Below are 115,343 nucleotides of genomic sequence, written 5' to 3' on the forward strand. Positions count from 1 at the left end.
TTGATCGCTTAGGTATTCTGCAGGAAGCTCTTCTAAAACAGTTCCTTGTGAATTTGTGTCAGCAATAACCTTAATCAATATTAATTTATCTTCCATACGACGCTCCTCATCTACATCTTAGGATAAATCCCGCTAACATAACTTCCCCTATTACTATATTATAACACAAACAAACTTGCATTCAATATACTTGTTAACACGTATTCAAAGCGGTCTCGCTCCACTTTTCTGTTCTTCTTATCTATCCCCTTTTGGCCATCTTTTCCACTCTTCTTTACCTAGAATCGTACATAGTAGCAGACCACAAAACTGCAACTATATTCGATCTTATCCTTTGGCTTTTTTTATTTCAAGCTGCAGACATCGTAACTGCGACTTAATTCGTACCTAGTTACTCATTCCGTCCGCCGGGGGGGCCGCCGCGCGCTTCGCGAAAACAAAAAAGATGGCCGAAACGGAAAAACCATTCAAATTAAGTAGTGTCAACGAAAACATTTCTCGTATAAATAGCAGTATTACACTTCAGGATAAAATGACAAGGTCCGCGAACTGCTGCAGGGATAATATAAGTTTCTTAATGGAGCGGGAAGCGGGTATGAACCAGGGGATCAATAAATTGCAGATAACATCTATATATGTAGGGAACGTCAGACAAACGATCGGAAAAAGTTGAGCTGAATGAGCAGTGTGGCAGGCTGCGTCCGCCACGCCACGAAATATCATACGAGGTGGTTTTGTATACGTGTTAACAAGTATATTGATATTAAGTATATGAGCCTCTAGAAATACTCTTTTGTCGATAGAAAATATAGTTTTAGATTGGCTATCTTTGTTCCACGCTGATTCTCATTGTTATATCGTCAGACTTCATAATATAAGTTTTAGACTGAGCTCAGAAATTGAAACAGCAACAGCCAATGATGAGAAAATAAAGTCCTAGACTGCCCCTGTTTCATTGAACTAACGTCTCACTTGAATATACAATCCTATCCTTCTCTCCGCATTGAATTACATCAATTACGGCTTTGCCATCTATGTCATTCAGCGTAAATCTCAACCAATTGCGAATTACGCTTCTGTTACGAAATGACTTCCACTGGTATAGTTGTAGCTCACCGTCTATGGAGCATGTAATATTGCAAAAAAATGGAGCCTGCAGCGTGTACCATTGTATACTTTGAAGCAAACTCCATAACTCTTCGAGCATACAATCATGCCAATGCTTAAATTCTTAGTAATGGTAGGTTTAGCTTTCTGGCTAGTTCCTCTGCTTGACCTACCGTTGATTCGTCTGTATTATCTGTTTCTAATATAAATACTGCAACTGGATTTGTAGAAGAATCATTAATTAGCACAGTTTCATTAATCTTATGTTCAGCGAGATCCGCAATGCCGTTTTTCTGTAGTTTTTTAGATTCTTTTTCAATTTCTTCAATGTGGTTAGTTTTGCATGCATACAAATCATTATAAACTAGATATTTGTTTACAGTTAGAGGTATAGAAGTAAGCGAAAACGATTTAGCATCAATAGATTCCGAGAAATACATAGCGTTTGCATTGCAATCAGTGCTACTAATGAGCAATACATTTTTTACATAAGGCTTATAAACAAACCCGAATTTTCTTTTATTATAAGTCCCTTGAAATTCGTCAGTAATTAGACTTGTAGAAATGATAGGATAACTCTTAGCATTTTGAAGTGCAATTTCAGTATTAGTGCCAATTGCATGTACAAGAAATTTAAACTTACTTCCTCGTTTATACTCATTGGGTTTTGTAAGTTGATTCTCCCACTTCCTTAATGTAATTTCTGCGAGAGGGTTTTCAACTTCATAATGAAAATATACATATGTCTTATATCGCGAAAGAAAATCCATGTCATCCTCATCTAAATATCGTATTATAATTCTTCCGAGATCATGTTTGCTAGTTCTAGAAAGTTCATCTTTTAGATCTGACTCTCTTTTCATTCTAGCTGTCTTGTAGTCAGAAAATTGCTCTTTTTTCAGTTGAAACCTTTCATTTATTTTTTTAACCGAATTTACTTCTTCAATTGTGAAGTTCCTTACTGTTTCGTCTAGAATCATATTAATATTGAACTGTGTTTGCTTTAACTTTTTTTCCAATTCCACATCTTTTAATTGAATAGAGTTAATAATTTCAGTTATTTCAAAATAATTTTCAAGTTGAAATTTATTTGAGCATGCTATCTTGTCAATTTTTTTGCGTCTCTCGTATAATATGCTATTAATTATAGTCCGTTGAAACACATTATCTAAATACATTATCTTTCCTCCTTTTTTAAAAAAAGTATATCTGAGGACGGTTCATTCGTAGATGATGAAACTAATATTGCATACAATTAATCAAGAGACTATCCTTAAATGTTGCCTCTTCATCATTAGTATAATGAAGCATCGTCAGTGTATAATTTTATTTTCTTCTGACATCATCAACAAAAAACACCCCGACAGTGGTGTCAGGGTTAGTCAGATAGTTAAAAGTAGCCCGCCATCCGCCAACATAATCGGACTATTTTCTAACAGTTAGCCGATAGGTTGACCATGCAAGGTAGGCAAATATAGCTAACAAAGCACTAATGAACCAACCTAGTAAAACCCATTTTGTTAAAACGTCATTATAAACTTCCAATGGATAAGGTTGTAATGTTATTGGCCAAATAACCCCAACAACGCAGGCATAGACTATTACCAACAAACCAAGCCAGAGACCATCCGGTTTGCCGTAGGCTTTAAGATTATTCTTCTGAGCTTCTATTTGATATAATATATTTTTCAGTTCCCCTAACAATCGATCACTATCAGTTCTTTTTGCTCTATATTCATTGCGATTAATTGATGCTGCATCAATTGTATACGAAATAGTACTGGGCTCCACTGTAAATAATGTGAAGATTATTTCATAATAAAATCTACGGTCTGAGTACGCAAATGTCGTGGTTCGATAAAAATGATCAAAATCATCAAAATCGTCTGGATGCCACTCATCATTTAATATGACTTCCAAAATGTGAATAAAGTCTGTTTTTACCTCATTTAATTCCTGTATAAATGGCCGAAGTTCATCTGCAGTTCTGTATGGAAATTTTTCTGGATCAGTTAGCTCCTCAAAATCCTTATTATTAAAAACAATCTCTCTACAGTTTTCCCTTATGAAGTCCTTCGCATCATCCCACAAAAGCCATTTAGACACTTCTTCTGATTGTCCGTTTCGAATCTGATAATCGGCTTCGAGCTCTTTAATTCGCCGAACTAGGGGTAGTACCAGCGAAGCTGACACCACCCGCAAAGTATATGGGCAAATATGTAAATCAGTAATTCTAGGATCTTATTTCCCTCGATCCTTTACCTTTTCGCCGCGCTAGACATTCTATGACAGGTATTTGTATCAATGAAGAAATCAAAAATTAGGGGACAGCAAGAATCTCTTTTTTAAATTTATATCTTCCAGGATATACGATATCCATATTAATGCTTATAGCTTGCAAGGAATCCTCGTTTAAGACAAAATGCTGTTTCCCTGATGCAATGCGTTTCCATTCATGCGGATTCTTGCGAAAAAGAGATTCCCCTAGATTATAAATATCTATATTCTTCTCAAGCGCAGTTTGAAAGGTTTTCCTAATTTGCCGCTCAATTTCTTTTTGAGCCATTTGCGTGAGTTCTTGTTCAGTAACGTCTGCATGCAACTCATTTACCCCAGCCTTCACTGAAACGGATATATCGAAATACGCTTTATCATATTTAACACTTGGAGTAATGTCATATTTAGGTTTCTCTGCGACGAGAACCGCTATAAGTTTTTTATCGGAAAACAAGTCAAGAGGCAGTCGGATTGTGTGTTTATTTAGCCACGGCAACCCGGACAGATCTTGGATGTCCATGCGTGCATAATAGTGCTCTTGATCATATACTTGTATGCCAGAAAATCTAAGCAACTCACGTGGCTTTTGATTTTCCTTCCATTGGTCTTTTCGAATTGATAATTCTGGTATATAGCTTGACTTAGCCTTTTCATTTGAATCCAGAACAAACTGTTGCAGGCGGATCGGAGCGAGAATAGAATGCTGTCGATAATTCTGTTCAGGATTATGTAGAATCGATGCCTTTGGTGACAATCTGAAAAACGATGTTGCCATTAAGATCTCGTCAAGGGGATCTCGCGTGCTGAATAGCCAGGCTAAGTACCTTATTTCACGATAACGGTTGATCAGTTCTAACACTTCACCGACTTTCCTTTCCTTCATCAACCGTTCGCTGAACAGAATCGCAGAGACTTGTCCCCAGTTTAACCTCTGTTGCGAAGTGCTGTATAAATCATTCGCTGCTTCTGTAAACGAGGAGCCTTGTCCCTTACCGACCCAGACCGGGGGCTGCTCCGCTTTTTGTTGGCCCTCCAGCTTTGCCACTGTCGAGAAGTCAAGTAATTGCGAATAGATGGTGTATTGACCTTCCGCATAGTCAATTCCGACTGCTGTCGTATAATTCATGTTTTGCACTTCGTATTTGCTCCAGCAGCCGGTGAGTATGATGAGGGGCAGAAGAACAACGATATATTTATACGTCTTCATTTCTGCCCATCCCCTTGGCTTGTAGGATCGTGAGTATTCAGATTGTCCGGTCGAGTTTTTCGCCATCTCCAAGGTAATCGGAACAATGCATTGGCGAAATCTTTATATGGGGGCGAAAGCGGAGCCAGGTAAGGCAAACCGCATGAACGCAATGAGGCTAAATGGGTTGTCACGATAAATAAAGCAAGAAAAAAGCCATAGATGCCAAGCGCGGCAGACAAAATAAACACGATAAAGCGTAAGATGCTAATTGTCCCAGATAACGACTGGCTGGATAAAGTCGAACCGAACACCTGAGTAATCGCTCCTATGACAACGATGCTCGGGGATAAAAATCCTGCCCGAATGGCTGCATCCCCCAGGATAAGACCTCCCACAACGGTAACAGTAGAGCCAATGGCAGAAGGCAAGCGAACACCGGCTTCCCGCAATATTTCTAAAAAGATGAGCGACAGAAACATTTCCCCTGCCACACCTAATGGGATTCCTAATCGGTTAATGCCAATAGTTGCAAGTAAATAGTAAGGCAGTTGATCTTGATGATACGCAAGAATGGCAACCCAAAATCCGGGCAGCATGAGTGAAACGGACAACCCGAGCAAACGAAGAGTTTGCCCGAACGTGGCCGATAAAGCAGTAAAGTGGATATCTTCCGGTGTTTTCAGGAGCAAGAACAAATTGGCTGGAGCGATCAAAGCAGCCGGAGTACCATCCACAATTAATGCTACGCGGCCATTCATCATGCAGTTCACGGTGAAGTCCGGTCTTCCTGTGTACCCCATCAAAGGAAACAAAGCTCTTGTCGGTTCCATTAATTCTTCCAGTTGAGTGGCGCTGATTGCTCCGTCAATTTGAATACCATCCAATTTTTTCTTTATATCTTGAACAATATTCGGATTAACAATGTCTCGCATATAAAGAATCGCAACTGTTGTTTTAGTTCTCACGCCAACTGTTTTGGTTTCGTATACCATGCTGGTTGACTTGATACGTTTCCGAATCAGCGCAACATTGACGCCGACTTCTTCAACAAAACCGTCTTTTGGACCGCGTATCGAGACTTCAATGTTAGACTCTTCCGGCTTACGTGCCGGTTTTTTGGAAATATCGAGGGAGAACAACGAAGTTAGTGCCGGAATGAACAAAAGCAGCTTGCCCTCGAAAATATCCGTTTCGACTTGTTGCTCCCACTCCTCGAAAGAAATGCTCTCTAACTGTAATTGACACGACTCAACAATCTCCTCATTCTTATGAAATCCGTAAGTTTCATAAAAACGAGTCAAGTGGGGCAGCACCATATCCTGAATGAGCTGTTGGTTGTCACATAAACCATCGCAGTACAGCAAAACGATCCTCGACTGATCATCACCAGCTTTTATTTTGTAAACATGACGCTTAACATCTTGACACATCTGGAAGCGTTGGATAAGCGACGGTTCACTAAGCGGTTGTGAAACAGTTGCCACTTTGTTTGATGGCGATGGTAAGACCTCCGCCTTCTTATTTCTGAATCGTTTTATCATTCGTAGATACTCCTTTTACTTCGTGTTGAGGTTCGTACGACATATACGATCATGACCCCAATTGTAAAGACACAAAACGATGGAAAGTAATATAGGCTCAATAGGTCTTGAAAGACCATATCGCTAATAGGCAGCAATGTAACAACCAACATGAATAAAGCGCCTAGGAACATAGGTATCCACTTATACTTTTGTAATTTCCATAATTCCCCCAAGAGATACATGGAAAGGGACACTCGAATGAACATACCGGATAGCCATTGGTAAATCGAGAAAAAATCGACATGCTCCACATACTCGCCCAGTCGAACCATTCTCCATTGTTCATAAACAGGATATCGTTGGTTTGCCGCTTCATCAGGGCCATACATTGTAATCGAACCCATCAAAGGGCCGATCGTAAGCCCGGATAAAATGAGACAAACAAGCATCAAACTTATGAAGCCCGGTTTCTTCGTTAACTTATGCTGGATCAGCATCAGCAACGACAACTCCAGCAACCCGCTGGCAGCGTAGGGAACACCTTTCCATAGTGGAGGTGTTCCTTTTTCGAGCAAAGGAAAAAGCAAGGTATAATCTTTAAACTGAAAGTTTGCAATCATTACAAGGTCGCCAAGAATGACAACGAAAGGTAACAATATCCCGCTCACAATCGCAATGGTGCGAAGCCCCTGATATGCCGCAAAGAAACATCCGACAATTGTTGCTACCACAAGGACGAGCATTGGAGTTTGAGGCATATAAGTTGCAATTGTCCAAGTTAGAGTATCCTTCAAGGAAATGAGTCCCATGAGCCATACAAGCACACTATATATGAAAACCAGGGTTATGGAGAGAAACATTCCGAAATGCTGCTGCAACCAATCCTTTAAATGTATGCCGTTCATGTTTTTGATGATGTAGTTCAAAGAGCCAATCCAAAGAGGCGAAGCGATTAATACAAGAAGTACTACCAGCCAGGCATCTCGCCCTGAAGCACCGAGCAGTAACGGTATAATAATGACGTGGTTCAGCAAACCGACTGAAAGCATAATAATCATGTATGACTGTATAAGCGGAATTTTTGGCATAAAGATCACCTCTTTCAACTTTTGAAGAAGAATATGGAAACACCATTATATACTTTTCCCTCATCGTCTTCATTCCAATCACTTCGGCTATTCCATCTTGCAAAAGTTCCGTTTTTGATTAGGTAATTGGAATATGATAGCTTTTTGCTCCACATTGCCTCATTAAGTATGCTTCGGTATACTAAATTTAATGATTAAAATTCCGATTCTAACCATTTTAGGAACTTTACTCGGAGGGGATCAAGTAAAGCGAAATTGGGAGCTGGAGGAGTTAATTGAGCATTTTACGTTTCTTCCCAACGAAATGCAGCAAGTCGGCAATAAGTCGGGGGAGACTCGGTTGGGGTTTGCTGTTCTGTTTAAGTTTTTCCAATACGAAGCGCGATTCCCCTTCCAAAAATTCGAAGTGCCCAAAGCAGTAATTCAATACATAGCAAAGCAGATCGAGGCACCGGCAGAGCTGTACGCACAATACGATTGGACTGGTCGCTCCATTACCTACCATCGAACACAAATCAGGGAGTTTTTTGGCTTTCGTGAGGATACCATCAATGATGCCGAAGAGGTAATCGATTGGCTATGCAAAAGCGTATTATTCCAAGATCACGATTTCGAATATTTGGTCGAGACCGTATACGGGCGATTTCGGGAGATGAAAGTTGTACCGCCTACGCCTGATCGCATTGAGCGACTTATCAGAGCCGCAATCCGTACATATGAGGAACAATTTTTCCAAGTCACATTGGAAAAGTTGCCTGCGGCATCTTTGTCCAAACTGGATTCACTCGTAGATAGTATCGCATTTCTAGATGAAGACCAAGGCGGCAGCGACGAGGGACTTCTTTCTTTTCAAGAGTTAAAAGCTGATCCGGGCAAACCAGGTGTCGAAAGTGTGTTAAGAGAAGTAAGCAAGCTGCGAACGATTCGAAATCTGGAGCTTCCGGATAATCTGTTTCGTGATATCCCTCTTAAAGTATTGACCAAGTACCGGCAGCGGACCGCAACAGAGGATCTCCGGGAACTTCGTCGCCACCCTGATCCGATCCGTTACACATTGTTGGCCGCATTCTTCTGGCTAAGGAGTATGGAGATAACGGACAATTTGATTGAGCTACTTATTCAAATCGTCCATCGAATAGGAGTACGGGCAGAACGCAAGGTCGAGAAGGAAATTCTGAATGACCTACGGAAAGTAAGCAATAAGTATGGCATTTTATTCAACATGGCCCAGTCTGCCGTCAACAATCCAGACGGAGTAATTCGTGATGTCATTTTCCCGGTCGTAAATGAGCAAACGTTACGGGATTTGATAAAAGAATTCAAGCATACCGGACCGGCTTACCGTGAGAAAATCCATACCATTATTCGGGCTTCCTATGGGAGTCACTACCGCCGTATGGTTCCCGAAATACTAGGCATTCTGGAATTCCGATCAAACAATGAAGTGCATCGGCCAGTGATTCGTGCGCTGGAACTGGTAAAGAAATATTCTGACACCGGCCATCATTATTTGCCAATGTCCGAAGAAATCCCGGTAGATGGTGTAATCCGGACGGTTAATAAAGAAATCATTGTTGAGAAGGACGAGAAAGGCCAAGAGCGAATTAATCGGATGAATTATGAGATAAGCGTTCTGCAAGCTTTACGGGAAAAGCTTCGTTGCAAGGAAATATGGGTGGCCGGAGCGAACCGATACCGGAATCCGGACGATGACTTGCCGACAGACTTCGAAGAACGGCGGGAAGAAAATTATAAGGCTTTAAAGCAGCCGCTGGATGCAGAAGCATTCATTGCAACGTTGAAGCAGGCCATGAAAGATGGATTAGAAAAGCTTGATACCGGTCTCCAGAAAAACCCCAAGGTCCGGATCACGGAGAAGGGTAATGGTTGGATTAGCTTATCTCCGTTAGAACCACAAGCAGAGCCAGTCAACCTATCACGGATAAAATCAGAGATGCTTCGGCGCTGGCCAATGACGAGCCTGTTGGACATTTTAAAAGAGGCCGATCTTCGTGTCGGATTTACTGAAAAATTCAAGACTGTTGCTGTACGCGAAGCGTTAAGCAGGGATACGCTGCAAAAGAGACTCATCCTATCCCTTTATGGCCTCGGGACGAATACCGGCTTGAAACGTGTGAGTGCCGGTGAGCATGGAGAAAGCTACAAAGACTTGCTGTACGTCCGCAGGAAATTCATTCATAAGGACAATCTCCGAAATGCGATATCCGAAGTGGTTAATGCGATTTTTCGCGTTCGGATGCAGGAGATTTGGGGCGATGCCACGACATCCTGTGCATCGGATTCAAAAAAATTTGGTGCATGGGATCAAAATCTGATGACCGAATGGCATATCCGGTACCGCGGCCGCGGCGTTATGATATATTGGCACGTTGAGAAGAATTCGACATGCATTTACTCGCAGCTCAAATCGTGCTCCTCCTCTGAAGTCGCTGCCATGATGGAAGGATTGCTTCGTCATTGTACCGAAATGGAGGTCGAGAAGAATTACGTGGATTCACACGGCCAGAGCGAGGTTGCGTTCGCATTTTGTTACCTTTTGGGCTATCAGCTCATGCCACGGCTCAAAGCGATTCATTCGCAAAAACTTTACCGGCCCGAACCAGGCATGACCGATGCCTATCCGAATTTGCAGCCGGTGCTGACCCGCCCAATCAACTGGGAGCTAATTCGGCAGCAATACGATCAAATGATGAAGTACGCTACGGCTCTCCGACTCGGAACCGCCGAAACAGAAGCAATCTTGAAACGATTTACCCGTAATAATTTAAAGCATCCGACCTATCAAGCTTTGGGGGAACTCGGCAAAGCAGTCAAAACGATATTCCTCTGCGATTACCTGCACTCGGAGGAGCTGCGCCGCGAGATCAATGAAGGCTTGAATGTCGTGGAAAATTGGAACTCGGCCAACAGCTTTATCTTTTACGGCAAAGGCGGAGAAATCGCTACCAACCGGTTAGAAGATCAAGAGCTAGCCGTATTGTCTCTTCACCTTCTGCAAAACTGCCTGGTTTACATCAATACCATTATGCTTCAAAGCATCCTATCCGACCGCAAATGGTTCGATATGATGACTTCGGAAGACTTGCGGGCGCTTACCCCGCTGATCTACACGCACGTAAACCCTTACGGCACATTTCGGCTGAACATGAGTGAACGCCTTCCGTTGGAAGAAGGTGTTATTGCGTGAGTGAAAGACGCATATCCCCGAAACGCAAAGCGAAGGAGCTGGCGAAGTATCTCCGAGGGGAACGGCCAGATTATGACTATCTCAAAAGCCTGTTTCAGCATCTTCGAGCAGAGCTGGAGGTAGAGGTTCCAAAAACAGCGAAGAAGCTCCCCTATGTACCTACAGAAGAGGAGCTTAAGCGCTACTACGATGTGGTTTGGCAAGCGAAGAACTTTCAAGACATGATGATCGTCAAGACGCTGCTATATACCGGCGTTCGGGTAAGCGAGCTGATCAATATCAAATTGTCCGATGTTGATTTCCACTACTGCCAAATCCGGATTAATAAGGGCAAGGGGAATAAGGATCGCATTGTCCCTTTCCCTCAATCGTTCAAGGAAATGCTGGCCATGCACGCCGATTCAATGAAAAAGAAGCAGGCGGTTTACTTGTTCGAATCATCGTGGAAGAAAAAATATACGGATCGGGGAATACGAAAGATTTTGGCTAAATATTCGGAGGAAGCCGGTCTTGTACAAAATCTGTCGCCGCATAAGCTACGACATTTCCTGTTGACTTGGCTTAAAAAGCAGGGCATCGATGACGCACTCATACAACCGTATTCCGGCCACGAAAGCCGGAAGTCGTTGGAAGTCTATTCAAAACTGGCAATCACTGATGCACAGCAGGAGTACAACGAGGTCATCAACAAATTTCCCATTTAATAACATCTACTTTGCGGGTGGTGTCAGCTTCGCTGGTACTACCCCAACTATTCCGTTTTTTTCACTCGATAGAGAGAGAAGCCTGCTAAACAACAAGCCTCCAACAATTGCGACAATGGCTGATGTAGCAGTTACTATCGTACTTATAAGACCGTTCAAATCGATACTAGTCACCTCGTATTATTATTACTTCAAGTATGCCGCACATACCGAGGAGGACAAGCCTACTTCCAGACATTCTCGACTTTAGTCCATGCTGGTGAATGATATGCATGTTTCTTCGCATCCCACATCATAGAAACTTCATTTATCTCGTCTTCCATTGTAGAATAAGGTGCTTTCGAGAAAAGATGTCGCTCAATCCACCGAATTTGATGCTCTGGCACTTTGGGTTTCTCCCAATGCTTCTCAATGAAAATAGAATCAAAAAACGCTATACGAATCTTTGTGGCAATGAAATGAATATTGCTTTGTATACCCATTGATCCTTCCTGCGCTGTAATGATAACCGTAACAAGCTTACCCTGTTTCATATCATCTTCTTGACCTACACGCAGCTCAACATCACAGTGGTAAACCTTTACCTCGTTTTCCTCGTTTCTGGCATGTCCACCGATATAGGGAAAAGTAAAACGATAGATTCCACCATGGAAATAAATACTCTCTTCCTTCATAAAAACTCTCCTTTTGGTTTTCTTATATTATTTTACAGGTATTGAATTCCTTAATGCTTTATCGGCTACTCAGCCTGCTTTTGTTACCATTTTCATTCCAATTCGTGTTAGGTAATTCCACCAAAACCCCTTCTCCCGAACAAGACAAACACTCCTATCGAAAACGTTAGGATCTAAACAACACTATGACAACTACAAGACTTATAACAATCAAAGAGATTCATGATAATATATATATTAATAATATACTATACGACAATTATGTTTTTGTATTATCCCCCTCTAGTTTTATTTCCTCAAGAATGGTTTCAAAGATATTCCTGGCTTCTTCAGTTGAACATCCATTGACAATAGATAATTCAACTGCTTCGCGGAACGCTTGATTAAGTATGCTTCGTCTTTTTTCTATAACTTGTTCATAACCAATCATCACGTATGTACCTCGTCCTGCTACTGAGCGGACCACTCCCTCTCTTCCCAATTCTTGATATACGCGTTTACTTGTGATGATACTGCAATGATATAAATTCGATAGTTCTCGGTAAGATGGGAGAAGTGCACCCTCTAAATATTCCCCATTTGCAATTAGGCACATAATGATATCTTTAATCTGTTGATATAAGGGTAAACCATCCTTATATCTGAGCAGGTGCATTGAATCCATTTTTCATCCCCCATTACTCTCAGTTATTAGGTCTAAAAGTAAGAGCCGCCCACTCTTCCAAAGTCATACCGTGTCGCTCTTGGAATTTTCCAGACTCATCATCCGCATCAAATACGAGAAGCATGCTATCTGCAACCTCATCAACCTGCTTACCCTCTGGAGTTTTTCCATAGTTATACTCGTTCGGTACAGCATGAAGAAACCGTACATAGTCACCTGCTTTATTACAAGCTGCAGCTAAAGCCGTATTATTAATTTGATCTGGAGCAATAGCTCCAAAGATCGCGCAATGCGTCATTTCTGCATTCAACTTAACGCAAATTCGACAAGTCGGATGTATTTTCCCTTTTTCCATATTAATTACTCCTCTACTTCTGTTTAAAGTAATCATAATACGTAAATAGAGATTTACAAAATTTTTCTCGAAAATAAAACCTAAGTTAAGTTAGGTCAAACGATATTAGAACGAAAAATGGAGCAGCTGCCGCGGCAAACTGCTCCATTTATTATTAATCTATAAAAGAGGGTGTCTCAAAAGCCATAGGCTTTAGAGGCACCCTCTCTTCAATGTTTTGAAATCTGTAAAAAACAAAGAAACCAACCTTTGGTAAAATGGAGGTACCACCCAACCATCTTCGAAAGGAAGGTTTCTATGTACATTCAATATACCATGGACCAACTTACCCTGCCAATGGATTTAGCTGAAGATATTCCCGAAAATCACCTCGTTCGTGTAGTGAACGCTGCCGTGAACCGTCTGAGTGATCGTATTTTTGCAGCCGCTTATCCAGGTGGCGGTCGAGATAGCTATCATCCTAAAATGCTAACCAAAGTTATTATCTACGCGTACACGCAACGGATTTACTCCTCCCGTCAAATCGCTAAGGCCGTTCGTGAAAATGTGATGTTCATGTGGATTGCAGGACGGCAAAGACCGGACTTCCGTACCATTAATCGTTTCCGCTCTGAACGCATGAAATTCGTACTTGAAACGGTATTCACCGCTGTTCTTCAGTTTCTGACCGAAGAGAAGTATGTGAAGCTTGAGCATTATTTTGTCGATGGTACGAAGATCGAAGCGAATGCCAACCGTTATACATTTGTTTGGGGCAAAGCGGTGGTGAAACACAAGGCTAAGCTGCAAGAGAAAGTAAAGACGTTGTTCGCAACCATAGAGGAAACCGAGAAACAAGAAGAACGGGAGCATGGTCATCAGGATCTAAGTGAGCTTGGAGAAGCCGTCGAAATGACAAGCGAAAAACTAGAAACCGCCGTCAAGAAACTCGAGGAAAGACTGCAAGAGAAGCCGAAGGATAAGCCGCTTAAGAAAACCGTTCGCGCCCTTCGAAAAGACTTGTTGCCTCGTCTTCAAAGATATGAAGAACACCAAACTGTACTTGGAGACCGAAATAGTTACAGCAAGACCGACAAAGATGCAACGTTTATGCGCATGAAAGAAGACCATATGCGTAATGGTCAGCTTAAGCCTGGTTACAATGTACAGATTGGAACCGAGAACCAATTCATTGTTGGTTATAGCCTTCACCAACGCCCGACGGACACAAGATGTTTGAAACCACATTTAGAAAAAGTGAAAGCTGCACTTGGCAAGCTGCCGAGAACAGTCGTTGCAGATGCTGGATATGGCGGGGAAGAAAACTACGCTTATCTAGAGAATGAAGAGCTTGAGGCGTTGGTCAAATACAGTACGTACCATAAGGAGAAATCGAAGAAATGGCAAACGGACGTTAGTAAGATCGACAATTGGGATTACGACAAAGCAGAAGATGTGTGGACCTGTACGAATGGACAGAAACTTGTTTTTCGCTATGAAAGTAAAGATACAACGGAGAGTGGATTTGAAATTCGACATCGACATTACCGCAGCATGAGCTGTGAGGGATGTCCGATCAAATCGGCTTGTACGAAGGCGCAAGGAGAACGAGAAATCCGAGTAAGTCTTAGATACATGCACTACAAGCGGCAGGTGCGTGAAAAACTGCGCAGTGAAGAAGGTTATGCGCTATCTGTCAGACGAATGATTGAGCCCGAAAGTGTATTCGGGCAAATAAAGAATAACCGGGGATTCCGGCGTTTCTTGCTTCGAGGCCTGCCAAAGGTGAGCCTAGAGGTCGGGTGGCTTTCACTTGCCCACAATCTGCTTAAGCAAGCAGCTATAGACCAAAACAGAAAAATAGCGGTACAGGAATAGTCCCTGCACCGCTATTTTTCCATGTTTTCTAACATTTTTGTTCAAAGTGAGCCCTCTGTCTAGCGTACTTACTACTTTTGAGACAGCCCCTTAAAAAAACACTTTCAATATAGATATAGAGAAACTAAACAAAAAGCTTGAAGATAAGTGCTTTATAGCGACCTTTTCCTAATTTAATATTTAGAAGTTAAATGCAAATTGGCCATCAGAGACATTATAAGCTTTTTTGGACTTATTCTTTGTCTTCTTCCCTTCAACTAGCAAATCTAACCCCTTCCATTCCACATTAGACGCAGCCTCAATAGCTGGTTTATTAGTCAAATTAAACACCCATCGCCTGAATTCCTCTTCTTCAGAAGGAACCAATGTCGGGTCCCAACATAAAACGAACTCACTGAGCAAAGTTTCTTGAACGACAGTAAGTCCCAGGTAACCTTTTGCAATGTTTTGTTCCGCAAAAGAGATTTGATTCTCAATACGAGAGTGAAGGTCTACTGGGACTTCCTCCTCCGCCCATCTCAAAATCGCTGCCTGCAGTGAGTCGGCATGGATCATTCTTATTGACGAGGCAGAATCTTCCGATATAGACGATTCTCCTACAATATTCATAACCATGCTTTCTTCCTCTGACAGATCTATATCCATTGGAGAAGATACCACCTCCAATTTCGAAGCATCGATTGTCATCTTGCCCCATATGGACTCAGCGCTCTCGACTCCTGCGACATTGTTACCAACAAACCTTTTAGCAAGTTCAGTTGCCAGGCTACCCCCTGAACCCTCTGTTAGTGCAGCGAGTCCTTCCTGACTGAATTGACCTTCCAAAGCAAGCGCTGCATTCATTTTCGCAGCCATAAGATTGATTGCAAGATCCTGCATCGTATTTTGGTATCCAGAGTATACGGTCTCACACAAATTCTTTTGTCCAATTCGCCAGTGACGACGGCTTGCTTGTCGCACAATCGATAAACGGTAACCTGTTTGATAAAAGAACAAAGATGGAAATCCATAAAGATCAAGTCCAGTTGAAACGAGGATGGGATTAGTAAGTAATACTTGAATACCTTCCTTCTCCCGCTTCGCGATCCATTCTTCCCTTTCGGGTCCATCAACTTCTGATTCCAAAACAGCCGTTTTAATTCCGCGTTCCTCTAGCAACATTTGTAACCGCTGCAATGTTCCCATTTTCCCTGTAAAAGTAGCATATACACCAACCTTTCGGCCGACTTTAAGCCGTTCCCGAACATATTTGATCAGCTTAAGCTCTTTTGGGTATAATAGCCGGTCACTCAGACGATAATTGGGAGATACAATCTCTGCACCAGTATCCGGATGATACACCCCTTCAAAATTAAAGGGAACATCTGGATAGCTGAGGGTCGTACTCAGTAGACTTCCAAGTAATACTGATTGACCGCCTGCACGCGATTCTTCTTCTACAGCTTTACGCAGCAATCCCTCAACTTCGGACAGATTGCGTTCTAGGTACCAAGAAGGTGCAAGGAGTCGCATCGCCTTATTCAATTTTCTTTTTCTTCTACCAGGCCTGCGTTCCATTTTCGTAACACAAGAGATAAGCTTCCGTTCACCGTTGAGAGATACATTCATTGGTCCTTCCTTTAAATCAGGAAGAACTTCAAACATATCGCCCATCTGAATAAAACACGCTACATCACTCAGCATATCCGTAAATAGCTGCGGCGCTGCAGCAGGCATTTCCTTCATGTTTACTCGTTTTGTAGATCCATTACTGGAACTATTCAGGCTATTACTATCATGTCTAATTTTTGTTACTTTCTCACGAACACCATAAAGATCTATCCATTTCCCAACTTCTCCCCATTTGAATCCCAATTCTATCAATCTAGCAGGAAACATACGAAATGTTAATTCAAATAGATTTGAAGCGTAGCCATTCAAGAGGGTACCCGTCATGGCTATAGAATGTTTAGCACATAACATTAGAACATGAAAAGCGTGAGCTTGTGCACTCCCACCAGTTAATTCATGACATTCGTCCCCTATTGCCAAATCGAACTTATGCTTGAAATAACGCTTAAACAGATCAGCCGGCGAAACTTTTCTGGCTGCTGGACCGTTAACCTTCCTTGGTTGGCCGGAGAAGCTATTTTTATCCTTATTTTTAGCTTGCCATAGTGAAGCCCTACACTCTCGATACTCATCTTTTTCCGAATCCGCATTCTTATATAGACGAACAAGGCTCGTGCAAAATAGATTCGTTTTCTTTCGCGTTGGCTTTCCATGTTTATTGAAGAAGTCTTTATATTCCATAGGAACCATACTACCTTCTTCTTCCTTCATTAGTTGCCCGCCACAGTCTGGGCAAACCCAGCCCATAAATACAGTCTTTGAGTAAGCCTCTACCTGATCTGCATGTTTAATCAATTTTTCGTATTTACGATGAACCCATTTAGCAACCGGCTCGAATGTGTAACCAAGCTTGGCCGTATCTCGGGCGATAATATATACTTCAATTTTTTTCGCCTTCGTATTCATCTTGCCGCTATCACGTAGTCTAATAACGTCCTCAAACCCATTTATGAACTCAACCTCAAAGAGCTCCTTGTCAAGTAATATGCCCACTTCCCGCTTCGTCTTTTTAATCAAATGATTGGGAACCATGTAGATTACACGGCCCTTCCCATTCAGCTTCGATTTCAAAAGGGCAAAAAAAGTGGCAATAGACATACTCGTTTTACCTGTTCCAGGCTCGCCAATTAAATACAATCTACGATGCCGCTCAAAACCCTTCAAAAGCGCAGTGACCACATGCCCCTGGGCATTGAAGAGTGGACGTTTAATGTCGTTAAGAATTTCAAGTTTATCCTCAGTTCCAGGGTGATGGACAGGCTTATATTCATCGTTTAACCTACGAATTAAATCTCCGCCAAATAGATTGAGATAATCCCCGATATTCTCCAAATCACTAAGCCCAGGCTTTAGGATTTGCATTGAGTCAGCGACTGAAATAACTTGTTCATTATCATCTTCTACTACTTCAACTTGTGAACCAATGGACATATCAATAATTTCCATGAATTATATTACCTCCATCACTTCTGCGTCTTCAGTCAATTCGATAGCACTGAATCGTAGTCCATAAGAAATATAACCATCCAGCACGTCTTCGCCTGCAAGCAATTCATAAGCCACTAACGCCGGATATTCTCCTGTATAATCATGAATAACCAATTGAACAAGATGCCCGTCCCTCACAAGTTGGTTAAAAAGGAAGGACGTCCACTCCTGTAGCATCGGTGTCTCATAGTACGCCTCGATCGCCCAGAAGAGCTTCTCTTGGATGTTCCCATCCCAAGCGAAAATCACATATCCTTCAGGCTGCCGTGATAGAACTTTCTCACTGGCTACAAGACCAGTTACAAAGGTCTCATTTTCCCGTTGGGATTGGTGTTTGTATTTACCTTTCGGGAAGATGCTCATATAAGAACGGTCATAATCCTTCTCACCTATTCGCGGTGCGTGACTTATCCAAAACGATACGTCGCTCGCTTTTCTTGAATGATGAAATTGAGCAAAAACAGCTTGAACTCGAGAGTCAATATCAATGACATTCGCATATACAAGCTCATGCTGCTGTTTATCATTCAAGCGAGTGACGATGAGTGACGTGTGCACCCTAACATTAATATCCTTATGTTTGAATTCCATATGTTTCATACCAATTACCTCCAGCTTCTATCTGATGTTAATTCTCGAGTCGTCGTATGGTACCGTTCCGATCAACTATTTTGAAAAAGATACGGAAAACCTCTGTTTCGGTGGTTATGGTCTCGTGATCCGTTTCTTGGATATCAATGATGATCTCCTTCTTCACAATGCCTTTCAGAACATGAAGTTGATCCCCTCGGCCAACCTTACCGTTTAATCGCCCACTAGCCATCCGTAGTACGCGGTGCATTTCCTTATCCGGTAATAGCGGTTGTAGCTTCAGAGCTGGCTTTCTAGGAGTTGACCACTCCATCCCACGTTTAGTGAGTGTTGAAGATAGTACCACCTCACTTACCTTGTCAACGTCCATCCGACTAGATCGAAACAATTTAGGTGTTGTGTTCCCTGGATGGACTTTATAGATTGGCTCCTCAAGTAACGGCAGCTTGTCTAAATTGCTGCCCTCTTCCATAAGCGCCAAGATTCTTTCAACTTCGTTCAAATTAAGAAATTTCTCCTTACGCTTCCTACCTATCGCATAAACTTGATGGTACGTGTCGTCATGAGATTCATAAACCCGAATGTCGTCTAAGTTGGCCACAAGCATTTTAACGATATCCGATGTCATTCGCCGGCGAGGAATGTTGTAAACCAGAATCCCGTCTACAGCTACATACATCAAAAGATGCCGTAAGAATCGCTTCTCTTTGCGCTCCACTTTAGAATCGACCGTTTCGCTGTCTGAATCATATGGAGGATTCAGATACATTAATCGAAAACTATCCCTGCTTATCCTACATTCCTCGTAACCACCGTATAAAGCATGGGGGATCCGCGAACGGAGCTCCATGTACTTCTCTTCGTTAGGCTCTATTCCGAAAGATATGGCAGAGGAATCCTCAGTGAGAATTTCAAGCGCTCGTCCACTTCCGGCACAAAAATCTGCGACGGAAAAAGAAGCTTGCGGGAATTGAAACAAACTGCGTACACAAATCATATCTTGATCGGTTGTTTCGAAATTCCCCATCCTAACTTTATTTCGAAGAACACGGTCAAACATCCCCTTCATGTTGTCTGTTCTCATTTAAAATACCTCCTCAATGTAATAGAAAAAGAGCCATCGTCGAGACGAATAGCTCTTCATTCACGCATCAACTCATTAGAAACAGACAGACCTATAAATAGAGTGTCGTTTTCTTAAGTGCTTAGCCAAAACTCTTTTACGATCCTGCTTCATTTCCAATTCTATAGACAGAGAAACACAATCGATTTCCAATTAACTACCTGACCTGATTCACCACAACAATAACTGAGTCATCACCGTCAAACTCAATGTATCCGGGATACCCGATACCCGCGGTACGCAAGGAAACAGATTTGACGTCCCTGTCCCCTACTAGCAGCGCATCTTTCAGATACCGTGCGTTGAATTTTATTGTCGGGAATCCTTCATCTACTTTGGAACCTGGAAACACTTCGCAAATATCACCCGTTTGAGAATGAGAATGAACCGTCAATTCTCCGTTGTCATCAACTTCTAGAGTGATCCGGTTGTTCTCCACGCCATCCAGAGATAGCATCCGATTCAAAGTATCGTCCATTTCTCCCCGTGGTACCTGTACCGCTGTTCCTTCTTTTACCTTCGCGAAGATCTGGGCTATCTGAGGATAGTTGCCATCGAGTAACCGTCCAAAATAAATGGTGTTCTTATCCCGCATAACTAAATGCTGAATATCGACCGCCACATCTACTTTATGGGCTTTAATCGAATCAACAATCCCCTTGAACTGTAGCGCGGGTAGCATAGCGTTTCGGAACTTATCCGGTTCATCAATTGCAATATCAGAAATATACCGATAAATCCTATGCCTGTCCGTACCCATAAAAGCCAGCCTCCCATTCTCGTTGTGAATATGGATAGCCGTTAGCGTTGGGGTCTTCTCGTCCGTCAATGCGAAGCGGGAAGCAAGTGCGCCTTTTTTCAACATTTCGATCGGAACCGAAATGAAACCCGCATTTGACAGTTTTGGCAGCTCCGGGTATTCCTCTGAATTCATGGCAGCCAGGTTTGCCTTGCCTCTTACCCCGTATGAGATAGCGACCATCGAGTCATTCTGTGCGAACGAAACTTCACCGGCCGGCAATTTCCTGACAAGATCGATTGCTTCCCGTGCTGGGAGTAGATAGCTACCATCGATGCCATTATCGTTAGAAACTTTCAACATACGGAGCACTGCTTGGGATATATCCATCGCGGTGATGAATAGCGTATCACCTTTCAGGTCGAATTTGATGCAAGACAACAACGGAATGGCCGATGTTCTCTGAACTACTTTCGCGCAAAGCAAAAGGGCATCGAGAAGTTCGTCCTTCTCCACCTGAAAAGCCATATTCCCCGTTGCGATTACCGCAAGTTGTTTCTCCTTTGTTGCTGTCATTCTTATTTCCTCCCTGTTTTTTGGCACAAAAAAAGCCCCGGAAAATAGAAAAAAACATACCGAGGGTATGTCCCAATCAATTCTCCGAGGCAGTATTATGCCTTAATGTGTTGTTGTCCGCTGCCGGACGCTCCTTCACTAGCCGAATAGTTGACGGCAGTGACAATAAAAAGTAGTTAGTAATACCTATATTATAGCAGGTTAATATTCATTCTATCAATAGCCATAAAATGAAAGAGCCAGCGGTTGCATCCGCCGGCTCACTTTATTAATCCAGAATTTTTCCTCGACTAAGTACTAAAGGTACTCCGTTTTGAATCAATCCAATCCTTTTTGTAACGAACTATTTCCTCATCAAGAAGATAGTCTGGTTTCAGTCGAAGGAATGCAGAATTATAAAGCTGATCCGTTACCTCAGTAGTATATCCTAAAGGTAACTCCATCCATTTCCCTACAATTTCCTTCTTGGTCATAGCTGGAAATATAACACTGAGCCCCATATGATACGAACGCATGGTAAGCTGTAGCTTATCACCAAATATCTCCACGCAAAGCATAGAAAACGCGTGACTGGTATTCGCCTTGATTATAGCAATTGCCATATTATCCATCACATTCGACTCTAAATCGTTGCAAATTTTACAAAGAGAAAGGTACATACAATGAAGAGACATATCTTTCGGCAAAAATGAATGCTCACAACAATCGCACTTAACTCGCTTGTCCTCGCATTTACAATGACTACTAACCATATCACTCTCTTCATTCCCGTGCCATTCAGGCATTCCACAATCCTTACAATGCACTATAAAAGATACATCTTCCATCTAATCGCTCCCCTTTGCCCCCCTTAGAAGGGGCTCATAGTTAATGGCACGCTCCTGAGAGGGTTTTAAAAGCACAGATACCTAAAATCTATTACAAGAGGGCTTGAATAACAGGATTAAGGTAATCTGGTCTGCTTTCATGTGCAATTTCACGTTTAAGAAGCGATTTAATAAAGGATGGTCGGACTGCTTTAAATGAAATACTATCAATAGCACAATAATCCTTAATCGTTAGCCATTCATCGCCACCATCAACTTGGTTGATAAATGCTAGATTCTTGTAAACAAACGATTTCCCTAGATTCCATCTTACCTTTTGAATGTTTCCGATCAGTTCTTCAACGGTATTGCAGAGATGGAAGCTCATGCTGTTAAAAAAAGGATCGTCGGCTTGATTAATCCAGGGATTGCTATACCCCAAGAAAAGCCACAAATCGCTCATCTTCCTTTTTCCACAATTCGCACATAGAACCTTTCCATTTGAATGATTGCTATAGCATTCTTGCCCTGCAGAAACTATTTCACCGCAATCACACTCATCGCAAATTAGAATGCCATTTGACTCCCAAACTATTTTTCCAGGCAGGTCAATAAAATCTTTACCCAGTTTCTCACCGAACCAAAGCCATATTACAAATCTATTTGTTGTAGATTGCCATACCAAAAACCTTTCGGTAATCCCTTCGGTAGATGGATCGTAAGTAACCTTCTCAAACAAATCCCAAAGCTGCTTAAGTTGCTCTTTTCCAAACATGGATAATTGCTTAAGCGTCGGTTTATTTTCAATCTTAAGCACGCTTTGACATTCAAGACAGCGCACCGCCTTATATGGTGTATCCGACAAATATGATTCACCGCACTCGCAGAAGTACATAGCAACATTCATAAATTTACTCCTTATCAGACCCTTTCGCATGGGGGGCTGTTTCTTCACCCCCATGCAGGGCACTGATAAAGCATTTTAATACGAAAGACTTGAACTAATAATCATATGTTCTTTCATAACCGTCTATTGAATACAGATTTACTCTTTAAAATGGCAAATCATCCTCTGATATATCAATCGGACGTCCGTCGTCCTGGAACGGATCACGGCTGTCGTTACGTGTGTTATTACCAGATGGTCGGTTGCCACCTCCGCTTTGAGAAGTGTTGTTGCCTCCGAAAGATCCGCTACTATTGCTTGTTCCCCCGCTGTAGCTGCCACCTTCTTCTTGCGATCCTCCACCACGTTCACGATTGGACTCCAAGAACCGAACATTATCAGCGATAACTTCCGTAACGTAGACTCGTTTGCCTTCGTTGTTCTCATAATTCCGCACTTGAATGCGACCTTCTACTGCTGTTAAGCGGCCTTTGCGCAAGTAGTTGGCGCATGTCTCGGCCAGTTGACGCCACGTTACAACTGGAATGAAATCCGCTTCTTTCTCGCCTTGACCGCCACTCGTAAACGGTCGATCTACCGCTAACGTAAATTGTGTGACTGCAACGCCTGCAGGAGTATAGCGAAGATCTGGATCTTTAGTCAATCTACCAATTAGAACTACACGATTCAACATTAAAATATCCTCCAATGAATAATTTTTTTCTCCGATGGTATTTCTTGAAACTATTTTGCTGGCTACGAGCAAATCTTCAATCTAATATTTTTGCTACTTGAGGAATGAAGCCAGCATCCGTAAGATCATCGATTCCCTTACCTTGTGAAATGTCCCACATTGCAAGACTCAATGTCATTTCCGTATTTTTCGCAAAAAATTCGATACATTGTTCCAAAGCCATCTCAACCTCAGGTGTGTTTACCACATCCGCGTCGTAAGCAAAAACAACATGTTTACATCCGAGCTGCTTTAGCGGTTCAAGCAGTAGAGAAAAAGCTCCAACACCTGGAATACCAAATACAGGCTTAACAAGCGCGTCAGCTGCCTTATCTGCCTTAATAGGCCCCTCAGTTACCCAAACCTCATCACAACTGATCATTGTTTCTGGGGTTTCACCTACTGACCACATTTTCAGACATGGATAAGGTAAAGCGAGATGTATAGGTAGTGGGCCACCGATTGATGATCCATTCAACTTATCGCCGCTGCTCCACCACCAGTAGCGGTTTCCCGGCTTTAAAACAATACTAAAAACAAATTGTTTGGATTTGGAGTAACATTCCTTCTTGTCCTTCTCTGTGATAATGACCTCCATAACTTTATCCTGAATGAAAAGCTTGCATTTTGCTCTGCGCTTCCCATTTTCATCTGGGCTCACTTCTTCTAAAATTTCTCCCTTGATAGCCCCCTCCATATGCAGCTCTAGAAAAGGCTTATCAACTCGAATCTGCCAACCTGTAATCTCGTTTTTTATCGAACGAAACGGAATCATAAGCCCCTGAGAGCCACCCATGGTCCAATATGGACCATAAGATCCTTCTACGCAGAAAAATCCTGGAACGCCTAAAAGATCGCTCTGTTCGCCTAAGCGACTTATTACTTGTTTAGCAACCTTGTATCGTTCTGGACCTGGCATGGTTCGATATTCACGCAATCTGATTGCTTCATCCTGCATATTACGATCATTTCGTAAATGTTGGGCATGCTGTGTAGAAAGCGGTAGCTCCTTCGTTAAGGCACGATAGACGCGATTAAGATGATAATTCGGCTTCTTGTCGACAGCACGATTAACTTCTATCTCAATCCTTGTCTTGGGAGCAGCCTGCGGATCAAGATAGTGCCGGTACTGCCTCCCAATTGTGGAATCAAAGAAATCGTCTGACACTACTCGCATGCAGTGGACCGTGGTTTGTTCTTTATTAATTCTGCACCACCCACTTTGTCCGCACACAATACATGCCGACATAATTTCATACCATCCCTCGTGCTTTGTTCTTCGAAGCTTCATGCCTCTGCCTCCTATATCTACGATGCTTGATTTTGATTTTCTTTCTTCCAATTTTCCTCGACTATACGCAATTGATTTAGATCAAGAGAGTTGAATCGACCGTTCCAACTTATATTTAACCAAGATTGCACAAGTTCTTTTAAATGAAAAGAGTTAATACGCATGCTCATTTCCATTAGACGACCTACAATCTGATTCTTCTCTCTCATTGCATTTTTTTCATCTTCAGCTGCGGAAGTTCGTTTTCCAGTTGAAGATTGTCTTGGATTTTCCTGAGGAACTTGTTGGCTATGAGACTGGTTATTGGAGCGGGATGTTTCTCCGCTCTGAGGGCAGCTTCCAGTCCGTTCTGGTTGCTGTTTTCCTCCCTGCGTTCCGTTATCCGAACTTTGATCGGTGGAAGCTGGCTTCAGTTCTTCCAACGCTTTTCTCTTAGAGTTCTCAATATAATTCTCTTCAAATGATGACAATCCAGAACCAATGTTGCCATATCCACCGTGAGACAGTGCTCGACCTATTGCACTTGTGGAGGCATTCTCGATCGGGTACGCCGCATCGACTCCAGAACCACCAAAAGCAATGATGGCACGCTCCTTTGTCTTAAACGGCTGCCCATTTTTATTCAAGCCGTTAAACGAACAAATCATTACCCATACAGGCCCGATCTGCTCTGCGTACGTATCGAGTTCATAGGATGCACCGTACCTCACGTGAACGTCTATCATTTCATTGATTCTGCCCTCTACATCGAAATAAGGTCGAAAAATCTCGACATAGGTTTTTCCATTATAAGAATACAAACCCTTATCTCTTTGTGAGAAATTCAATTCAAACTCCCATTCATAGATTTTTTCTTTCTTTGATAACAGGCGAATATGCTTGTGGTAATGTTTTGGTACCGTATCATACACATCTAAAATATGATGATGTGCTAGATTCCGCAATTCCAAAGCTTTGTTCAAAATAAACGTCTCTTGATTCCCCGCCAAGGAGTCCTTTTGACCGTTATTATTTTGATTTCTGCCCATTTTCCATTCCTCCAAAAATAAGTTTTGAAATTCCTCCAACTTCTTGCGTTTTAATCATGAATAGATGAATAAGCCTCCTAATCTTCTAAAATCAAAAAAAGACGCATTCATATGAATGCGTCTCGTTTATGGATGCAAAAAAAGACATACTGATAGCGTATGTCTTTTAAACGTCCATTGTTTGCTTACTAGCCTGTTGGCTTCCCCATCTTCGCTGAATCAGGATCGGCGAAGAAAATTAGTCTTACTAGAATGTCTAAATTATAGCATCCAAACAGTAGATTGGTAAAGTACAGAGCGAAATGATATACGCTTTTATGCGATTGAAAACATGCGATATTTACTGATGGTTCGTCCATTGAATATCTAAGTTTCTCTATTTTTTGAATGACCGAATATTAATTCATTTCACAACATATGTGGATTATTGTCATTTTCGTTCTTTACCAGTTCAATCAGAAGTGCTATATTTTACTTGCGTGCTTGTCGGGTTTTGTCTTACTTTTTCCAAAAAAGGAGTTCGACATCACAAGTATATTGTATGTTTTATTGTCAGTCTGGGGATCAATCAGCCCTATTAATCAATCAAAATTACATAATAAAATAAGAAAAAGCCCCTACCAGGTCACATTCATTGTCCTCCGGCCGCCAAGCGTTGAGACATTGAATGATTCAGGAGTAGAAGCTTTATTCACAGTATCATTGTGCTCATTGTAGCATAGCGATAATGAAAAATAAAGCGTCTATTCTCTCTTGAGTATTGCCATTTATGGGGCGTCGTCGAGGGAGTTTTTTATGTCTGATAAGAAAAATTTAAAAGGTGGATCTTCGAAGCTTCTTTACTATCGTAGCCGGCCTACAGGAAACCGTACACCAAAAACAAAAATAGCTCATGGAAAACAAATTCCATATTATGAGGAAGAACTTGAAAGAATCTACTTTAAAGAAGAAGACGTTCAAAAATTTTCTCTAGATAGACATGGACAGAATATTCCTTACGTTGATGGCCACCTTACCATCATCAATAACTATATGTTTGATTATTGGAGTCACTTCCTCTCTGCTGAGGGGATCGCATTATTTGGTCATCTCTTACGTTATTGCTATGGAACTAAAGATATATGTTGGCCAAATCTCGAGTTAATAGCCTTAAAAATGAATAAAAGTCGTAATACTGTTAAAAAATATCTGGCTATTCTCGAAGAGTATGGCTTTGTATATCACTTCAATGTGCAAAATGCAGACAAGAACAATACCGATGAAAGTCCTTTATTTAAAGTTCGAAAGAAAGTCCCTTTCCTTTCACATGAACTCTATGAGCAAATGCCATTGGTTTTGCAAGTCGATCATGACCGATACATTTCTCACCTTTTGGAAACCTGTGAAAAGGAAGATTTAGAGTTGGACACTTCCGTCAATTATAATGATCTTTACAATGAATTGATCGATAAAGGTAGAATTCAGCGCAAGCCACAGCAACTCTCTCTTTTCGAGGCCGAGAAGCAAATGCAGATCAAAAAGCAGCTTCTACACCAAGATGTCACAGATGTAGACAAGCAGCTCTGGTCAGATTTCATTGAGGAAGTCAAAACAAAGATCTCAAAACCTTCATTCGATACCTGGTTAAAAGGTACCTTTGCTATAAAACGAGATGGAATATATACAATTTATGCACCACATAAACACGTTAAAGAATGGCTTGAATCTAGATACTGTAATCTTATTACTGATGCACTTCGTACTGTTGATACTAATTTTACTGGAATAAAAATTGAAAGCACTAGTTAATAAAAAAAGACTCTCGAGCGAGTAATACATTCGAGGGTCCTTTTTATTATTACCATCATACGTACCAAACGAAGATTCCATTTCATTGCCTCGCTCTCTTGCCATGAATGATCGTTCGGCGCTCCGACACCCCCTGCTGCTTGTCACCATGGCTCTCGCCGTCCGCGGATCAAGATTAGGTGATCGCTTTCTAGGTAGTCGCTTTGGTGGCCGTGTGATGATCACGATATTCCGCCGGTGATTGAGTTCATGCACCTCACACAATGTAGAAAATGTTAACACTGTTAACACTGTTAACACCAATGTTAACAATAATATTTTGTTAACAATAAATGTTCTTTCAGAAGTAGTGAGATTGGCTCGACGCGGATTTCTAAATGATCGACGACGGTGTGCCTACACCCAAGGTTTCTTTGTAATGCTGATTCACAATGATCCGAAATTCAAAACAAAAAGCTACCGAATTTCAAACCGGTAGCTCTGGGGTCGACGATGGTAAATGCATCACCAATCTCCGATATATGCGTGTCTACATTAATTTATTTATTAAATTTGTCACCATTCTGCTCAATGTCCCTTAATCAATGTTGATTGTTGATTATCCTCCAAACCAATCCTCCATCGAAATAAGTCTCTTTTTCAACGTTCAATTTAACACTTCTATTTGAATTGGGGAACTCTGGTTCTTCATTTACAATATATAGAGTATTCTCATCTTTCCATTCCATAGAAAAGTTACTATTCGCGTTACTATGATAAACAATCTTCGTTTTGTTATCTTCATGATAAGTAATTTCTACCCATAAATTAACCCCACCAGCGGCGCCTCCATAAGTTTTATAATATGCATTAGCAGTATATTTGTCGGTCGGGGATTCCACAGGTCCTTTATAAAATTCACCTTCAAGATTATCGAATGTAAAAAAGTATGTATTGTATACCACTTGTGTTGAAACGATACCAATACCTATGAGAGTAGCAATTAACAGTTTTTTGGGAAATGTCTTCTTTTTGATAAGGGAAACAAAAAGTTTGAAACAAAATATAAAAAATATCAAAACTGTAATGAGAGAAAGGATGAAGAAACCTAATAAGTATAAATAATTAATAATAACTCCTCCAGTCGATGTGTTCTCATATTCCTTATAGTATGTAACGGAACCAAGCGGCAGTAGATTGTACTTATTTGAAACGCAACCTACCGCCATAATTGCGAATACAAAGAGCAACATAAAGACGGTTCGACGGAAGTTTTGTTGCGTTAAATTGCCCGTTCAACGAGGCTGCCGCTTCATTCTTTCATCCGCCCATGTAACCATCGTAGTTCAATTTATCCTTTTTTGCTTTTTAATTTTATACGAATAAAAGGAGTTAATGTTATTAAAACCCCTGCTAAGAAAAAGGAGATTCCATATGCATGTAAGTGAAAGTCTGTCGCTGGAATGAAGAGGTGAACAAACTTATAAATCCCCATACTACCGTCAGGACTTCTGGCAGTAAAAGTATAAGTCGAGTAACCTTCATAAATAAGATACAGTCCTAACATCGCTACGCGTAATATTATGTACCACTTTTCCCACATAATGTATACGATTTGAATGAGGCATTTGTTGCACTGCCGGTTAGAAGCATCGTCAGTCTGAGTAGTCGAGCTTTCTCGAAGTTCTCGTACTCTTTAAAGAACTAAAGAAATCCGATCACTCTACACGGGAATGGATTATCTAATTCAATGCTCTTCAATTCATGAACCATTTAATCCATGAGTTACCCTTTTAACTGAAGTGTCATTTTTTTGAATTCGTGATTACGTAAGCTGTGATAAAAGAGATTTGAAGAGAAATAACTAGTGAAATCACTACTATCATTCCCTCATCCCCTTCAGGTACTAATAAAACTGCTAACAAATAGAATGCAAATATCGATATTAAAATCAAACCAATAAAAACACCAACCAGCTTTATTTTTTCATTTCTTGATCTATTTCTCAACCATAAATCCCCCCAACACAAACAACAGTGTATTCAATTCAATAATATATTAATTCCACATTTTGTTAAATTATCCTGCTGTTAGTTTAATAAAGCGCCATCAGTCTAATACTATATTTTTCTAGTCTACAATAAGATTTGATTTATAGCGGAAAGTGTATAGGAAATATTATCAATCTTTGTTTTAGATGTAGACTTAAAACAAAGTTTGACTAATTCACTCATATGACCGTCAATAAATGATACCCTGCCCTAAAAAATTTGATATCCCTATATCAAAAATTGAAACCCGGCTCTTCAATTTTTGAAAGGCGGTGCCTATCAAAACCTGATAGGTGATTTATCCACAGTTAATTCGCCCATCAAATTCTGATAGGGGTGTGTCAAAACTTGATAGGCGAATTCCACTTATCAAAATATGATCCCCTCCTCTATCAAATATTGATCCCTCCCCATCAAAATTTGATAACGAATAAATACAATTTAAGCAGCACGTAATAACTAATAAAGACAATATTTAAGATTTAAAGATTCATCTTAGTAAATAATAGATGTGTTCCTGAATCATCATAAAATAAAAAAGACTGCTCCATTAGGAGCAGTCTTAAACATTATCTATAGGTGATCCGAAAATTAGACGCCTTATTGTTCTGATAGTTATTGAGCAATATATCTAATTCTTGCGATATCTTAAGTACCTCTATGGAAGACAATCCATACTGATCGCTTGCTTCTATCATCTCTTGTCGCGTACGTTCAATAGCCTCCAGAGTACGATCTATATTATCCATGAGACCCCTCCACCCTATTTATCGGCAGATATGTATGATTTGTCCATAGTTGCTCGTCATGGAGGAGGCCGGTATCAAGTAAGACTCGCCACCAATCTCGAAAAGCATCATTGATGGCTACTCTCTCTCCACCTTGAGGATATGGACCACTAAAGCGGGTCCCACATACCAAATAAGAGTTGGTTAGACCACGTTCGAACAGCTCATCCTCGATCCATGCTTCAAAGGCGCGGGCGAATAACTCATGATCTCGGCGCCAGTAGGCACCACGAGATATTGCATCAAGATAAAATGCACTTGAATCTGTTGGGACATAGAATACAGATGGTACTTCTCTACCCAAATCATGAAGCATTTGGCAGTATGTAAAACCCACCTCATACCATTGTTTAGTCGAAAGGCGGTACGTACCTTTCAATGCACCTAGCGCCTTTGTAACATCATAATCGTTTCTCTCAAGGCTTCTCAGCACACCAGACTTGTAACGTCCAGAAGGCTGCGGTATTTGATCAGGCACTATCACCTCCAAGAACCCATCACCTTCTTTAAGCGACTTCATTAGCCGCTTAAAGGCTCTGGAGACTGAAAGAGGTATTTTATCACCTGCACTGTTTCCAGACAATGGTGCCCGCTTCCCGTTCGTGAAACCATGTGATAAAGAGTAAAGATTGAAGTCCAGTGCATGAGCCCATTCATGAGCTTTAGATCCACCACCTCGATGTTTGGTAAAATTGAATACATTTTGGTCAGGCTCGTAATGAGCGGACGCTGAACCACTTCCTCTAGCTCCGAAAGCAATGCCAAGCCGACCATAGAAACTAAGTGACATACGTGGAATTTCAAGAACTTTTGCAAGATCCGAATGTGCATCGCCGCAGCATAGTACATGGTAACGCCCAGCTGCATCATCAACCCACTTTCCGAATTGCACCCCACGATACCCATAATGTTCTATCAGGTCTTCAGGTTTGTTGACACCTGATGGTTCAAGAGATAATCGAACCACTTCTTCTGGTATCCTTCGCTCCCAGCGTTCTTTGCTGACTTTTTTAGTTGATGCTTTTGATTTGGGCTCGGCCCACTTCCAATCCTTTCCTTCCTCAGAATCGAATGCCTTTTTAAACAATTGAAGGAATCCTGCTTCTTTTCTGTTTTTACCGAAAAACGTGTATTTGAACTTGGTACCAAGGGAGAGCCAAAATCGAAATTTAAGCAGTTCTGGATTTTTATCTAACTCCCTCTTATTCATCGACCAATATCCTTTATCAAATTGCTTTCTCAGCTGATCATAAGCACACCGAAAATCACTCTCTGTGAATGATTTAGAAAAAACTTCCTTAAGCTGTTGTATAGCTTGAACGAAGTATTCCCGTTGCTTTGGATCGTCTACTGGACGCTGTACTACACGATCCCACATCATTTTCACTGCATATGCGGCTTCTGAGCTGTACCCAAGATCTCGAAGAATTGTCGGTGAAAATTCGCCAAGTAGTTCTTCCTTGCTAATCGCTTCATATGCCCGCGTCGGATCAAGTTCGAGCTCTGCGTACCATTCATCGCTAAACTTTGTTATTGCAGCTAAGTGCTTACGCGCACCTTTCAATTCTGCACCAACGTCGTAGGAGAATGCTCTCCTACCTCCGCCGACAGTAGTTACCTGATTGTTATTAAGAACGTTAACTATCTCTGTACTACCTTTTTTTGTATCTGCAAAATAATCGAACAATGTGAATTCTCTTTGTTCTGACATATTAGTATTACCTCCATAGACGCTGCTTCCAGGCGGGGAATTTTTAGATCCGCCCCGCCTGGCCGGGAGTAACTATGGTATCTATTACAAAACCTGATCTGAGTTAATTGAACTCTCCATTTGACTCCATTAACTACCCTATCTAAACAAGTACATCCTCAGATCAATGCGTTTTATCCCCAGCAGTATTACCATCTGGAGACCATGCATCCCTTAGTTGCGTCATGTATGAAGATTCATAGTGAATGATCGCATTTTTTTCAGAATCTCCATTTCCTACTTGATTACTTCCGAATAATTGGTCATTTACGAGATTGTAGATGTCGATCTTAATGTCCTCAATAATCCCGTTAAGGTTTCCGGCAGCTGCTAGATTTATAAGTCCAGCTAATTGACCGAGAGCAAACTCGTTTGAGTATACGCCTTTTTGGATGAGCATTTTTATATGTGCTCTCTCGTTATGAATGAACTGTGAAATACTCTTTGGATTCAACATATAATCTCCTAGGCTTTAACCATGAATTTATTTTTCTCTTCCAAAATCCGCTGGACTGCAACTTCATCTTCCTCGGTGAATTGATCAACACCCGTTCCATAAGGATCAAAAATCGGATGAAAAGACAGTCCACGAAATACACCTGTTATGCCTAACATCGTATATATTGCCTCTCGGAAACGTCTTGTAACTGGAAAGCCCTCAATCGTTTCACGTTGAAGCACCATTTGATAAGCAGTACGGATTTCGCTGTGCCGCCATTCAATTCCAAGCTTGATCATGGCTTCAAGAAGATGAGAACGACTATCTATCGTTAAATCACCTATCCCGCTTCCTATCTTTGAGATACCTACTCTCTGAAGTCCTACCATTCCCCCGTAGCGAATGTCTTGTCCAATCGCTTTGAGGATACCGCGAAATCGATAATACTTTTCGTATTCTGGAAAGGATGAAAGTAAATTACCCATGCTCCGATCACTTGAGATTGTACAAAGATAACACCCGGTTCTTGCGCTTTTTCCACATTGCATCATAGCTTCATTGTCGTTTACGACGGCAGCCCCTAATGGGCATTCACTGCCGGCAGCAGCTCCATAAAAAGCTAACAACTCCGTGTTTCGTGCACCGTAACGGCTCCATGGTGCTCTGTTGAATGCAAGATAGGTCACAACTTCCTGACTGGTCCAATCACGAATCGGACTTGCCGTTCGAATGGCTCCAACTGGATGATGTCCATAGAAATCATCCCCGAAGTATTTCTGCAGGCTGCGCTTTCGATTACCACTTTCATTGTCACGACTTCCCATAACCAAGCAAGTGTCCTCGACCCCTACGGCTAAAAAGACTGCTTCTAGAAACTCACGTGCCGGCTCAATCTTCAGACGACGAACGCAATATTTAAAGGTAACTGACGGAGCCTGATACCCTTTGCCGATTATACATACGAGAAGTGTATTATCTTCTCTTGGCTCAACAATGTGGTATTCCACCCATGGCAGCGCCTCAGCTAGAGCGTTCTTCAGATCATGTATGAGCGATGTCACACCTGGATTTTCAACCAAGGTATCCGCACTAATAACCATGATCTTCTTCGTAGAATCGGGATTTTTAATGGCATGTTCCAGCATTAGTTGTGTAACTGTCCGGCTATCTTTGCCTCCACTATTAAGTAAACCGATTCTTGTATTCTCATCATAAATCTTCTTAATCCGCTTACGTGTTTCTTCCAGTAGATCCTCATCTAGCGCCTCCAAAATATCTAATGTCTCACCTTCCGTTACCCTCGCTCGGCCCATCTTACCCTTCTCCAAAGTGAAGACGTTAAAATCTAAAAAAGGTTGGCAACGATCTTCAGGATAAGGCTGCGGTTCACGATTTGCTCCATAAGGAGGTATTAAGTTCTGCATGTATACCTCAATATGCAACGAGCAAGAACTATGGAAACAGTACATTTGAAATTTATGTTTTGGACTCTGATAATGCCAATCTTCCCCATCATCGAGAATGGCATCAATCATGGCTTGTACAGGAATGTACATATCAAAACCTATTTGCTCAAGGAAAGAAAAAAGCGCTCCCGCATTGGATTTACGCTCAAATATCATTTCCCATCTCATTCCACTATTTGCTAGAATACATTCCATTTGAGGCTGGTCTTTAATAAAATGGTGCAGAACATAATAGGTTTCCTGAAAGAAAATAGCACTCCAATCACGAACCGTACCATGAAAAAGAAAGCCTGCCTCCTCTAAATAATCCCAAATATCCGCCGTTAGATTGTTATAATCCTTAAGCCGTTTTTCAACTGCTACCTTTTGCTTTTGGTCAACAAACATATACTTTTTCATTCCAATTCCTTCCTTGAAAATGGGCATAAAAAAAAGAAGGTATGAAAAAAAGCACACGGATCCCGTCTGCTTCTACATACCTTCTTGTAATTGCCCTTATATATGCTATAAGATAGCTACCCTTCTTTGCCGAATAAGAGACGGCAAAGAATAGAAAATCAATTTCGTAATAGGTAAATTATACCTTGATGACTCGGTTTATGACAATAGGAATAATAGGAAATGCCACATAAACGGGAGTATTTTATCTTTAATAAGAGAAATGCCACACGAACGGGAGTATTAATACCACTTTTGAATTATACATTAGACGTTTTCACTGAACTCCCTTTCGCGTGGCAGTCTACTCCCTTCTTTGTGACTATCCACACCCTTCAGTGTGGCAGGTCCACTCCCGCTTTTGTGATAGCCTACTCCCTTTGATGTGGCATATGACTCCCTTTCATGTGGCACTAGCAGTTAACGAGGTTAATATTCATATAGGATTCCTGCTTCCTAAAACAGATTTAAACAATAAAAATACAAAACCAAAAAAAAGAAAACTATATAAATATAAAAAGATGTTTATGGCTTTAATAATTAACAAGGTAGTGTAATATTAGACAAAGAGAATAACACTCCCTTATGTGTGGCAGATCATTTAACGATAAAATGATAATGCCCTTACGTGTGGCACTTCTATAATTTCTCAAATTTGAACCGAAATACGCTTAAAATGCTCTCAGGTTCAGTATTAACCCAATAATAACTCCCTTACGTGTGGCATTTCTCATGTATTTTCTAGATTTTTACTGCCACACGAAAAGGAGTAGAAATCAAACGTAAAGTGCCATATAGTTTTATATGAATCTATTATTAAGAGAGTGGAGGCAGCCTCATGGATCAATTAGAAATTGAATTAGATTTTGAAACCGATCGCATTGCCGACCACTATATCGTAACGGAATCCAACGCACTTATTGAAGCACGTACCAATCTTGATCTATATGAAGAACGGTTAATATATATATTAGCTTCACGTATCAATCCAGAAGACACACATTTCCGTACTTGTTTTTTCAGTGTGAAAAAGATTGCGGAGAAACTGGATCTCACCGAAAAGAACTTTTACAAACGGGTTAGAGATATAATCGATAGGTTGCAGCATAAGCAAGTTATCATTGAAGACCAGGCTAGTAATTCAACACTTAAAGCAAACTGGCTTTCAGCATCTCGTTACTATCACGGAAAAGGGATTATTGAGTTAGAATTTTCTCAGTTACTAGGCCCTTACCTCCTTCAGTTAAAAAATAATTTTACCAATTATAAGTTATGGAACGTATTGTATCTTAAAAGTTTTTATTCTTCGAAACTATATAAGCTACTCAAGCAGTATCTGCCATTAGGTAAAAGAAAATTTTCTACGCTTGCTGAGTTGAAAGAAAAATTAGAAATTGAAGACGGTAAATATACACTTTACAGTCATTTAAAAAATCGAATACTACTAAATGCGCAGCGTGAGCTCGAAGAAAAAACTGACATTCGTTTCACCATTGAAGAAATAAAAAATGGAAACAAAGTTGTTGGCGTTACCTTTCACATTTATAAAAACAATCGTGCACCGCGAATAGGAATTAATGATTCAGAATACATAGATAGCGAAACTGTTTACGATTTACTTGGCCGCTTTGAGATAAATAAGAAAACAGCAAACGAGCTCCTCACTAATCATGGCGAAAACCATATTCGAGCAAATATTAAATATGTATATGAAAAGAAACAAAACGCAGAAATTGGCAGCTTGTCCGGATACATAATTAAAGCCATAAAAGAAAACTACGCTGCATCGGATAAAGAATATACAGCCGAAGATGAAAAAGATCTTAAAACATCACTTGATCAATTAAACTTACGTATTCGACAAACCGTAACGTTTTACGATCAATGCGTTCGTGAAAGAATTAAAAGTCGACATGCTGCACAAGAAGAATTAGTTGAGAAAATCGTTCGTGAAATAGAATCGACGAGTCAGCAACGACTAACGAAAAATATGCGACCGTTAACAGAGGAAGATCTAGAACATCCTCACGCCCGTGAAGCATTCCTCTTACATATGTAAAAAAGGCTCCTTGGGCTTATAACCCAGGAGCCTTTTATATAGTTGATAGTTTCACACTTACGAAATAACAAAACCAATCTGACCAGTCTGGTCCAAAGATAACTTCATATAATCATTATTTAACCCCTGTTTTGATCCCTCTAAAGCATGTCTCCTGAAAAATACCGAAGCTATTTCGTTAGCAAAACTTTTGATAACTCGGCCACAAACACTCTGACCAATCATTTCATAGATTCGATATAAAGGAATATGAGAAGGAAATTCAAACCACTCAGGAATCGAAAAAATACGACGCAACTCACTTACCGTAAGAAAACGCCAACTCTTTTGGTCCTTGCTTAGCACATAAGAATTGCTCGCTGATTGTGAACGATAACGGCGTGGAATGCACTGAAATTCAGTAGCCTCTTCACTAACAAACGTCTTCTCGATATTCCTCTCTGACCACGAATTATTCTTTTCTGCTTTAGATTTAAAACTATTCATCCATTTATCAAGTGACTTCCACACGTGAACAGTTGACGCCGGGTCTAAGAATTCTTTTAGACGCTTATGGCGTATTGCTGGTGGCTTAGGAATTCTAAAGAGATCAAAGTCTTCCTTGTCCCTAAAAGATACCGCATATGAACGATCTCGACGTGCTATGCTACCGAATGCATGACTTTCTAACCGGATTGGACCGACATGATAAGGAAAGTCATGCGACAATAGCTGTTGTAGGTCATAATAGGTCGACGATTGGTAAAACTGAGGAACATTTTCATAAAAGATAACGCGCGGTTCTGCAGCTTTTAGAATTTTATATGTCCCCAAAATTAAATTGTCAAAATACCCTTGGTCCAAATCACCTAGTGACGAAAATTCTGAACAATCTAACGTGACAAATGCTACATCTCCTTTTGCGACTAAATTAACATCACGTAAATCCGAATTAATCAAAAAACTATATGGAAGATTATGTTTCAAAACGCTTGCACTATCCTCTTCGATCTCAACCTCCATCGTTGCTGTGTAATAGGATGTATCCACAAATAGAGATGAGCCAAGCCCGCTCCCAGCACAGATGGAAATCAGACGGAGTCTCTCATCTGCAGGAGATTCAAAGGTTTCTGTTTCGAATAATCGAAAACGAAGCGGGCGCACAATCACTTGTCCATAATCACCATTTCGATAAACACTGATTTCAATTTTATCTTGGATACATAGCACCGTAGAGAATTTTTCTCCACTTGCATCAACTAAAGGACGCGGCTGCCCGCTCACTCTATTAACCCGTGAGGAGACACTCACTTCGTGAACATTGTCTCCATTATCGTAGGGACAATTTTGAACAGTAATCGTTTTATTATATTCATCTACATGAATATAAAGAGTGGTACCCGGTTTAAAATTAGCCGTCTCGTTTACAATATGCTGAAGCCATAATCGAGGTTTACCCCGTTTACTACTAACTGTATAAACCTTCTGTAAGATAAGTTTATTTTTCATATTTGGTTATCCCTAGTACGGTGGGGAAATCCCCCGCAGTACCAGGGACTTCCTCCTTCCGATATTAAGAATTTATATTTCCTTTATTACAATGAATCAATGTTTTACAGGAACAGTTGAATCTTGATAAGATGATTCGCTGATGTTTATAAACCATTTCCCACGCTGCAGGTGGTTAATATTTAATTCACACCAATTGTCCTTTTGGATACGTTTTAGGGTATCCCATTCTACATAGACTCCTCTTCCGAGTACAAATAGATCCATTGCTTCTAGAAAATCTATCTCCACATAATCTGAACCCAACTTGGAAGGCAACACAGGCTTCATCCTACGCATGATGTCTCGCTCCAATTGCTCAATCGTTTTTACCGAACGTGCAAGAATGTCAAAAACCGAAAGTCCTCGAGCATTACGCCTGTCCTTCTCAAATTCTCTTAATGCCCAAAGAAGGGTGACATTTTCATGATTCATTCGATTGACAACATATCCACATAATTCGGCATAGTCACGTTCTACGACGGGCCATTCGCTGTTAGGTAAAATAGATACCATATATCGAAGATTTGTGCCGTATTTAGCGTCCCACTCCCTTAAGCAGCCCGTTGTTACCGCCTCCTCCATGCCAACACCAATCGCTTCTACCAGTTCACTAAGTTCGTATTTATTAAGGTCTTGATGATCCACCAGATGCTTAATAAAAAATTCAGATTCATTCTCCGGAATGCCGTATTTAACGCCGATACTCTGTAGAAGACCTAAAAGCTCGATTTTAATTACTACTAATCTTATCTCAGGACTTTGTGACTGAACACCATTTGTTTCGTCTTGCGAGATGAAGGTAAATGACAACGTATCAGGTCCCCTTTTTACGTGAGCTTCCGTGAAGGCAAATTCATCTGAATAAGGACCGGTTACCTTGTAAGAAACACCTTCTACCATATCAACGAAGAGTAGATCTTTGCTTGGAATGAATCCCTTTCCTCCGCAAAGATTACATTCGGCACTAGCGCACTTACATTCAATTGAAAATTGCATATTAATTACCCCTAAATTACTCCCCTCTGCACCGGGGAGTGAAGATTTTCCCCAGTGCAGAGGGTAAAGAATACAGTGAAACGCCCGTTAAGCGGGTATTTTCACATTATTTTGATTTCGTTGTCTTTCTATGTACATACGGCTTTCCAGCTAGTCTAGAGAATGGCCAGCGGCCGTGAGTTAGTTATCGTTACCGTAGTAATCTCTCATAAACTGTTCTTCTGTCTGTTTTAGGTGCTCTTTTTTTATTCCAACAATTACTTTGGTCATTACAATCGCGGTATCCCGCTCCTCCTGAGAGAGGACAACAGATGGTATATCTAATCCTCGCTCGTCAAGATTCACATTTTGAGCGAATTGCGCAACCGTCATGCCGGCAGCATGCAGTTGCTCGTCAGAAATACGAATTCTTAGAGTCACCTCAATCTCTTGTGCCATTACAATTCAGCTCCTCTGCCTGTTGGTGTAATTCAATCATTCTCTTTTCGATTAAACTAACTGCCTCAGGTGTCATACTATAATGATGAATGGCCAGCTTAACAATCTGTTCTTTGATACGTAGGAACTTAAAGTCACTTGGACGTTGTAAATGATCCTCGATTGCTTGAAGTAAGGTAGGCCCAAACGCATTTGAACCTAATAGTTTTGCATCAAATCCTTCAGGAAAACAAAAATACCTTCGTCCAGGCTGTACAACTTTGTTATATTTTTTGACTAGCTGCTCTGCTGTGTCCGCTGGCTGAGAGCGATAGAACCAATAGAATCCATTCTCAAACCGGCACCAAATCGTCTTGTACTCCATCATTGTATTTGGCAGGACTGCATACATACGCTTTGATCCAATTACCATTCTGTTCATATCAATCACTCCATTAGCTCCCTCTGCACCGGAAGCCATATTGTTTAGGCACCCATGCAGGGGTAGGTCAGCTAATATAGATGAGATACAAGCTGATTCCAAATGCTAAAATATTTCATTAATTAAATTTCCTCCAACGTCAAAAGGCAAACGCAAATTGATCAGTGGTTATCTCACCGTTTCGACTCGGTATGGCGGGTACAAGTTGGATTGGAACCTCCATTTTATCATAACCCGTTACGTCACCAGGACTGGCGTACCACGGTGCATAAAAGTACATTTGAATTTTACAGAGCTTAATCGCAATCCCAGAAATATCCTGGCCATAACCTCGAAGGAAATAGTTTGACGCAGGTAATAGCATTGCACCAGTTCCAACGCAAGAATCCATTACCGTTTGCCGTTTTTTTTCCTCTGGGTCGCCATCGCCATGTGTCATTTCAAGCATCATGCGAGTAATCGGAAATGGCGTAGGAAAATATCCGAGCCCCGACTTGTAACCTTTCCCGGTCTCATCACACAAAACCTGTGAGAGATAATCTGTTGGATTATCGAGAACAAGAAATAAATCAAATTCGCGATAGAAGTGTTCATTTAGTTTCTCTGAAATTCGCGGCTTCTCATCTGTAGCGGATAGGCCCCATAGGAGCCAGTCCGAAAAATGATCGATCGTCGCTTCATGATGAGATAAGCAACTTGTGAACATATTCCTAGTCGCGAGCGTCCTCGGCGATCCGAGATCTGCCCACTCAATTTTTGGGATTGGTCCACTCCCGGTTATCGTACCCTTCTGCTTAATCTCCAACCAATAATCCCAGCGGCCCCATAAGAGAGCATCATAAGTAAAAAGAAAGGGCAATAGCCATCCTCGCTTATTTAGTACTTCAAGATGGTTTTGGGGCATCCCGCCAATTGCCTGAGCGTAACCAGCTACTTCAAGCGGCAGCCGTTCAAGTCTCTCTGGAGTGAAGCGGGATATTCGATACAAGTGGTTTTTATTTTTCTCCTTAGTCACTAATTAACAACCTTCCAATCCCTCCCCCTCTGCACAGGGAGGTCGATATTCCCCCGTGCAGAGGGTAAAACTATTCAATTAACATGGACGAATTGATAGGGGGCGAGCATTAAGCCCGCTATTTGCAGCGAGCTGATAGGCATCAACGATTCCTTTAGATGGAATCAAAAGGTCTTTCATCGCCTGGTTCCTATAATCGAACATGGCTACCCGATGATACCGGAGCTGGGTACCGGTTAACAATTCATAACGATTTTTTACAAGCTGTAGCAGCAAAAAATGCTTATTTTTTGATTTCTCTTCGCTCTCCAAGTAATGAGAGATGCTATAACTCAAGATGCGTATTTCTAACACTTCCGGATCTAATCCATCTCTATCCAAGTAATCACAGTTATCGCAGCTCTCGCTTCGATTGATGCGGTTAGAAATACAGGCTATAGAGTTGATAGCCCTTTTCTTTACATAGGAAGCCATTGTGTAAAAATACTTTAGCGTAAACGTTGTCTTTGTCATGGTTCATGATTCCCTTCAGCGAAATATGATGTTGGCTTGGCTATAAATTTCATTGAGTAGCTTCTCAATTTCTTCCTGAGTATTCTGTACATAGTCGATATCACTCTCGTGGATCGTTGACCCGTTTGTCAGATTTAATTCATGGATTGAGAATAATACCTCGTTGTAATCAGCTGCCGTTACAAGGAAGAAGAACTGATTATTTATTCTTTTCCAAGGAGTAGTTAAACTACTCAGTTGCCTTTCAATCTCTTCAGGTGACAAAAACCATGCCTTTACGTATAGGTTTTTCGTGTTCTCAACTTCCATAAATGAATATCCTCCTTGTTTGGGGAACGAAAAAAGGAACGCAAAAAAGACATACGGACTCCGTATGCCAATGCGCTCCATTATTCGTACCTTTGTAAAATCGCTGAATAGCGTCTCCTTCCCTGCTCGAATATGTTACGGCAAGGAAAATTTTTCGTCTTTCATAATGGTATTTATTATACACGAGGGGCGAAAGCCAGTAAACAGCTAAGAGCCATCGGTAAGCATTGAACCATAAATACCATCTCTACACGCTTTAAATTTAAGAAACAAAATGATCTATTCTTGAATTGTTGTTACTTCACCATCATTAAAATACACATAACGACCATCACCATAAACCCATTGTTCACTGACACCATATTTAGTAGTTGTTCTGTTTTTATCTTCAGGAGAACCCCAACTCGAAGAGTTAACTTCTTCAGGACTCATACCTATCTGAGGAGAAGGTTTTGCTGGTTGATTTCGTAATCTTTCTCGATATGATAATTCAGCCGAATATGCTTTAAGATCTCCTCTGTACTTCTCTTTATAAGAGATTATTTCCTCATACATTATTCCTTTATAATTATCCGGAATTTCAGCTAACGCTCTATAGCTATAAGCAACATCTTGTCGGATTTTAACTATTGTTCTTACTGCATAAAAAGTTATATCGGCGGCATCTCTCTGAGTATATTTACCAAGAATTTTCAATACATCCTCATACTTTTTCTTTTTTATTAAATCAACTAGCTTTGATTCTACCTCGCTCTTGTTTAAATTTATTTCTTTATTAAGTATTCCATCATAATCCTTAGGAATTTTGTATAAAAAATCGTAATAAACAGAAACATCTTTTTCTTTCATTTTCATAGCATAAGAGTATTTATTAAGACCGATATATGAACTATCCATATATATAAAGATGGAATTTTGAATTGCTGTTAGTGCATTATCATATTTCTTTTCATGAATAAAATTTGAAATCGAATTAAGTTCTAAAGCGCTAATTCTATCAAATAAATTTTTTTTATATTGGTTTACTAAATCACTATGTATATCATTATATTTATTCGGAATTTTCTTCATCTCAACTAATACAGCAGCATAATCGGAAAATTCATTTCCTGAAACCTCTTGGAGTGCAATATTTGAATATACTATGCTTTTTAGTATTTTAACCCCTTTATAGTCCGGCTCTAGTGTGTTTAATTCCTCAGAAGCCTTGAGCCAATCCTCATTAGATATTAAAGTAAGTATTTCGGAATATGTATATTCCGGGTCTTGACTAACCGTTGAACTATTATTATTCGAAATTTTACTTTCGCATCCAATCAAAAGAATTATCAAAATAAAAATAATTCCATAAATCTTGTATTTCACCTAAAACACTCCTATACCATCATTTTCCACAACCTTATCATAATTATTGTATATAGGTATATAGTCACTTTAAGGTACCACATGAGAAAAACCGCCGCAGCTCATAGCTGGGCGGTTGTAGCTTTATAATAAAGTTTGATAATTTTAATGCGCACGGAAACGAAAATAATACTCTTGACGCTGGACATTAACCGCTTCATTTATATTTCGGTTATCCCTTGGAAAAACGATGGATCATCATGAACGCTATCGTATGATAACCAATCATAGTGCACGATCCCTAAGTGGTCTGCGATCAAATAAGCTGGAGGCGTTTCGAGTGCAAACAACTCCTCGATGTCCTCGACATCGAAAATTGATTCAATATTGTCGACTGGTTTTCCTTGTTCTGTTTTTAAGTTTTGGATCACGATTAAATCTAACTTGCTGGCTTTGATAACGAGATTGTCTTCCCATGCACAATTATAATCAAACACGAGTTTATTCTTGTTATAGACCAGAAGCTCCCATCCATGATCTTCGGCGTAAACATAATGAACAAGGGTGCCCGTATTTTGCTCAGTCACCTCTTCGTCAACCGAGAAATTACCATCTGCGATTACAAAAGTCACCCATCCATTGGTCGACTCAAATACATATCCATGTTTTCCAGAGCGATTTAGAAGGGATATAGCCTCTTCTTTGTCGCTGGTTCGTAAATGATAACTTTGACTAAACTCACTCATGAAGTTTCCTCCTAGGATAAATAGCTCAACAGATTCTGTACGAAAAAGGAACGGGAATGCTTTCCCTAGGCCCTAACTTGTACGGTGCTTCCGCTACAGTTCAAGAATACATTTGTTGGTAAATTGTGTAAACGAATTTTGTTTTATCGTTTCGTTTACTATAGGTACATATTCTTTCACTCCGCATACTTATCAATAAGAATAGCCGGCACTCCACTGGGCAGTGCTCTAATGAAGTACCATCAGTCTAATACATTATTTTCTTTTTACAACGGCAAGGTCTCGACGTCCATACAGCGATTATCGTATGGAGCATCTAGTCTAAAATTGATATAGGGCCGTTCAACTTCTTCAGGATCGAAATTCATAAAGAAAAATTCGGTTTCTCTACGTCGTTCCTGACCCAGTTTTGCTTTCACAACATCACCAAAAACGCGCTTCAACCGTCCGTATGTGGAAGTCATTATAAGTGTCAACACTGTGCACACCATTTGCAGGAATGATTCGCTGCCGTAGAAGATAATACTAGCGTGCTGCACTCTCCACAGGAGCGAATTATGATTGTCGGTACCACAAAAGTATTGTAAATATTCTAATCACAGCATTTACTAGATTTTTTATCGAATATGGCCAATATAAATATATAGTGTTATATTGAATAAGATACATTTTATCCCAATGTCGATAATGGAACATTTACTTGATATTTACAGTATAGATTTTTTTATATATGAAATTATTAATTGTTCTGATATTCTTTCACATGATTAATACTTTGATCGACATTACTGGATTTTGGCCATATGAGTTCGCATTATAACCCATGTGGCCGATTTATTCAAACGAGATTCTAGTAATTACTTTTAGTTTTATAAAAAGCAAAAGTCACAAATGGTAATTTGTTGACAAAATTGTTTCATATTGTTTGTTAATGTGTTTAATGAAATGAAAAAAATTACAAAGGAGTGTTAATTTTTGAAAAAGTTAGTATTATTGTTAACCGCTATTATTCTTATTTTTTCTGTCTCACCAGTTTTTGCTAATAGTGTTACAGAGGAGAAACTTCCAATTACGGAAGATCTGACAGACCCAAAAGAATTACTAGATGAACTCCGGCTCAAAATTAACAATCTTGAAAATCTGACGAACCAAAATGCATTACTAGATGGGGTCAACATTGAAAGTCTAGTGAACCAAAATGAAATACTCGATGAGCTCCACAAAAAAGTGGTGAAAAGTGGGCTGGTTTCATTAAACGAAGATGGATTAATAGAAATTCACGCTTCAGCGGAAGATCTAGCTGTTGACAAGGATTTATTTGATAATTACTTGTTCAAGATGGAACGTTCTAATTATCTAGTAATTGTTGGCGGATATAACTTCGATACTGATTTTAATCTTGTTAGTCTATCAAATGACGAGGCAATTAAAGATATTCAATTAAAAAATCAAAAGAAAATACAAACTAATAGTTTATATTCTCTGAAAGGAAATAGTTCTAACTTCTCTACTCTCAATTCGCTACCTGTTCTAAATGCGATTGGTATAGCTACTAAAAATAAACAAGAAGTCCAAGATTACTATGTTGCTTCTCTTTATATTGAGGGGAGTGGAACAGCTGCAGTGTATAAGACAACAGCATTTTGGGTTGCAAGTGTTACAAATGGTGGTGTATGGGATTATAAAAGTTTAGCAGGTTATTCACCAAATACTAAACAATGGAATGCATATACAAGATATTCCTACACGACTGGAGTAACTCGCACATCTGAATGGTTTGGAAACTATAACTATGGATATACTGGTAGATTTCTATTTTCATTATCAGTCCTTTATGCTGGTGGTAATTTTGCTGGTGTGTTATGGGGCGGCCACCTTGATACTGCCCTTGATCAAGCTGCGATTAAAATGGGATATGATGAGTCAATATAATAGTCAGTTTCAAACTAGAGCGTGGTTTTGACGAGCGAGCATTAAACCAGCTGATTTTTGTCATGCTTTGGCCACTTGGCCTTTAAGCAGGAAAATTTAAATAAAAAAAATGATCGCCACAGTTGTATTAACTGAGCGATCATTTTTTTATTTTCTGAGATTGATATAGGGCCGTTCAACTTCGTCAGGATTGTAATTCATAAAGAAAAATTCGGTTTCTCTACGTCGTTCCTGTCCCAGTTCTGCTTTCACAACAGCACCGACACGTGCTTCAACCGTCCGTATGTGGAAGTCTTTATAAAGATCCATTACGAGCGGGTGTCCGTAGTAAGTAACTAAACACTTGCCTTTGATTCCGTGTAGTAATTCTGCAAGATCGATATGATCTATCTTATTGAATCCGCCCAGGTAAAAGTGTTCTTTGTCAACATAAGGGCTATCAATAAAAAAGAACGTATTTGGTCCATCATAGCGTTTGATCACTTCCCTGAAATCCAGGGACTCTATTAAAATAGAACGAAAGCGTTGCTCGAAAGAATCCAGTCGAACGACAGAATTTTGATAGTCAATGGCTGAATTTTTCACCTTTCCGTAACGGAATCCACTGGGCACACCATTTGCAGGAATGATTCGCTGTCGCAGGAGATAATACCAGCGTGCTGCACGCTCTACAGGGTCCACAGGGATCGCAGACTGCAGAAATCCATTATACAGTTGTCTGCTCGTCGGGAGTGATCCTAAAGCCAGTAGTAGCTCCTTCTTTTGACTTCTCAGCGTCATTAAGAAATGAATGAGTTCAGCGTCGATATCATTAAAGATTTCTACAGGGCTTTGTGGTTTAGCAACTGATAAGTGAGCACCGCCCCCGAAAACGTCTACAAAACAATGATGTTTTGGAAAAAGTGGAACAATATGTTTTGCCAGGTAATGCTTACCCCCAAACCAACGAAGCGGGCTATGGGTCTTAATTTCTTCATGATGAATTGTCGTATTCATACCAATCTCTCCATTTCCAAATCGATTTTATCGATTCGGAAAAGGCAGGACTCATATTGTCCTCTAATACAGTCTCGAAAGAACCGTAAAAGTGCTACTCTGTCCAGTTGAACGATCGCTCGAAGGGGGCTACAGTGAACCGCAAAACGGGAAATCCCGCTCCTCCGTCGCACCTATAATCAGAGAGTTGGTCGTGGAACCGAGTTACTTCCTCCAATTTGCATTAATAATACCTCCTGTTTACTTAAGAAACTATTCGTAGATTGGCAAGTTGGTGATTCGACTTGCAGCGTGATCAAGCATTGCCCATCTATAACCACCAGCTGCAGCGTAGCTGATAATATCTAGAATAGCGGATGGAAAATTCTCCTTATTTAAAATTGCATCATAATCTGAGGGAATTTCGATAAACCAACCCGTAATTGTTTGCGTTGCATCATAAACCGCAACTGCAAATCGTTTTTCTTTGGCAGCATTAATCCAGGCTTTTGCCTCTTCAGAAATATGCACAGTTGATAGGATCAATACATTAGTGTTATTTTTTTTCATTTAAATTCCTCCTAGCACGCCCCTTTCAACAGGGGAGCGTGATTCAAGCTCCCCCTGTCAGGGAATATGCTAATAACCCTACAAATCACTTTACATTACAAGATTCGTACTGGTTAGTTAATACAAAATCGCCTATTACATTCGAGGTAAAGACGATAAGTAAGGCATCTGCTTCTGACCGACCTTTTCTTACCATGTCATCGAAAACGAATTTCAAGTACTTATCCTTCATAACAAGGCGGCACATTTTCTCTTCTTCGAAAATGATCTCAACATCATCATGGTCATCTATTATCATAAAAATTACCTCCATATAAATGCCGCTTTAATAGGACAGAATCATTTGAGTAAAGCGACTTGCAATCGTAGCAGTGATTCATTAATTCTATTTTCTGCTTGGACTACGTACTGCCTCTTAATCAAATAACAAGTGAATTTTGCGATTGACTTGCCAAAGATACTCTTGATTCTTTCATAATCAGTGCTGGTATGAAGATCAGAAAGTGATTTTTGGGCGTGAAGAAAAGCTTTAAAATTGCCGTTCTGATCCCTCCTGCTCCATAATCGTTTCGAGATCGGCAAGTGCTTTGCTCTCTTCTTTCCGTTTTTGACGGCAATTGCCGAGCAGAGTTTTTAATTCACCGATATGATTCTCGATACCATAAAGCTGCGCACGGGAATCATACTCCGATACGATTTGACTTGCTTCTTCAGGTGTCCAATTTTTTATGATTGCCGATACGTGGCGCTTCTCACGGCTAATCTCCTTCAATTTCCGTTGGTTGCGCTCCTCTTCAATTAATGATTCATAGCAAGATGCCTTCGCACCAAGAGGCACACCGGCGCCGTAGAGTCGATACTGGATTCCATGTTCTTCTAATAGTTCCATAAGTGGATCCGCTACAGTTTTTCCCGCATGGATTTCTACGAATGGAAGCGGGTAATATGACAAGACATGTTCTAGTATCTTACTTGCAAAATGACGGCAGGCTTCCTTTCGAGGATGATATTCTTGAACAGGGTATGGTTCCACAATCTCATCAAAACCGATGATACGCTGCCCGTGTTGACTTAAAAAGAAGATATCCTCCCGTGGAAAATCCCGCTCCGCCATATAGTTCATGACTGCATTAACCCATCTACTTCGCTGTCCCTGATAAAAGCGGTGAGCTGCCATGGGTTCGTTTTGTCTGGTAGAAGACTCTGTGATAAAAGCAATCCTACGCATGGAGACAACCCCTTCTCATTATATAAATTACCTATTACACGCGGACTTCGACCTCAAAGTGCCATTTACCAAGCTTAGCTTCTTTGCCGCCAACCGGTGAGACTTCCAGGATGCAAGATGGGACGGATAACCTTTTCGTTAACTCATCCTGCCATAGACGTGAGGGAAACACATGAACAGATGAATTGAGTCTCTTAGCTAATTCCTCCGCCTTCTTGCTCGCTTCCCCAGTAGTAAGTGCAAATTCCTCTACAACATCTGGGATGTCTACTCCTCTGTGATAACCTGCTATGGCAAGCAATTTGTGGCGAATTAATTCAGGTGTTTCATTGGTAATACGGAAGCCTGAAATCAACTTACCAGGAGCCATTGGCATGATTTTAACCTTTTTTGACTTTGGTGCCGCAGTAGCGGGAACCGGTTTTTCTGCGCAAACTGATTTATTCCATTCAGTTATGCTGTTGCCTCCACCGTCGTAGGTGTCATATCCATAGGTTCGGTTCAAACTATTCTCGAATTGCATACGAGCTGTACTTTCATCCATTCCACAGCCATAACCCGATCGTTGATCTCTTCCCATTTATAAATTCCTCCTATATGTGTTTGCTTCAAATTACCGCCAAATATTACGATGCGACTTTTAATGTCCGGCATCCTCGCTTTGCATACCGAAGTCCGATTCCCTTTAGCTTGTAGATGGAGCATCTGAGTTGAACGGAATGATAGGGTTCATCTCCGGAGAAAAGCAGGCTCATTGGAATATCTACGAACACCAGATCTTTGCCTTTAGCACGCTTCTGAATTCCACTTTTATCGGAATACCAAGAAGGCAGTAATGGCGGATGGTTTAGTGACACCCCTCGATTGCGAATTGCAAACAATCGTACTTTTTCGCAGCTTAACGTAGCTAAAATAGCAATTATTATTTGCAGCATTACAAATCGCTTTACTTGTAACATTCGAAAATCCCTCCAAAAGAAATTTAAAATGATATATTTAACATCCAGTATTTCTTCTGACCGATTGGGTGTTTATCTACCCGTTGTCTGCGATGACTATTCCAACTTCCTCCAAGACTCTTTCCCAATAACTGAAACCCGGCTGCACGTACAGAGGAGCCTGACTCATCATCGAGCGTATACGTAATTAAGGAATGGTAACCCATCTCTCTCGCTACGCGCCTTGCAGCAGCATAAAGCTTGCTGCAGGGGTGAATATACCCATTGTTGACACAGAGGCGAGTAACTTCTAGCGTATAGCCATTGTCTCGATGCCTGGATACAGGCCTACCCGCAGTAAGAACACCAATGAGCCTTTCACCATTAGATAGCCCAAGAGCAAACTTCATTCCCTGTGGCGCCATATGATGTCTATGATGCTCATTGATAAAGCTGCATGCTTGACGAAAAGATACCGGCGTTAGAAGCGTTTCGAATTTTTCATACTCTGGATAAAAATCGGCCATATAACGAATCGCCTGCTTACGGCTCATTGCAGAATCCCAAAGTAATTCGAACCCATCATTATGCAAGTCCCAGCGTCGATTATTGAGCTCATCATCAGAATAGATAAGGTATTTCTTCATCACCTCATGGACGAAAATCCAATAAAATCTCACAGGTTTGGGAAAAGAGAATTGAGTACGACTAGCCAATAAGTATTTCATTTTCCAATTCCTCCTCTTTTGGGCACAAAAAAAAAGGAGACGCAAAAAAACATACGTGTCCCGTATGTTTAAATGGTCTCCTATTTATCGTGCATATGTTTAATCGCTGTAAAGCGGCTCCTTCCCTGCAAGAACATTTCGAGCTGCAAGGAAAATATTGTTTGTTTCGGAATGTTTATATTATAATATGACACTTGCTAATGTGTAAACTATAAGAAGGCTGTTTTCAATGAGGCTGTCTTATGGCACGGTAACGAAGTATTACAATAGATTCATCATCAAAATAACTTACATTTATTCTATTGATAATTCCACCTTTTACATGAGCTGTTACGACGATAATCCCAACCTTGATTTTGATCAAGAAGGCGGTAGCTGACCAAAAATAAAAATGACGTTGCAAGGATACTCTCCTTAGCATCGCCATTTTTTTGTTTTTCCGAATTGTTTATTTATCGTTCTGTCCCGTCAATTGAGTAAAGCCTCTTGTAGGAGAGCCATTTATGCTTGAAAAAAATTTCCGAAGTAATTATTTATCTGTAAGTGAATCCAGGAAATACCCCAAGTTCATCTACCACAGTGGAAGTTTTATCTTCAATTTTGTTTATAATGTACCCCATTTTATTCAGTTCAGCATTAAGTGTCAGCAGAAAACAAAGTATTAGACTGGATGACCCCTAGACTTTCGCTATTTTATTGAGCTAACGTTTCCCGTTTTGATAGAGAAAGGGCCTCTTTTTCACCACGCCGTTTCGTTAAATGTAGTATACGATTCGGCCGTATAGATTTGGATGATGTTTTGTGGAGGCACAACAGCGTCTCCATTTAAATACGAAATATCCTCACTCACCGTACCCCATACCATGCTATTAAAAAGCGTTCGAAGCGCCGTAGTCAGCAAGCCTTGCACTTTCATTTCCTCGACCTCTTCAGGAGATTTTTGTGCCACAACTTCTCGATGAATCGAAAACGTGCTTGGATTGTAATCCGACAGCGGCGCGATATATTTCAGAACATACGCTTGCCGCTTTGGATCTCTCTTCCAATCCGATTCCAGCCTTGAATCTTTAAATAGCTCCGCCACATTCATTAAAAACTCTGGTCGAAGGTTCACATACCCGCCATAGTCAAGCACATCGTCCGTGCAAAGGAAACCATTAATTTGATGATCTTCGTAAAGTTTATACGCGACAAAGTCTTTGGCCCTGTTTCGCGAATCTACTACCCCAACATGTTTTTTTCTTAGGTCAAACACATTGCCGTGACAGCATACGGTTTTGTTATCCAGATCAAACATAACGCCGCGTTCGCGTAAGTATCTTGCAAGGGGCGTATCTTGCCGTATCGTCTCTCTTAAATTCAGTAAACCAAGCGTTTGTATGGAGGCGCAGCGATCCATATTAGTCGTACTGTGATAGGAGGCTATGTAAAGAGCAGGTCTATTCAACTGTTCTTCCACAATGTCATATGTTTGGCAAAACAATTCCAATGAAACATCCTCGTTCATGAGGACAAAATCCTCGACCTGCTCCTCGGAGAGTCCAAAATAGCTGCACAGGGATTGTATCAAAGCTTCTCTGTTGGTCATATCAAACACAAAGGGCGTCGTCATCGTATCGTCATCTCCTATTGCTCTTAGTATACGGTAATAGGTGCAAGCCTTGAAAGTGGTCCTGGCGTAAGCCTCTTAGAGCCGCCATCATGCCCCTAGCCGCAACTTGAATTATTATGCCCGTTCGCTAAATGGGGCTTTATAGTCTAATACTTTATTTTCTCAATCTACAACTTTATTTTCTTTTGACAGCTACTGAAGTAAATACTTGAGTAGTGAATAAGTATCATAATCACTAGATTGAAGGATTCTAAAATACTCCAAACGCTCTATTGGGTGTTTCTTTGATACTGTTGGACTGGTTAGCAAATAGATCAATCCAAATGACAAGAAAGATGATCCGTGCATCAGATGAACTAATCGCTTAGAAGGGTATGCTTCCTGTTGCAACAGATTAATCAGCCCCTCAAGCTGATTGAGATTATGTTCAAACTCGTTAAACTTTTTATCTAATTTTGGGTCAGATGGTACGAATGACCTTCCAAGTAGTGCTTGAACGACATTGCGACAAACGATATTCTCATTGAATACGCCATAGAAAACAGGCGAGCAAGATAATCGAATGTAGATCGCATCTGCAGGTGCTTCGATTCGGGCAATTGGTGTAAGTGTCCCTCGTTTCATCTCCTGCAAATCGCTGTTCTTTGCAAACAACATTAAAGGTCCCTTGCGTAGAGCTGCCTCTGTCCGCAGGGCCTGCTTTTGGCTTTCGATGAACGATCCACCTAAATCCAAAAGAAGCTGAGCCAGATCTCCGGATCGAGCTGCACGAGTAAGGGGCTTATTCTTGCTCTCTAAAATAATTACATTGTTTCCCACAATGCTAATGCCATCCGTTTCTCCTTTTTCATCTTCGTACACATACTCCCCTGTATGAACAGGCTCGCCCAAATGAGCGGTCATCCACCTTTGAATGAACTCCTCAAACGCATCGCCCCATCGCTGTGTAGGAAAACGTAAGAGACTCAGGGTCTTATCATAGAGTCCGAATACAGCAATCGAAGGATTCGGCATCAGGTACTCGTGGCTCCCCAGAGGAATAGGCACTAGAAACTCGGAATCCGAACTAATGCCCCCGACTTCTAAGGGATGATTAAACTTGACATTAAGAGCAGTCTGACTGGCCATACTGTCTAAGTATCGTATGATGTCACCTCTAGAAGCTTTTGTGTCCATTCTGCGAGTTAATTCATCTAATGTCAGCCTCGGTAACTTATCTTTCGATGAAAACGAAGCGAGTGCATACTGGAAAATCTCGTACGAGATCAGGATGAACGTCTCCTTATCCAGTCCGATCGCTTCGATGAGCTCTTTACGAAAAGCGTCCAAAATATGATCTAGTAATGTGATAGTACTCTCAGGTGGGTACTGATAATCCTTGTATAGGGCATCGTGACGAATGGTCTTCTCTAGGTATGTAATCGGGTCTTCCACAAACATGAATTGAAATGGTTTGTCAATCCGATAGTCGTACATATTAAGCAACACGTTCGCGATAGTCACAATATCGTGCAGCGATTCATGTTTACCGTGGTTTTCTAGTGTTTTACTCGAGGTTAGAACCTTTATCCCAATATAATATAGAAACTTCCGAGCCAAGTTGCGTGAGCGATCAAACATACCGAAGGAAGCATCGAATGTGCTTTTGTAATCGAGTTGTATAAAGTCCAGGAAGTTAAGCGCTCCATACCTAATGATTCTATTTTCAATTTGGTTGAATAGTATCGATGCGACCTCATCTCGATTGCGAAGGATACCATCTTCGATGACTGCATTTTGTACGTGGCTTTCTAGATACAGGACGGTTTCGGCATAACGCCAGAAATCAGGGCGAGTTACTTTGTCTATGTCAAAAAATCCAGAAGACCCTATCCCCTCTTCTCGTAGTTGATTAATCCTTACAGACAGCACGACGATTTTGAGGAGAGCCCTTGGCTTCATTTGTTTTTCTTCATCGACACGATTTCGGCTACGTTTTAAAAATTCCGATAGAGTCTGCAAATGATTCCAATTCCGCTCAACTTCATCCTTGAACTTCAAATGGCGGTACAGATAGTATTTTTCCAAATCTTCAATGTTTTCACTGATCTTACTCGAACTAATGAGGGAAAGGCGCTTAAGCATTTTTAATACCAGGGCCTCTTCAATTTCTTCAATGGAGAAACTATATGGATGTTTGGGCTGAACACGATAGTATTTGTAGAGATCTCGAAGATCACTTACACCGTTTTTGAACGGATTTCCTTGCACTACATGGTCAATAATCCGTTCAAAGGTCTCTGCATTAGTTTGTAAACTCACGGTTTCGCCCTCAGTAGCTGGTATATAAATGCATAGAACTATGATTGAATAGGCGTTTTCCAGCCCCATTCGTCAAAATAGAAAGAAAAAGGGGCCGATGATTCAGCTCCTTTTTCTATGCTAGGAAATTTATTATTATTTGCTAAGGTTAAAGCTGGTTACTTGAAGTGAATTGGTATTTTGGTAGTTATTATAACTCCAAAATCGAACCACATTGCCACTTCCAACGGTAGCCGTTCCACTTGTTAGATTCTTGCTTGTATCTTTAAACAATGTCGTTGATAATGTTTTGAAATTTTCATCAAGCGACTGGATCGTCGGGTTGGTGCTTGAAATGTAGTTGTAAAACTTCCCGCCTGCATAGAACAAAGTTCCAGGATAATTCTTAACTTGACCCGTTTCGTCGTAACTCATGTCCTTTTTATTGATGTTATATACGGTCGAGCCCAACCATGTACTAAAGATTAGGCGATCTCGTTTGGTCGTAAGAACAATCGGACGAAATTTTGACATAAGCTGATTTCTAAGTACGTTTTTCGGGTCTTCTATTGTCAGCGGCTTCGCAAGTTCACCTTCAAGATAAATGGTATACTTCCCAACGCCATTTTCGTATAACACCCCCGAGCGGTCATTTGTTCTAATCGGGTAGAAATAATTGGAAGTGAAGATGTTCGCATCTTTCCACGTTTGAAGCGTTTTTTCACTGATAGTTTTTCCATCATCCAAATTGACAATTTTAACGGCGAGGTGCTCATTGTTCCCATAGAAAATATAGTTATTTGCAACTGTTATCATCGTCGAGAAAGAATTATAGGCATCATCGACGTACAAAACTTCTTTCCCTCGGAAGAGCCACTTGTTTTTCTTCGCCACGCTCATATACAAATGTGTACCATCAAGACTAGATTGATCACTCCAAGTCACGATGGTGTAATCACCTTTTTCTTGTACATTTAAGTCCTTGCTTGAGATCTGGGAATAAGTCTTTTTAGGATCAAAAGCTGCGGCCCCATACTGGTAGCTGGTGGTGGCCGTTTTGATTGCCGTCGCCGCTGAAGCGGAAGCCGTAGAAAAAATGGCCCCCACGATAACAACAAGTAGAAATAAAGTGATTTTGTTAAGCTTAACCATGAGTCTCTCTCTCCTTAAGTGAATCCCTTAGTAATACAATGTCTGGGATTGGTATGATATCCCATTATAGCAGTATGTGATCATTTTCGACACGAATAATTGTGTGTTATTGGGCTTCGATTCGATGAGGGTTTACGCATTAGAGAGTACGAGGAAATAAGCATGAAATCTTTGCTTTATAGGCCGATGGAATCGATAATGTGGGCAAGGCTGAAATCTTTCCGATGAATATATTCAAAGGTATGGTTGAACTATCCTGCCCTTTCGTATTATGAGGTCACCAGAAATTACTGGTCGACCTCATTTTTGTGTGGTCGTAAGATAGCGGTAGCCGGGGATCGAACGCTTCTGCCCGTGAGACTTGGATCTCGAGAGCTATTCCGTTCATCCCCCCCTACTTGTTAAACCATGATTAGGCTAGTTGGGGCATGACCCCGAATCACATGCGATAATGTGGACGACAAGAAGGTTAGGGGCTTCCGGCGAATATATAACAAGGAGTGGTTACATGAATCCTGTCATCGGACTGGATGTTTCCAAAGGAGAAAGCCATGCACAAGCATTCACTGACCGAGGAATACCGCACGGAAAGATCTTTCAGTTTGAGCATAACCTTGAGGGACTAGCGTCTTTCTTGAATTTTGTGAAGGACCTCGAATGCATTACTGGACTGCGTCCAGCAGTAGTGTTAGAAGCAACTGGACACTACCACAGCCCCGTCATTCAGTTTCTAGATGAACATCAATACTTGTATATTGTCATTAATCCGTTAATTTCACATCAGGCCAAAAAAACCAGCTTACGCAAAGTGAAAACGGATATGGCGGATGCCTATCAACTAGGGGAATTATTCTACAAGGAAGAATTAGAACCGTACAAAAAACGAGGACAATTTATGATGAATCTACGCTATCTGACAAGGCAGCATGATTCTCTAACCGATATGTATGTGCAAGCGAAGCTGCAGTTTCAGGCTGTCCTTGATCAAGTCTTTCCGGAATACCGTGGCGTGTTTGGTGACCTGTACTCGAAGGTATCCCTTCGTTTTCTGGCTCTTCACCCTACCTCTTCCGCGGTGCTGACTAAGTCTTTGAATGACATCACAGCGACGATCCAGTCTCTTACTGGACGGTCGAATTCCGCATGGGCGCTTGATCGCGCGCTGAAACTAACAGCTGCCGCGGAGCGAAACCCTTTCAAGGAAACTGCTTTTTCAAGCCATCTCATCTCGCTGGAGCTGCTCATTAATCTGCTTCTACAGTACCAAGAGCACCTAGTAAACCTCGACCAGTCCATAGATGCTCTGGCTACAGAATTACATGAGTATGAGTTGATCCAATCGATACCCGGCATTGGCACCAGAATTGCTGCAACAATACTGGCAGAAGTCGGAGAGATCGATCGATTTGATCATGCAAAGAAGCTCGTTGCATTTGCCGGTGTCGACCCTAGCGTCTTCTCTTCCGGCAAGTTTACAGCAACCCGAAATAGGATTACCAAACGCGGTTCCAGAAGACTTCGAACAACCTTATATCTAGCCGTACGATGCGGCCTGCGCAGCTCACGCAACCAAAAACTCCGAGCCTTTTACGATAAAAAGCGTGCCGAGGGCAAGCCATTTAAAGTGGCTGTTATTGCCTGTGTAAATAAGCTCATTCACTGGATTTTCGCGATTCTTACCCATAAAGAAGCATTTCGTCTGACCTAAGCAGGAAACACTATCCTGCTTAGGAAAGCTTCTCCATCCACCTATGGATGGTTATTTGGCATGCTCTTTTTTCAGTGTAACATCATAGGCTTTATCCATTAAGTTTTAAATATTGACAAACTATTAGCTAGAATAGTTTAATGAAGCACTGTTTTTGTAGTCTACACCGAAATATTATCAGTCTTTATTCCAAATTATCAAACTTTGTTTTAAGTCTACACCAGTATTTAAAAAAACTTAAGCGATTAGCCAGCAAGCGGGTTCCTGAGCATAACATGTGGACTAGAATTAAAAGTCCTTTAGTTGGTAGAATATAAACAAAATCATCTGTAAACAAAAAAACCGCCGCGGCATGAGCCGAGGCGGTTATATATTTTATGCGAATGAAGGTTTCTTATCAATTACCTTGCCACTATAGACCTTTACGTATTCCTTGTCTGTACCTTCAACGGATGGACCTGTGAAAACAACTCCAATGCTGGAGTCTCGTTTAATTCCATTTTTCGTAGAGATCACAACGCGATTAGACCCTCGCACAGTGCGATGGCGGACGCGTCCGGACCCGAAGGTACGAACCGTAGGTTTTCTTCCAATTCTCTTCATTTCGAATCCCCTCCGACCAAAGCTTTAATAGTAACCAAGAGCTCAGCGTTAATCCCTATAATCTCTTCAAAATGTTCATCTGATAAAATTCGATTACCCGAGATGTGAACAGAGAGAACATGCTCCTTATCTAAAGGATAGCATAAGATGTAAACCTCTTCAATTCCGCGTCGAAGGAAAAAATCAAATTCCCCTGTATTGAAAGCACCAACAACATAGATTCTTTGATCTCCAGCTGCTTTACCTTCGTTATCGTTTAGTTTGTAGGTTCTACCCCGGCCTACGTTCCCGCCGACCTGATGAATGTTTTCTTCATCGATTTTTTTCCAAATTGCTGCACCGGTGGTAGTAAAGTTATGCGGCTGTAGAAAAGAGTTCCGGATCGCTTCAGAAAATGCGGTATACCGTTCCATAGGATTCGTTACTGTCACATTTCTGATGTACTCCCAAAAAAAACGAAGAAGGCTCTGCTTTCGATCAATGATTGCCTGCTTTTCATCCAGAAGACCTTGAGGATCCTGAAACAACTGCTCCTGGGCGATTGCTTTCATGATTTCCCCGCATGCAGTATCAACTGCTGCAGTATATCTGCCATCAGTGCGTTGCCCATAGCTGAGTAGAGTAAGTCCACCTAAATCAGAAAGCAAATGAAATTCAGAAACATTTGTTCCTTTTATCAAATCGTCCCGCTCCGGAAGATCCCTAGGGATAAGACAGAATACACGACGTCTTCCTAGTCTCCCCCAAAATAATCCCGCTTCGAATAGAGTATTATCACGCGTGATAAATACCGGCTTTTTCCTTATCATTGCTACATCATCTGCTGCAAATATGAATATACCGAAGTCATTTGCATTAAGTTCTCTTTCAAGGGCTTCCATTGTGTAATCGTTGGCACCAAAGGTTCCAGCGTACCAGGGGTTTACCTGAGCAACGTATTCGAGTTGACTGCTCACTGCACGGGCGTAATCAATCGCTTCTCGTGAACAGCCAATAAACACGCTTGGCTTACGATAGGTTGTAGTCAAGGTTCTGATCTCCTTTTAGGGTAAGATATATCCCATTGGTTATATAAAGGACTCCCTCATTACATGAAAAGTTTGTCCTACTCCATTTTCTTCTTCAACATAGAGGAGTGCCAAAAGCCGGCGGCAGCAGCGAAAAATCTACCTGTATATCCTCATATCGATCCTCCAGAGCTGCAAGCGTTCTAACGTTAAAGCCTAGGGCCTCTTCACTCGTCATACCCGTAGGAGCCTTCACGTCGCCTACTAAGGAGATCAACGTTCGAAAAATTCTACCATTTAACCATGAGCTCGCGTCTGCAGAAAACCATGGGTATTGCATCAGCAACCGAGTTGTCCCAAGACCGAGTGCGTGGAAGTTCGCACGGTCACCGAAGCGACGAAAGATTTCAGCAAACACATCCGCCCGCTTCCTTCGACTAACCAACACTGAACCGCCTATAGCGATAACATCGTGATCCTCCTCTACCATTTCCTCAAGTACATCGAGAGAAGTCTGTACATGAAAGATAGGGACAGGCTTTCGTCCGACAGCCTGCTCTAGGTAGTGCGTATTTCTGCGCGTAGTCTCTGGATCTCCGATAATATCTAGCGTTAGGAACTGGTATATATAATCGGAATGTCGTTTACAAAATTCTGCATAAGATTCCAGATCGATTGGTTTTATGAATTTCCCCTTTTGTGCTGCTTCAGCTATGGTCTTTGCACCAGGATCTAGGATTACGCATTTGTAATCAAATCCGAGTTGGCGAAGGTTTAATTTCCAGCGGTCTGTAAGGTCTGAACGGAGATTAACGAAATTAAGCAATATGAAAGTACCTCCATTCTGCTTAACTATACGAATATCGTCTTTCGACTTACTTACTCCACTGAAAATATATCGTAAGCCACGCAAGCTAAGACGAACACCACCGGTCTTCGTCTCTGAAACCTTACAAATATCAACCATGATCGTTTTGATTAACCCTGCTAGCGCGCTTGAAAAAGAATTGATCTTGATCAACGCCTTTAGAGTTATCACACGACGATAAAAGAGATAGGCAATCGCACGGCGTAAGCTTGCTCTTGGAATGCGATTGGGTCGCTTGCTCTTTCCGGTTGTAATATATATGAAATCCGAAGTAACTTTCTGGATGATATTTGGTTTTTTTCCCTTAACCGTAAGAAAGGTATACCCTTCCTTTCCGAATTTACGGAAGAATGCCCGCTCCTTTTGCATTGCTTTAATTGTGAATTGAGGGTTCATATTGTCCCACCATTCAATACATACAGATAGCTCATTAAAGCGCTCGTGTACCAAGCGGGCAAGCCCGCCATATGGTTACAGCGGAGCTTCCCTCCTTGGTTATGAATATTACTTACTATTAATTACTATTAAACGCTATTTAACAAGTGAGTATGGAAAGGTATGAGCTACAGTAGGGCCAAACAGAGGTTTTCCTGCAGTCTGGCTTGCTGCCCTTCGCTTCTCAATAAGCACGACGACTTCCTGTCCACCTCTCCTAGAACAAAGATCGCCCCATTTATGGCTGATCTTATATTGCGTCTCCCAATATTTCTGAATCGCAGCCACTTCCCAGACGCCGACCTGAACAGAATGCTCGCATTCATATTTTAGGTAACACCAACCACCATTTTCTCTACCACCAAAACCTCGAGTTACGGTATAGACATTAACCCATATACCAAGACCGAATAAGCTTGTCAGAAGGTGCCAAGGCCATAATAGAGTATCGATGCATTTTTGTAAGAGAGTCTTATTCGGTAGAGGGGGATTGTTTAGATCCGGGAAAACAGGCGGCGATGCAACCTTAACTACTCTAGTAGGTACTGGCTTCATCGCAGCTGCGAGTTGTTCTTCAATTTTCTCTAGGGCCTCAAACAAATCGATCTGTTCAACCTTCTCCATGCGGTCACCCTCCAATCCTAGAGAGGAAGCGGGATTGAATCCTTCCGATGGCATTGAAGGTGCGTACAGCGGTCATACGTATGCCAGCGAGCTTTTCAACTATCAGATCACGCATGAGTGGTCTGAGATAATCGCGATCGCAAATGACATAGCTGCCGTCGGGGAAGACGACCTTGTTTCGATCTTCTTTCTCGAATACGCTAAATGGCTTATAGGCGACTACAGTACCAACACGGCCAACGAGTGAATTAGAGGCATGGTTCCAACCGGCGCTCATCTTCACTTGACGACCGGCGGGATAAAGTTGAATCGTATCTAATTGCTTCATAGTGAATTACCTCCAATTTTTATGCTTTGAATCCATCTTTGATCTCAGAATGCACCTCAGTTACTTCCTCGCGTTGATGATATACTCCACAGGAACTTTCTCATGGACTTCACGTATGTATTCAGCGAATACCCAGCGACCGCTCTCTTTCCGGTAATGTGCTAGGTTTAGGAGAATGAGAAAATCCATGATTAGCCGAAACCTGAAAATATAGTTTCGGCTGCCTGGTAAGATCTTCGCTTTATTGGCCCTTGTTGCAGATTGAAAGAGAAATGTTTCTGCAACTAGAATAGTGTCCGGATAGCCTCTTTCAAACTTCTGGATCGCATCGACTAACAATCGGAGGAATTTTATTTTTCCGAGATTGTAGAAGCCTAGAAACGGAAGAAAGTGAAGGGCGTAGGTACCGTCTTTTCGCCTACTTATGACGAAATAGCGATTAAGGTATCTACCTTTATACTGCGCCAGTAAGGAGCGACTTAAGGTGGCCAATGGAAGTAGGATTGTGATGCAAATTGGGATTAGCATGATCGTAAAAACGATCGTTATGAATAGGACCAGAAAATTTTCGAACATTCGTATTACCTCCTTGAAATAGAAAAAGAAGACGGCAAACTATGCGCCATCTCCCTATTTCCTTGACTATTTGCTATGATTTAGCTTCGAATATTTACCAATCCATCTTGAATTCTAATATAGGAATCATATTAGACCCTGCTCCTTTAAGCTAGCCCATCTGTTGCCACCAAGACCACCGATAATAATGTGGTCTATTATGGATATACCGATAATTTCTCCCGCTTCAGTGATTCGTTTTGAAATGGCAATGTCCTCCGGAGAGGCGGTCGTATCACCACTGGGATGGTTATGGCAGACTATGATGGATGCTGCACCTTGTCGAATGGCTGCTTTGAACAGCTCTCTGGGATGAACAAGGCTAGCGTTTAGATGTCCGATTGAAACCACTTCTCGTCCAATGACCATGTTCTTCGTATTTAAGAATAGTGCAACAAAATGCTCCTTATCTTGATACTTAAGGTCTTCGATCAAAGGAATGGCATCTTTTGCCGTTCTGATAAACACTGGGGAAGAGAGATTGATTTTACCAACACGCCTCGCAAATTCGAATATGGCCATCAGACTGAAGCTGCTCTTCTCGTCTAATCCGAATATTGTTGAAAGTTCAAATTCAGACAAAGAGGCCAAATAAGGCAACCCTTTCTGAAGGATATCATCCGCAGTAGTAGAAATTGGACGATTCCGTAGAAGCGGGGCCAAAATGGTGACCATCAACTCTTTGTTTGACAGCGAACCAGCGTTGCACGTTTGGTAGTAATTCTCTCGTACTTCCTTAACTACAAATTTATTCAAAACAGAGACATTATCGTACATTTTTATATCCTCCTAGTCTCAGAAATGTGAAATGGGAGCGCAGTGCGCTCCCACTTTCTCTACAAACTACTTCCGTGAACTGAGTTGACCAATAACGGTGCAATTCTTTATGGTTTCACGGGATTTCGTCATCCGAGAACATTTCATTAACAAAAGTTTCTGTTGTATACTCATTTTTATTCGCCCAACCAAATGCCAGGGAATTCCCCAGTACATTTGGTAGTGGGCTTCCTCCCTACATTATGGTTTTTAAAACCTTCCAATTGCCTCCAACTTCTTGCTATGTTGCATTTGATAACCGCCTGTTAACCGGCAGCGATAATATCAAATTGAATCTGAGCGTCTGGGCGAGTATTACCGAGCAGGTTATGCTTGATCTCCTCTAGCCAAGTCGAAAATCGATGATGCTGGATCGCTTTCTTTCCATCTTTACACCGGACTTCAAAATGATAGATGCCTGGCTTTATCGGAAAGAAAGAATAGCGATACTGCTTCTCCTCTTTTGTCCAAATTCGTGGTGATGATTCCTGGAATCCATATAGTGAATGGAATTCCTCGACATGAATAACTGCTTGCATCCAGTAAACCGTTGTTGGCGAGTACTGGTTGACTAGATAAAACCATTCGGCAAGCAAACGCTCAAAACCACTCTTATCTGTGTTTCCGTTTGCATGTTGCCATCGGATCCAAAAGAATGATCGTTCCTGATTACTAACGCCAGGTCTATATTCCACTTGCAGATGATGATCACCAATAGAGCGGGTCCAATAATTACGTTTCTTGGCATCAGGTTGCAGCTTCAATTGTTCAAAAGCCTTTACTAACGCGTTAAGTGGCAAATCTATGCGCCATTTGAAAGCAATATAATCCAGCTTCACAGCATCACGCCCCTAACTTAATGCCTTGGGCGATAGTCGTGCCAAGAGGAAGGATACCTCTATGTTGCTTACCGGCTGCTAAAATGACAGCATCTCTTGCCTCAAAGCCTTCCTCGTGCAGCTGCTCGTTTATTTGTGAACCCCATATAAAAAGCTCTGCAGGAGTAAGAACGAGAACACTCGTAGGAACAAGATAAGTCCCTTCTTCGACTTTGACCAATCCTTCACCAGTCAATGAATAAACCGTTTCCCCGTATCTTTTAGCGAGTTCTAAATTCTCATCCATGCGTGCCTCGAATCCACCAAGATTAAGGAGGAGACACACTTTTTTTTGTTCATGTTTCATATTAATTACCACCCTTCAATTCAGTATTTTCATGCAGATACTGCGTATGCCCCGATTTTGAGAGGAATGTCGTGCTTGAGAAATAACTCGAGCAACGATTTTTCGTAGAAATCTGCATCCTTATCCGTAAGCTGTTTCCCGCGGCTGCCTACAATTACTGCGATTGGAAAACTCTTAACCACATCAAAAAATATGGTTTCCGTTTGGCCATCCCGCTCCACGAAAGCACATCCACCGCAAACTAAGCTTTGGTTTAACTGAATCGATATACGTGTAATCATAATAATTACCCCCTATAGACATAAAAAAAAGACGTCAGGGACGCCTTCTAATTACTATCCAATATGATATTATTAAGCCAATTCCTAAGCCAATTCCTAAGCGGGTGACACGCTTTTGGAAACGAAGTCCTGAATTGTATATTTACCCTTCAGGTCATTAAGCGAAACCTCTACTTTACCGACGATATTCAGACTTGCGAGATGTTTCGCATATCCTGCTATCATGGCACCATCACCTAACAAGATTTGTTGTCCCTCTTCGCACCCACACACTTCTGCAGGAACATCGGTAACTACCAATAACCCGCCTTCATATGGGCGTTCGCTTTTAATATACATAGTTTGAATTTCTCCTCTACATCGATCACAGTGAGACATAAACATCCCTCCTATGACCTAATTTTATCATGGGTTTTAAATTACTCCAAACAATCTAATCAAATTAACCGAAGAATAAACGATCGATTACAATCCAAGTACCGATGATCCAGAACATTAAAACTAAAGCCTTTGTTCGATCGGAATTTTTTGTAGGCATCGTTCATCACCATCCTCAATAATAGATAGGATTTTTAATTACCTCCAGTCGGAATGTGTTTCGTGTAACGGTCGCGATCTGCGGGGAATACTGTTTTGACGATAAACCGTGTACCGGTCTTCATCAACACGATAACCACACAATAATCACCCGATACAGCTGGTCCGACAATAGTACGTTCTGGTTCTGGGTTTCGACCCTTGTTAGAACCATTTCGACCATTTTCTCCACTATCATATCCCTCTACGATCCGCCCTTTAGAAATTGCCCAAAGGATATCCAGCTCGCTAAACACTCGATCCGCATATGAATCATTGTTAAAGCGGTCGTTTATGTAATGGGGAGAGATCGTGGTCTGATAACCGTCCTGTCTGTTAACACCTTTGCGAATACAATCCAGTTCATGTGACCAATATTTTTTCATATGATCCACGTGCGTATTACTCCTCCCTTGTCAGAACATAGACAAAAAAAATAGCCCCGAATGCTAAAAAAGGCACATCCAAATAAGAAATTGGAATGCACTTTCTGCTTCGAGGCTACACTATAAATTGTTATCTAAAAGATAACGCTCCTTCTCCACTGAATACGTGTCTGCGGAGATAATTAATGGTTTTTCATAATACAACAAGTATATAGGAAAATTTTGAAGCGGGCAATAGGAAAGGAGTTTGGGAGGCCTGCACCCTTACTCCTCTTTGTATACCTTTCATTTTTTTAACGATGCAAAAAAAGCATTACTAGCATTTTTCTCTGATGTAAACCAATCTTTATAATCTTGGAAACCGTTTATTTTTCGATCTTCACAATAATCTAAATTCAATTTTGAGAAGGAGGTTTGTCCATAATAAGGCATAATTTTATTTGCAGCAAACCAATTAATTAAGTCGGCGTATTCCTTATAATACGGATTTTTATTGTAAATTCCTTTTAATGCCATATACAGATTCTCGCGAGTTTGTTCTACGGTATGCCAGGTATCCTCAAGCCTTGTGTCCAGTTTCAAAAGCCAAATGTAATTCCTACCTCGGAAACCACTTCTCACAACAGTTGCATGTTTATTCTTTGCTTGCAGTCGGACAGTTTGCTTATCATGATCAAAATTGAATTTTACGGATTCGTGGATTTCATCAAAGTAAGAGTGAAGAACAGGTAAACGATATCTGTTTGATTTATTTAAGTTGCCATTACAATTTACGCAAGCAACAATAAGGTTAGCCCAGTAGATGCCCAAAAATGGAAATTTGGAAATTGGTAAAAAGTGATCCAGATTAGTATCCGTTTCTGTAATGAGACTTATATCACAATAGGAGCATATTTTAATAGTCGATTGGATAGAAGCTCTAAATTGACTTTTTGTGAGAAAATCGTTCCCTGGATTATATATCTTCCAGAAAAATTCATTATCGATTAAATCTTCATAAAAGTAAGAGAAGGCTTTATGAAGTATCTTCGTATATTTCTCGTGAATAAAAATATTTTTCTTTTGTCCCCTCATTATTTCTTGATAGTTCTTTTGATAGTAAAGATAGGCTGATGAAATGTGATCTATACGATCAATATTCGATAAATTAGACATCTCGGCTCGAACCCGAGGATATTTTTTGGCAATACTAAGCAGCCTACTAGATGAAATCGTTTTGATAAGGTTCTTCTTGTCGTTAGCTGTTTTAGGGTTCTTGCATGCCCATTCGAACAACTCAGTAACAAAATGATTAGTGAATTTATATAATTTATATTTTTTTAATAGAGGCACACTTCTCATTCTATTCTCCTAAATGCTTTCTGAATTTTTGAAACAATTCATACTTTTCAAAAGTTGTCCCTAATGTAGAATATAACTGGCGCGCTTCGCTTATTAGAGTTGGATCTCCACTTATCAATTGGTTTTCTATACGCTTAATCAATTCCGCCGATTGATTACCAGGCAGCTGCTTCATAAAGAATACATCTTTTAAAATATCTGTAGACGAAACTCCGAAGGTACGATCGTTCGGCAGCCGTTGTGAGATAACCCCATTGGCTTTATCAAGGATGACTAAACTCTCAGTCGGGACGTCTGAAATGATAATTGGAGAATGTGTGGCTAGAATAATATGTGTATTAAAGTCTCCAAAGAGTTCAAGTAAATATCCAATGAATTCCTGAGCCCATTTTGGATGTAGATGTGTCTCCGGCTCATCTATAAGGATAATACTGTTATGCTCAATCTCCATTACGAGAGGTAAGAATCGATAAATCATTGTAAGTTCTCCAGAACTGAATTCTGAAAGTGGTACTTCTGACACTCCATCCTCAGATAAAAACCAGATATCTCGAATAATTTGAGGAACATCCAACGGAGCTACCACAAGTAACATTTCTAGAAAATAGAGATCTAAAGCTTCAATAGGAACATAATAACATCGTCCTGATTTCGTACGTTTAAATGAACGTCTTTTATCGTCGAGTATTAATAGATGTCTTTCAAGTTCTGCACGAAAAATTTGGTTAATATTGTTTTCTTGAACTAATAAATCTAATTCTCTTATTAGTTTTGGAATGAATTCAAAATTCACTTCTAGATTTATTAATTCCCCGTACCCAATTTTATTAAAAAGAGTACGGTAACTTTTTAAGATTCGTTCATCATAGAATTTATAAGCATCCAAAATGGCATTTATGGCTGTTTCAAGGCTTGAATGATTATGATCATTAGGACCACAGTAAACATATTTAGTTTCTTTAGGATCGGGACGTTTACGCATGACATATCTTGCTTCAGCTTGATAAGGATCAAACGCTGAATGAGATGAAACGATTAGTTTAGTCGGATAATGAATTGGATAATCTCTATCACTTTCATATGGTATTTGATAGCTAGTGCTAGCAGTACCCTTACTTTCCTCAGTGTTGATTAAAATATCATAAGATATTTTAAATGATTTTGAGTGTTTCTGTTTTTTTGAACGTTGTTCTGGACAAAAAATATCAGCAATTAGTTGTAGCAGTGAGCTTTTTCCAATACCGTTGTCGCCTACAACTACAGAAATCTGAAGTGGATTATCAGTCTTTGTCCGGTAAAAGTTGACCTCCAGATCTCGTAAGCCTTTGTATGAGATAGCATTCAGTTTGTTGATGAACATCGATTCTCTCCGTTCTATGTTGATTTGATAGGTGTATTTTAACATAATATCTAGTGATTGGAGTTGGTTTATGGGTATTCGTAACAGAAGGGTTTCCAATAAAAAAAGACCGGCTCAAGTGAGTCGGTCTTTGATAGAATGTTCTTATGATGTTTGAAAAAATCTGTGAAGTGTAGGGTAAAGTGGGGTCTCCCGCTTCCGGTCCAGATTAAGCTCCAGCCCAAGATCAATCATGGCGTTTTGTTCGCCGGCAAGAGACAGGGTATTCATCAGACGAATGAGGAACTGGTGTAATGGATCGTATACATCCTGAAGCGGGTCAGCATCACCATCTGTAGAATTGCAAGTCCGATTAACCTGGAAGAACACATCCTCGTAACGATATACGATCAGACGGGTCAATTCGGGCTGCAGCGCGCTATCAATCTTCTCCGGTAATAATAGCGCCCGGAACAACGATACATCATCCATAGGCATGCCAGCCATTTCAAACCAAGCTTTAACTCCAACAAACGTGATTTCCATATTCATCATCAAATAGGATTCAAGAAATAGCTTGTCCATCATTTGAGCTCTCATATCAGTATTGCCCCTTTATATATTCTACGTTTGTAACGTGAAGGTCTCCGGCTAAATCCGATTCAAGGGTAACAGAAATTGCATCAGGTACGTCCTTGATATAGATACTAGGCGCCTCTGTTTCCCCACTATATAAGTTTAGCACATTATTATAATTTACCAAATTGATGATCGGTTTTTTCGTATACGGATCTATCATATTCGAGTAGGATACGACCTCAACTTTTTTTGGATCAGGTTTGCTTCGATACACATGACGTGCATAATTGCCGTATGCCTGCTGAATACCGAACATTACTACCACTTTATCACTCATATTCTCAACTGCTTCAGGCGTATTTATAGGAGTGGGTGGAGCTATTATAGGGGGGTTACTAACAACAGGAACAATGTTAATAGAAACGTCTCTCCATCGCTCGCCAGTAGCTTGGTCAATGCCGCGGTCCCTATCCAAACTTGTCAGGTTGTGTTGCATCATGATGCTCTTCAGCTTGTTTGCATATTGCCAGTCTGTAGCGTATCCAGCCTTCTGCAGCTCGTTAGCCCATTCAAACGGGTTAGACTTGGAGCGGGCTGTGGTATACCTCTGGTTTACGATAAGAAAATTCGCATGATCATCGAATGATTCCGCATAGCTCGAATAGGAGCGAAACTTTGCAGTTGTATGGTAAGAGGCCCCCCCGCTTTGCTCACTTGTGTTCGCGCTACAGGATGGTCCTGTCCATCGCCGGTCTGCCTTAATACCAAATACATTATTGCAAATGTCTACTCTACCCCATGCAGACTCAAGCGCCATCTGAGCAAGTGTTACACTTGCTTTAATTCCTGTCCTTACTTCAGAATCCATTGCATACTGTGCCCATTTTAGGAAAAATGGGTTGGATAGGGTGCCGAACTCTGTGGGAACATTTATAACTGGACCAGGACCACTTGTTCCACCCCCTCCATTCCCACCTCCTGAGCCGACCAGTCCGCCTCCATTCAAAATACGAGTAAAGACGGTTCCCTGCTCTTTAAAAGCAGGTGCCGCACTTTCCATATACATATTACTGATATAAAGCTGGGTATCGGTTTGGTAACCAAATCCGGTTACATTAGACCAATCAACATCTTCCATCGCTTCGAATGCCGAGTCAGCTGCCACGTCTACAACCTGTGAAATAATAGCGATGAATGGCGTGGGATCTATCGCTTCAGTACCATCAGGAATCATTTCGTAATGCAAGTGGGGACCGGTTGATCGCCCAGTGTTGCCCGAGAGCCCAATAATCTGTCCCTTAAGTACGGCTTGGCCTGGAATCACATATGCATCGCTTAAATGAAGGTATTTGGTTACGATGCCTTCCATGTCTTCGTCCTTCGCTTGGATGGCTACATAAATCCCAGTACTCTGGGCAGTTTCTGAATCGGTGGTCTTTGGATAATTGACCGTCTTTACAATACCATCCGTAGAGCTGGATACGGGCGTTCCGATTGGAATACCAAGATCAATTCCACTATGGAAACTTTGTATACCAGTCACCGGATGGATCCTTTCTCCGAAGTCATCAGTCATTGTCTTTTCTATGTCTGGCACATAGATTTGCGGTGGTAGGAATTTCTCTGACAGAAAAGCAGTAGCGGCGAGTGTTTGTGTACTGGATATCGCCGCGGCTATGACGTAAAAGAATATGAAAATGGCAAGGATTATCGCATACACATACCAGAACGAGGCAAAATGATTTGCGACTTGAGAGCTGACCTGATTTCTAATTTGGTCTTTAAGACGCTGCTTCAAGAAACCCTTCGCCATTTCCGTGGCCTGGTCGAGCGAGGCCATGGATAATCCCTCCTAACTGCTGCTATTGTTTTCTACACGTTTCCTCAATTTGGGCGTGCGGGTTGTTTGAGCGTTTTTAGCAACCTTTAATTCGATTTCTTTGTGCTTATGGTTTACCGTAGCTTCGGTCAGTTTCGTACCGTTTGCACGGCGCATTACTTCTAGCTCTTTACTTACAGTGTTAAGGTCAGTGGATACCTTGGCCGACACTTTTTCTTTCATATTGATAAGGACGGCTGTCTTAGCAACGGTATCAATTTGAAACTTCTCTCCCGGTTCGAGTGCGGCAACGGTGCGTGATAGTCCCGCTTTAGCTTCGTCCATGCTTTTTCTAAGATTGTCCGGTAGTTTAACTCTTGTCATATCAATAGAAGCTTGAACTTTACCATTTGCTAAAACAGTAATAGGAATATCTTGTTTTACAACTGAAGGTACTCCTCCAGAATTAGAGAGTTGTAATTCACGTGGTGATCGCGCATTAGGCAGAGCCGGTATTAATCTAGATACTCCTCCATTGCTAAGTGGTGCGCGTTTAATTTCAGCAATAGGCATCGGCACACCCTCCTGCGGAGCAGTAGCCTTCATAAACGCCTCGTTAGCACGAAGAAGATCATCCCGCTTCTGTGTAAACTCAGGCATGCTTTGGAAAGCTGGTGCTGCAGCGATACGACCTTTACGCGAAAGCATGAATTTATTTACTTTTTGGGTCGTATTTAGACCGGAATTTTTGAAGCGGGTATCCATCTTATTCACAAAATCAGTGTGTTTGACAGGTTCACCGGTCACGTTTGAAGTGTCAATTGCCTGTTTATACTCCACCTTATAACGTTGGAACAACTCGATCATACAGAAATCGTCAACCGTTGTTTCTAACTTCCGGTTCTTATTTAAAGTTCCGGCACGCTTCATTTGATTGACAGCTTTCTTTGGGCGATCAATCATGTACATGGATGCTTGGCGTATCGCATTCTCGTTGGAGTACATGGTCGAGGCTACTTGTTGGTCGTTCATTCCCTCATTTACGCCTTGTGTAAGGATGGCTTGTTTTACATCTCCGCCATCATCTTTAATTTCTTTAAGCCGCGTTTTTTCTTCTTTCCACTCCTTGTCCATGCCGCGAAATGGGTTTTTTGTCCCGTTTAGCATGTTATCATTTACGCGTTGGACAAATGGAGTGTACTGAACAGGCTGTCCGGATTCACTTGCATGATCTTCTGCAGCAGTTTTCTCTCTTTGAAAGCGGAGCTGCATGCTTGCAGTTGTTGCATCATTAAGGTTATTACCCGCTTTATGAATGGAGTTCGGATTGAATTTACTAGGAACACCCTCATGTTCTTTGCGGTTAAACATTCCACTAACAGCCCCGCCAGCTTTCTTATAGATTGAGCGTGTTACGTTTCTTTGTACGGCATCCAATAAGGTCGATTTTGCCTTTTGTTGCATTGGGATTGTCCCTACTGCTTTAGTAAACACATTACCAATTTCGTTTCTATACTTAAATACAACGAAAATCATAATAGCATCCACAAGCATTGCAACAAACCAACCAGCTCCTGAGTTATAGACAACGTTGAAAGCCATATGGCCCATCACTATGGATAAGTCCAAGAAGAAGAACGTAACTGTAGTTGTTAGTGATAGTCCAATTAACTTTATGAATTGACTGCGCACGACTGATAAACTCGCTTCGCGACCCGGAAGTAGCGAAGCTAATAAAGTAATTGCCATGAAAACAGCATGTAGCAACAGCTTTAGACGAGCATAGATCGTTGCGAGAGACCAAAAACTAAGAAACCCTATGATAATTAACCCGAAAATAGCATTACAGAGAAGGATAAGCATTTGTTCATCAGAACGTATTTTGGCTACAGCCGGATATGTGGTTTTTGCCTTTTCTAACGCCTTTATTCTTTCATCAGAATATGGATCAGTTTTAAGAACTGAATCTATGATTGCTGGAGTCTTCTCATATGCTGATGCATCATCATATTGAAGCATGGTGTAAGGCTTCATTACGAGTTCCATCCATACTTGACTAGATACAGCAGTTATACCGTCAGAGGTATTTCCACTGAGCCCTCCTGGTACGGCAAGAGCAGTATATATGGTATCTCCAAGCTCGGTAGCAGCATTATTGATGAATTTTAATACAGTGCCAGATTGAGAGAAGAAACTTAGGACAATAACTAATGCCAGTAAAAATGATATGGCTGTTTGAAAGGTCTCCAGAAAGCGAAAACGAATCATTTGCCAAAGCATATAAAGCAGCGTTGCGGAGGCGAATATACCGAACATGCTGTCCCACAGACCTTTTCCCATTGAACCGTTGCTTACGCCAGTAATATTTCCAATCATTTCTGAAATGCCATCTATTAATGTGTTCATAAAGCCAAAGGTGAAGGCTTCACGTACGATAAAATTAAAGAAGCGGGTGATCTGCACCCCAATCAGAAATACCGTGCTAAGGGTGTGGTCATAAATGGAATTTATAGTATCCGCGGCCTTCGCGCCGACATTCCAAACTGAGCGTTTGTCGGTCAATGTTTGAAAAGCATATTTAGAAACCCCGTACTTGTTATAAAGCGCGGATGCTTGGTTCTTACATGCAGGATCATCCTTTGGACAGCTAGGTATCATATTATCCACCGAGTTAGCATGGGTCACAGGAGCTGGAATAGTAATAAAGACAATAGAAAACAGAATTGCAAGAATAACGATGGATTGCCTAGAGGGAAGCTTAATCCTCCTCATCATCCGGATCAAGATCATCATCCTCCTCCGACGTGGCTGCCACTTCCTCGTTATATTTAGAGAAACGTTGCAATATTGCGAAATCAGATTCCTCTTCGATTTCAAATTCGTTATCATCGTTTGCTTCCGGTGGACGAGTATCGAAGCAATCAAACAGATGCTGGAAGACAACATCAACAGTAAGAACTCCAACGCGACCATAAATATCCTGCATTAAACACTGACCATTTTCTAGATTTTTAACCACATCCATGTTCTCTTGTGTATGTTCGAGACCAAAATAGGACAGGGTGTCTTTTATTTTCTTAGAATCCGCATCTCTGAAAGCGAATTTCATGCCAATGTTCCCAGCTAAATCACCAGAATAGTCTGTTGCATTCTGCGAGGCAATCAGGAGTCCACCATTAAGAGAACGACCAGTACGAATAACCTTCTCTGCCATTTCTTTACCGATTTGTGTCCTGATAATTGCCCATGCCTCATCCATTGCTGCGAGAGTAAAGATTCCTCGGTCGAAGTAAACAAATCGATCCATAAATCGGCCAATGGAGTACATGGTTGCGACTGACATTTTCTCAGCAAGTGAATAGTTCTCAGGTAATTTTTCAACGGCTGGCATTTTCAAATTTTGAATTTGAAGAATATTTAATGCGTAATCCATGTTTATAGTCTTTTGTTCACCGTTACCGAAAAGCAATTTAGCAAATGATAGATTTTTAAAGCTATCTAACACTTCTGCTATAACAGCTGCAGGAGGACGAGTCTTTCCCATTTCGGCGAGAATGATTATACACTTGGCTAAGTAAGGTGCTGGTTGGCTTGCAGTCTCCATTACTGCTTGTGAAATGTAAGAATACTCTATCGAGTTCGTCTTTACTGCTGCAAGGTAGGAAAGAATGTCCATTGCTGCTTCTTTTGCGTCTTCGATGTTAGACAACATTAAAAAGGGGTCTAACTTCCCTTCATCCTCAGGCTCAGAAGAAAGTGTTGCAACTTGAATTTGTCCCTCGAGTTCGGGTAATGCATCAGGCCAGTGTGATCGCTCCATTTTCGGATCAAATAGAAGGGTTTTACCACCTTGAATGGCATTTTGATAACCGAGAAGGTTAAGGAGTACTGATTTACCTCCACCTAACGTTCCGTGTTCGCTAATAGATGGTGATCGGTTAATCTGACTGGCATGTCTTAGATCAACATACACAGGTCGCTCCAAGGAGCCAGTAGTACCAATGTAAAATCCAACACCATCACCAAGCTCTTGAGTCGCACCGATCATTCCAGCTGCTAAAGTCTCTGGGGGAATCCGTTGTATGTAATCAGATACATATCTTGGGGACCCCGGTATAAAATCGTTGAAAAGTAACCATTGATCACCTGCAGGCAGTTCTACGTGAATGTTACCGAAATCGCGGTAATGATCTTGGATGATCTTTACATTGCTCTTGAGCATGTTTAAATCAGTATTATATATACCAAAGGTTACATGTGTGAGGAAAGTTGGATTTTTGCGCTTTTTATACTCATCCTCAAGATATAGTGCTCGGTCCTGCTTCTCTTGCAAGTCAATTGGAACAGCTGCGCCCGCATCATTGATGTTTTTAACTTGATTATCAATATCCATCTTCTTTTTGCTGAGTTTCTTCAATGCATCCCTAGCTTCAAGCACTTCTACCTTGACACTCATTTGAACGGGGAATGGTAATGTCGCAGCACTATAGAGCCACTCACTACCTGGCATTTCCATAGACTCAGGAAGTTCTGATAATGTCAAATAGGCATGGTAGACTTGCTTTTCTACGCCCTCATGAGGTTGGGTTATCTTAATCCTGCGCGGGCTTGAAGCATCGATGTCGCTTTCAGTAAGGGTTAATACCTGACGAGAGTCATAAAGGATTGTGTTCAGTCCACCTCGAAGACCTTTAGATTTTTTTGGATTCCATCCATCCTTGTCTACGGATCGTAGTGCCGGATCTGCAATACCCCACCAGAAATTGCGCTTGATTAACCATTCAATGGTTTCATGACTCCCGCGCTTGATTTTCATTTTACGGCTAAGTCGATCAAATATTTGTTGTTCTTTGATCTGATAGGACTTGAATTCATGTTCAAATATCTCGGGTTCGTTCAGACCGGTCAAATTCTCTATGAATCTTTTCGGATGAAGAAATAATTTTTTTAATTCGGTAGCAGCATTTTCTACTTGCTCTACTATATCTTTTGCATCATTTTTAGGTAGGTAAACAGCAATGTATGCCACATAGTCAGCGTTGTTGGTCCCACTCTGTGAGGAATAATTTTCATTTAAATAATCATTCATGGAATTAATTATTTTTTTCCCCCACTTTTTCATAGGCCCGTGGAGTCGTTCCTTCAATCGCTCATGGTGATCATTAATGTCATGAGTACTTGGCAGCCATAGTATATGGAAGCTACCCGTCATTAAAGCCAAAAATGACGTTTGAGATATTAACCGATCAATCTGTTGTTGATCACTTAGATGGTCATATACAAATGAATCAATTTCATAAATGGCTGATACGGTTTTGTCATGATTAAATATCAGATTGTTTTCGAAATAAGAAATAGGAAATTCAATATTGACCTTGCTGATTTTCTTTTTAGGTAGCGCCAAGCGTAAAAGCCTCCTTTTGAAAAGAGAGCGTGTTATCCACGCTCTCTACGTATCCGATAGACTACTTTGCTCTCGTAGCCATATCGCTTGTTATGTTCAATCTTTCTATACCTGTGAAGTCGTTTGTTTCTCATCCAGAAATAAATCATGCCGAGAAGCCACAGGTGTGGGGCTTTACCATCTAACTTTTGTTTTGCAATTAACCAAGTTGCTAGTATTGGTAAGAAGAGCCCCGTATAGGCACCAGGTAGAAAGAAAAGAATCGTTTTTCCTAGAAAAAGAAACACGATCTCACATGCTACGAATATTCCAACGACACGTAAGTTCGCTGGGATCGGAAGCTTCTTTCCCTCTAGCGCATATATCACCCAGTCTAGATTCCAAATTTTTGTGTAATTAGCAACCGTAACGCGTGGTGTTTCGGGTTTATCGCTCATCGGTTATGCCAAAAACGCATTGTAAGCTTTTGAAGCAAGTGCCTTTACCCAAGTCCAATTTGTAAAGACTGCGACAAGAATTGTAATTGCAATGAAACTGATAAACTTCATCCAGTCACGTACAAATATGAAATAAATAGAAATGGCGAGTAGAATACCAGGGATAAGTGCGTTAACGTTTCTTTCCATGGAGCCACCGACTTTTTCTCCGACTCCCTCTGCAAAAACTGGTGAAACGATGGTAAACAAAGCAATGGACATAAGGATAAATTTAAGAAACATTTCACGATTAAATTTCATGGTTAAATCCCCTCTCACTCTCAATAATTAAGTTATGGTATATCAGTTTCGATTGGATCATTAATGACTGCGTCGATTTCTGACGGTTCAATTGCATCATTACTTGACATGTTTGAAGCGGGTACTTGTTCATCTGTACTTTTTTCAGAGCTAGAATTACTCGATGATTTGTCAACCACATTGGCTTTTTCGTTTTGAGGAATGCCATTAGAGAGAACGAATAACTTCCCATCCTTCTCAATAACACTTAAGGACCAAGAATTACTAAATGGTTCCTCAAGGTCACTCTTAACAATTACGTCAGCGTTGATTTGATAGACGTCGGATTCATTTACTCCACCATTATCAGGGACCTTGAAAACGGATACTTTTTTCAAACTGTCGTAGTTGAATTCAGACTTTTGTAATGAAGTAGGCGACTTTACATTTTCAGCATAGAAGTATTTCAATTGAGAGACGTTTCCTTCGTACCATGAACGCAGATAGCTATCAGCTAATTCAGTGCCCTTTTCTATTAAGCTACTCTCTCCAATTAAAACCAGATGGCTCTGATCCACTGTGATCCCTTTTGATTGTTCTGATACGAAGCGGGGATAAGACTCAATCACAGGACCTTCTTTTGCTAACGTAATAGGAACAACCATATACGCTTTTTTTCGAACTGGTTCAGGTATCTCAGCTGTCCCTTTTGCTGCTTCGATTTGATTTGGCAATTTAGAAACAGTCCTCCACACTATCACGGTTATATCGATGTGTTTTTCATCTAGTACATTCGATCCGTAAACTTCGACAGAAGATACTTTAGAAGAACTTTTCACATCTAATGACTTGAGGCCCATGTCAGATTCAATACCTTTAATGAATTTTTCGATACGTTTGTTACGATCAGCAGTAAAGTTTGCATCCCAGCTGAAGTATTCAGTCGCGAAGTCCGTAGCGAATCCTTTCACTGAATCAGTAACACTTGATTCATTAGTGCCATAAATATTAGTCTCATTAATTATCCGAGTGCCTTGTGTCCATGCGATTGTCCCTTTGAGGAAAATCAAGCCTGCAGCTACCCAAATAACAGTTCGTAGCACCTTTTTCCCTGCCATCGACTTAGGAGATCTCGGTTTTATAGATTTGTCAGATTTTTTTTTTACAATATCCGTCTTCTCTATTTGAGCCGTTTCTTCGGAGTCTGCATTCGTATTCTTATTATTTTTTTTGAAAATACTCAACGATTATCACCTGCCTTGTTGACTTCTTTTATTTTTACCTCCTGTTATTATTCCAATGATCAATACTGCTCCGACGAGAAGTATAACTGCGTATCTGGCTGGGAAAACCTCAAACCATAGCCATGCATCTACTATCTTTTGCCAAAGAGAAGGTGCAGTATTTGCTATTTCCACACCTACATCATTCACAAGCGATACTATCTTCTCGTGAGTATTATCTAAATCTTTCGGTGGTGGTATTTCTGGTATTTCTTCTTTTTTCACTTGGGTCGTAGCTTTAGGCACAGCTTCATTATTTGTTGGTGTGCGTAAGAATAAGACAGCTGCGATTAAGGCGATCAATATACCGATACTCGCTATAATGACTTTCTTGTTTTTGCTCAAACGTTCACCTCCTTCAAAGAAATAATTGTCGTATATTAGTAATTCACTATATATATTAATATACGACTGTTTCGAATTATTCAATCTACGAATCTATTGAATAATCCAAATTACAACCAATAAGCATAGTTAGATTTTTCATGTGGTGGTGGTAATGATTTAACAGGTTCCGATGTTCGAACCAAAAATAACAATGTGGCCAGTGAAAATACCCCCAAAATACTCAAAAGCAAAAATAAGCGATTCTTACCCACATACCAGCCCTCCTTAACCTAATTAAGTAACATAATATCACATCGGTATATTAATTAGTATATGAGTATTGGGAAAATATGTAGTGTATTTTTTCGTCTTTTGCTATCTTTTACATCTTTATATTATCAGAGTCGTTTATTGCAACGACATTATAATATCTCCTATATTTTTTCCCACAAGGACACGTTCACGTTTCTCCTCATTTGGAAATACCAGAGCGGCTGCTTTTTTAATATTTTCCAGACGCGTCTTATAAATAGCTTCTGGAAGAATGAAAGCAATGATCCCCCCGCGTTGAATCTTATTGGTTGATAATTTCAAAACGTCTCTGTATCTTTCCAATTTTTTCTCGATTGACACTTGATCAGTATAAAATGGTGAGCGTTGTACAGGTTCTGTCGAACGATCTAATTCTACGTAGAAAACCTGTTCTCCTATTCTGAGAACAGCATCTGGCCGAACGGACATAATATCATTATCGGAATATACAGAAAAGGCAGGGTGCCAATCCCAATCATGAAACTGTGTAAATTCGGGAAATTTGACCATCCAGTTATATCGTAGATCCAAATATACCTTCCCTAACTCCCAAAAGTGTTCTTTATTTGCTCTCTCCATATCAAGTTCAAGTTTTGAAAGTTTTGATTCTTCTAGTACACCGATTTTTATCTCTACAATTCGAAGACCTCTTGCCGTTAGATAATACCAGGTTTCTCCTTTTATTCGACCACGCTTATGAATAGGTTTATCAGTTTCATCTGGAATCATATTTGTTGACTCTATTAGTCCTCCGTTTCGCAGTTCTTGAAAATTTCTACGAGCCTTAATTAGAGCTCGCCGCCTATTTTTTTCATCTAGAGTAGCTTTCTTATTATCATCAGCTGAATCGTATTCAGGATAATGCTGATCGGGACTGTCTAAAAAGAACATACTTACCGCTACTGACTGTGGCATCAGTCTACATAAATAAAGGTCTATTAGAACGCGCCAGTCTCTGCTCCCTAAGCGTGCAATGACATCACCTAGAGAATAATCGCCTGATGAGCGTGCTTTTCTCTTTCCGCCTTCATCAGAAACCGTATTGGCGCTTCTTAAGCCCCCTTCCTGTTCCTTCACCGGACAAAACTCCTTTCTTGATCCATGAGTGGGTTGGGGTTGATTTGCATCTAATTAAATTTCGGTGTTAGTCGCGAATTCAAAAACAAAAACAATCCATGTGTGAAGTTGAGTTAAGTCATTTTTAGGCGCTAATAGATATTCAATGTAAAGACTAATGTTAGATCAGATATACAATCTGATATAAAACCATTTAAAACAAGGATGTAAGCTACTATAAAAATACGATGTACAAACTAATAATAACTTCAAAAAAGTATGATATACGATCTAAAGATGCAAAAAAAAATTTACTATTTATAAATCCATTCCCTCCTTGAAATTGGTATTTGAAAAATGAAGCGTTTTGTAGGTTTGGCACTTCAATAGCCACATAGTAATACAAATTCAGCTACAAGAGCAATCATCAATTTACTTTTAATTCATCTGATAACGTACTTGTACGGATAAATCCGTATATTCTAGTGATTCTATCTGAGTAAAGACGATTATACTCACCTTTATTCTTTAATGCGATAATCATTTAAATAGTATTATAATAGAGTTTAAATAATATTATAATGAAGTTTAAATCATATTATCATTTCATTTGACTAGTGTTATAAAAGAGATTACAATCTTGGTAGATCGATAGAATATATTGGGAGGTAAGACAATGAAACTTCAATTTAATGTAGGTAATGATATCGGCAATAGTGAACAAGCAATATTTATTGATGGTGAGTTGATAAGGCAGCCTAACGTATACGCTAGTGCTGTATCTATCCCATGGACTGACGATGAGACGGATGTATCAAAGAATCTTAAAAACATCTATGATAACTTAGTAGTTTCGATCATATCTTCGGCAGTTTTAACGGGAACATATCTCATTGGCCGTCATGCGTTAAAGACAGAAGGGGAAAATGTTTCGAGTCTTTACGTAAAAGGAAACAATGCAAAATCAGATCAAATGATTCCATACATAAATACTCTCGGTACAATTGCAGCTCGCGCTGTTGAGAAAGCTAATGAATCAGGAACTTTACCTGAATCCATTACAGTAATATGTGACCAAGCTATTGCTCTGCCTGTTAAACAGCACACACCAAGAAATATCGAAACACTACAAAGTAAATTTATGAATGGTAGTCATAACGTTACCGTTCATCTAGGATTGACAAAAAAAGTAGATGTAAAGATTGATTTTGAATTTGTACAAGTCTTGCAAGAGGGCACACCACCTGTTTTTGCATTACAAATGGATCAGGAAAGTAATTGGAGAACAGAAAATTATAAAACTGAAACTAATTCAAAAGAAAAAGTAAAACCGAGTAATGGTGGGATTTTTGAAGAATTTGCTTTGGAATACAATTTGGGGGAAATTGATGGAAGCTACCTGGACGGTAAAAACATACTCCATGTAGATCTCGGTGATGGGACTTCTGATTTTCCGTACACTAAGGGAGATGCTGTTGATAAGGATTTTTGTCACGGTGTTAACCATGGTGTTGGTCATGCAATTGTAGAAGCTGTAGATGACTTGCTTGTTTTGGCTCCGCATGCATTTAACTCTATTTCTCGTCAACAATATAGTGAAATTTTGATTAGTGGGTTTTCGAATAAAAAACACAAATTTCTACCAGAAGCAAAACAGGCGTTTAAACCACATTTGGACAACCAAATTAATCAAATTATGCAGCATGTTAGTGATCAAGTATTAAAAATTGGAGCAAATGAAATTGATCTAATAGTTGTATACGGTGGTGGTAGTATTCTCATGAAGGAAAGCATATTGCCGAAACTTAAAACTCTAGCGGATAACAACCGTATACTACTCTTTTATGTTCCTGCACAGTATGCAGTAACCTTAAATGCAGAAGGATTAGACTGGTTTGTCCGGAGTCCTCTTTATTCTAAATTAAAGGAAGATTTTAAAGAAACGACAAAAAGGATTGCAGCTTCACGTGAATAACATAGCATCAAAAGTATAATTAATGGAGGTGAAAATGCTTGAAGCCGACTGATGCGGTACCTGGAAAACCATACGTATTAAAAATGAAGAGAGACGAAGATCCTCTTATATTTCAATGGCTGAATATGCAAGGGATTTATAGTGACTCAATTAGGTATTTAATTGAAAAAGAGATTGCTGAAAATGGATTACGCAATCTTCAACACTACGTCCCGAGTAAACGTAATATTCAAATGATGAAAGAACAACTACATCATGGTCATGGTGCCGTTCAACCTTTGTCGAATCATTTAGACCCACAAACCTCCCTCATGCATAATGAAAACTTACATGTTATGCCAGAGCCTTTAGTGGTGGACAAGCATAATGATTCGTATAGCAAATTATCTCAAACTAATGAAAACCTCAATAATGATAAAAATTCAGGAGAAGAGCAAATTAAACCCGTTGATATTCCAATAATTCTTCAAGCCGTAACTAGTCCGAATTCTGTATCTGAACCCAAAATACCACGGAAAGCCGGTAAGAATTTTGGTGAGGATGTTTTGAATTCATATAAATAGAAACCTGTTTTGTGAGCATCTGAATCCCTTTCAGATGCTCTTTTTTTGATTCGTTATAACAGTTGAGAAACATTAGACTCAGCTCATTTTCTTTCCCTCAATCACTCGAAAAAGAAAAATAAAGTATTAGATTCACCACAACAGTTATAGCGATCTATATAGAGGGTTCTGTCCTAAATAATCTGTCTAATGCAGTCAGTCAATGGCTCTTGGTATACACCTTTAAATCCCTTAGATCACGTTCTCTTAGCCTTTCAAAGAAATACTCTTTTGGTATATGCACCATACTTTGATTCGAGCAATAATCTACGGGGAATTTGGCAACCAATCGACCTTCAAAACACTCATTTAATGTGTAATCCTCAAAAAAGTTATACTCATCGTCAGGGCACACAAAAATTCTTGTAGTATCTAAAGGCCTAAAACTACCTATGGCTAATGAACCGCTGTCCTCACCTCTTAGTTGATCTAATGATATTTGCTTACGCCAATGTTGTGGTATCCTCCCTTTTATACCATGACCACGACTACTGGTCCCAATATAAATTTGACAATACTCATCTAAAACCATGACATAATGCCCGGCAATATCTTCTACATAATTAAGATCGTTAATTTCATAAAAATTATTCGAGGTTACGAACTTACTCAGTTCTTCATTAAATTTGTCCCAAGCCAGAGATTTGAAATATCTCATATTGAGATCAAAACGAGTCATAACCTTCTCTGACTTAAGCTTTAATTCTTCAGACAAAGTGGCAGTATCTTTATCACTCATCTTCACATAATTATCGACTGTTAGTTTAAATCCACCTTCTCTATTGCGTAGTTTTATCCCAAAATGTGTGGTCATATATTCCGGCCTCCAAGATATACCCCTTAAACAAGTACCTAAACAACATTATTTATTGTAAATGCTGGATAGTAAACACGACCGAGTACGGCCATTTCCGTCAGTCTAATACTTTATTTTTCAGTCTAACACTTTATTTTATTCTGACATCTGGATACCGTCGATTGTGTAAGAGGCCTCTTAAAAGGATGGACCAACTTGGATCACATTCGCTTTAACAGATCAATAAACGGTGTTAGCTTTTGATTCCCCAACGATTCTAATTGAGATGTTGGGCTGTCGGTTGGATCACGATCCCTTTTCGTCTCATGAATTGCGTTTTCTCCGGCGATCCGATATTGCGAAATGGCTAGGCAATAAAATGTGCAGCAATTGCCAGTACTTCAACTTCAAGGTTTTTCACGGTGTTTTCAAGCTCTGACTCGGAAAATCCCGGGGATTTAATAGCTTAGCGGATGATGTGGAACTTACCGGTCCGTTTTGTTGTTATTCCTGGAAATGGCTCTAACGGCAAGTTGCAGAATCGTTGCATTAACAGCCGTTCCCAATCCTCAATTCATCATTCACTAGCTGTGAAATGGGTTTCGTAATTTCCTGCACGCTATACTTCCCGTTATCTTAATCCCGTACTATTTAACAGCAGGTATACCAGCCCTGCTTCATCTTGTCACTATCAACTGCTTCTGTACATTCCTTCTCTCTAGAATCTCCTTTTGTTGAATTTTCCAACCGTTACTGCTTCGGTATGTTATCTCACTGAATGCTAGTCCTTTGGGTTAATGATTTTTATTATGAAATCTTAATATTATAACAATAACATTATAATACCATTATAATTATTTCGGTATGTTTGGGAATCTCCCTCTAAATGACCAACAAATCTCAATTTCTAAATGGATAAACGGTGTTTAACCAGGCTTATTCGTATAATTGTTACTCGGATAAATACGGTTATATTCGGATGAATGCGAATTTGTGATATTCTATTTGGATTGGATTATAATAATATGAAAATAACATTGCAACTCTATTATAATTCTTGATAAAAGATTAGATGAATAAAACGAAAATATTCAGTCGTATTCAGACTTGATGTTATTCGGTTATATTCGATTATATCCGAATTGATTCGATTATGAATCGAATATACCTAGATAAAATTTAAACTGAATTAGTATGAATTAACTCTTTTTATTCATTAGATACTCTAGTAAAATAGGCTTATAGAGTGTTTACGGAACTTTTTAATAAGAGAGGTGCTACATATGGATGAGATTATAACTAAAGAAGAGTTTGAAGAATCAAGACGAGATGAAATGAGAGAAGTATTAATTGATGCTTTTGACGGAAATTCAATATTATTTGAAATTTATAAAAAAAGAGGTTGGTTGGATCGCCTTTTTACAGATCGAATTCTTTCAATGGATAGAGATACTTTGTATATTTCAAATCAAATAGCCGAGATTCTTGAGACGGAACCTCACGTCGTAAAAAACAAAAGGCGTGTATTACTTCAATACATCAATCCAGAGGAATACGGAGATGGTAATGCAAAAACCTACAAGCACAATTATATCTCTGTATTTAAAATGAAAATGATACATGGTTTAACCGGTGAAGGTTCAGAATACACTTTACCGCAGCTGAAGGAACTGATATATGGAAATAGTTTATCGAAAAATACTAAGACACAAGATCAAGATAATGAAATATTGATTAAACTGATGAGAAAAATGGAAAAATTCGAGCAATTTCAAAGCACAGTTGAAAGTGGTGAGTTTTTTGAGGAAATAGAAAAACGTATATCAATAGCCACCGAAAAACTTATGGAATCTAATGATGACATTAATGAATTGAACCTGAAGATATCTGATTTGTATGATAAAGTGACTTCTCCAAATATATCAATTCAAGAAAAAGAGTCCGTTGTAATCGAATTTTCGAAATTAGCAGAAAAGCATCCATCTCATGCAGTCACATTAAATATGTATATAAATGCAGCACAGGATCGTATAACAGCTTATAAGCAAGTGGAAAGAGAACTCCTAATTCGAAATATCAAGGATATTGTCCTAAGCCATTTTAATGATTTCGAAGCAGCTAAAGATGATTCTGAGAGGGAAATAATTCGAGGCAAACTTCAGAAATTAGCAAATGAAAATCAAGACCTAAGCTATGATATTCGTTTTTGGTTATCAACTGCTGGCAAAGAGAAAAAAAAGAAGGGATTTTGGTCCTTTTTTAATCGATAGTTCTAAGATTTAAGAACCTCTGATAGACAGTGATTGTCATTGTCATCAGAGGCTTAATTTATCGTAGCAATTCTTAGATTAATTGTAATATACTAATATACATATATATTAATATACGGATGAGGTGTTTAGTTTTGAAGTATGCTGGAATGATTTTAGGTGGGATATTATCAGCGATAGGGCACATGATAGCATTTCTTTTTAAGAATATCTTCATTGCAATCCGACGTTTCTCTATGGATCCTGCAAACAAGAATTCAATTTGGAACATTCAGGCATTTTCAGTTTTATGTGTATTAATCCTTCTCTTTTTATGGTTAGTTGGAAGATACCAGGATATAATTTTAGGGTCACGGGAACCTGTATTTTATAGGGCCATCCCTTTATTGATTCCGTGTTTTCTTGGACATTTGATTTATTCTTGCCCAGCTCTTTTTAAAAACTTCTATTCAAAACCAATCATTCAAACATTCTTAAATGCTTTTAGTATATTAGCTTTAGGACAAATTCTCATGAGATTTATTCCAGTTGTATACGGTGTTCCATTAGCATTCGTACTTCTCTTAGGAACTGTCACACTCACGTTATACTATACTCTACATCTGAGTATCAAAAATACCGTTTGGAATAAACTAAATAAATTTGTTGAGGATGTAGAAAGCCAGGAAGCTGTTATTGGCACTGGTGTAGCAATTATGTTTAATAAATCAAACACTTCTAAATTGTCTGATTTAGATAAAGTAGATTTAAATGAGATAGGATGTTTGTCTAATTTAAGATATTATTCTGAAGATTGTAAGCTTGAATTATTTCAAACGGTACCTACTAAAGAAAGACAGAGTGAACTAATAGTTCTAAACCGTACTGACCGTGCGCAGCATGGTCAATTTATAGGAGGAACTGGAGCAGGTAAGACTTTATTAGCAACAAATTTGATAACTCAGGATTTGCTGAATGACTATATCGGCTCAACTATCATTGAGCCGAAGGGATCATTGATTAAGCGTTTGTCCAATTTCATGGAAAGGACAGGTAGACCATTTCGTAGGCTTGATTGTGAATACGAATTTACTGATTGTTTAAACCCGTTATATGTTCCTGAGAATGAAGATATCGAACCAATGATTGAAGCAAATGTATCGGCATTTCATGGGTACCTGGGTCCAGACGCTGTACAATATTTTAAATCTCGTGCCACTAATCTTTTGAGAGTTGGAATTAAGGCATTAAAGCTTGCCTATGGCAATGAAGTTACATATAACGAATTAGACAGACTAGTTCAGCCGAGTAATGATGATTATCGAGCGGAAGTGCTTTCTGAACTAAGAGGGAAAGAAAGTTTAGTACCGCTTCTCATGGAGTATACAAGAAACATGGCAGGCTCTCAAAAGACACAAGAGCATGCGATGCAAACTTACTCTAATTTGTATGATTATTTAAGTGAATTAACGTCAAATAGGCACATTCAGAAAATCTTCTGTGGAGCGTCTACTTTCAATATAGATGATGCTTTGAAAAATGGCGAAGTAGTTCTGGTAAACGGAGCTTATGGTACCCTTCAGACACTTACCTATACTGTCGGTCGTTTATACTTAAATTTGCTCCGAGCTAGTACATTTAGGCGCAGCCTGAAGGATGTAAGACCACATCAAATCACAGTAGATGAAATAGAAATGTTTGCAGACCAAGAATTTTCAACATTCATGGAAATGGCACGCGAATTTGAAGTATTCGTAAATGTTATTCACCAAGGTAATGTCCAGTTATCTGATGTCAGTGAACGATTAGGAACAATGGTTAAGCAGAATGCAGTCCAAAAATTTATTCTGGCCGGCTTAGAAGTAGAAGACGCAAAATATTACGCGGATATGATTGGCGAGGAATATAAAATTGGTCAAAGTACTGGCACAGATGAAATGGAAGCATCTGGATTTAAAACCCAGTTGAAAGAAGAGAAAAGATATACTGTTTTACCAAAAGAAATCTTGAATCTAAAAGGATATAATCCGGAGACTGGTGAGTATGGAGAATGCTTGTTCCGAGGTGTACACAATAACGTTCGTCAAGAACCAGTAATTGGAATTGTATTACCTCTATCGAAAAAATTATTCGCTCCTTTAACAAGTGCAAATGAGGAAGTTATTTTCCTTGAGGAGGAGGAGGGGAACGAAGAAATTAATAATGTCAACGAAATTGATTCTGTCGAAATCAACAGTGTTATAAAGGAAAAATATGATATTCTAGCTCAGATTAAACAAAGTGCTAAAGAACGAAAGGAAAGTATAAATAACCATAACGATGCTGCAGACGAAAGAGAAACAAAATCAATCCAAATAGAAGAGAATAGAGGAATACAAATTCGACGTAGTTCAACCTGGGATAAGCCGGTCGAAACGTCTATATCTGTGGCTGAACCGGAAATGAAGATAAAAATAGAAAAAAATCCCGATACCATAGAGGCCGGGAAGAACACAAACATTATTTTCCAGCCGGCAACTGTTGATCAAACAGTGCAGCAGCTGGCAGAGAGAATGCGTAATGAAGCTAGAGGAGCGCGTGAAAGCAAAGAAAAAAAGGAGGAGGAATAACCCTCTTCCTTATTTAATCCCTTTCTTCTTTTAATTCATGAAACTCCGTATTAAATTTTTCATATGCAATGCGACCAAGAGCAGTTAAAGTATAAAGTTTCTGTCTGCCTGATGAAATGTAACGTGCTAATCCAAGTGCTTCAAGCCAACAAACTGCAAAATTAAGCTCGCCTCGTCGCACTTGGCTATTTAATGATAAGTCCTCTTTGTTCCAATCCTGTTTAGATAAAGACTGCATAACCATTTTCGCTCCATTTGGAAGCTTTTTTATCATTTCTCTCAGGTAAGGTTCTAATGTTGTGTCCATATTAAACTCGATAGCCATTTTGAATCGCGCCTTTCATTATAAGTGGTATGTTAATTAGTATAGTATCACATAAATATATTTATTAACATATGGATGTTGTAGGAAGGAGGGTTGGTTAGTATTAGGACAATAATTTAAGAATCCACATGATTAAATTAACCATTCAAAGGATGATTTAAACAAAATTGAAAAAGAAATAGAATCTATAATTTAAAAAACTTATAAAATTTGCTGAGAGAAAGGAACTATATCAGTCAACAACTGATGTTTCTTATAAGCGTATATACTGAGGGTTCAGTTACAATAATATCAAAATCAGTAGCGTTATTTTCTGAAATTGCAGAAGAAATAGCTTTGTTATATTTTGATGCACGACTCCAATTGATTTCAACGTATTTACCTTGTCCATCTGTTGAAAAATATATACGGCCATACTTTTTGTCAAATAACTTTATAAGTTTTAAATTTACGAATATACCACTATGTACTCTAATGAATTTATTATGCTCCAATTTTTCTTCTAAAAGCATATAGTCATGCAATGATTTTGTTTCTGAAAGAACTTTTTCCTTAAGATGATAATTAATCTTGTTATTAGTTGTGACTTTTACGTATTGAACAGATTGAAGATCTATTTCAACAAAATTAAAGGAGGGCTGCATAGTTTCATTATTTTCAATATGTCCAGCTATGATCATTAATTCATCATAAGATGTATCATAGGCTTCGGCAAATTTCCTAAGAGTCTGTGGCATTGGAACTATTACAGAGCCATTTTTTCTGTTTGATCCTAGTTCAACATCTCTAATATATCCGTGGCTTAAACCGCTTAATTTTGCAGCTTTACGCAAACTGTAATTGCTGGAAAGCCGTAATTTTTCCAAGTGAGATCCAATTTGATTTTTCATAATTCATGCTCCTTAAATGAGTTCGTCCAATCAAAAGGTAAATTAGTCTGGTTAATATTAATGATAACATGCAAGTGAATACGAGTTAAGTATCGTTCTTCAATTCTTGACAAAGCTTAACATATAATAAACGAATAAAACAATCGTATATCAATAAATTGAAATATTGATGTAAATTTGATATAAGAAATAAAACAAATAATGTTTATTAGTAGTAATTATGAATAATATAAGTGAACTAGATATTATATATAAGAAATATTTTTAAAAAATAGCACATAAAATCATATTGAAATTGTAAAGTTGGAGGGAGCTGCTTACACCTTCATATTTTTTGGTTTATACCTATTGATTGAAAATATATATTTTTAAAAGAATGTATTCAATAAATTTTGTTGAATTAAGAAAAGGGTATATAATATTAAGTAAGATATTTGAAAGGAGTGAATCACTGTGCATCTATTCTTCGATTCTTCGGTCTTACCGGTTACAACAACAGATATTAACGGGAATATACTATATATCCGCACGAACGGCTTGCACTACTACGGATATCCTGACCTAATTTTTAATCAGAATTATGAAGATGGGGAGCAGTTGATTCTCGATATTATAGATCGTATTTTCAAATTGGACTTTAATATTGCTGCCGTCTGGAACTATAATGGAAAGCTTTTCAAGTTGGAAATTGGTTCAGATGGATTAGCACACATAATATCAACAGAAGTGGATGAGACAAGAATTCTATCTATTATTAATCCGCTTACTGGAGAAACGGCTAAACATAAAACAAAAGGATTTGAATCTTTATTTGATCATCCAGAAGTTGAAGTAGAAGGTAATGTTTTGTACGGTCGAGAAATTTTAAGTTACCTAATTGATCAAGTCAAAAATGGTGAAATTTATGATGCGGATTCTAGTATCGAATTTGAGAAGAATATATATAGTATTTATATAGATTATGATCGCCTTGGCAATCCAGTCATGCGAATTCAACTAGATGAAAAATCAGATTTATGGAGAAGAAATATTAAAAAGAATAAAATATTAACGGTAAATCATTTGGAAAGAGTAAAATAGTCTTTCTTTTTTCTATAGTGTTATAGTAGTATATTAGTATATATATTAGATTATTAATCAATATACGATAGTAGTCCTAATGAAAGGAGGATGTAATGGGACAAGAGGCAAAGATCATTAAGGAGCTTGATTTCGTTCTAACCCATCCAGCTTGTAGTGTGTTGAACATAGAGCATTTTTATAATACCTGCTTGTATGTCTACGACTCTGTTCCTTTACTAAGCATAATAGGTCATATGAAGAGAATGAGTCCTCATTTATTGACTGAATGGTCTCTGACCAATCTAATGGTCAAAAACCTTCTTACCGATTTAGAACCTGATTTACCTAGCAATGGGGAAAATATGCGTTCCATTACCATTAGGATTGACCTCTCTAAGGTAAAGGCAGCTGAAAAGGGTATATTCCAAATAGTTTGGACTACTGATATACCTGATGAAACAATAAATTATCATTTTAAGAAAAAGTCTATAGTTGTTAATGATGCAGTAGATGGAAATGTAATGTTGCTAGGACTAAGTATTATTGATAAAAATAAGTACTATCTTTACATAAAAAAGAGGAGGAAATAAAAATGAATGAATCACTAGGAGTAAAACCTATAACAGAATACAAGACGTCTCTTCGTCGGAAGAGCATTCATCAGGGTACTATTATTGGGGTTGAAAATCATTCTCCGTTTGGCCAAAAGATGCAAGTAGCGCTCGTTGAATTGAATAATGGTTTAAAGGGATTAATTTATGAATCTCAATTTGATAAACAAAAGTACAGGTCTCTTGTAGGCTTTATAGATCATAAAGTCGATTTTATGGTGTTAGACGTATCAAGACTGGGGAAAGACGCTTCAAATGTAAATGTTTTCGACGAAGAAAAAGGGATCGTGCTGCTCTCCAGAGTTCAAGCTCTTGAAGAACTACAGGAAGAATTCTGGGAAACAGCTGATATTGATCACGTCGTGACAGGGGTAGTTTCTGGTTTTGAGAATGAAAGGCTTTATTTACGTGTTAAAGGCGTTATCTGTGTATTACCGATTCCAGATTATGAATATGACTGGACTGTATCAGGTAAAAATCTTGTAGCTCTGGGAACTGAACTAACAGTAAAAATAACATTCATTGATCGCGCCAAGAGGCAAGTTCGCGTCTCACGTAAAGAATTGTTGGAAGATCCATGGAATCGTGTGCAGGAGAAATTTGGAGTAGATAACTTCTATAGTGGACGTATAACCAGTGTAGTTGATAATGTTGGAGTATTTGTAAAGTTGGCACCAGGCATCGAAGCTTTAGCTTGGTACCCTGATGAAAGAAAAATGCCAAAGGACGGAATTCTGGTTGGTAAAACATGTTCGGTTCGTATTAAAAATGTGAATCCGAAGAATCGGCGAATTGGAACAAAAATTATTGACTTTCCTCACGAAATCTAAAAAGGAGATGGCCATTGTAGCATGGAAAATCTCGTATCTCCTCTTATAAAGGCTGAACAGTCGGTAGTTGAAGAGAAACAACTTCTGGATGATTCTTATGCATATGTAGCAAAACTAGATATTCTTACTCGTCATGATTATTACTACATACTACAAAAAATTGACCAAGGGTGGATTACAGAACGAGATGTAGAACTTGTAAAGTTTCTACACGTTCATCGTTGGGTTACCTTTTCTCAAATAACTCGTTTATTTTTCTTTGATGTAGAGCGCGAAAATACGGTAAGAAAGAGAATTAATCGATTATTGAAATACGGGTTGATTCGAAGACTCCATTGGTCAAGCTATTCGAGACCAAAGGAAAACAAACCAAGTTTCTATGAAATAGGTGCAAGTGGCGCTGATATTTTAAAATTTTCATTTGGAACAAACTTGGGGAGTCGTAACCCTCGAAGCTCGAAACCAACAACAATGCTTTATAGGATGAAATATATTGTTACGAATGAACTATATATTCAATTGCGCAACACATTTGATCTTGCTCATTTCGAATTCCATCCAACTTTGGTTTTTAAAGAGGAGCAGCAGGTACCTACTGCAAAGTTTGTCTTAAAAACCCCTAATGGACGTTTTATGCCATTTTATTTAATTTGTCATAGAGAGGATGAGAAATGGTTAAAGACGATTCGCTATCAAGCTAATTTTTTTACAAACTACATTAATGCAAATGATCCGGATGCAATATTGGTAGTACTTGTTTCATCGCAAGATAAAGCGAGTTTAGCCAGTAAAATTATTGAACAAGAAGGAACCGGAGCGATTACCTGGTTTGTAACAGATAGTGATCTATATGATGATAATATGAAATTGAGTAATGCATTTTTTTCTTATCAGAATGGGGAGAAGTTTTATTATGATCTTCAGTAACTCGATCAATTTGGAGGAGGAAATGAGTTGATGTATACGATGAAAATTCAACTCTTAACGAATGTTCAACAGTATGATCAACTAACAGACGTAACAAAACGTTTTAGTCAAGTGTGTAATCATATCAGTGAGGTTGGTTTTCTTACAAAGACTTATCGCAGTAAAGTAAGGCTTTCAAAGGAATGTTATCACCAAGTAAGAGATATTTATAGTCTTCCTGCACAAATGGTTGTAAGAGCAGTTGGGAAAGTAGTAGAAGCCTACAGAGAGGGGATTGGATCTAAAGTAATATTCGAGGAACTCACCTCTGTTGTATACGATACTCGTCTAATAAAGTTTAAATGGATGCAATCCGTTTCGATAGCTACATTCACTGGCCGTATTGAAGTACCGTTTAAAGTAACAGGGTATCGTCGAGGATCGTATGATCGTCGAGTAAGTGGTCTTGCGGATTTGATCTTAGAAAATGGGGTTTTTTTCTTGCTCTTGGTTGTAGACATGCCTGAAGAACCGAGTATTAAAACACTAGAGTTTGTAAATGTAGTTTCATAATATTATTCTTGTATATTAATTAATATATATACTAGTATAAAGGAGGTGTTCTTATGAAGAGACTTTTTCTTGTATCTGACGATAAGGATTTTGCGGAATGGATTGAAGATGAATTATCTGAAACTGGGAGATTTATTCGAAGCATAGACTCCTTTGATTTCTTTATTCCACAATGGAGCACTGCACAGGGTGCAGATTACATCATTTTTCCTGAAACAGTAATTACATCGGATGAAAGCTTATTAAGAATATACCGTTCAGTTCATAAAGAGTCTCCCAGTACATGTTTTTTATTTATATATCATCGTGATGATGATGAACTTACTAAACTACTTACAGCTGAGGGAAATATCTGCGTAAGCTACGATGATCTTGATGCAGGTTTGTTGGAGCGTTTGATTAGAAATAATGTTAACCGCAAATCAATATCTCTTGAGCAAGCGAGTCCAATATTAAATGAAGAAAAATCAAATAACACAAACCTAGTTGAAAATAGTGAAATGTACATTACTCATTATAAGGAAGAGCGTTTAGTTATCGAAGAAGAGTCTATTATCTCGGCAGACAAAAAGTCATCCGAAGAATTAGAATCGGCTGCACAAAGTGTAACTAACGCACAGCAGATCGAGGAGCTTAAACCTCAAAAAAAGCGAACGAATGCGGAGCAAAAGGAAAAACTTGCTCGAATAAAAGAACGAATAATTATAGAAGAAAAAATAGTAACGATTCACGTTCCTGTACACTTTAACTCGAAGCTTATTTCTTTGGTTAGTCTTTATCCAAGAGCAGGATCGACGTTTATTACATCAAATTTCGCTCGTATGTTGGGAGAAAATAAAGTTCCTGTTGCTGTACTGGAACCTATATTCGGTAATATCGGTTCCACTTATTATGAATTAATGCACGGTGAAGTAAATGCACCAAAGAATTGGATATCATGGGCGGAACAAATTAAGCAGTTTGGATCAGTAAATCAAGACAATACCTGGAGCTCTCATGGAGTAACGTGGATACCGTCACCGGTAGAACCACTTAAAGCATGGAGCGAAGAAGAAAATATGAAGCTGCTTCTTTCTGCAAGTCGTTATCCAGTAACACTTTGCGATATTTCATCAGGATATAATGACCCGAATTGTAAAAAAATTTTGGAAATGTCAGACGAAATCTGGATTGTTGCAGATGGAGATCCTGTAGCGTTAAATCATCACTTTAAGACAATCGACAAGATTAAACTGGAATTTGAAAGAAAAAAAATTCGAATAATTGGAAATAGATGGAACCAATATATCAATAAAAGTGAATGGAAAGAGGCCGTCTTACTTCCGTTGCTTACACACATTCCAGATCTAGGAACAATAGTCCTTAAACAACTATGGGCTGGGAACTTAGCGTGGGATGATCAGAAGCTCAAAGAAGTCCTTTCGAGCCCGCTAAAGCCTATGGCTCAATCAGTTGTGGCAAAAGAAATGTATCATCTTTTTAAAAGACAATATGGTCTTGGATCCAAGTTGAGAAGCTTTTTCAGAGAAATTAAGTTGCTTGATGATGAAGTTAAATAGAATGTGGGAATTAGGAAGGAGAAAGACATGAGTAGAATGATTTCTTTGTTTGCTGGCATTCTGTTAATTGCAGGAGCGGTTTTCGGGTTTGCCAAGTATATGAAGGGCTATGAACTGGATGTAACGATGATGAAAACGATAAAACCTGCTGGAATGATTCAAGCTGGTGAGTTAATAACAGCAAATATGTTGCGCGAAGTATCCATACCAACTGTTCAGCACATGGATAACGCCATAGTGGATGTAGACAAAATAATTGGAAAACGAGCTGTTACACCTATAGGAGAAATGGAAGAGTTTTTATCGTGGAAAATCAGTGAAGATTCACTTTATCCCGCAAAAGATGAAACATATATAGGATTTAAAGTTGATTTTGTCGGCGCCGTTAATAATATGATTCGTCGTGGGGATAAGGTCGACGTATATGTTGAATATAACACTCCTAAACTTTTGGATTCAGCTGGAAATGAAATTGATCTGACTATTCGAGATGCTGGTTATATATCTGGCGATACAGTTATGCCTGAAATAGCCAAAAAAGTTTATAACGAGAAACTCATCCTTGGTTTAACGGTGGCCTATGTAAAAGATCAAGACGGAAAAGAAATTATTGACAATACCCCTACTACAACGCTCGGGATACCATTAAACGGTAGCCAAAAAGATGAAGTGAATATGGAACGATATCGACAAGGTGCTTTAGCTCAACCTGCATTTATTACCTTTATTATATCAGAAGAAGATTACGCAAAATTAGCAGAAGGGCAGAAGAAAGGCTTAATTAAATTAGGTCTTCCACGTACTGCAGAGACGATCGGTATGATCGTACCACATGAGCAAACTAAAGTATTAATGGATACGGAAGTAGAAAAGAAAGCAGTAGATTCAAGTGATTTGAACCAGGAAACAAGCACAAATTTTGAAAATACAAAACAAGGAGCTGGACAATGAAAATATTGATTGCTCTTACACGGCCGCTAATGGCTGAAAAGATCGGCGAAATAATACCAAAATCGGTAGATGCTGAGTTTGCTTTTAATGAAAATGAACTATCTAGAGCATTTTCAAGGGTAGGACAACAATTGGATTATTTAGTCGTACATGAAGAGTTATTTGAAGAAAAGTATCCATGGATATGGTTAAGTCATGTTAAGTCTGCTGTATCAGAGAGTACAAAGGTTATGGTAATTCTTTCGACTCAGACTGATTCTATATATCGGGAAATAATAAAAAGAATCAGTCTGGATTTTCAGGTATCACTCATACAGGGCGCATTATCAGCAAATGAAATTGCTGAAGAACTCAATGGTCGAATATTTAATAAAACAAGAACAACTGAGACTATTGAAACTGGACGATTATCAGCAGTAATGTCGGCATCACCAAAAGACGGGGCAACAACAGTGGCGATTTCAACCGCAATTTGTATGGCACAACGGCTGCCGGATAAAAAGGTGCTTCTCGTAGATTTAAACTTAAAAAGTCCTGAGATTAGGGATCATTTAAATATTACAACAGATAAGGGTTATCCTCTGATTCAAGCAGATTGTGATTCTGGGACACTTGAACAAATGGCGTTAATCAAAGCTTGCGATCAAATAAAAGGAATTGAAAATCTCTATATTCTTACCGGAATTCAAAGACGTGAGTGGGCCGAAAAGATAACAGTTGGAGAAATTGATCATTTACTTTCTGTCTCAAGAAAGACATTCGACTTTACCATCGCTGACGTGCATACATATCCGGATCAGGCAGCCACGCTAAAGTGCATTAAAGACGCTGATGAACGGATTGTCGTAGTGCAATCAGTTATAACGAGCTATCAATCTTCATGGAATGATTGGTTCAATAGTGTATGGCAACATTACGGGCTCACCGAAAAGGATTTCAATTTAGTTTTGAATCGTGATCAAAATAACCCATTAGATGGCCTTCAGATTGAGAAGGGGATTGGAACGAAAATCATTTCCCGTATTCGGAATGTTGAAAAGGGTGCAGGACTAAAAGCAATTAATTTTGGGCAGCCATTATATTTGAATGAGAGTCCCGAATCGATTGAGTTCCGCACGAACATCCTTTCTTTAGCCGGTTGGTTGGCTAATAGAGCAAAGGTAGAATTGACAGCTGTGAACAAGGATAACAAATCAGCTTTACGTGGTAAACAAAACAATGGGATCCGACGCTTTCTAAGATTATAAGGGAGGAGGAACGAAATGATAGGAACGTCAATTCGAAAGAAGAGAGAAAATTTCAGTATCATTGAGCATCTACAAAAAGACAAAAAGGAGAGCAAGCGAGAACAGAAAGTTACTAAAGGCTATCAGCATCGAACACTAGAAGAAGTCGTGAAGATAGTTCAAGACAAGCTAAAAAACATCGACAGCGATCCGGTAGAGCAAGACGAACATAAAGAAATGATTCACCAGGCGGGATTAGGTGATTCAATTGCACAAGAAAAAATAAAAGCCTTGATAAAGCAAATAATTAATGAAAAAATGCTCTACGCAACAACGGGCCAGTTACAAGAGAGAATGAGCTTATCCGACGCAGTTTTTGCACTTACAGTTGGAGCTGGCTACATCGAAGATTTGTATAAGGCAAAAGATATAGAAGAGGTACAGGTCAATGATACGGCTATTTTTGTTATGAAAGACGGTGTAGCGACCAGGTATCCAAGAAGCTTCGATTCCAGAGAGCAAGTAATTCGTTTACAAGAGCGACTTGCACTCTACGGAAGGGCTAGAATTAACGAACAGCATCCAATTTGTCACACATTCATGCATAATAAGGCTCGTTTGACCATGACACAAGCACCATTCTCACCGTTTCCAGCCATAGCTATAAGGAACTTCATTCTGAAAGATCCAAGTCTGATGACTCTAGTAGAACGAGGTACCTTAAACGAAGAAATGGTACTTCTTCTGACTCTGTTTGTTCGCTATCACGCTTCAATTATCGTAGCTGGGGGGACTAAAACGGGTAAGACAACAACTCTTTACGCTCTTGCAAAAGAAGTACCTATTCTTGAACGAATATTGACTCTTGAAACGGAATTCGAAATGATGCTACACGAACGATTACCGGGCAGAAATATAGTTCCATTTCAAGCTGTAGCAAATCTCGGAATATCGATGGAGGATGCTTTTAAACCACTATTACGGTTAAGTCCTGATCGAATTATTGTAGGTGAGATTAGAGGGGAAGAGGCATCTCAGGCAGTTCAGGCAGCCTTGAGAGGGCACGATACTATGGTTTCCTTACACTCTAAATACAGAAATATGATTATCTCTGACATTATGGATATGGTTAAACAAGATGGTCGAACACATGATAATGAAATGCTAAAAATGCGGATTGGAAGAGCGTTTAATATCGTCATCTACCAAAGATTTATTAAAGTAAACGAATATAAAAACCGTAGGATCATGTCTGAGATTACTGAGCTCGTACTATTAGAAAGTGGAGAGATTGAAGAACGGCCCCTGTTTATCTGGAATCTCAAAGAAATGAAATGGGAAAGAACTGAGCATAAAATTAGTGAGGGGTTGATGGAGCACATGATGACATACGGTGGTACTGCTGAAGAATTCATCAATATAGGAGCTTTTTAATGTATATCGTAAAAATAGTGTTTCTTGCGATTTTTATTATAGGAGTAATCTTAATTGTTGGTCCAATTACAGGGCGATTAGCTGTTGGCTTAATGATTTTCAATCGTAATCGGTTTTATGATAAGCGTAGAACTCAGGGAAGAGCTTTGGATGATACCCCTAAAAGCACCTGGGAGAATCATCCTCTCATGGTTAAATTCAATGAGTATCTGAGCGTAGCAGAGATTAAGGTCCCTGCCAAATATCTCTTTACAATGTGCTTCTTGATTGCAGTCGTAGTTTTTTTAATCTGCTATAGAGTCATGCCAGCACCACTATACAATGCCATTGTTGCTCTTTTTTTTGCAACGATTCCTCTTCTATGGTCGTGGACAAGGTACCAAAGGAAAAACCTGTCGATGGCATCAGTGATGATTCCAACTGTTCAAAACTTTATCGGATATTTCACGGAGTCAGAAAACCTAGAAGGAGCTATTTATAAAGCATCACGCACTGTTCCTTTTGAAATTTCAAGCGAGTGGAATAAATTAATCATGGATCTGCAGACAGGAGAAAATCCAGAAAAGTCAATTCTTCAATTCGCTGAACGAGTAGGTAATGATTGGGCACATTACTTTGCTGATATTCTGATCACTCATCTTGATAATGGGGGGGATATAACTCCTTCTTTATTTAAATTAATCAATGAAATGCAGAACACGATGTATAACGAAGAGAAACGAATAACTCTACTGACAGCATACAAATGGGGAACTTTCCTAATGATTGTTTTATCGGTATTTGTTGTTTATTTCAACATCCGAATGGATCCCAAAAATGCACATTATTATTTCGAAGACCATAATGGAATTCAATTGGTAACATTATCTATTGGAGTGTTATTCGCCTCATTCATTGGAGCAATGCAAATGGGAACCAAAAAATTATAGAAAGGGGGGTTTGACTGTGCATACGATGTTGTGGTTAATTCTCGCCGTCTTTTCTTTAGGTTCTATAATGGTGATGATACCCTTGGTTGTTTCAATAAAATTTCGCAACAGAATTAGACTGCCATCTGCGCGGAATAAGCGAAGGCAAACGTTTCAGGAGTCTTTAGAAAAAGCGATAAATAGTGACAATTTAAAAAAATCGAATTTTAAACTGCAACGAAGATTGAAAACAGCTGGTCACCCATTTGGGATGCAGTCATTCCATTTTCGTTTAACGCAGCTCATGGCACCTGTCCTCATTGCAGTACTGTGCATGTCTTTATATTCATTAAAAAATGCTATCAGTAATTATCCTGTACCTTTTCCAATCGTTCCTTTCACCGTTTTGGTAGTAAGCGGGTATGTGGGACCATCTGTATTGCTAATGTATTATGCGAATAAGCGAAGAGAAGTTTTGGCTGAAGAAATTGTTAAATTTTCGCATCGACTGGTAGTATGCATAACGGAACAAATTCCTCTGTATTATGCAATTCGTCGCGCGGGTCGAACATGCAAAGTCTTGAAGCCATATATCGATGATATGTTAATTGACTGGATGGATAATCCACGTGCTGCAATAAATCACTTCGGAGATCAGGTTGGAATTAATGAGGTTCTACCAGTAACGAATACTTTACTAGCGAGTTGGAACGCTTCACAAGATAAAATTATTGATTTATTTCATCAGCAAATTAGAAATATTGATACAATGCGTGATTTTCAAATTAAGAAGAAAATTGAAGCTGGACCCCTTCGAGTAACCTTTATCATACTAATTCCCTTTCTAGCGGCCGGTGTACTTGTTATGCTGCCCTGGTATAGCAACTTCATGGAAACCTTACGGCAATCAATCTAGAGAGGAGAGAGATTAATTGGAAAAGCTGATATTGCCGGTCGTTATTTGCATTATTCTTATTGGTATTGCGTTTTGGACTTTTAATAATCCTAATGGGATTGGAAAAGGTGTGGAAAACGGCGGTGAAAACGTGAAAGTGAAAATTGAAGAGGCTACTAGCCCAAAATAAAGAGGAGATTATATATGGATAAATTAATTATACCTGTCGTCATCTGTATTATTTTATTTGCTGCTGCTTTTTATATGTACAATAACCCCAACGGTATCAACGATGGTATTAATGATGGCACTTCTCGTGTAAACACAAAATCTAGTACTTTTGATTACCGTGGTAACGTTGGTCCAGGTACTGGACAAACTTTACCTACCGGTTAATAACAATAATTTCAAGAGTATACTCTAGGAAAGGAGAAAACCATTCATGGATAAACTGATTATTCCCGTTGTCATTTGTATTATTCTTTTTGCGGCTGCTTTCTACATGTATAACAATCCGAACGGAATTAACGATGGAATCAACGACGGTACTGCACGAGTAAATACAAAAACAAGTACTTTTGATTATCGCGGAAATGTTGGACCTGGCGTTGGACAATCACTCCCAACTGGTGATTAATTATTTATTATAATTTTACAACCAAATATAATATTCGAGGAGCAAATCAATCATGGACAAATTAATCATTCCTGTAGTAATCTGCATTATTCTATTCGCGGCTGCATTCTATATGTATAACAATCCAAATGGTATTAACGATGGTATTAATGATGGTACACAACGCGTAAACACTAAATCTAGCACATTTGATTATTCGGGAACGGTAGGCCCTGGTTCTAGCCAAACGCTACCAGCAGGCTAAGTCTTATGGAAAAACTACCTTTGATTATTGTTATTAGTATCATTGTTATTGGATTATGTACTTGGGTCTTTAATGGTGATAATGGATTGAACAAATCAGTTGGTGATGGTTATGAAAGACTTAAAACGGATGTTCGTTCATATGGGTACAAGCCGGCATCATAAATGATTATAGAATAGGGGGGCGTGTGCCCCCTACTTTTATAATAGAGAGGGGGAAATAAATTATGCGGAAATTTATGACTCAAATTAGGAAACGGACAGGCAATCAAAAGGGAGTAACTAATATGTTAGTACTTCTAATTGTAATGCCATCATTTTTGTTCATAACTTTAATGGTAATTGTATTTGCCACATTTTTATTAAGACAAGCCAAGATTGATGATATTAAGGCTCGAGCACTTCAAATGATTCAAACTGAGGGTTATCTGACTACGACCATTATGAACGATACCCGAACAAAACTAGCAAACGTTGGCTTCCCAATCGTTAATAAGGGAGGAGTTACCTATCCATCGTTTACAGGGAGCACGACGACGAAAGTATTAAAAGATGATGCTGATCCTACGATTCAACTAGTGATCCAATACCCCGCTTCTGATTTATCTAGACTAATGGCATTATTGGGTGTCACTAAGATCGAAGATCCTGGTTATTTTCTACTAGAGGGTAATGGAAGAAGTGAAAAATATGACTAAGCCAAAAATTCTTGGCAACGAACGTGGCGGAATTGCCGTCATGGTAATGAGCTTGATCGCAATGGTATTTTGCATCACCGTTTTTGTCGTTGTTCTTGATTACATAATGCTTTACAAGGATCAGAACAAAATAAAAAATGATCTGAACAGAGCAGTTCATGCTGCGTCATTATCTATTGATGAACTGCAGCTTTCAAAAGGGTTTTTAAGACTGGATACAACGACGCCCGGAACTAGGGCGCAAGATATGTTTTATAGATATCTCAGATCAAACATGGGGCTCGACGACACAAATAAAGCAATTGAATCTAGTGTTATTCCACTAAATACAACTGTTAATATTAATGAACTGTTATACGTTGATTGGGAGTCTAGGGTACTTGTAAATATGAATAGCTCGCCAACAAGCTGTACACTAGATTCTTCAATTTACAAAGTATCTTGTGAGGTGACGTTGAATGGGGGGACAGCTACACAAATTACACGAACCATTAATCAAACAGTGATTGGTCCTTCAGTTGTCGCGATTATTAGCACTTTCCATGAGGGAGTTGGTTCTATGAATAATGAACCGCTACTAATACCAGCAGTGCAAGAAGTGATATTTAGAAAAAGATAATTGTAACGTTTGGAGAAATATGAAATTTAGATTATAGTATATATATATACTAATATACCACTATAACAATCCTGTATCCGTTTTAAATGGAGAAATGGAATTTTAAAAACGAGTATATTTGATGAAGAGGGTGATACTTACGGTTCAATTTACACAAGAGCATATCTTCATTGATGAACTTAATACAAAATGGGGAGGCTCATTTGGAGATGAAAAGACTGACATTGCCGTTCTATCATTATATCGGTGTCTTAAAATCAGAGATCCGATAACAGCAAGCCATTCTCTACATATGGCTGAGCTTTCTTATTTATTGGCACAAGAGTTTGATAAAGTAAACGCTGATTTATATTTTAGCGGCGCCTTAACTCACGACATAGGTAAGCTGGGCATGCCTGATAGCATACTAAAGGGAAGTGAGAGATTGTCATCGGACGATCGCATTCATCTGCTGAATCATGTAGCTGATGGATACCGTCTTCTTAACAGTCTTGAAATGCCTCGAATAATTTTGGACATTGTGAGATTTCATCATGAAAGGTACGATGGATCCGGATACTTGCTTGGTCTAAAAGGACCAGAAATACCAATTGCAGGGCGAATTGCTGCTATAGCTGATACATACTCAGCACTAACATCAAATCGGTTATACACCAAAGCTTTGAATAAAGCTGAAGCTATATCGATAATGTTATTAGACAAAGAAAAATTCGACCCAGAGATTCTAAGTTATTTTATTAAATATATCAACCAAGCTGAGAGGGTAGAGATAATATGAAAAAAACTATATATATGCTAGTTGCAGTCATTCTAATGATGAATACATCAATAGTTGAAGCAGCTGATCCGCCAACGACTGTAACAAAAACATACCAGCTCGCCCAGGGAGAAAAATTCGTAGAGTTCGTATTAGAAGGATATGATGGATCATTCACCTCTTCATTAACACTACCAGATGGTCACATTGTGGAAATGAAAAAGGCCACAAAAATAAATGATCCCATTAAGCCATATTGGGTAAACTCATACTCAATTAACTCAGCTGCAAAAGGAAAATACACTTTCAAAATCAATGCCCCAAAGCAAGCCTATTACAATCTAAGAGTTAATGTACCGATGTTCTCTGACATCAATAATCATTGGGCACAAGAATCTATTAATGCTTTTGTTGAAAAAGGAATAATTGCTGGTTTGGGTAATGGGAAGTTTGCTCCTAATGAGCCCATTACTGGTGAAGCATTAGTAAAAATGACTGTATTAGCATTGACGCAGGATCAGCCTAATGGTAAAAGAATTTGGAAAAAAGAATTCCGTTGGAAAGTTATAAATGAGGACATAAGTAAAGTAATGGGCTATCAAGAATACAGCTTTAGTGGCAATAGTACAGAACATTGGAGCAAACCCTATTTGTTGGCAGCAGGAGATCTGGGAATTGCAAGTAACTGGTCAAATGAAGATTTGAAGAAAACGTTTAATAGAAAAGACATTGCACTTTTACTATCTAACATTATGAACCTAGTGAAAGTTAATATAACTAATCCGATTTCTTTTAATGATACTATTAAACTTTCCGATAATTATAAGAAAGCAATTGAGTTAGTAAGCAATTATAGTGTCTTTGCGGGATATCCAGATGGATCATTTAAACCGGAGAATCAAGTAACAAGAGCTGAAGCAGTTATGGTTGTATCCAGATTAATAGGATTTTTGGAATGAGCTTGAAATGAGTTATTAAATTAGGGGGAAAATGAGATGGCAATAAAAATGATCAAATATGTACTAATTCTAACGTTTATGGTAGGAAGCGTATCACTTCTTGGTACAACAAAAGCGGCTGTATCTGCTGCGGCATCCGATCTACCCTTCAATGATATTACAAGTCACTGGGCAAAAGATAATATCGTTAAGGCGAAAAATACGGGTTTGGTTGATGGTTTTCCTGATGGATCTTTCAGACCCGATGCTGTTGTTACTGCTGATCAGTTTGTCTCGATGATGCTACGTGCATTTTCAGATGGTAATGGGCAGCTAGATTCAGATTGGGTAAATGAGTTGATGTACATTCAACCTAGTACGATTGGAAAATATAACAAGGCAATGAAGAAAACAGGTTTCAATTTTACAAATGCTAAAACTGGATATTGGGCTAAACCATATATTGACATGCTGTATGAGGTTGATTTATTGATGACCTTTGATGAAGTATTTCCTCAAAAATACGATATCTATAAAAAACAAATTACAAGAGAGCAGGCTTCTTATCTTTTGGGAGAATGGGTTTCTAAGTACGAAGAGGCATATGAAAGTCAATATTCGGAGTTTGTAATAACGAATAGTGGTCTTAAAGACTTTAATAAATTCACAAATACCCCTGTGAAAATTAATAGAGGTATCGTACTGATGGCAGGATTAATGAATGGATATCCCGACAAAAACTTCTATCCTCATCGTTTCGTAACAAGAGCGGAGGCACTAACAATGATACAACGATTGCGTGATAAAACTATTCGTGTACCATTTAACCCGAATCTCAATGGTAAGTATTACTCAGAAGTTGGCGGAAGAATTACGTTGTTTAGTGATAAAACCAAATACGAGTACTACAAAAATATCATCAAATTAGCAGAACAACATGTGAAATCTGGATACGTAGAAACAGGTGGAAGTGGTGTAGCGGTTTGGAGTAGTAAAGATGAATTTGAACGTAGTGATTTTCTTGTTCGAATGGGAGATTACGAGACAGCTCCAGTATCTGAAGTTGGGGTATCTGTAACAACTGATACAACGCGTAGAGTTGCTGTTGTATACGCTAATCCAAAAAAAGATAAAAATAGTGGGTCATTCCAAGATGCTATTTTTGAGCTATTAGCTGGTGATGGAAAAGGTAAAGAATTAAAAACTAAATTATTGGGATATGAAAAAACAGGAAAAACTGAGCTCTTTAAATTAAATGGCAAGAATTTTAAGTTTTTCACACAAGGTAAAGTTTTTATTTTGGAGTTAACTTATTAAATCATCTGAGGGTGTGAAGAAATTTGAAGCAAAAATATATACGAAGAGTTTCAGTAGTAATGATATTATCGATATTTCTATCCGTTACAGCAATGTTTATAAGCCCAACAAATGCAAGTGCTGCAACTGAAATACCACCATCCACTATAAACGGATTTGCTAATACTTGTGGCTATGTTCCTGCTCAGGATGGTCCTATACCTACAGGTATTAAACCCTGTTCAACACCAACGGCTTCGAAAAGTGTAGGATATAAATTTAATTCAGAATTTTATTATAAAGCTAAATGGGGTAATTTACCCGATGCTGTCCGTAATTTGGTAGTATACGGAACACCTTCTAGTGTGGGGAATATACAAGGGTTTAAAAATGGTTGGCAATCCGGTGGGCCAGAAACAGAGAAGAAAAATCAGGGACATTTCTATGTTAATGGTGAATACGGGGAATACCGCTATCTAGGGTTTACCGGAGATGGTATGTTGTTTTCAAATATTCATTTTATAGTTGATTCTAATTCAGGGAATGCGCTTCAAGGTAAGCATTGGGTTATAGAACCGTGGAAGGATCTACCTACCGGTTATAAATATAAACCAAAAGGTCCTGGTGCTATATATCAACAAAACGGCTCAAATTATGATAATGTTATGTTACCAAAATTTGATGATTTACGAGAAAATATAGCTCGCTCGATTGGTTTTACAATTACAAAAGGTGTTAGATATGCAGATAAATACGATGTATTGACATCTTCAAAAGATAACCTCGATCCACGAAATTACATGAGTATTGACCAAGCCCCAACTACACGCGAAGCTGGGTTTGGGAACATGTATCACTATTCTTGGGAAACTCACTCGCTCTGGTATCATACGTATGCATTGCAAAAGTTTGAACCTGATGAGAAGACAGCACCACCAGCCTCTTGTGCCGTAACTCCTGTAAACAATCAGCCGATTCCACTTGGAAAAGAAAGTAAAGTGAAAGTTCAGCTAAAAGTAACAGGGACTTTGAGTGATGCGATGATGATTGGCAGCAAACAGGCAGAGGCACTTTATTATACGCGTAAAGATGTATCATCATGGACTCTTTCAGCTGAAGGCACTGATAATACGACTAAAAAGATTTCATCTAAAAATGCAGGACAAGTTGTACTAAATAATAATTTGGGTACTGGTTTAATTACCGTAGAAATCGACACGAACAAAGTAAATAAAAGCAACCCGAAACAATGGAAGTATACAATAAATGCTGGATCTACAGCGTTCTTTTATAACAACACGGATAAAACACCATCGAGCGTAGATTCAAATTGCTCCGTTTCAATTACTTTTAAAAGTGATGGAAATAAAGGACCGATGTTGAGTAGTTTTGAGGTAGTACCACAAGTTCATTTTGAACAGAAGTCATCATTTACTAATGATCAAGTGGGTTATGTTGACCAATCTTATGGTAAAGATGTCGACTATTACACCTTCGAAATTTATAACGATAATGATAAAACAAAAGTGACAAAAACATTTAGTCCGGCCATACCGGAAGTAAAAGCTCCTAAACCTGGCTACTTGGACCAGAAGGCTGTAAATAATTTCTTATATGATTTTATTGCTTCCAAATTTCAAAATGAATCGGTAACGGAAGCAGTATCTAAATCTTTTCAGATCAAACAGACGATCGTCGATAAAGATTCATCTGTAAATAATACCTCGATTGATATGAAAACGATGGTTGTAATACAGGGCCCGAAAATGCCTCCTGTCTGCGGACCAGCAAATGAAGCACAGCCTCCAATACCGGCCTATATTTCTCCCAAGACAACTTGGGTATACGATTGGTATGATGTTGTGCCATTTCCTGTTCAAGAGGCTGCTCCTGATATGATCCCGTCGAAAATGTGTGGTACTCCGCCTGGTTATGATGAGTTTGATAAGAGAGTATATATCGACGGAAATGAAATCGATGCAAGCGACTTCTTTGATAGTCAATACGTATTTGGAGAGCCTAATACAGGTATAAGAGAAGTTAAGGTTACTTATACTGCTCCTGACGGTGCTGTATCTCATAAAACGCAATATGTAGTTATACATGAAACGAAACCGCGTGTGGCCATTAAGCTTGAAGGACTATATAAAGAAAATCGCACTATGAAAGCTTTCGATGAATCTGCTGCAAGTAACGATCAATGGACTGAGCAAAATGCACCATTAAAAGTTACGTCATTTAGCTATAAGGCTCCGCAAGATCCAAACTTGAAATGTCGAGTAGGTTTTTGTGAAGATAATCTAAAAGAAAAAATGTACATGTATAAGAGCCCAGGAGTTTATAAAATGAGTATTGCTGCAGAACGGGTCATTAACTACCCTGGGGGTTCAATTACACGCTATTCCGATCCTTATGAAGTAGAATATGAAATTCAGCCTGACCATAAACCGGCGATCATAGCTCATGCTTATAATTCTCAGATTAGTCGCTTAGATCAACTTCAACTAAATTATCAAGTTGAAAGTACCGACGGCGATATTATCTCGGAAAAGCATATGAAGATTTATTACGATTCTGACAATGACGGTACATTTGATCAACTTGTTTATGAAACCAAAGGCGAAGTTACCAATCTTCCGAAGTTTGGAAAATTAGGTCAGTACAAAATTGTGGTTGATGCTAAAGAGAGCACAAACCAGGAGCGGCTAATGGAATTCACGTCTCCTTCGGACGACCGAACACATACGCAGGAAAGCTTTTTCTTTATTGATAATTATGCACCTGCGAGTGAATTGTACATTGATGTTCCTGTCGAAAAGCCGGATATGGATATATTCTTTCTTTTGGATTCGGCTTTGACTCAATCCAAAGCAGACTATGTGAAAAATAATAAAGTCACAATAACTAATGCCTTTACTACAAGTAACATGCTTGCCAACGTAGGTATTTGGGACATGAAGACATATACTTATGAGCAACCAGGCAGCACTACAAATAATTCCGGAAACTCTTATCCGCCGGATTCGGTCGTTTATACGAGCGAAGGAGGTTACTCTGGTACACTGTTGAGAACGAGTGTATCAAATTCTCCTTATTCAAGAGATGAGGGGAGATTCGTTTCTGTAACAGATAGCAAGACAGCTAACAGTTCATGCTCTAATACCGTTACAGCATCATATGACAAGGATGGTAAACACTCAGGGAGCACATCAACCAGCGAATGTCCTGGAAGTCAATCCTATAGCGATGGATCGTATTCGGGAACTTTGACTCTTACCGGAAAATCTAGTACGGGATCATGTGGTGCGACTGGTCCTAAAAACGGTACTTGTTCAACGTCTTGGACTGCCTCTTACTCTGGTACTGTGTATTGGACTCATGATGTATGGTCACCAAATATGGTTTCATATAACAACTATACCGGATTTTACAGTGGGTCCATTTACAAAGATATTAGGCAGCCATATGATGCATCGTTTCTCCGAGCTGTAAAAGGCAAGTATGTTGTATATATATCAGATAATACAATCTCACAGCTATCTGATTTACAGTATATTATGTCGAAGCAAAACTCGAAATTGATTTTACTTGGCCAAAGTGGGATTACATCACAGATTGCTCATGATAAGTATCTACAGAACAACAAAGACATTGGCGAAATGATTACTAATGTGATCTCTTATATTGCAGAAAGTAACCCGGCAATACCGCGGGTGCTTAAACTGGCTGGTGAACCCGTTGAGACAAGAATAGCGAGCTTTGACTATGAAGGAGATCCAATGCCGGCGGCGATGGATGTCCTGCAGATTATACAGGATGTTAATCATTTTGATAACTCTATGGGGTTTGATACCTTTTCGGGAAAGAATATTATTGCAACAAAAAGTGAAGCGAATTGGTCACCGTATCAAGCTAGTGTGACATTAAACAAGCCAGGGAAGTATACTTTTATCCGCAAATTAAAGGATCTACCAACGACTGATCCAAGGTTCCCTGGGTACGACTACTATTCTAATGAGTCTGTAGTTGAAGTTTTCGTACATCGTAAACCAATTGCTGATGTAACGTTGGATTTTGATTACCTTACGGCGTCCAACACATACCGAACAACGTGGGTGGATATGTCATACGATCTCGATCATAATATTACGCGAGCTGCTACTGATCGTGGAATTCAGGATCGAACGATAAAGTTCACTAGCCAATCAACCGGTGAGGTATTCTCTAAAATTCCTGATTCTTTACCGCCAGGTACTTATGTACTGGATTATGCAGCTCAAGATATTGAGGGAGTTTGGTCAGATCCGGTAAAGCGTACATTCGTTCTACCTGACGCTGTTCCAGTGCAGTTTAAAAGTAATTTACGTACGACTAGTAGTAGTTTTTCCCTTGCCAGTATCCCTGCCAGCGAACAATTGACAGCTTTTAATATGTGGACTCGTTATCCCTACTCTGTTAATTTGACTTTGCAGATGCCTCCTGGTGGCGGTCGTATTAATCATAGTATCCCATATTACTCAGGCTCGAAGAATGGTAACGATATCTCATGGAACGATGTTACCTTGACTATACCTGATACAACGCCTGATGGTTTTTATAATTTCCGAATTCAGGCAAATGGTTCAGTTGCAGGATCAGTAGCCTATAATGATTTTGGTGTAAATGTTTTTACGCCGATTAATTTAAGACCAACGAGACCCGTAGAAAATGAATTATATGTTGTAGGGTACCCGGCTACATTGTCTGCTACGACAACGAAATATCCATCTACCACTGAAGCTATATTGTTTTATGGAACGCCTTATGCAAGAACGGTAAACCTTTCATCAACCAGTACAGGTTCAGGTAAAACTTGGAGCTACTCATATGGTTCTTTCCCAAGTGTGCCTAATGGAAATTACATTGTTCGTTTCACGGCGACAAATCCGAGTGGCAAGTCGGAATCCGTTAACGTTGTATTCAATGTTACTTCTAATACACCGCCTTACGGATCGTTCAAAACATACACGTATGATGCAAATAACACGTCTATGCCTAAATTTGAAGGTGATACGGTTCATATTGATCCGGTTGGAATAGGAGACGATCAGCATGATACTTTGGATGTGAATTATACAGTACTGGATCCAGACGGGATTGTGGTGTTGAACAAGAATTATGTTTGGCAATATCCTTATCCAACATCTGGAGGGCCGACACTCGTTGCTAGTAAAGTAGGAACCTATAAAGTAACTCAAACTCTGAATGATAGAAAGGCGCCGTCAGTAATTACGAGCGGCAGCTTCAATGTCCTACCACTTGGTATTGCTGGATCAGTAACTCATACACCAAAATGGGAAGAGAAACGAATCGCTTACAACACAGAAAACCCTACCAAACCACGCTCAGTCGATACATTTTGGGCTGGAGAGGAGTTCATACTTGCATCTAATGTAACGAATACCGGAACTTCATGGGTAAAAGCAAACAGGGTAATCGTGGAGCTAATAGGACAGGGAGTAAAAGTAGACCTTTCAAACATAACCTCTGGAAGTTTGAACTGGGCTGGATCAATGTGGAAGAAGAATTTTGATGATCTTCCAGATGGAAATTATAATTTCCTTTTTACTGTCACTTACTCAAATAGTGTAATAAAAACGACAACTGTAACCATACGAATTAAAGACAGCATTTGGGATGTAACTAAAACACATTTAACACATTAAGATACTCAAATAAAAATGACCTTGGATTCTCTACCGAGAATTAAGGTCATTTTTATTTTGAGTATTTCTTCAATTTGGGACTACTCTTGCTAAGTATTGTTTTAAGTCAACGTGCAAGATTGAATCAGTAGTGGACGGTTGGTTCCATACCAACGATGACTTTGCTCACTTGATACGATTTGAGTAAATCTTTAATCCAGCGATGGAACAGTTGAAAACCGTCATCGTGGCTGCCGAACTCTAACGGCGACCATAGCTAACCGCACGAGCGACGTGAGCCTCTTGAAACCAGATGCAAAGAGGAAGTGTTTTCAATGAATTGATTCATAATAGAGCGACCTCCTGATGTAGGAATTCAACTGTAGACCGGTTACGTACTCCATCGTACAGAGGCGCTCTTTTTTATTCAAAGTCAAAATTAATGAATCTAGAGGAATTCTAACGGTTAACGTTAGAGATAAGAAGAATAATTGAAGATGATTCATTTAAAGCGTTTTTATCCTCAAGATACTTCAAAATATCGAGTGGTAGGCGTGCCTATTAAGAATGGAATCATCAAGAATAAATGGATACTTTGGTCTTTAAGCTCGAGCACCTGCTTGGGCTTTTTGTTATTTACTAACTAACTAACTATTAATTAATAGTTAATTGTACTTTTGACTTACCGATGGTAATATGAGGATTTATAGGGAATGTTTTGAGTGAGGAGCTGAGACAATGATTACTACAGTGCCTCGTGAAAATGACCAACTCTTCTTTATTGATAAAGAGGTGATTATTGTTAAGGTGTATCTGAATTTTCAATTGGCAAAAGTTCGTTACCTTAGTACTACGGATACGTTCATGGTGGATTTTCATGTACTACAACCATACGTTGATGAAAGAAGTTCATTATCCATATCATTATTAGGTGGGGTTTTATGATTTTGAAGTTTATAGACACTCCTTTAGACGGGAAGTCCTGGGAAAAATTAATGAACTCATGTTATAGAATGAAGTTTCAAGATGAGCATTTCACAGAGATACCGGCTGTTTATGGAGGTGATGCCGGTATAGAAGGATTTACACGGAAAGGAAGGGTTTATCAATGTTACTGTCCTGAGCGTGGATACACAGATGATGATTTACATGGCCATTTAAGAGATAAGATGACCAAAGATATCGGTAAATTAACGACACCAAAATATGCAGACAGATTGAGAGGTCTAGGGGTGCCGGCAATTAAAGAATGGCACTTTGTTATTCCTGAATATAAAGATTCAAGGATTATATCGCATGCAGAAACCAAGCGAAAAGAGGTTATCGCTTTAAAAAATGCTGACCCAAGTAATTATGATTACATAGATGACGATTTCATTATTGTGATTAAGCAGGCAGAAGATTTCAAAGTTGAAATATCTAGGATGATTAGGACAACATTGACGGATATGCAGCTTAATATTGCAATTCACCATACAACTGCTGCTCCAAATTGGTCACAATGTGAATCAGAGAAAGTTAACAACATTAAGAGAAAAGTGAAGGCTGTTATGGGCGATGTTGATGAATCGGATGAAGATTATATTGACCTAGTCAACATGTATATTAATTCGTATATTAATGGAATTGAAATTATGAAGGTACTTCGGGTTTCCTATTCCGAAGTTTACGAAGAAATATTTATATTAGAGCAATCATATAAAAAGCAAGTATCGTTTAAAACTAGGATGAATACGAATAGTTCTATTAACGCACAGCTTTTCAATGAAATTCTTGATGATTTTCAAAAAAAATTGGAGCAGTTTAAATATCTAAATATGGCTTCCATTATGGAACTGAAAATAGACCTTATTAGTGGCTGGCTAGCTGATTGTTCTATGCAATTTAGAAGTAGGTGAGTAATCAATGAATGATAAAAACTACATAATTACTGAAGAAATCGTATTTGAAGCGAAACCAGACGCTGTACCCTACAATTATCGGATAAGCTACAAGATGGCTCAACTATGCTTGATAATGGAAATGTGTAGTCGTGGTGGGTGCTCCTTATTAAAACTGCATATGATTTCAATTGGCCTTAGTACCACACAAGATATGGAAGTACTAAAGGAGTTAGCATATGACCGGATTGTAAGTTATACCGTTGTTCGCTTTGACCCTGCTGTTAACCATGCTATCCGATTTGCAGTCGCTGATGGCTTAATCATTCAACAGCAAAATGGTTTATATAAGCTGACCAATGTGGGAAAGAGCTATGTGAAAAAGATCATCAAAGACGTTCAATTATTGAAGGATGAAAAACGTTATTTATCTTCATTATCGACAATGCTAACAGAAGATAAAATAAAAGCTCTTACATCTTTGTGGAGGTATTCCAGTGCTGAGAATTAACCGGGTGAAAATTCAAATCAATACGAGTAATGGATCATACGGATATGATGATACACTTACGGATGGATTAAATATAATAGCAAGTGAAGACAACACGAGTGGCAAGAGCTCTGTTATTGCTGCTATTTATTATTCTCTGGGTTTTGAAGAAATCATTGGCGGGAAAGGTGAGAAAGTTCTTACAGCAGTCTACAAGACAGCTATTGAAGACGGAGAAGATGTCTGGCCAGTTCTAGAGTCAGGAGTTTATCTTGAAATTCATAATGGAAAAGAAACAATTACAATTTACCGTTCTGCTACGATGGAAGGTAGAGATAATAGGCTTGTTACCGTCTATCACAGCGAAATGAGTAACATCAAAAAATCAGGTGTAGTAGTTGAAGACATGTATGTTCATATGCCTAATTCAGCGGTAAATGTAAAGGGATTTCACACTTTTTTAGAACGCTTTTTATATATTGAGCTACCCCTAGTGCCAGCCGCCGATGATGGGACAAGAAAACTATACTTACAATTGATTTTTGCTGCAATGTTTATCGAGCAGAAGAATGGTTGGTCGAATATTATGTCAGGGATGCCGTTTTTAGGCATCAGAGAGTCAAAAAAACGTGTTTTAGAGTTCATATTGCGCCTGGATACTTTGGAAAATGAAAAGAAGAAAGACTCTTTGAGAACAAGAGATAGCAGTATAAAGTTTCAATGGGACACTATAATAAAAGAGTTAAATATTCTTGTATATAGAGAAGCCTGTAATCCTAAAGGCTTACCTATGTTTCCTCAAATATTATCTGAAGAAGATTTATCAAATATGTTCATTAAAAAAGATGGTGTGGAGATAGAAGAATATATTGAAATGCTTCAAGAGCAGTATAATAATTTAACAGTTTTAAAGCCCAAAATTGTAGACAATTTCGAAGAAATCCAAGTAGAACTGAATGCTACGGAAAGCTCAATTCAAGAATTTGAGCGAGAGTTATACAGAAATAGAAGTTTACAACACTCAGAAAAAAGTATTATAGATAAATTAACAAGTAACCTTGAGATTATTGAAACTGACATTAAAAATAATAAAGATGCAGCCAGATTGCGAACACTTGGTTCGGAACTGGATTTAATGACTTCAAAAGATACATGTCCAGTTTGTAGTCAACCCATACAGGATACGTTAATACCCGATTCTGGTTATATGCAAGTCATGAGTATCGATGAAAACATCAGACATTTGAATGCTCAAAATGAAATGCTTGAATTTGCGCAGAATAGTCATAAAAGAAATATGGAGAAGATACAGGAGAGAATTAAGCAGTTAGAGAATAGCATACTTTCACTTCGTAGTATGGCTAAATCTTTGCGGAATGACTTATATTCTATTAATGAAAATATATCGGAATCCATCATTCATAAGAAATTACAGTTAGATGCTGAAATGAATAGTCTTCAACGGTTATCCGATTTCTTTAATGCTCAGAAACAAAAGCTAAAGGATTTGTCTAATGATTGGAAAGATTATTTAAAAGACAAAGCCGACCTTCCAAAAAAGAAATTTTCTGATTCAGACGAAGAAAAAATTAAGATTTTAAGAAATCATTTCATCGGGAGCCTTACACAGTTTGGCTATAAAAGTATACCGAATTTAAATCAAATTGACATATCAATGGATTCATATCTTCCTGTTATCGAGGGGTTTGATATGAAGTTTGACTCCTCAGCGAGTGATAATATAAGAGCGATATGGTCATTTGTGCTATCCCTATTAGAAACATCTAATGAAAAGTCAGGAAATCACCCAGGGACTCTTATCTTTGATGAACCAGCACAACATAGTATCGTTAGTAGTGACGTAGAAAAGTTTTTTAATCATATCATTAAGTTGAAAAATTGTCAGGTTATTATAGGTATGACGATAAGGGATAGTGATACACGACAGGCTATCAATAAGTTACCATCAAACAGTTTTAATTTGATTAAAGTGCCATATAAAGCTTTTAAGAAATTCTCTGCTGATAGTGAATAAGCGATTGGATAGGAATATATTTATTAGTTTTAAGTATAATACATTATCGGTTTATAGTTGATTCAAACACACTTTTTTCAGATGACTATTGAAGAGAGTGTGTTTATTTTGTTACGCATTCCTATGACCTTACCCCGAATAGATGGACACAAAGAAAACCTCTATAATAAATCATTGAGGGGTTCATGTGACGGTTTAGGACTGGGTAAAGTTGTATAAACAAGACGGCGAACATTCATTTCCCGGCGGTGGAAATCTTAAAGCAGAAGCTATCCATAAGACAGGTCGCGTCTTTATTCCACGCGACTTTTCAAATTGTTATACCGCCAGACTTCATAAAAAATATAAGTATTAGACTGGTCATAGAAATTGGAACAGCGACATCCAAGGACGAGAAAATAAAGTCTTAGACTGTCGCTGTTTCTTTGAACTAACGTTCCCCGTCCCTCGGTTTTAAGGATTTATCTCACATATACTCACTCATTCGCAGGATTTCGTCACCTTGGATCATGTCCATCTCAGGAAGCAACGCAGTTGATGCCGGTTGAGGTGGTGGGCTGGCATGCGGAAATAGAGGAACACTTAGGAAATATTCCCCAGGCTATCTCTACTGCACACATACTCCACATGATCCCTGGAGGTTCACCCTCCCAAATCTCAACGGGTCAATGCCCTTACATTCCTTCGTTATACCTGTCCAAGGTGTGGAGACCGATAGCGTTTAGCGGATGGGTCAGAGCCCTTATGGGGAACGAACTCGGTCCTCCGTGCTTTCTTTTTGAAATCCTGCGAATGAGTCAATATACGTGATTGTTACTTAACTTAAGCTGCTTCTGCCCATGCAACAACGGTTTTCTCTGGCGTGAACTTTTCTCCTCGTTGTACAATACCAACTAGAATTCGTGCCAGCTTTCCTATTAACTTAAATATGGATTGCTGCTTTTTCATCTTCTTTTCTTGTACATTATGCTCATGCAGATGACGGAACACGGGGTTATTCCAAACGAGCTGAACCGTCGCGAGATAGAGATATTTTCGCAAGGCGGAGTCTCCT

105 protein-coding genes (1 of these 105 running past the window's edge) are annotated in these 115,343 nt (G+C 39.4%); 36 read left to right on the forward strand and 69 right to left on the reverse strand.

All coding sequences use genetic code 11. From position 1 onward, the window contains the following. Positions 1-1,223: 1,223 nt before the first annotated feature. The 5 genes from BK120_RS22750 to BK120_RS22770 form a co-directional block, all read right to left on the reverse strand. Positions 1,224-2,285 carry a hypothetical protein gene (locus BK120_RS22750; RefSeq protein ID WP_076269804.1) on the reverse strand — a complete coding sequence of 354 codons (1,062 nt, stop codon included), beginning with the start codon at positions 2,283-2,285 and terminating at the stop codon, positions 1,224-1,226. Positions 2,286-2,532: 247 nt separating this feature from the next. Further along, positions 2,533-3,300: a hypothetical protein gene (locus tag BK120_RS22755; protein ID WP_076269805.1), complete on the reverse strand. Its 768-nt coding sequence runs from the start codon at positions 3,298-3,300 to the stop codon at positions 2,533-2,535. A 127-nt stretch (positions 3,301-3,427) separates the two neighbouring features. After that, entirely contained in the window at positions 3,428-4,591 is a 1,164-nt protein-coding gene (locus BK120_RS22760; RefSeq protein WP_076269806.1) for a Ger(x)C family spore germination protein, read from the reverse strand. Further along, entirely contained in the window at positions 4,588-6,114 is a 1,527-nt protein-coding gene (locus tag BK120_RS22765; protein WP_006211808.1) for a spore germination protein, read from the reverse strand. Before BK120_RS22765 ends, BK120_RS22760 begins: the two co-directional genes overlap by 4 nt. Beyond that, a complete protein-coding gene (locus tag BK120_RS22770) occupies positions 6,111-7,184 on the reverse strand; it encodes an endospore germination permease (RefSeq protein ID WP_076153206.1) in 1,074 nt (357 codons plus the stop codon). The genes BK120_RS22765 and BK120_RS22770 overlap by 4 nt, the downstream gene beginning before the upstream one ends. A gap of 190 nt (positions 7,185-7,374) precedes the next feature. Between BK120_RS22770 and BK120_RS22775 the strand changes: the two genes are divergently transcribed. Continuing rightward, positions 7,375-10,392 (forward strand): Tn3 family transposase, encoded by a 3,018-nt coding sequence (locus BK120_RS22775; protein ID WP_076269807.1) that lies wholly within the window; start codon positions 7,375-7,377, stop codon positions 10,390-10,392. Then, positions 10,389-11,096, forward strand: coding sequence for a tyrosine-type recombinase/integrase (locus BK120_RS22780; protein WP_006211811.1), 708 nt, complete (start codon positions 10,389-10,391; stop codon positions 11,094-11,096). The genes BK120_RS22775 and BK120_RS22780 overlap by 4 nt, the downstream gene beginning before the upstream one ends. Positions 11,097-11,320: 224 nt before the next feature. Here BK120_RS22780 and BK120_RS22785 read toward each other — a convergent pair whose 3' ends face one another. From BK120_RS22785 to BK120_RS22795, 3 genes are all read right to left on the reverse strand, one after another. Continuing rightward, positions 11,321-11,770 (reverse strand): hypothetical protein, encoded by a 450-nt coding sequence (locus tag BK120_RS22785; RefSeq protein WP_076269808.1) that lies wholly within the window; start codon positions 11,768-11,770, stop codon positions 11,321-11,323. Positions 11,771-12,029: 259 nt separating this feature from the next. Continuing rightward, positions 12,030-12,434 carry a GntR family transcriptional regulator gene (locus BK120_RS22790; protein WP_083682342.1) on the reverse strand — a complete coding sequence of 135 codons (405 nt, stop codon included), beginning with the start codon at positions 12,432-12,434 and terminating at the stop codon, positions 12,030-12,032. Between the two features lie 19 nt (positions 12,435-12,453). Continuing rightward, entirely contained in the window at positions 12,454-12,789 is a 336-nt protein-coding gene (locus BK120_RS22795) for a hypothetical protein (protein ID WP_076269809.1), read from the reverse strand. Between the two features lie 297 nt (positions 12,790-13,086). On the opposite strand from BK120_RS22795, the gene BK120_RS22800 reads away from it, so the two are divergent. Continuing rightward, a complete protein-coding gene (locus BK120_RS22800) occupies positions 13,087-14,646 on the forward strand; it encodes an IS1182 family transposase (RefSeq protein WP_076269810.1) in 1,560 nt (519 codons plus the stop codon). A gap of 180 nt (positions 14,647-14,826) precedes the next feature. Here BK120_RS22800 and BK120_RS22805 read toward each other — a convergent pair whose 3' ends face one another. The 9 genes from BK120_RS22805 to BK120_RS22845 all read right to left on the reverse strand — a co-directional run bounded on the left by BK120_RS22805 (position 14,827) and on the right by BK120_RS22845 (position 25,518). Beyond that, entirely contained in the window at positions 14,827-17,703 is a 2,877-nt protein-coding gene (locus BK120_RS22805; RefSeq protein ID WP_256710990.1) for a DEAD/DEAH box helicase family protein, read from the reverse strand. 3 nt (positions 17,704-17,706) lie between these two features. Further along, on the reverse strand, positions 17,707-18,345 hold the full coding sequence (locus BK120_RS22810) for a hypothetical protein (RefSeq protein ID WP_076269811.1): 639 nt from the start codon (positions 18,343-18,345) through the stop codon (positions 17,707-17,709). 28 nt (positions 18,346-18,373) lie between these two features. After that, entirely contained in the window at positions 18,374-19,420 is a 1,047-nt protein-coding gene (locus BK120_RS22815) for a DUF6094 domain-containing protein (protein ID WP_076269812.1), read from the reverse strand. A 196-nt stretch (positions 19,421-19,616) separates the two neighbouring features. After that, positions 19,617-20,774 carry a DNA polymerase III subunit beta gene (locus BK120_RS22820; protein ID WP_076269813.1) on the reverse strand — a complete coding sequence of 386 codons (1,158 nt, stop codon included), beginning with the start codon at positions 20,772-20,774 and terminating at the stop codon, positions 19,617-19,619. A 290-nt stretch (positions 20,775-21,064) separates the two neighbouring features. Beyond that, positions 21,065-21,601 (reverse strand): hypothetical protein, encoded by a 537-nt coding sequence (locus tag BK120_RS22825; RefSeq protein ID WP_076269814.1) that lies wholly within the window; start codon positions 21,599-21,601, stop codon positions 21,065-21,067. 91 nt (positions 21,602-21,692) lie between these two features. Beyond that, positions 21,693-22,487, reverse strand: coding sequence for a hypothetical protein (locus BK120_RS22830; RefSeq protein WP_076269815.1), 795 nt, complete (start codon positions 22,485-22,487; stop codon positions 21,693-21,695). Between the two features lie 145 nt (positions 22,488-22,632). Beyond that, a complete protein-coding gene (gene ssb, locus BK120_RS22835) occupies positions 22,633-23,160 on the reverse strand; it encodes a single-stranded DNA-binding protein (RefSeq protein WP_076269816.1) in 528 nt (175 codons plus the stop codon). A 76-nt stretch (positions 23,161-23,236) separates the two neighbouring features. Beyond that, entirely contained in the window at positions 23,237-24,490 is a 1,254-nt protein-coding gene (locus BK120_RS22840) for a toprim domain-containing protein (RefSeq protein WP_076269817.1), read from the reverse strand. A gap of 17 nt (positions 24,491-24,507) precedes the next feature. Beyond that, entirely contained in the window at positions 24,508-25,518 is a 1,011-nt protein-coding gene (locus BK120_RS22845) for a hypothetical protein (RefSeq protein ID WP_076269988.1), read from the reverse strand. Between the two features lie 795 nt (positions 25,519-26,313). Here BK120_RS22845 and BK120_RS22850 point away from each other — a divergent pair. Further along, on the forward strand, positions 26,314-27,306 hold the full coding sequence (locus BK120_RS22850; RefSeq protein WP_076269818.1) for a helix-turn-helix domain-containing protein: 993 nt from the start codon (positions 26,314-26,316) through the stop codon (positions 27,304-27,306). Positions 27,307-27,887: 581 nt separating this feature from the next. Here the strand turns inward: BK120_RS22850 and BK120_RS22855 are convergent. From BK120_RS22855 to BK120_RS22880, 6 genes are all read right to left on the reverse strand, one after another. Continuing rightward, positions 27,888-28,538: a DUF5412 family protein gene (locus BK120_RS22855; protein ID WP_256710991.1), complete on the reverse strand. Its 651-nt coding sequence runs from the start codon at positions 28,536-28,538 to the stop codon at positions 27,888-27,890. Positions 28,539-29,090: 552 nt separating this feature from the next. Then, complete coding sequence (locus BK120_RS22860; RefSeq protein WP_076269819.1) at positions 29,091-29,294, reverse strand: hypothetical protein; 204 nt, start codon at positions 29,292-29,294, stop codon at positions 29,091-29,093. Between the two features lie 611 nt (positions 29,295-29,905). Beyond that, complete coding sequence (locus BK120_RS22865) at positions 29,906-30,085, reverse strand: aspartyl-phosphate phosphatase Spo0E family protein (protein WP_076269820.1); 180 nt, start codon at positions 30,083-30,085, stop codon at positions 29,906-29,908. Further along, positions 30,078-31,835 carry an LPD1 domain-containing protein gene (locus BK120_RS22870; protein WP_076269821.1) on the reverse strand — a complete coding sequence of 586 codons (1,758 nt, stop codon included), beginning with the start codon at positions 31,833-31,835 and terminating at the stop codon, positions 30,078-30,080. The genes BK120_RS22865 and BK120_RS22870 overlap by 8 nt, the downstream gene beginning before the upstream one ends. A 163-nt stretch (positions 31,836-31,998) precedes the next feature. Continuing rightward, positions 31,999-32,331 carry a hypothetical protein gene (locus BK120_RS22875; protein ID WP_076269822.1) on the reverse strand — a complete coding sequence of 111 codons (333 nt, stop codon included), beginning with the start codon at positions 32,329-32,331 and terminating at the stop codon, positions 31,999-32,001. An 8-nt stretch (positions 32,332-32,339) separates the two neighbouring features. Then, the gene (locus BK120_RS22880; protein WP_076269823.1) at positions 32,340-34,178 is read right to left on the reverse strand and encodes a phosphoadenosine phosphosulfate reductase domain-containing protein; all 1,839 of its coding nucleotides are present in this window, start codon (positions 34,176-34,178) and stop codon (positions 32,340-32,342) included. 877 nt (positions 34,179-35,055) lie between these two features. Here BK120_RS22880 and BK120_RS22885 point away from each other — a divergent pair. After that, on the forward strand, positions 35,056-36,276 hold the full coding sequence (locus BK120_RS22885) for a replication initiation protein (protein WP_076269824.1): 1,221 nt from the start codon (positions 35,056-35,058) through the stop codon (positions 36,274-36,276). Between the two features lie 57 nt (positions 36,277-36,333). Here the strand turns inward: BK120_RS22885 and BK120_RS22890 are convergent, their stop codons facing one another. The 9 genes from BK120_RS22890 to BK120_RS22930 all read right to left on the reverse strand — a co-directional run bounded on the left by BK120_RS22890 (position 36,334) and on the right by BK120_RS22930 (position 43,588). Beyond that, on the reverse strand, positions 36,334-37,764 hold the full coding sequence (locus BK120_RS22890) for a DNA cytosine methyltransferase (protein WP_076269825.1): 1,431 nt from the start codon (positions 37,762-37,764) through the stop codon (positions 36,334-36,336). A 96-nt stretch (positions 37,765-37,860) separates the two neighbouring features. After that, positions 37,861-38,802: a hypothetical protein gene (locus tag BK120_RS22895; protein WP_076269826.1), complete on the reverse strand. Its 942-nt coding sequence runs from the start codon at positions 38,800-38,802 to the stop codon at positions 37,861-37,863. A 180-nt stretch (positions 38,803-38,982) separates the two neighbouring features. Then, positions 38,983-39,240, reverse strand: coding sequence for a hypothetical protein (locus BK120_RS22900; RefSeq protein ID WP_076269827.1), 258 nt, complete (start codon positions 39,238-39,240; stop codon positions 38,983-38,985). Further along, positions 39,224-39,661 carry a hypothetical protein gene (locus tag BK120_RS22905; protein ID WP_144376829.1) on the reverse strand — a complete coding sequence of 146 codons (438 nt, stop codon included), beginning with the start codon at positions 39,659-39,661 and terminating at the stop codon, positions 39,224-39,226. The genes BK120_RS22900 and BK120_RS22905 overlap by 17 nt, the downstream gene beginning before the upstream one ends. A 139-nt stretch (positions 39,662-39,800) precedes the next feature. Beyond that, complete coding sequence (locus tag BK120_RS22910) at positions 39,801-40,676, reverse strand: N-6 DNA methylase (protein ID WP_076269829.1); 876 nt, start codon at positions 40,674-40,676, stop codon at positions 39,801-39,803. A gap of 78 nt (positions 40,677-40,754) precedes the next feature. Then, positions 40,755-41,189, reverse strand: a complete 435-nt coding sequence (locus BK120_RS22915; RefSeq protein WP_076269830.1) for a hypothetical protein — start codon at positions 41,187-41,189, stop codon at positions 40,755-40,757. A gap of 15 nt (positions 41,190-41,204) precedes the next feature. Continuing rightward, positions 41,205-41,498, reverse strand: coding sequence for a hypothetical protein (locus BK120_RS22920; RefSeq protein ID WP_076269831.1), 294 nt, complete (start codon positions 41,496-41,498; stop codon positions 41,205-41,207). A 279-nt stretch (positions 41,499-41,777) separates the two neighbouring features. After that, positions 41,778-42,863 (reverse strand): hypothetical protein, encoded by a 1,086-nt coding sequence (locus BK120_RS22925; RefSeq protein ID WP_076269832.1) that lies wholly within the window; start codon positions 42,861-42,863, stop codon positions 41,778-41,780. Positions 42,864-43,063: 200 nt separating this feature from the next. After that, positions 43,064-43,588: a hypothetical protein gene (locus tag BK120_RS22930; protein WP_076269833.1), complete on the reverse strand. Its 525-nt coding sequence runs from the start codon at positions 43,586-43,588 to the stop codon at positions 43,064-43,066. Between the two features lie 975 nt (positions 43,589-44,563). Here BK120_RS22930 and BK120_RS22935 point away from each other — a divergent pair. After that, positions 44,564-45,520 carry a polymorphic toxin type 44 domain-containing protein gene (locus BK120_RS22935; protein ID WP_076269834.1) on the forward strand — a complete coding sequence of 319 codons (957 nt, stop codon included), beginning with the start codon at positions 44,564-44,566 and terminating at the stop codon, positions 45,518-45,520. Between the two features lie 147 nt (positions 45,521-45,667). On the opposite strand, the gene BK120_RS22940 is transcribed toward BK120_RS22935, so the two are convergent. The 10 genes from BK120_RS22940 to BK120_RS22985 all read right to left on the reverse strand — a co-directional run bounded on the left by BK120_RS22940 (position 45,668) and on the right by BK120_RS22985 (position 55,003). Next, positions 45,668-46,516 carry a DNA adenine methylase gene (locus tag BK120_RS22940; RefSeq protein ID WP_076269835.1) on the reverse strand — a complete coding sequence of 283 codons (849 nt, stop codon included), beginning with the start codon at positions 46,514-46,516 and terminating at the stop codon, positions 45,668-45,670. 252 nt (positions 46,517-46,768) lie between these two features. Beyond that, complete coding sequence (locus tag BK120_RS22945) at positions 46,769-47,065, reverse strand: DUF5983 family protein (RefSeq protein ID WP_076269836.1); 297 nt, start codon at positions 47,063-47,065, stop codon at positions 46,769-46,771. An 85-nt stretch (positions 47,066-47,150) separates the two neighbouring features. Further along, the gene (locus BK120_RS22950; RefSeq protein ID WP_076269837.1) at positions 47,151-47,363 is read right to left on the reverse strand and encodes a hypothetical protein; all 213 of its coding nucleotides are present in this window, start codon (positions 47,361-47,363) and stop codon (positions 47,151-47,153) included. Positions 47,364-47,594: 231 nt separating this feature from the next. Further along, a complete protein-coding gene (locus tag BK120_RS22955; protein WP_076269838.1) occupies positions 47,595-48,293 on the reverse strand; it encodes a DUF6884 domain-containing protein in 699 nt (232 codons plus the stop codon). A gap of 34 nt (positions 48,294-48,327) precedes the next feature. Further along, entirely contained in the window at positions 48,328-48,873 is a 546-nt protein-coding gene (locus tag BK120_RS22960; protein WP_076269839.1) for a hypothetical protein, read from the reverse strand. 46 nt (positions 48,874-48,919) lie between these two features. After that, positions 48,920-49,252 (reverse strand): hypothetical protein, encoded by a 333-nt coding sequence (locus BK120_RS22965; RefSeq protein WP_076269840.1) that lies wholly within the window; start codon positions 49,250-49,252, stop codon positions 48,920-48,922. A gap of 23 nt (positions 49,253-49,275) precedes the next feature. Then, the gene (locus tag BK120_RS22970; protein ID WP_083682344.1) at positions 49,276-49,959 is read right to left on the reverse strand and encodes an XF1762 family protein; all 684 of its coding nucleotides are present in this window, start codon (positions 49,957-49,959) and stop codon (positions 49,276-49,278) included. 739 nt (positions 49,960-50,698) lie between these two features. Beyond that, a complete protein-coding gene (locus BK120_RS22975; protein WP_076269841.1) occupies positions 50,699-51,571 on the reverse strand; it encodes a hypothetical protein in 873 nt (290 codons plus the stop codon). A 192-nt stretch (positions 51,572-51,763) separates the two neighbouring features. Then, entirely contained in the window at positions 51,764-53,872 is a 2,109-nt protein-coding gene (locus BK120_RS22980; protein WP_076269842.1) for a hypothetical protein, read from the reverse strand. 135 nt (positions 53,873-54,007) lie between these two features. Then, on the reverse strand, positions 54,008-55,003 hold the full coding sequence (locus BK120_RS22985; RefSeq protein ID WP_076269843.1) for a hypothetical protein: 996 nt from the start codon (positions 55,001-55,003) through the stop codon (positions 54,008-54,010). 508 nt (positions 55,004-55,511) lie between these two features. Here BK120_RS22985 and BK120_RS22990 point away from each other — a divergent pair. Next, positions 55,512-56,711 carry an IS110 family RNA-guided transposase gene (locus tag BK120_RS22990; RefSeq protein WP_076269844.1) on the forward strand — a complete coding sequence of 400 codons (1,200 nt, stop codon included), beginning with the start codon at positions 55,512-55,514 and terminating at the stop codon, positions 56,709-56,711. Between the two features lie 375 nt (positions 56,712-57,086). On the opposite strand, the gene BK120_RS22995 is transcribed toward BK120_RS22990, so the two are convergent. The 23 genes from BK120_RS22995 to BK120_RS23105 all read right to left on the reverse strand — a co-directional run bounded on the left by BK120_RS22995 (position 57,087) and on the right by BK120_RS23105 (position 78,632). Continuing rightward, the gene (locus tag BK120_RS22995; RefSeq protein ID WP_076269845.1) at positions 57,087-57,314 is read right to left on the reverse strand and encodes a hypothetical protein; all 228 of its coding nucleotides are present in this window, start codon (positions 57,312-57,314) and stop codon (positions 57,087-57,089) included. Next, positions 57,311-58,342, reverse strand: coding sequence for a TIR domain-containing protein (locus BK120_RS23000; RefSeq protein WP_076269846.1), 1,032 nt, complete (start codon positions 58,340-58,342; stop codon positions 57,311-57,313). The genes BK120_RS22995 and BK120_RS23000 overlap by 4 nt, the downstream gene beginning before the upstream one ends. 94 nt (positions 58,343-58,436) lie before the next feature. Further along, positions 58,437-59,585, reverse strand: coding sequence for a hypothetical protein (locus BK120_RS23005; protein WP_076269847.1), 1,149 nt, complete (start codon positions 59,583-59,585; stop codon positions 58,437-58,439). A 135-nt stretch (positions 59,586-59,720) separates the two neighbouring features. Further along, positions 59,721-60,248 (reverse strand): hypothetical protein, encoded by a 528-nt coding sequence (locus BK120_RS23010; RefSeq protein ID WP_076269848.1) that lies wholly within the window; start codon positions 60,246-60,248, stop codon positions 59,721-59,723. 4 nt (positions 60,249-60,252) lie between these two features. After that, the gene (locus BK120_RS23015; protein ID WP_076269849.1) at positions 60,253-60,576 is read right to left on the reverse strand and encodes a hypothetical protein; all 324 of its coding nucleotides are present in this window, start codon (positions 60,574-60,576) and stop codon (positions 60,253-60,255) included. Positions 60,577-61,278: 702 nt separating this feature from the next. Further along, complete coding sequence (locus BK120_RS23025; RefSeq protein ID WP_076269851.1) at positions 61,279-61,968, reverse strand: JAB domain-containing protein; 690 nt, start codon at positions 61,966-61,968, stop codon at positions 61,279-61,281. Between the two features lie 305 nt (positions 61,969-62,273). Then, positions 62,274-62,846, reverse strand: coding sequence for a hypothetical protein (locus BK120_RS23030; protein ID WP_083682346.1), 573 nt, complete (start codon positions 62,844-62,846; stop codon positions 62,274-62,276). Positions 62,847-62,850: 4 nt separating this feature from the next. Next, a complete protein-coding gene (locus BK120_RS23035; RefSeq protein WP_076269852.1) occupies positions 62,851-63,192 on the reverse strand; it encodes a hypothetical protein in 342 nt (113 codons plus the stop codon). A gap of 29 nt (positions 63,193-63,221) precedes the next feature. Continuing rightward, positions 63,222-63,473 (reverse strand): hypothetical protein, encoded by a 252-nt coding sequence (locus tag BK120_RS23040; RefSeq protein WP_256710992.1) that lies wholly within the window; start codon positions 63,471-63,473, stop codon positions 63,222-63,224. A gap of 96 nt (positions 63,474-63,569) precedes the next feature. After that, positions 63,570-63,812 (reverse strand): hypothetical protein, encoded by a 243-nt coding sequence (locus BK120_RS23045; protein WP_256710993.1) that lies wholly within the window; start codon positions 63,810-63,812, stop codon positions 63,570-63,572. Between the two features lie 233 nt (positions 63,813-64,045). Then, a complete protein-coding gene (locus BK120_RS23050) occupies positions 64,046-64,444 on the reverse strand; it encodes a hypothetical protein (protein WP_076269855.1) in 399 nt (132 codons plus the stop codon). Between the two features lie 276 nt (positions 64,445-64,720). Continuing rightward, entirely contained in the window at positions 64,721-65,776 is a 1,056-nt protein-coding gene (locus tag BK120_RS23055) for an HNH endonuclease (protein ID WP_076269856.1), read from the reverse strand. A gap of 1 nt (position 65,777) precedes the next feature. Beyond that, positions 65,778-67,136 carry an ATP-binding protein gene (locus BK120_RS23060; RefSeq protein WP_076269857.1) on the reverse strand — a complete coding sequence of 453 codons (1,359 nt, stop codon included), beginning with the start codon at positions 67,134-67,136 and terminating at the stop codon, positions 65,778-65,780. Positions 67,137-67,280: 144 nt separating this feature from the next. Continuing rightward, positions 67,281-67,715, reverse strand: coding sequence for a hypothetical protein (locus BK120_RS23065; protein ID WP_076269858.1), 435 nt, complete (start codon positions 67,713-67,715; stop codon positions 67,281-67,283). Position 67,716: 1 nt separating this feature from the next. Further along, positions 67,717-69,534: a glucosaminidase domain-containing protein gene (locus tag BK120_RS23070; RefSeq protein WP_076269859.1), complete on the reverse strand. Its 1,818-nt coding sequence runs from the start codon at positions 69,532-69,534 to the stop codon at positions 67,717-67,719. 12 nt (positions 69,535-69,546) lie between these two features. Further along, the gene (locus BK120_RS23075) at positions 69,547-72,288 is read right to left on the reverse strand and encodes a CD3337/EF1877 family mobilome membrane protein (protein WP_256711001.1); all 2,742 of its coding nucleotides are present in this window, start codon (positions 72,286-72,288) and stop codon (positions 69,547-69,549) included. Next, positions 72,272-74,917: an ATP-binding protein gene (locus BK120_RS23080; protein ID WP_076269861.1), complete on the reverse strand. Its 2,646-nt coding sequence runs from the start codon at positions 74,915-74,917 to the stop codon at positions 72,272-72,274. The genes BK120_RS23075 and BK120_RS23080 overlap by 17 nt, the downstream gene beginning before the upstream one ends. A 32-nt stretch (positions 74,918-74,949) precedes the next feature. After that, on the reverse strand, positions 74,950-75,354 hold the full coding sequence (locus tag BK120_RS23085; protein WP_076269862.1) for a TcpE family conjugal transfer membrane protein: 405 nt from the start codon (positions 75,352-75,354) through the stop codon (positions 74,950-74,952). A gap of 3 nt (positions 75,355-75,357) precedes the next feature. After that, on the reverse strand, positions 75,358-75,654 hold the full coding sequence (locus BK120_RS23090) for a hypothetical protein (protein ID WP_076269863.1): 297 nt from the start codon (positions 75,652-75,654) through the stop codon (positions 75,358-75,360). A gap of 32 nt (positions 75,655-75,686) precedes the next feature. Continuing rightward, a complete protein-coding gene (locus BK120_RS23095) occupies positions 75,687-76,877 on the reverse strand; it encodes a conjugal transfer protein (protein ID WP_076269864.1) in 1,191 nt (396 codons plus the stop codon). A gap of 6 nt (positions 76,878-76,883) precedes the next feature. Next, on the reverse strand, positions 76,884-77,261 hold the full coding sequence (locus tag BK120_RS23100; RefSeq protein WP_076269865.1) for a hypothetical protein: 378 nt from the start codon (positions 77,259-77,261) through the stop codon (positions 76,884-76,886). Positions 77,262-77,371: 110 nt separating this feature from the next. Beyond that, a complete protein-coding gene (locus BK120_RS35475) occupies positions 77,372-77,515 on the reverse strand; it encodes a hypothetical protein (protein ID WP_179089874.1) in 144 nt (47 codons plus the stop codon). 136 nt (positions 77,516-77,651) lie between these two features. Further along, positions 77,652-78,632: a replication-relaxation family protein gene (locus BK120_RS23105; RefSeq protein WP_076269866.1), complete on the reverse strand. Its 981-nt coding sequence runs from the start codon at positions 78,630-78,632 to the stop codon at positions 77,652-77,654. 655 nt (positions 78,633-79,287) lie between these two features. On the opposite strand from BK120_RS23105, the gene BK120_RS23110 reads away from it, so the two are divergent. Both BK120_RS23110 and BK120_RS23115 read left to right on the forward strand, forming a co-directional pair. Continuing rightward, positions 79,288-80,586 (forward strand): ParM/StbA family protein, encoded by a 1,299-nt coding sequence (locus BK120_RS23110; protein ID WP_076269867.1) that lies wholly within the window; start codon positions 79,288-79,290, stop codon positions 80,584-80,586. 38 nt (positions 80,587-80,624) lie between these two features. Further along, positions 80,625-81,149: a hypothetical protein gene (locus BK120_RS23115; RefSeq protein WP_076269868.1), complete on the forward strand. Its 525-nt coding sequence runs from the start codon at positions 80,625-80,627 to the stop codon at positions 81,147-81,149. A 199-nt stretch (positions 81,150-81,348) separates the two neighbouring features. Here BK120_RS23115 and BK120_RS23120 read toward each other — a convergent pair whose 3' ends face one another. After that, complete coding sequence (locus BK120_RS23120) at positions 81,349-82,002, reverse strand: hypothetical protein (protein ID WP_076269869.1); 654 nt, start codon at positions 82,000-82,002, stop codon at positions 81,349-81,351. A 1,265-nt stretch (positions 82,003-83,267) separates the two neighbouring features. On the opposite strand from BK120_RS23120, the gene BK120_RS23125 reads away from it, so the two are divergent. Both BK120_RS23125 and BK120_RS23130 read left to right on the forward strand, forming a co-directional pair. Further along, positions 83,268-84,254, forward strand: coding sequence for a hypothetical protein (locus BK120_RS23125; protein WP_076269870.1), 987 nt, complete (start codon positions 83,268-83,270; stop codon positions 84,252-84,254). A gap of 134 nt (positions 84,255-84,388) precedes the next feature. Continuing rightward, on the forward strand, positions 84,389-86,842 hold the full coding sequence (locus tag BK120_RS23130) for a type IV secretory system conjugative DNA transfer family protein (RefSeq protein ID WP_256710994.1): 2,454 nt from the start codon (positions 84,389-84,391) through the stop codon (positions 86,840-86,842). A gap of 13 nt (positions 86,843-86,855) precedes the next feature. Here the strand turns inward: BK120_RS23130 and BK120_RS23135 are convergent, their stop codons facing one another. After that, positions 86,856-87,167 carry a hypothetical protein gene (locus BK120_RS23135; RefSeq protein WP_076269871.1) on the reverse strand — a complete coding sequence of 104 codons (312 nt, stop codon included), beginning with the start codon at positions 87,165-87,167 and terminating at the stop codon, positions 86,856-86,858. Positions 87,168-87,403: 236 nt separating this feature from the next. Next, on the reverse strand, positions 87,404-88,057 hold the full coding sequence (locus tag BK120_RS23140) for a LytTR family transcriptional regulator DNA-binding domain-containing protein (protein WP_076269872.1): 654 nt from the start codon (positions 88,055-88,057) through the stop codon (positions 87,404-87,406). A gap of 453 nt (positions 88,058-88,510) precedes the next feature. On the opposite strand from BK120_RS23140, the gene BK120_RS23145 reads away from it, so the two are divergent. The 25 genes from BK120_RS23145 to BK120_RS23260 all read left to right on the forward strand — a co-directional run bounded on the left by BK120_RS23145 (position 88,511) and on the right by BK120_RS23260 (position 114,289). After that, complete coding sequence (locus BK120_RS23145) at positions 88,511-89,137, forward strand: hypothetical protein (RefSeq protein WP_076269873.1); 627 nt, start codon at positions 88,511-88,513, stop codon at positions 89,135-89,137. A gap of 95 nt (positions 89,138-89,232) precedes the next feature. After that, on the forward strand, positions 89,233-89,709 hold the full coding sequence (locus BK120_RS23150; protein ID WP_076269874.1) for a hypothetical protein: 477 nt from the start codon (positions 89,233-89,235) through the stop codon (positions 89,707-89,709). Between the two features lie 2 nt (positions 89,710-89,711). Beyond that, positions 89,712-90,560 carry a S1 RNA-binding domain-containing protein gene (locus tag BK120_RS23155; RefSeq protein WP_076269875.1) on the forward strand — a complete coding sequence of 283 codons (849 nt, stop codon included), beginning with the start codon at positions 89,712-89,714 and terminating at the stop codon, positions 90,558-90,560. A 21-nt stretch (positions 90,561-90,581) separates the two neighbouring features. Continuing rightward, entirely contained in the window at positions 90,582-91,487 is a 906-nt protein-coding gene (locus BK120_RS23160) for a replication-relaxation family protein (protein WP_076269876.1), read from the forward strand. 30 nt (positions 91,488-91,517) lie between these two features. After that, positions 91,518-92,039 carry a hypothetical protein gene (locus BK120_RS23165; RefSeq protein WP_256710995.1) on the forward strand — a complete coding sequence of 174 codons (522 nt, stop codon included), beginning with the start codon at positions 91,518-91,520 and terminating at the stop codon, positions 92,037-92,039. Positions 92,040-92,092: 53 nt separating this feature from the next. Continuing rightward, entirely contained in the window at positions 92,093-93,598 is a 1,506-nt protein-coding gene (locus tag BK120_RS23170; protein WP_076269878.1) for a P-loop NTPase family protein, read from the forward strand. Between the two features lie 27 nt (positions 93,599-93,625). Next, positions 93,626-94,549, forward strand: a complete 924-nt coding sequence (locus tag BK120_RS23175) for an SAF domain-containing protein (RefSeq protein ID WP_144376830.1) — start codon at positions 93,626-93,628, stop codon at positions 94,547-94,549. Continuing rightward, on the forward strand, positions 94,546-95,796 hold the full coding sequence (locus BK120_RS23180) for a CpaE/TadZ family protein (protein ID WP_076269880.1): 1,251 nt from the start codon (positions 94,546-94,548) through the stop codon (positions 95,794-95,796). The genes BK120_RS23175 and BK120_RS23180 overlap by 4 nt, the downstream gene beginning before the upstream one ends. Positions 95,797-95,811: 15 nt before the next feature. After that, positions 95,812-97,209 carry an ATPase, T2SS/T4P/T4SS family gene (locus tag BK120_RS23185; protein ID WP_076269881.1) on the forward strand — a complete coding sequence of 466 codons (1,398 nt, stop codon included), beginning with the start codon at positions 95,812-95,814 and terminating at the stop codon, positions 97,207-97,209. Further along, positions 97,209-98,138 carry a type II secretion system F family protein gene (locus tag BK120_RS23190; RefSeq protein WP_076269882.1) on the forward strand — a complete coding sequence of 310 codons (930 nt, stop codon included), beginning with the start codon at positions 97,209-97,211 and terminating at the stop codon, positions 98,136-98,138. The genes BK120_RS23185 and BK120_RS23190 overlap by 1 nt, the downstream gene beginning before the upstream one ends. A 16-nt stretch (positions 98,139-98,154) precedes the next feature. Beyond that, the gene (locus tag BK120_RS23195; RefSeq protein ID WP_076269883.1) at positions 98,155-99,033 is read left to right on the forward strand and encodes a hypothetical protein; all 879 of its coding nucleotides are present in this window, start codon (positions 98,155-98,157) and stop codon (positions 99,031-99,033) included. Positions 99,034-99,049: 16 nt separating this feature from the next. Continuing rightward, positions 99,050-99,202 (forward strand): hypothetical protein, encoded by a 153-nt coding sequence (locus tag BK120_RS35480; RefSeq protein ID WP_179089875.1) that lies wholly within the window; start codon positions 99,050-99,052, stop codon positions 99,200-99,202. A 14-nt stretch (positions 99,203-99,216) separates the two neighbouring features. Continuing rightward, positions 99,217-99,408, forward strand: a complete 192-nt coding sequence (locus BK120_RS23200; RefSeq protein WP_076269884.1) for a hypothetical protein — start codon at positions 99,217-99,219, stop codon at positions 99,406-99,408. A 46-nt stretch (positions 99,409-99,454) separates the two neighbouring features. Beyond that, entirely contained in the window at positions 99,455-99,649 is a 195-nt protein-coding gene (locus BK120_RS23205) for a hypothetical protein (RefSeq protein ID WP_076269885.1), read from the forward strand. A 52-nt stretch (positions 99,650-99,701) separates the two neighbouring features. Next, entirely contained in the window at positions 99,702-99,893 is a 192-nt protein-coding gene (locus BK120_RS23210) for a hypothetical protein (protein WP_076269886.1), read from the forward strand. A 226-nt stretch (positions 99,894-100,119) separates the two neighbouring features. After that, positions 100,120-100,590: a hypothetical protein gene (locus BK120_RS23215; protein WP_076269887.1), complete on the forward strand. Its 471-nt coding sequence runs from the start codon at positions 100,120-100,122 to the stop codon at positions 100,588-100,590. Beyond that, positions 100,565-101,209 carry a hypothetical protein gene (locus BK120_RS23220; protein WP_076269888.1) on the forward strand — a complete coding sequence of 215 codons (645 nt, stop codon included), beginning with the start codon at positions 100,565-100,567 and terminating at the stop codon, positions 101,207-101,209. Before BK120_RS23215 ends, BK120_RS23220 begins: the two co-directional genes overlap by 26 nt. Before the next feature lie 121 nt (positions 101,210-101,330). Beyond that, positions 101,331-101,987, forward strand: coding sequence for an HD-GYP domain-containing protein (locus BK120_RS23225; protein WP_083682350.1), 657 nt, complete (start codon positions 101,331-101,333; stop codon positions 101,985-101,987). Continuing rightward, entirely contained in the window at positions 101,984-102,925 is a 942-nt protein-coding gene (locus BK120_RS23230; RefSeq protein ID WP_076269889.1) for an S-layer homology domain-containing protein, read from the forward strand. Before BK120_RS23225 ends, BK120_RS23230 begins: the two co-directional genes overlap by 4 nt. A 36-nt stretch (positions 102,926-102,961) precedes the next feature. After that, positions 102,962-104,221 (forward strand): S-layer homology domain-containing protein, encoded by a 1,260-nt coding sequence (locus tag BK120_RS23235; protein WP_076269890.1) that lies wholly within the window; start codon positions 102,962-102,964, stop codon positions 104,219-104,221. A 23-nt stretch (positions 104,222-104,244) separates the two neighbouring features. Then, on the forward strand, positions 104,245-109,905 hold the full coding sequence (locus tag BK120_RS23240; protein ID WP_144376831.1) for an Athe_2463 domain-containing protein: 5,661 nt from the start codon (positions 104,245-104,247) through the stop codon (positions 109,903-109,905). Positions 109,906-110,622: 717 nt separating this feature from the next. Next, positions 110,623-110,829: a hypothetical protein gene (locus tag BK120_RS23245; RefSeq protein ID WP_076269892.1), complete on the forward strand. Its 207-nt coding sequence runs from the start codon at positions 110,623-110,625 to the stop codon at positions 110,827-110,829. Next, entirely contained in the window at positions 110,826-111,782 is a 957-nt protein-coding gene (locus BK120_RS23250) for a hypothetical protein (RefSeq protein ID WP_076269893.1), read from the forward strand. The genes BK120_RS23245 and BK120_RS23250 overlap by 4 nt, the downstream gene beginning before the upstream one ends. Positions 111,783-111,789: 7 nt before the next feature. Beyond that, positions 111,790-112,275, forward strand: coding sequence for a hypothetical protein (locus BK120_RS23255; RefSeq protein WP_076269894.1), 486 nt, complete (start codon positions 111,790-111,792; stop codon positions 112,273-112,275). Beyond that, positions 112,262-114,289 carry a hypothetical protein gene (locus tag BK120_RS23260; RefSeq protein ID WP_076269895.1) on the forward strand — a complete coding sequence of 676 codons (2,028 nt, stop codon included), beginning with the start codon at positions 112,262-112,264 and terminating at the stop codon, positions 114,287-114,289. Before BK120_RS23255 ends, BK120_RS23260 begins: the two co-directional genes overlap by 14 nt. An 822-nt stretch (positions 114,290-115,111) precedes the next feature. Here BK120_RS23260 and BK120_RS23270 read toward each other — a convergent pair. Further along, a protein-coding gene (locus tag BK120_RS23270) for an IS110 family RNA-guided transposase (RefSeq protein WP_076269994.1) crosses the window boundary here: on the reverse strand, positions 115,112-115,343 show its final stretch. The gene runs 1,055 nt beyond the window's last position; 232 of the gene's 1,287 nt are visible here — the last part of the coding sequence; its start codon lies beyond the right edge, outside the window; its stop codon occupies positions 115,112-115,114.

The sequence above is a fragment of the Paenibacillus sp. FSL A5-0031 genome (genome assembly GCF_001956295.1).
Classification (GTDB): Bacteria; Bacillota; Bacilli; order Paenibacillales; family Paenibacillaceae; genus Pristimantibacillus.

Coding starts and splice junctions, on each gene's coding strand:
- BK120_RS22750 (WP_076269804.1), bottom strand. CDS start 2,285: ATGTATTTAGATAATGTGTTTCAACGGACTATAATTAATAGCATATTA.
- BK120_RS22760 (WP_076269806.1), bottom strand. CDS start 4,591: ATGAAGACGTATAAATATATCGTTGTTCTTCTGCCCCTCATCATACTC.
- BK120_RS22765 (WP_006211808.1), bottom strand. CDS start 6,114: ATGATAAAACGATTCAGAAATAAGAAGGCGGAGGTCTTACCATCGCCA.
- BK120_RS22770 (WP_076153206.1), bottom strand. CDS start 7,184: ATGCCAAAAATTCCGCTTATACAGTCATACATGATTATTATGCTTTCA.
- BK120_RS22775 (WP_076269807.1), top strand. CDS start 7,375: ATGATTAAAATTCCGATTCTAACCATTTTAGGAACTTTACTCGGAGGG.
- BK120_RS22785 (WP_076269808.1), bottom strand. CDS start 11,770: ATGAAGGAAGAGAGTATTTATTTCCATGGTGGAATCTATCGTTTTACT.
- BK120_RS22790 (WP_083682342.1), bottom strand. CDS start 12,434: ATGGATTCAATGCACCTGCTCAGATATAAGGATGGTTTACCCTTATAT.
- BK120_RS22795 (WP_076269809.1), bottom strand. CDS start 12,789: ATGGAAAAAGGGAAAATACATCCGACTTGTCGAATTTGCGTTAAGTTG.
- BK120_RS22800 (WP_076269810.1), top strand. CDS start 13,087: ATGTACATTCAATATACCATGGACCAACTTACCCTGCCAATGGATTTA.
- BK120_RS22805 (WP_256710990.1), bottom strand. CDS start 17,703: ATGGAAATTATTGATATGTCCATTGGTTCACAAGTTGAAGTAGTAGAA.
- BK120_RS22810 (WP_076269811.1), bottom strand. CDS start 18,345: ATGAAACATATGGAATTCAAACATAAGGATATTAATGTTAGGGTGCAC.
- BK120_RS22815 (WP_076269812.1), bottom strand. CDS start 19,420: ATGAGAACAGACAACATGAAGGGGATGTTTGACCGTGTTCTTCGAAAT.
- BK120_RS22820 (WP_076269813.1), bottom strand. CDS start 20,774: ATGACAGCAACAAAGGAGAAACAACTTGCGGTAATCGCAACGGGGAAT.
- BK120_RS22825 (WP_076269814.1), bottom strand. CDS start 21,601: ATGGAAGATGTATCTTTTATAGTGCATTGTAAGGATTGTGGAATGCCT.
- BK120_RS22830 (WP_076269815.1), bottom strand. CDS start 22,487: ATGAATGTTGCTATGTACTTCTGCGAGTGCGGTGAATCATATTTGTCG.
- ssb (WP_076269816.1), bottom strand. CDS start 23,160: ATGTTGAATCGTGTAGTTCTAATTGGTAGATTGACTAAAGATCCAGAT.
- BK120_RS22840 (WP_076269817.1), bottom strand. CDS start 24,490: ATGAAGCTTCGAAGAACAAAGCACGAGGGATGGTATGAAATTATGTCG.
- BK120_RS22845 (WP_076269988.1), bottom strand. CDS start 25,518: ATGGGCAGAAATCAAAATAATAACGGTCAAAAGGACTCCTTGGCGGGG.
- BK120_RS22850 (WP_076269818.1), top strand. CDS start 26,314: ATGTCTGATAAGAAAAATTTAAAAGGTGGATCTTCGAAGCTTCTTTAC.
- BK120_RS22855 (WP_256710991.1), bottom strand. CDS start 28,538: ATGTTGCTCTTTGTATTCGCAATTATGGCGGTAGGTTGCGTTTCAAAT.
- BK120_RS22865 (WP_076269820.1), bottom strand. CDS start 30,085: ATGGATAATATAGATCGTACTCTGGAGGCTATTGAACGTACGCGACAA.
- BK120_RS22870 (WP_076269821.1), bottom strand. CDS start 31,835: ATGTCAGAACAAAGAGAATTCACATTGTTCGATTATTTTGCAGATACA.
- BK120_RS22875 (WP_076269822.1), bottom strand. CDS start 32,331: ATGTTGAATCCAAAGAGTATTTCACAGTTCATTCATAACGAGAGAGCA.
- BK120_RS22880 (WP_076269823.1), bottom strand. CDS start 34,178: ATGAAAAAGTATATGTTTGTTGACCAAAAGCAAAAGGTAGCAGTTGAA.
- BK120_RS22885 (WP_076269824.1), top strand. CDS start 35,056: ATGGATCAATTAGAAATTGAATTAGATTTTGAAACCGATCGCATTGCC.
- BK120_RS22890 (WP_076269825.1), bottom strand. CDS start 37,764: ATGAAAAATAAACTTATCTTACAGAAGGTTTATACAGTTAGTAGTAAA.
- BK120_RS22895 (WP_076269826.1), bottom strand. CDS start 38,802: ATGCAATTTTCAATTGAATGTAAGTGCGCTAGTGCCGAATGTAATCTT.
- BK120_RS22900 (WP_076269827.1), bottom strand. CDS start 39,240: ATGGCACAAGAGATTGAGGTGACTCTAAGAATTCGTATTTCTGACGAG.
- BK120_RS22905 (WP_144376829.1), bottom strand. CDS start 39,661: ATGAACAGAATGGTAATTGGATCAAAGCGTATGTATGCAGTCCTGCCA.
- BK120_RS22915 (WP_076269830.1), bottom strand. CDS start 41,189: ATGACAAAGACAACGTTTACGCTAAAGTATTTTTACACAATGGCTTCC.
- BK120_RS22920 (WP_076269831.1), bottom strand. CDS start 41,498: ATGGAAGTTGAGAACACGAAAAACCTATACGTAAAGGCATGGTTTTTG.
- BK120_RS22930 (WP_076269833.1), bottom strand. CDS start 43,588: ATGAGTGAGTTTAGTCAAAGTTATCATTTACGAACCAGCGACAAAGAA.
- BK120_RS22940 (WP_076269835.1), bottom strand. CDS start 46,516: ATGAATACGACAATTCATCATGAAGAAATTAAGACCCATAGCCCGCTT.
- BK120_RS22945 (WP_076269836.1), bottom strand. CDS start 47,065: ATGAAAAAAAATAACACTAATGTATTGATCCTATCAACTGTGCATATT.
- BK120_RS22950 (WP_076269837.1), bottom strand. CDS start 47,363: ATGATAATAGATGACCATGATGATGTTGAGATCATTTTCGAAGAAGAG.
- BK120_RS22955 (WP_076269838.1), bottom strand. CDS start 48,293: ATGCGTAGGATTGCTTTTATCACAGAGTCTTCTACCAGACAAAACGAA.
- BK120_RS22960 (WP_076269839.1), bottom strand. CDS start 48,873: ATGGGAAGAGATCAACGATCGGGTTATGGCTGTGGAATGGATGAAAGT.
- BK120_RS22965 (WP_076269840.1), bottom strand. CDS start 49,252: ATGTTACAAGTAAAGCGATTTGTAATGCTGCAAATAATAATTGCTATT.
- BK120_RS22970 (WP_083682344.1), bottom strand. CDS start 49,959: ATGAAATACTTATTGGCTAGTCGTACTCAATTCTCTTTTCCCAAACCT.
- BK120_RS22975 (WP_076269841.1), bottom strand. CDS start 51,571: ATGACGACGCCCTTTGTGTTTGATATGACCAACAGAGAAGCTTTGATA.
- BK120_RS22985 (WP_076269843.1), bottom strand. CDS start 55,003: ATGGTTAAGCTTAACAAAATCACTTTATTTCTACTTGTTGTTATCGTG.
- BK120_RS22990 (WP_076269844.1), top strand. CDS start 55,512: ATGAATCCTGTCATCGGACTGGATGTTTCCAAAGGAGAAAGCCATGCA.
- BK120_RS22995 (WP_076269845.1), bottom strand. CDS start 57,314: ATGAAGAGAATTGGAAGAAAACCTACGGTTCGTACCTTCGGGTCCGGA.
- BK120_RS23005 (WP_076269847.1), bottom strand. CDS start 59,585: ATGAACCCTCAATTCACAATTAAAGCAATGCAAAAGGAGCGGGCATTC.
- BK120_RS23010 (WP_076269848.1), bottom strand. CDS start 60,248: ATGGAGAAGGTTGAACAGATCGATTTGTTTGAGGCCCTAGAGAAAATT.
- BK120_RS23015 (WP_076269849.1), bottom strand. CDS start 60,576: ATGAAGCAATTAGATACGATTCAACTTTATCCCGCCGGTCGTCAAGTG.
- BK120_RS23025 (WP_076269851.1), bottom strand. CDS start 61,968: ATGTACGATAATGTCTCTGTTTTGAATAAATTTGTAGTTAAGGAAGTA.
- BK120_RS23035 (WP_076269852.1), bottom strand. CDS start 63,192: ATGAAACATGAACAAAAAAAAGTGTGTCTCCTCCTTAATCTTGGTGGA.
- BK120_RS23040 (WP_256710992.1), bottom strand. CDS start 63,473: ATGATTACACGTATATCGATTCAGTTAAACCAAAGCTTAGTTTGCGGT.
- BK120_RS23045 (WP_256710993.1), bottom strand. CDS start 63,812: ATGTATATTAAAAGCGAACGCCCATATGAAGGCGGGTTATTGGTAGTT.
- BK120_RS23055 (WP_076269856.1), bottom strand. CDS start 65,776: ATGAGAAGTGTGCCTCTATTAAAAAAATATAAATTATATAAATTCACT.
- BK120_RS23060 (WP_076269857.1), bottom strand. CDS start 67,136: ATGTTCATCAACAAACTGAATGCTATCTCATACAAAGGCTTACGAGAT.
- BK120_RS23065 (WP_076269858.1), bottom strand. CDS start 67,715: ATGAGAGCTCAAATGATGGACAAGCTATTTCTTGAATCCTATTTGATG.
- BK120_RS23070 (WP_076269859.1), bottom strand. CDS start 69,534: ATGGCCTCGCTCGACCAGGCCACGGAAATGGCGAAGGGTTTCTTGAAG.
- BK120_RS23075 (WP_256711001.1), bottom strand. CDS start 72,288: ATGATGAGGAGGATTAAGCTTCCCTCTAGGCAATCCATCGTTATTCTT.
- BK120_RS23085 (WP_076269862.1), bottom strand. CDS start 75,354: ATGAGCGATAAACCCGAAACACCACGCGTTACGGTTGCTAATTACACA.
- BK120_RS23090 (WP_076269863.1), bottom strand. CDS start 75,654: ATGAAATTTAATCGTGAAATGTTTCTTAAATTTATCCTTATGTCCATT.
- BK120_RS23110 (WP_076269867.1), top strand. CDS start 79,288: ATGAAACTTCAATTTAATGTAGGTAATGATATCGGCAATAGTGAACAA.
- BK120_RS23120 (WP_076269869.1), bottom strand. CDS start 82,002: ATGACCACACATTTTGGGATAAAACTACGCAATAGAGAAGGTGGATTT.
- BK120_RS23125 (WP_076269870.1), top strand. CDS start 83,268: ATGGATGAGATTATAACTAAAGAAGAGTTTGAAGAATCAAGACGAGAT.
- BK120_RS23135 (WP_076269871.1), bottom strand. CDS start 87,167: ATGGCTATCGAGTTTAATATGGACACAACATTAGAACCTTACCTGAGA.
- BK120_RS23140 (WP_076269872.1), bottom strand. CDS start 88,057: ATGAAAAATCAAATTGGATCTCACTTGGAAAAATTACGGCTTTCCAGC.
- BK120_RS23150 (WP_076269874.1), top strand. CDS start 89,233: ATGGGACAAGAGGCAAAGATCATTAAGGAGCTTGATTTCGTTCTAACC.
- BK120_RS23155 (WP_076269875.1), top strand. CDS start 89,712: ATGAATGAATCACTAGGAGTAAAACCTATAACAGAATACAAGACGTCT.
- BK120_RS23160 (WP_076269876.1), top strand. CDS start 90,582: ATGGAAAATCTCGTATCTCCTCTTATAAAGGCTGAACAGTCGGTAGTT.
- BK120_RS23165 (WP_256710995.1), top strand. CDS start 91,518: ATGTATACGATGAAAATTCAACTCTTAACGAATGTTCAACAGTATGAT.
- BK120_RS23170 (WP_076269878.1), top strand. CDS start 92,093: ATGAAGAGACTTTTTCTTGTATCTGACGATAAGGATTTTGCGGAATGG.
- BK120_RS23175 (WP_144376830.1), top strand. CDS start 93,626: ATGAGTAGAATGATTTCTTTGTTTGCTGGCATTCTGTTAATTGCAGGA.
- BK120_RS23180 (WP_076269880.1), top strand. CDS start 94,546: ATGAAAATATTGATTGCTCTTACACGGCCGCTAATGGCTGAAAAGATC.
- BK120_RS23185 (WP_076269881.1), top strand. CDS start 95,812: ATGATAGGAACGTCAATTCGAAAGAAGAGAGAAAATTTCAGTATCATT.
- BK120_RS23190 (WP_076269882.1), top strand. CDS start 97,209: ATGTATATCGTAAAAATAGTGTTTCTTGCGATTTTTATTATAGGAGTA.
- BK120_RS23200 (WP_076269884.1), top strand. CDS start 99,217: ATGGATAAATTAATTATACCTGTCGTCATCTGTATTATTTTATTTGCT.
- BK120_RS23205 (WP_076269885.1), top strand. CDS start 99,455: ATGGATAAACTGATTATTCCCGTTGTCATTTGTATTATTCTTTTTGCG.
- BK120_RS23210 (WP_076269886.1), top strand. CDS start 99,702: ATGGACAAATTAATCATTCCTGTAGTAATCTGCATTATTCTATTCGCG.
- BK120_RS23215 (WP_076269887.1), top strand. CDS start 100,120: ATGCGGAAATTTATGACTCAAATTAGGAAACGGACAGGCAATCAAAAG.
- BK120_RS23220 (WP_076269888.1), top strand. CDS start 100,565: ATGGAAGAAGTGAAAAATATGACTAAGCCAAAAATTCTTGGCAACGAA.
- BK120_RS23225 (WP_083682350.1), top strand. CDS start 101,331: ATGAAGAGGGTGATACTTACGGTTCAATTTACACAAGAGCATATCTTC.
- BK120_RS23230 (WP_076269889.1), top strand. CDS start 101,984: ATGAAAAAAACTATATATATGCTAGTTGCAGTCATTCTAATGATGAAT.
- BK120_RS23235 (WP_076269890.1), top strand. CDS start 102,962: ATGGCAATAAAAATGATCAAATATGTACTAATTCTAACGTTTATGGTA.
- BK120_RS23245 (WP_076269892.1), top strand. CDS start 110,623: ATGATTACTACAGTGCCTCGTGAAAATGACCAACTCTTCTTTATTGAT.
- BK120_RS23250 (WP_076269893.1), top strand. CDS start 110,826: ATGATTTTGAAGTTTATAGACACTCCTTTAGACGGGAAGTCCTGGGAA.
- BK120_RS23255 (WP_076269894.1), top strand. CDS start 111,790: ATGAATGATAAAAACTACATAATTACTGAAGAAATCGTATTTGAAGCG.